Raw genomic sequence first — 112,664 nt, forward strand, 5'->3', positions numbered from 1 at the left:
AGTACCACGCCCATCTGGATCATGGCGTTGATCGGTGTGGGAACCACTGCTTATGGCTACTGGAACAGCGACAAGATCGCCATACGCTCCATGGCCGCCTACCCGGTCACCGAGGCGCAGGCACCGCAGCTCTACCAGATTGTTCGGGAGTTGTCCGCGCGTGCCAACAAACCCATGCCCCGCATCTACCTTTCACCCACCATGACGCCCAACGCCTTCGCCACCGGCCGCAATCCCAAGAACGCTGCCGTGTGCTGCACCGAGGGGATCCTCCATCTGCTGGATGCCCGTGAACTCAGGGGCGTCCTGGGTCATGAGCTGATGCACGTGTACAACCGCGACATCCTCACTTCGTCGGTAGCTGCGGCCGTGGCCGGCGTCATCACTTCCGTGGGCCAGATGCTGCTGATCTTCGGCAGCGGCGACCGGCGCAACGCCAACCCGCTGGCCACCATCGCCATGGCCCTGCTCGCGCCATTCGCAGCGTCGCTGATCCAGATGGCGATATCCCGCACCCGCGAATTCGACGCCGATGAGGACGGCGCGGAGCTCACCGGCGATCCGTTGGCGCTCGCCTCAGCTCTGCGCAAGATCGAATCCGGCGTCACCCAGTTGCCGCTCCCGCAGGACCAGCGGCTGGTCAACGCCTCACACCTGATGATCGCCAACCCGTTCCGCGGTGGTGGCATGCGGCGTATGTTCTCTACGCATCCGCCCATGAAGGAACGGATCAACCGACTGGAACGGATGGCCGGGCGACCGCTTTTGTAATTGGCATAAACGTCGCTGGCCCGCTTTTCCGTGGTTGAACAACCACGGAAAAGCGGGCCAGCGACGTTTTAAGAGGGGACTAGCTGCGGAAGTTTACAAACTGCAGGTCAGCCTCTTCGAACTTCTTGAGGATGTTCATGGTCTCCTGCAGGTCATCACGCGACTTGGAGGTGACGCGGAGTTCGTCGCCCTGGATCTGGGACTTGACGGACTTGGGGGCCTCATCGCGGATGATCTTGTTGATCTTTTTGGCGATGTCCTGGGCGATGCCTTCCTTGATGGTGCACTCCAGGCGGAACTCCTTGCCGGAAGGGAAAGGTTCGCCCTGGTCGAGGGACTTCAGGGAGATGCCGCGCTTGATGAGCTTGGACTGGAAGACATCCAGGACAGCCAGGACGCGGTCCTCGGAGTTGGCCTTCATGAGGATCTTCTCGCCGCTGAAGTCGATCTCAGCGCCGACGCCCTTGAAGTCGTATCGCTGCGCAATTTCCTTCTGGGACTGGTTCAGCGCGTTGGCAACCTCTTGCTTGTCTACTTTGCTTACGACGTCGAATGTGGATTCGCCTGCCATGACTCTCCTTAGGTTGGGGGGCCTGTGAGGGCGGGTTGGTCTGGCATCCAGCCTAGTACGGAAGGCGTCGGTTGGGGCCGGGCAGTTCATTCACAGTTCGCTCACAGCGCATGCAGGGTTGGAACAGAGGCGGGCGGTTGAGAGTTGAACCAGTTGGAAGAACGCATCCACGGAGGATCAGCATGAGCAGCAAGGCCGTCCAATCCATCAGCAAGTCCGCTTCTGCAGCAGCAGGGTCCATTGGCACGGCCGCAGTCGCCGCAGCAAGTGCTGTAGCCGCAGCAGCTGTGGCGGCGTCGATTGTTCTGAGTCCGGTTCCCGATGCTGCCTCCCGTATGGACGGAGTGCATGCGGACTTGCTGCGCGCTGTGCAGCTCAACCAGATCACTGCCGAGCAGGCCGAAAAGTTCGAGGCCAAACTGGCCGGAAGGATCCTCGGCGAAGCATGAAATCCCGCGAAATCCCGGGCGTCAGACGCCGATTAGATTCTTCGCCGAAAGTTCTGTAAGGTTGTCTCTGCCTTCGGTTACCGGATCTAAATGAAACGGTCTCCGGAAGTGATCTTCTTTTGAAGTTCGGCAGATTACCCGAGCGGCCAAAGGGGGCTGACTGTAAATCAGCTGGCAACGCCTACGGGGGTTCGAATCCCTCATCTGCCACCCAAGGAAAATCCCCGGAACCACTGGTTCCGGGGATTTTTTGTGTGCCCACGAGTAGTTTTGGCTTCTTGATACCGCTTCGCCCAGGGAGGCGCCCTAGGAGGGTGTGCGGCTACCACCCACTTTGATTGCACTAACCCTGCAACACGCAGGAATGCGGGGCGTGTCGCAATACCCGGGTCGCAAAGTAGGTGGTGACGGTACGGGGGATAGGGCCCGACGCCGGATAGGGCCTGACGCCGGGACTAAGCCTCGCGCTCCGGCCCGCGTTCTGCAGCCGGCCTGAGTTCCGTGGCCTGCCTGACTTCGGTGGCTTGCCGGAGCTCGGCGATCTCCATCCGCAGCGCGGCGATCTCCGTCACGAGGTCCGCCATCTCGGCGCGGACCGGTTCCTCGGCAGCTGCGGCCTTGACTTCCGCTGCTGCGGCCACCTCCTCGGCATTCTCCTCGATTCGTTGCAGGAGCCAGGAGGCAATGGACGCCGTGACCATACCCAGGACCGCGATCCCGCTCATCATCAGGGCGGCAGCCACCATCCTGCCGATGGGAGTTACTGGGTAGAGGTCTCCGTAGCCCACGGTGGTGATAGTGGTGATGGCCCACCAAGCGGCGTCTCCGAAGGTGAGAATTTTGGCGTCGGGCGCGTTCTGCTCAACGTCCAGCACGGCCAGGGCTCCGATGAGGATCAGCATCGCGGCTGCGCCGGCAACATAGGTGGCCACACGCCCGCGCAGTGTTTCGCCCACGGTGCGCTGCAGGACGGAGAGCAGCGTGACCAGCCTCAGAAGGCGGAGGGGGCGGAAGAAGGGGAGTATCACGATCAGAAGTTCGTGGAGATTCCAGAGGAACCACCGCATGCGGTCCTCGGCAAGCCAAAGATTAGCGAAGTAATCCACCGCGAAAATTCCCCACGTGATCCACAGAACCACTTCGAAGGGGATTGCCTCGGCCCCGCTGACGCGACCGATGACCTGCCACGCGTAAGCCGTGAGAAAAATCAATGCGGTGGCCATGAGGGGCCATTCAACCAGGTCCCTGTATCGCGCTTGAGTCATACGGGAATACTAGCCACAGCGAGCGCCCTGTCTTGACGGGGCGGGATCAGGCGGCCGGCGTCTCCAGCCAGTAGCCGTCCAAGTGGTGCACCAGTTGGCGCCCCAAGCCACCCTTGAGCTGGATCCACAGGGTACTGCGATCGTCGGTCATGCCATCGATGGTTCCCTCGATCCGGTTGCCGCGGGCATCCTGGAGGACCACGTGCTGGTGGCGGGAAAGTTCGGGCCAAACGTCGCCTTGCGGCCTGACGGTTTGCAGCGTGCTCATAGGGGTCCCCCTTGTATCTTCCATCAATATGAGTTTCAGACATTATTCACGTCTTTGATGAACCGGCGGTAAACGTTAGACATAAACCTGCTGCGCCCATGAAAAGGGTCCACTATGCGGTCCATGCATTCCCCAACAAGTTACCGGTGGGTAACATTGAGTTATGCATTTGCTTCTTCGCACCCTCATGTTGCTGTTCACCTCCTCCAAGCGCTCGCCGCTCGGTGTTTGGGAAGAATCGTCGCTGCCCCTGCGGGTTCTGCCCACTGACATCGACATCGCGATGCACGTCAACAACGGCATGTATTTCTCGTTGATGGACCTCGGCCGTTTCGACCTCATGGTCCGCAGCGGCATCTGGACGAGAATGCGCAAGCGGGGTTGGAGCCCGGTGGCAGCCGGTGAAACCATCGCCTTTCGCAAGTCTCTTCAACTCTGGCAGCAATACACCATTGAAACCCGCATCATTGGCCTGGACACGAAGGCCATCTATTTTGAACAGCGCATGGTAGTAGACGGTGAAATCTATGCGCGGGCGCACATCGCCACCCGCTTGGTCTGTAAGGGTAAGCCAGTTACGCAGGAAGAAATCATCGCTGAGTTCGGGGCGCCACCGGCTGACCTTGAGTTGCCCGAATGGATCCACGAATGGCGGGAAAACAATGCCCTTCCCGGATCGCGGCGGCCAGCGCCGCACGTCTGGAGCTAAACCCCCACATCGCGTCGCTGCAGCGCGACTGCGCCCAGCACAATTAGCCCCGCCGAAATGCCGTACAAGCCCGTGGCAGCTCCCCAGTCTGCGCCGTTGGCTACAGGGGAGTTACCGTACGCCCAGTGGTACGGCGAAAGGTTCAGCAACCACTGGACGTCGGGACTTTGCCGTCCCACGGCGTTGAACACATAACCAAGAACAGCTACGGCGGCACCGGCGGCGATCCCGTAGACTTTCCGGCCGCTCAGTGCCCCGGCGAAGAGCGCGGCGGTCCCGCTGAGAAGTGCCAGGGCTGCGAACAGCAGTACCGCACCTGCGAGATGTCCGACGTCGATGCCCAGTTGCGAGGGCCCGTTCAGTCCCAGCACCAACAGAAAAACAAGGACCGAAAGCAACGCAATGCGAACCACGATTGCCAAGGCGCGTTCAAGGACTATCTGCACCCGGGTAACACTGTGGGCAAGCGTCAGTTCCAGCAAGCCGGATTCCTCGTCGCCCCCTACGGCCGCGGCACCCCAGCCGATGGAGGCCATGGACATCAGCAGGAATCCGATCAACCCGAACATGGTGGCCTGGGTGTAGCCGGGTCCCGAAGCGATTTGATCGTAGTTCAGGGCTTTGGTCATCTCAGGAGGAAGCGCATTGATCAGGTCCTGCATCTGCGCACTGCCTCCAATCGAGGGATAGAGCGGCAGGTACAGCATGCATGCCGCCGACAAACCAACTGCCCAAGCAAGCGTTGAACGCCATGAGTCAGTCAGGGCCTTGGTGAACAAGGGGAGGATTCTAGGCACGGTGTGCTCCTTCCACGTGCCGGCCCTGTGTTTGACCATTTCCAAGCCCCGGAGGTTGGCCAAGCCCCGGAGACTGGCCCGGCTGAGAAGACTGGCCCGGCTGAGGAGTTTGGGCTGTGTATAGAGTGAGCACAGCTTCCTCCAGGTCCGGTTCTTCGAGGACCAGGTCCGTCAAGTTCAACCTGGCCAGCGCCTGAACCAAGGGCTGAACGTGGCCGGACAGCATCGCCGTGGCCTCAACTGTTCCGGATGTGTGACCGTCGGCCTTGAGCTCCCGCACCACCATATTGGCGACGCCTGGCACCCGGGCCAGCAGCGCGCCGACGTCGTGCGCTTCCGTTTCGGTGCTGGTGAACCGTACCTGCCGGACTGCTGCAGTCCGGAGCGCTTCCACGGTGGAAACGGTCACGATGCCGCCGTCGCGGAGGATGGCGACGGCGTCGGCGGCCTGCTGCACTTCGCTGAGAACGTGCGAACTGAGGAACACAGTTGCGCCGCCATCCACTGCCTCGCGGACCATCGCATGGAACACCTGTTGGACCAGGGGATCCAGGCCGCTGGTGGGTTCGTCCAGCACCAGGAGTTCGGGCTTATGCATGAAGGCCTGAAGCAGCCCCAGCTTTTGCTTGTTGCCTTTGGAGAGTTTCCGGGTCTGTCGATCCAGATCAAGGTTCAGCCGCTCGGCGAGTTCGTTGACATGCTTGGGGTCCACCGGGCCGCTGATCGCCGCGAAGTGCTCCAGCATGCGGCGCCCCGTGGTCCTGTTTTCCAAGTGAAGCTCGCCGGGGAGGTAGCCGATCCGGCGGCGGAGGGCAGTGCCGGCAGAACGCGGATCTTCTCCCAAAACGGAAATGGACCCCGCGCTGGGCCGAATAATATCCAGCAGGCAGCGCATGGTAGTGGTCTTGCCTGCGCCGTTCGGGCCAATGACGCCGAAGACTGTCCCGCGGTCAACCGCGAAATCGAGTCCGTGCAGGACTTCGCGGTGACCGAACTTTTTGCGTAAACCCTCGACGACGATTGCCTGGGTCACGGGGCATGCTCCTTTCCGTGGTTGCTGGTTTCTTGTTCAAGGGCGTCGCGGGCCGCATCCAGGAAACGCGCATCGGTGTAGAAGCCGTGCGTGTAAATCTCCAGGGCGGGCAGGGTCAGTTGCCGGAGAAGGTCGGGGCCGATGCCGTGCGGTTCAGGGTCCACCAGTCCCAGCGTCCGTGAGAGGTGCCGGCCCAGCATGAGGATTGAGAAGCTGTTGGAGGCGATCACGACGGCGGTGGACCGGACGTCGTCGAACGCCCTGATGGTTCCCGCCGCTATCCCGGCGTGGATGATGTCCTGCGTTTGCTTCACGACGGCGTCGAAGAAGGCGTCGCCGGCCTCGGATTCGTCGCTGAGGGTGCGTCGGATGTAGGTGATTTCGTCGGAGTATTGGTCGGGGTGGTTCATGTAGTCCTGGATCAGCTGCCGCGTGGAGACTGGATCGGTTTTTTCGCGGCCCTGGGTGGCTGTTTGCGCGAGGACATGCTGATCACAGGCTTCACGAAGCCCGGTTTTGCTGCCGAAGTGGTGGATGACCAGGCCTGGACTGACCCCTGCGGCAGAGGCAACTGACCTGATAGTTGCGCGGGCGAAACCATCGCGGCCGAAGATCCCAATGGCGGCGTCGCGGATCCGGGCCCGGGTGGTCAAATCCTGTGCGTTTGAACGCATGTTTCAAAGACTAAACACTTGTTCAATCCGGGACAAGACGTGCTCTAAAACTTCCCGCTCGGCGTTTATTCCCGGTGACGCAGACAGCGAACAGGGAGGCCCTCCGCGGGACTTCGCGGGCGGGGTCGCGTACCGTGGAAGCATGGCTACAGTTGACATCACTGGAGAACAGTTCGCATCGACCATTGAGGACAATGACATTGTCCTGGTGGATTTCTGGGCATCTTGGTGTGCCCCGTGCCGTCAGTTTGCCCCCACGTACGGGGCTGCTTCTGAGAAGCACACTGACGTGGTGTTCGCGAAGGTAGACACCGAGGCTGAGCAGCAGCTCGCCGCCGAGGCCGGGATCACGTCCATCCCCACGCTCATGGCTTTCCGCGAAAAGGTTCTGGTCTTCTCGCAGCCGGGTGCCCTGAACGGCCCGCAGCTTGAGCAGGTCATCGAGGCCGTGAAGGGGCTGGACATGGAAGAGGTCCACGCGCACGTCGCCAAGGCACGTGCCGAGGCTCAGGAAAACTAAGACTCATCGGCGGCTTCGAAACATCGATGCCGCCGGAAAGCATCGAGGTCGCCGGAAAATTCCGGCGACCTCGATGATTTAAGGCGTTCTCACAGTCTTGCGGCGATTACAGCCGTTCGAGCTTGACCGGCTCGGCAAGCAGAGCGCTGAGGGATTCGTTGAGGTCCTGGACGGCGATGCCCTTGGAGTGCTTTTCCAGAAGCTCTTCGGATTCCCAACGCTCGGTCAGGACGAGCTTTTCCTCGGTCGCTTCGGTCAGTTCGTAACGGATGCAGCCGGGCTCGTTGACGACCTCGTCGATCGCGATTTCCAAAGCGAGCTTCACGCGGAAGAACTCGCCTTCGTTGGGGATGAACGTGGCCTGCAGGTCAATGGGTGCACTCATGGTTCCAACCCTACCGGCAGGACACGCCGCCGCTGGAGGTGGTTACGGTTCTGTTGCGGGCAGTCCCTTGGTAGCGTTCCGTCATGTTGTCCTATACCGCCGGAGACACTGCCGTCCCGCTGCTCGAAGAGACCATTGGTGCCAATTTTGAGCGCGTCGCGGCGCAGTTCCCCTTGCGGGATGCGCTGATCGAGGCCGCTGCAACACCAGGCGGCGATGCTCGCCGGTGGAGCTACCAAAAGTTGAACGACGACGTCGATCACCTCGCCCGCGCACTGCTCGCCATGGACGTGGGCAAAGGTGAGAGGATCGGCATTTGGAGTCCGAACTGCGCAGAGTGGACCATCCTTCAATACGCCACAGCAAAGATTGGCGCCGTGCTGGTCAATGTGAACCCGGCGTATCGCAGCCACGAGCTGGAGTTCGTGGTGAAACAGAACGGCATGAGAATGCTGGTGGCCGCACCAAGCGACAAGAACAGCGACTATGTGGGCATGGCCAGGGATGCGGCCGGCAACTGTCCCGAGCTTCGGGAGATCGTTTTCCTTCCGGGAGCGCCGGAACTGGGACTCACTGTGGGCGTCCCCGTAGCCAACCTCGAACTCACGTACAGCCAACTTCTGACCCGGGCAGACGGCGTCGGGCCTTCAGCACTGCGTGAACGCATGGCGGAACTGGACCCTCACGATCCCATCAACCTGCAGTACACCTCAGGCACCACGGGATTCCCCAAGGGCGCCACGTTGACGCACCACAACATCCTCAACAACGGGCACTCGATCGGCCGGCTCCTGAACTACACCGAGCATGACCGGGTGGTGATTCCCGTGCCGTTTTATCACTGCTTCGGCATGGTGATCGGAAACCTGAATGCCCTGAGCTTGGGCGCGGCCACCATCATTCCAGGACGCGGGTTCAATGCATCGGCGGCGTTGGAAGCCGTGCAGGACTTCGGCGGGACTTCCTTGTACGGAGTGCCCACCATGTTCATCGCCGAGCTCGCGCTGGAGGACTTCACCTCCTACGATCTCTCCACGTTGCGGACAGGAGTGATGGCAGGTTCCTTGTGTCCCATCGAAGTGATGCGCCGGGTGATCGATGAGATGCACATGGTGGATGTTGCCATTTGCTACGGCATGACCGAGACCTCGCCCGTGTCCACCATGACCCGCCCGGGGGACACGCTGGAGCAGCGGACCAGCACGGTAGGCCGGACAATGCCGCACCTGGAGAGCCGCATCATTGACCCGGGTTCCGGGGAAGTGGTGGAGCGTGGCGTGATCGGCGAGCTCTGCACGCGGGGTTACTCGGTGATGAAGGGTTACTGGGGCCAGCCGGACAAAACCGCGGAGGCAATCGACGCTGATGGCTGGATGCACACCGGTGACCTGGCCCGCATGGACGAGGATGGCTACCTGGTGATCGAGGGCCGCATCAAGGACATGGTGATCCGTGGCGGCGAGAATATCTACCCCCGCGAGATCGAAGAATTCCTGTACCTCCACCCGTCCATCCAGGATGTTCAGGTCATCGGCGTCCCGGACCGGAAATACGGAGAAGAGCTCATGGCCTGCATCATCCTCAAACCCGGTGTTGCCGCGCTGACGGTCCAGGACATTGCCGAGTACTGTCGCGGCAAACTGGCCCACTACAAGATCCCGCGCTACATCGACGTCCGCGAATCCTTCCCCATGACGGTCTCCGGCAAGGTGCGGAAGGTGGACATGCGGCAGGACGCGATTTCCCGGCTACATCTCCAAGCGCAAGGCAGGTAGTTAGTTGGTATTGCGCTTGATGGTCCGGATTCCCACCGCAAGCCCGACGGCGGCCGTCACCAGAGCGGCCACGAGCCCCCACATGGTGTCCGTACCGATACGTCCGGCAAACAACTCACGTTCAGCATTGACCAGGTAGGTCAGTGGATTGAACAGGCTGGCCACCTTCATCCACCCCGGACCGGCCTCAATGGGCAGCATGATTCCGGAGAGGATCATCAGCGGGAACAGCAGGGTTTGCTGCACGCCCCAGAAGATCCATTCCTTGTTCTGCGAAACCAAGGCCAGCGAATAGGACAAAGCGCCCAGCCCGATGCCGAAGATGCCCAGAATGACCAAACCCAACACCACGTGCATGGGGTAGAAAACGAAGCCGAAGGGGATGCAGACCACGGCGATCAGCAAGCCCTGCAGTACCAAGGGAGCCCACTCCTTCAACGCCCGGCCAATCATCAGGGAGGACCGCGAGAGCGGCGTGGCAAGAATCCGCTCATAGGAACCGGTCATGAGTTCGTACTGCAGGTTGGAACCGGTCATGGAGGTGCCGAACAAGGCAATCATCACCACCACCCCGGGAAGGAACCATTGAAGCGTGGACTGGCCACCGAAGGCTGGAGCCCCCACGGCCGCACCCAGCAGTGGCCCGAACAACCCGAGGAACACCAGGGGTTGGATGAGGGAGAAAATCAGCGAGAACGGATCCCGCAGCGGCAGCAACATCTCACGCCAGAACACAAACCACGTGTCCGTCACAACGCTGCGCGGCCCCCGCTTCTGGAGAGTCACACCCGGGGCAACGGCTTGTTCAATCATCAGACTTCAGCTCCTTCCCGCAGGCTGCGGCCGGTCAGTTCCAGAAAAACGTCGTCCAGCGTTGGCGGTTTCAACTCCAGGGACTGGGCGGGAGCGCCGGCGTCGTGCATTTCCTTCAGCAACCCCGGCGCAAGCCGGGCACCGTGGGCCAGCCGAAGCCGGAAGCGGACTACGCCGTCGTACGCGTTTTCCTCCATGTCGCCTTCGGCGGCAGCGCGGCCCAGCAGCCCCCGCACCTCGGACGCGGCACCGGCGGCGACCTCCACTGCCAGGAGGTCCCCGGCAAGATTCGCTTTGAGCCGTGAAGCGGTGTCGTCGGCGATGATGGTTCCGTGGTCGATCACAATGACGCGCTCGGACATCGAATCGGCCTCATCCATGTAGTGGGTAGTCAGTACGATGGTGGTCCCGTGTTCCTCGCGCATCCGCATGATGTGCTCCCAGAGGTTGGCGCGGTTCTGGGGATCCATGCCTGTGGACGGCTCATCGAGGAACAGCAAGCCGGGCGAGTGCATCAGCCCGAGGGCAACGTCCATGCGTCGCCGTTGCCCGCCGGAAAGTTTGATGACCGTGCGCTTGGCGAGTTCGCTGAGGTCCAGGGAAGCCATGAGAGATTCGGCGCGGGCTTTGGCGTCTGTGGTGTTCATTCCGTAGAAGCGGCCTTGCATGATCAATTCGTCGATCACCCGGTAGCTGTGCCCGCCCCCGTTGCCTTGTCCGATGTACCCGATCCGGGCACGGACGCCCGCAGGATCCTTGTCCACATCAACCCCAGCTACGGTGGCGGAGCCGGACGTGGGTCTCAACAGCGTGGTGAGCATCCGCAGGGTTGTGGATTTGCCGGCGCCGTTGGGGCCCAGGAAAGCAACCAGTTCGCCGGGGGCGACGTCAATGTCCACGCCCTTCACGGCCTCGACGGTTTCCTTCTTCACGGTGAAGGTCTTGGTGAGCTTGTTGGTGTGGATCACGGTCACTCCAGGGACGGCTGGTGATGGCTCCAAAGCGCCACGGTATACCCGCCCGGAGAGGCCGTCCATGCCCCTGCGGACACCTTCGGTCCGCAATGAAAGCTCAGTGTCCGCGGTGATCCTGAACGGTCATCCGGGGCCCGAACGTGGGCTTGCGGAAGCCGCTGAGGTACAGCATCCGGACCAGCCGCTGCCTGTGTCCGCGCCACGGCTCCAGGAGCTCGATCATGCCTGCGTCGTCTGTTTTTTGTCCTGTCAGGGCGTACCCGACGTAAGCAGCCAGGTGGTAGTCGCCTACGGAAATCGAGTCCGGGCAGCCGTGGGTTCGTTGAACTACTTCTGCTGCGGTCCAAATGCCGATGCCCGGTATGGTCTGCAGCTTGGCGCCGGCTTTCGCCGCGTCCAGCCCGGCAAGACGTTCAAGCGCGACGGCGGACTGCAGCGCCCGCATGACAGTTGCCGAGCGCTGTGGTCCAACACCGGCTTTGTGCCACTCCCACGAAGGGATGGCCAGCCACTGCCTGGCGGTAGGAGGGACCAGAAGCCCGGCAGGAGCCTTACCCGGGGCAGGCGTTCCGTAGCGGTACATCAAATACCGGTACCCGCGCCGTGCCTCCAAAGACGTGACCTTTTGTTCCAGGACGGCCGGCACCAGTGCGTCCACCATCCGCCCGGTGGAGGGCAGCCGCAAAGCCGGGTTCCGGCGTCGGGATTCTGTGACCAAGCGCGGGAGGGTTGCATGGAAGGTGGGTTCGTCGAAGGCCGACCAATCGTCGTCGGCGCCCAGCAACCTGGGCACAGCGGCCACGGCGTCCTCCGCCCCGGGCCCCCAGGCCTGTGCGTCCACGAAGGATTCGGTCCCCAGCCCACCTCCCGAGAGGCGCAGCGTCACTGGGCCGGAGGGTGCGGTGAACGCCATCCAAAATCCGCTGGAATGCGTTGTGAAGGACGGATCCGCCTTGCCGCGCATGAGCGGAAACATGGTCTGGTCCAAACGGAAGGAACTGCCCGGGTACCACCGGACAGCCGCATCTGCCGAGGCCGCGACAATAGGCGGGGCGTCTGCGATGGTCATGTATTTATGGTCCCACGATCGACCGACAATCTGCTGACGGTAACCCCCTGCAGTAACCCCTTACGGCAGCAGCCGGCCAGGTCTAGACTCCGTGATGTGGCGAGGACGCGCCGCACCATGAACCATCACAAATCCACGGAACAAGGAGCGCGAACCATGGCCGCCATTGTGCATTTCGAGATTCCTACGGACAATCAAGACCGGGCCAACACCTTCTACCAGAGTGCCTTCGGCTGGAACCTGAGTCCCATGCAGGGGATGGACTATACGATCGCCATCACAGCACCTTCCGATGAACAGACAGGCGCGCCAAAAGAGCCCGGTTCCATCAACGGCGCCCTGTTCCCACGGACCGACGCCTTGAAGACACCCGTCCTCACCCTGGACGTAGAGGACATTGATGCCGCGCTCAAGCAGGTGGAATCTGCCGGCGGCAGTGTGGTCCAAGCCAAGGAGGCCATGCCCGCCATGGGCTGGTATGCCTACTTCAAGGACACCGAAGGCAACGTTTTGGGCCTATGGCAGAACGACACCTCTGCCGGCGCATGATCGCTGACGGCGCCGGGTCCAGACCCTAAGCAACCAGACGGTAACTTTGTATCTATGAAGTATGCCCAGTCCGTGTTGGACCTCATCGGCAATACGCCGCTCATCAAGCTCAACCACGTCACCGAGGGAATCAGGGCCACCGTCCTGGTGAAGCTCGAATACATCAATCCCGGCGGATCCATCAAGGACCGGATCGCCGTGAAGATGATCGAAGACGCGGAAAAGGACGGTCGGCTCAAGCCGGGCGGAACCATCGTTGAGCCGACATCGGGCAACACCGGGGTGGGACTGGCGCTTGTCGCCCAGCAAAAGGGTTACAAGTGCGTTTTTGTGGTGCCGGATAAGGTGGGCGAGGACAAGCGGGCCGTGCTGAGGGCGTACGGGGCCGAAGTGGTGGTGACGCCCACCGCGGTAGCACCTGACAGCCCGCAGAGCTACTACGGCGTCTCCGACCGTCTGGTCAAGGAGATCCCAGGCGCCTTCAAACCGGACCAGTTCTCCAATCCCGCCGCCCCTGGCAGCCACTTCGAGACCACAGGCCCGGAAATCTGGCGGGACACGGACGGCCGGGTCACTCACGTGGTCATTGGCGCCGGAACCGGCGGCACCATCACCGGTACGGGCCGCTACCTTAAGCAGGTCTCGGCGGACCGCGCGGATTCCGACGGCGGCCAGGTCAAGGTCATTGGGGCGGACCCGGAAGGCTCGGTCTACTCAGGCGGAACCGGCCGGCCGTACTTCGTGGAGGGCGTGGGCGAGGACATGTGGCCCGGCAACTACGATCCCGCGGTGCCGGATGACGTGATTGCCGTATCCGACGCTGACTCCTTCTCCATGACCCGCCGCCTCGCCCGCGAGGAGGGCCTGCTGGTGGGCGGTTCCTCCGGCATGGCCGTCGTTGCGGCGTTGCACGCAGCCAAGGACCTGGACGAGTCCGCCGTGGTTGTGGTGATCCTCCCGGACTCGGGCCGTGGCTACCTTGCCAAGATCTTCAACGATCAGTGGATGCGTTCCTACGGCTTCCTGGCCGGCGGCGAGGAAGCTTCCGTGGGCGAGGTGCTCAAATCCAAGACGGGAGAGATGCCGGACCTGGTCCACATCCACCCGAACGAAACGGTCCGCGATGTCATCAACATCATGAACGAGTTCGGCGTATCCCACATACCGGTTCTTTCACAGGAACCCCCGGTGGTGATGGGCGAGGTCCTCGGGGCAGTTGATGAGCGCAGCCTCACCACAAAACTGTTCCGCGGCGAAGCCAAGCTGGCTGACAAGGTCTCCGAACACATGGGCGAGCGCCTGCCCGTGATCGGCTCCCTGGAGACCCTTTCCGCCGCCCGGGAGCTGCTGTCCGACGTCGATACCCTGATGGTGACCTTCGCGGGAGCCCCCGTGGGAATCCTGACCCGGCACGACCTCCTGGCCTACTTGAGCAACTGAGCGCCCCGCGCCGATTCCACTGCAATCCCTGAACGAAACTAGAGGAGCTTCAATGTCTGCCATCAACAACGCCGGGTTCAACACGCGCGCCGTCCACGCTGGACAGGCTTTCGAACCGGTGACCGGCGCTGTTGTGCCGCCACTGCACTTCAGCACCACGTACGCCCAGGACGGGATCGGCAATCTCCGTTCAGGATACGAATACGGCCGTGGAGGCAACCCCACCCGCGACGCCCTCCAAGAGCAACTCGCCGCCCTTGAAGGTGGCACGGCTGCGTTTTCCTTCGGCTCGGGGCTGGCAGCGGAGGATTCACTGATCCGGGCGCTTGCCCGGCCGGGGGACCACATTGTGCTGGGCAATGATGCCTACGGTGGCACCTATCGCCTGATCAACCGCGTGCTGGGGGACTGGGGCATCGGCAACACCCCGGTGGACATGGCCGATCTCGATGCCGTTGCTGCTGCTGTTGCTGCCAACAAGACGCGCCTGGTGTGGGTGGAGACGCCGTCCAACCCGATGATGAAAATCACGGACATCGAGGCGCTCGCCGCAGTAGCGCACGACGCCGGTGCCCTCCTTGTGGTGGATAACACCTTCGCGTCGCCCTACTTGCAGACCCCGCTCGCCCTGGGGGCCGATGTTGTGGTGCACTCCACCACCAAGTACATCGGGGGCCACTCCGACGTTGTTGGCGGCGCCGTTGTGGTCAAGGACGCGGATCTTGCCGAGAAGATCGGGTTCGTTCAGTTTGCGGTGGGTGCGGTGTCCGGCCCGATGGATGCCTTCCTGACTACCCGTGGCTTGAAGACGCTGGGTGTTCGCATGGACCGCCACAGTGAGAATGGCCAGGCTGTGGCCGAATGGTTGCTGCAGCGTCCCGAGGTTGAAGCCGTCCTTTACCCGGGCCTCCCGGATCACCCAGGTCATGAGCTCGCTGCCAAGCAGATGAAGAAGTTCGGCGGCATGGTGTCCGTACAGTTCAAGGGCGGCGAAGCGGCAGCCCGTACGGTCGCCGAATCCACCTCGGTGTTCACTCTGGCAGAGTCCCTGGGCGGCATCGAGTCCCTCATGAACTACCCCTCGGAGATGACCCACGCTTCGGTGAAGGGGACCGAGTTGGCTGTTCCGGTCAACCTTCTGCGCCTTTCCTGCGGCATCGAGGAAGCGGAGGACCTGATCGCAGACCTGGAACAGGCCTTCGCCAAAATCAGATAGTCCTTCGCTGCCCGTCCTTCGAATCCGGCTCTTGTTCGCACTCTCACCGGGGAAGTGAGGAACAAGAGTCGGATCTTTTCGCCTGCGCAACACCTAGCTTTCTTTAGCGAAGTCAGCTAATTTTGTGCGCATGCCTCTTCGTTCTGACTGGTCTGCGCGCACGTGCAGCCTTGCCCGTGGGTTGGATGTCCTCGGCGACCCCTGGGGGAGCCTGGTCCTCCGCGAGATCTTCTTCGGCAACGGCCGCTTCGATGCGATCAAGCAACGCCTCGAAGTAGCCGACAACGTCCTCAGTAAACGCCTGGGATGGCTTCTGGACGCTGGGCTGCTCGCCCAACGCCCCTATCAGGACGGCGCCCGCACACGGCAGGAATACGTCCTCACCCCCAAGGGAGAGGACACGCTTCCCGTGCTCAACGCCATCATCATCTGGGCTGAGAAACACCTGGACGCTCCCAACGAGGTGTCCCACATGAAGGTCATCCACACTGACTGCGGTCAAGCCACCATGTCCGCCGATACCTGCACCAGCTGTGGCGCCCGGCTGACCGCAGCCAACACCAGCTGGCACAGCTTCAAACGCAGTGACCATCCACTTCCGCTCGCCGTCGCACCCCTTGAAACCCGAAACACAGCTGAAACCCGAACTACAGCTTCCCCTGGTACGGAGATCCCCGCATGACCGCTCCCGACGTCACAGGGACCCCGCCCGAAGAAACACGGACCCCCACGGGAAAGGCGGGCAGGCGCCGACGCCTCCACCCCGCCTGGATCGTTGCAGCGGTTGCCTTCCTGGCGCTGGTTGGAGCCGCCGGGTTCCGTGCGGCGCCCGGCGTCCTCATGGTCCCGCTGCAGGAGGAATTCGGCTGGTCCACCACGGTCCTGTCCCTGGCCGTAAGCATCAACCTGGTCCTGTTCGGCTTGACGGCTCCGTTCGCCGCGGCCCTGATGGAGCGCTTCGGTATCCGGAAGGTCACCTCGCTGGCTCTCTGCCTCATCGGGCTCGGCTCCGCCCTGACGGTCTTCGTCAACCAGTCCTGGCAGATCCTGCTCACCTGGGGCCTGCTGATCGGACTGGGCACCGGTTCCATGGCCCTTGTCTTCGCCGCCACCATCGCCAACACCTGGTTCGCCGAAAGCCGTGGCCTGGTGATCGGCATCCTGACTGCCGGTAGTGCAGCCGGCCAGTTGGTATTCCTGCCCTTTATCGCGGCCCTTGCCCAAAACCCGGGCTGGCGCGGTGCATCCTTGCTCATCGCGGCAGGTGCGCTCGCAGTAGTCCCGCTGGTGCTGCGCTGGCTGCGGAACTCACCTGCCGACGTCGGGGTGTTGCCTTACGGTGCCGAGGAAGCCGCAGCGGCTGAACCCGCCGCCGCTGAATCTGACACGAAAGCCGCCGACGCCGGAACAACCGCTGCGACGTTTGGCAAGCCCGCCGTTGTGGTTGCTGTGCCGGGGGCAGGGGATTCTCCCAACGCCGCGATTCGTGCACTGCAGGTCCTCAAACGCGCGAGTAAGGTCCGGACGTTTTGGGCATTGGCAGCGGGATTCGCGATCTGTGGGGCTACCACCAATGGACTGATCGGCACGCACTTCATTCCGTCCGCACACGATCACGGCATGCCTGAAACCACAGCGGCGGGTTTGCTGGCCGTCGTCGGGATCTTCGACATCGTGGGGACCATCGCGTCCGGATGGTTAACGGACCGCTTCAACCCCAAAGTGCTGCTGGCTGTGTATTACCAGTTCCGGGGGATCGGTCTGCTGGTGTTGCCGCTGCTTCTGGGCTCGTCGGTTGAGCCGAGCATGATTATCTTCGTGGTGGTCTACGGGCTCGATTGGGTAGCCACCGTGCCTCCCACCGCCGCTATTTGCCGCTCGGTTTTCGGTGCCGACGGGTCTGTGGTGTTCGGCTGGGTGTTCGCAGCCCACCAGCTCGGGGCTGCCGTTGCGGCACTCCTGGCCGGGTTCATCCGCGATGCCACCGGGCACTACAACTACGCCTGGCTGGGCGCAGCCGCCATGTGCACGGTGGCCGCTGTCATTAGTGCCACCATCCGCAAGGATGCAGCTAAGAAGGAGCCCGTGGCGGTCGCCTGACACCCCTGTCCTTTCGTTGCGGGGCCCGCTCTGCGTGGTATTCCCGCGTCGAATCGCGCAAAACGGGCCCCGCAACGCACGGGGGTGGTGTTGTGGGGCCCGCTCTGCGCGCTATTCGTGCCCGGAAGCATGCAGAGCGGGCCCCGCAACGGGGGGATCTAGCCCGCTTCAGTGATCCGGAACGTCAGCGTCCGTGCTTCCGGACGCAGCGCGTGGTCCGGCCAGACGTCCGGACCGCACGCCCTGGACCCGAGCCCATGCTGGGCGGCATCGAGGTACAAGTAGCTGCCCTTGCTTGCCGGCAACTCGTGCGGGTGGGCTGCGGCAGAAATCTCCTGCGCCGTGTGCCGTGAGAGCGTGAAACCGGGCAGGCGCCCACGGGAATCAGGGATAGCGCTGAACCCCAGCCAGTGTTCTCCGGAGTTCTGCAGGTCCAGCGTGCGAACCGCACTCCGGTGTCCCGCTTCCTGCGGTTTGGCGTAGCTCACCGAAAGCTCGTCGATGCCCGCCGAGTAGCGGCCCACAAGCGTTGCATGCATGCTGTCCGGGTATGACTCACGGGGGCCGGCGCCGAACCACGACGCGCCATCCACTGATCCGGGCAGGTCAAAGCGGACCCCCACCCTCGGCCAGATAATGTCCCACCCCGAGCTGGGAACAATGTCCAGACGGAGCCACAGCTCGCCATCGGACAGCTGCCAGTTCTCCTCCACAGAGACCCAATGTGCGGCATCGGCTGCAGCGTAGCGGGTACGGACGGAGACGTCCGATCCGCTGGCCGAGACCTTCTCCACCCTGGCCGTCAACCGGTCAAGACCGGCGGCACGCCAGATGCTCTCGGATGACGGTGCGGCAACACCGTCGCCGTTGTTGAGCCACGGATCGGCGAGGTCGTAGCTGCCCCGGCCGGCGCCGGCGTCGTTATCGGTGGGAGCCCGCCACAATTCCAGGCGCGGCCCGGCCACCGGCAGTCCGGCCAGCGAGACCAGCCGGCCGTTTTCAAAGACCCCGGGCCCCAGCGCAACCGTACCCGCCACTCCGTGGACGGCACGGTTGGACGAAGAGTGAGGGCGCGGGATGCTCAGACGCGGCGCAGCGTCTGAGAGTTGGAGCTGCGCAGCGGAGATCACGTGCCCGGCCTCGGCCCACGCTGTGTCCTTGCGAAGGACCGACTCCACAGTCAGCCAGCACTCTCCCGAGTCCATGGATGCGAACTCCGGCAACTCAATCAGCGCCGAATTCCCCGCGGGGAGGGGGACGCCGGCCGAGGTGACGACGTCGAGCTCACCGGACGCGGTCACCTCGCCGTCCACTTCGGTGCGCCAGCGCAGGACGACGTCGGACGCATCAGCGGTGTGCCGCAGGTTGGCGACGGAGACGGAACGGCGCGTGCCGCCGTCGTGCGTTTCCGTGCTGAAACCCAAGCGCAGGGGCGCGACGATCTGTTTGTACTCAAAGAGTCCAGGGCTGGGTGTGGAGTCGGAAAGGACCATGCCGTCCATCACAAAGTTGCCGTCGTGGACCACTTCGCCGAAGTCCCCGCCGTAGGCAAAGAACTCGGTGCCGTTGGCGTCCGTGGTGCGGATACCGTGGTCCCGCCATTCCCAGACAAAGCCGCCATGCAGCCGCGGGTAGCGGTCCACCAGGTCCTCGTACTGGTCGATTGCGCCGGGTCCGTTGCCCATGGCATGGACGTATTCGCAGAGAATGAACGGTTTGGTGCGCTGGCGTGCGGACTCCGCCGCGGAACATCCCAGGAGCAGCGAGCCGGAATCGTCCCGGCCGATCGCTTCGGTTTCCGGCACGGAGGAGTACATCCGGGAATAGACGTCGGTATAAGCGCCGGTGTAGTCGCCTTCGTAGTGGACGGGGCGGCCAGTGTCCCGGGCATGCGTCCATGCGGACATCGCGGCCAGGTTGGAGCCGCTGCCCGACTCGTTGCCCAGGGACCACATGACGATCGAGGGGTGGTTCTTGTCCCGCTCCACGGTCCGTTCCATGCGGTCCAGGTACGCTTCACGCCACGCGGGATCATCGCTGGGGTTACCCACCCAGCCGTGCCGTTCAAAGCCGTGGGTTTCAAGATCGCATTCGAGGATCACCCAGAAGCCCATCTCGTCCGCGATGTCCAACAGGCGGGGATGCGGCGGGTAGTGGCTGGTGCGGATGGCGTTGACGTTGAACTTCTTCATCAAGGCAAGGTCCTGGCGGGCAAAGTCCTCGTCAAACACGCGGCCGCGGTCAGGGTGGGTCTCATGCCTGTTGACGCCATGGAACACCACGCGCTTGCCGTTCACCAGGAACCGGTCGCCCTTGATCTCCACGGTCCGGAATCCCAGGCGCAGCGAAATGGTTTCCCCATCGCTGGACACGGTGGCGTTGTAGAGGCGCGGAACCTCTGCGGACCAGGGCTCGACGGCGGCAATTGCCACCGGGGTGACGTCGGCAGGGGAGTTCCAGACGACGTCGACGTCCAGCTCGGGTACGGACAGCCGCACCGGGTAGGCGGCGTTGTCAGCCGTGATTTCGGGGTCGATGACGCCCGCGTTGTTGGCATAAGACGTGCGCAGCCAGACGTCGTCGATGCCCTTCGCAGAGCGGGCCTGGAGGGTGACATCGCGGAAGATGCCCGGCATCCACCACTGGTCCTGGTCCTCCACGTAGCTGGACGCAGACCATTGATGGACCCGCACAGCCAGGACGTTCTGTCCGGGGCGTGCTGCCTCGGTGACGTCGAATTCCTGGGCGAGCCGGCTGCCGGTACCCACCCCGATCTCGCTGCCATTGAGCCACACCTTGTAACGGGATTCGACGCCGTCGAACCTCAGAACAAGGCGTTCGGCGTCCTTCCAGTCGGCGGGCACTTCGAAGCTTCGGCGGTAATCCCCGGTGGGGTTCTCATCCGGGACATGGGGTGCATCGGTAGGGAACGGAAACTGGACGTTGGTGTAGATGGGCCGTCCATAACGGCCATCGCCTTCCAGGACCCAGTGCGCGGGAACCGGGATCTGGTCCCAGGTGGAGTCATCCAGGGCTTCCTCGGCGACGCCTTCAGTGGGTTCGCCGGCGGGGAGGACACCCCGGCCGCCCGGGGTTCCGGGAGCCCCCGGGAGAAGCCGGAAACGCCACGTCCCGTTCAGGGAGATGGTGGGTGCGTCGGTGTGCAGCCAGGAACGGGCAGGGAGTCTCTTGCCGGATCCCGGACCGGTGTCAGTGATGTAGCTGGCGTCCAATGACGTGGTCATTACTTAACGGCTCCTTCTGTCAGTCCGCCGCGCCAGAAGCGCTGCAGGACAACCATGGCGATGCTGAGAGGAATGATGGAAAGCAGCACCCCGCCCGTGGTCAGTTCATAGAATTCGGGCAAACGGTCAACCTGGCTCAACCAGTTGTTCAGGCCCAGCGTGATGGGGTAAAGCTCGGAATCGGACAGCATGACCAAAGGCAGGAAGTAGTTGTTCCAGATGCCCACCAGTTGGAACAGGAACACGGTGACCAAGGCCGGCGTCAGTACCTTGAGCCCAATGGTGTGGAAGATGCGGAGCTCGCCCGCGCCGTCGATCCGTGCGGCCTCAATCAGCGAGGTATCCACTGTGGCTTGGGCGTAGATCCGGCAGAGGAACAGGCCGAATGGTGAAACCAGGGAGGGCAGCAGGACGCTCCAGTACGTGTTGGCCAGGCCCATCTGGCTGAACAGCAGGAAGAGCGGCAGGGCAGTGGCAGTACCCGGAACGAGGACGCCGCCAAGGATGGTGCCGAACACCAGGTTGCGTCCCTTGAACTGGTACTTGGCCAAGGCATAGCCGCCTGCTGCGGCAAAGTATGTGGCCAGGAGCGCGCCGACACCTGCGTAGATGGCCGAGTTCAGGAACCAGCGGCCAAAAATGCCGTTGTCGTAGCTGACCACACGGCCGATGTTTTCCCACAGAGAGAAAGTGGGCGCGAACCAGAAGCCATTGGTGGAGAAGAGGTCTTCCGTGGATTTTGTGGAGGCCACGAACACCCAATACACGGGAATCAGGAAGTACAAGGCCACCACCACCAAAAGTGCGGTGACAATGATGGTGGATGACCGCCGTCGTCCGGCCGAACGGTCCGGACCCGCCGATGTCTTGCTGCGGATGGCGGGAGTGGCGGGCTTCGTTGCTGTGGAGGTCATGAGGACTTCCTGTTCGTCAGTGCGAGGAAAGCGAAGGAAAGGGCGAATGCGGCCACGGCGATGATGACCGACTGGGCTGCAGCGACGTTGTAGTCGTTGTAGGCGAACGCGGTGGTGTACGCGCTGAGATTGGGCGTGTATTGGCTGTCGATGGCCGGAGCAACGGTCTTGAGGACCTGCGCTTCAGCGAACAGTTGCAGCGTTCCGATGATGGAAAACACCGTGGTGAGCATCAGTGCGGGGCGGATCAAGGGGAGTTGGATGCTCCGGGCAACACGCCACGTGGAAGCGCCGTCCACCTTGGCTGCCTCGTAGAGTTCCACCGGGATGGCCTTGAGCTGCGCCACGATGATCAGCATGTTGTAGCCCGTGTAGCTCCACGTGACGATGTTGGCAATGGACCACAGGACGCTGTTGGCGCCCAGGAAATCGGGAGTCAAGCCAACGATCTTGGCTGCGTCAAACAGCGGGCTGAGCCCGGGCACGTACAGGAAGGACCAGAGGATGGTGGCGATGACGCCCGGTACACCGTAGGGGAGGAAGTAGGCGGCACGGAAGAAGCCAGGCCACTTTGCCGATGCTGACTCGAGCATGAGAGCCAACGCCGTGCACAGGACGATCATCACGGGAACCTGGACGATACCAAAGAGCAGCATTCGGCCAATGGACGCCACAAAGCTGCCGTCGGCCAGAGCCTGGGCGTAATTGCTGAAGCCGGCGAACTCACTGGTCACGCCGGCTTCACCGAAGAGCCCGCTGCGGGTCACCTTGGTAAAGCTGGACATGATGGCCACAACAATGGGCAGCAGGAAGGTGAGGACAAAGAGCCCCAGGAACGGAGCCAGCAGAAGCCAAGGGGCGCGTGCAGCAGCGCCGGCCCGCTTGCCCGGACGGTTTGGTGCCGTGGCGGCGGGGCGCTGCACTGTAGATGCGGTGCGGGTGGTGGTCATGCCGTTTCCTTCCGAATGCTGAGGCCCTTGTTCTTGAAAACGGTGATGATCTGCTGCTCGGAAGCTGCGATTGAATCGACCAATGAGGTACCGAAAGCCTTTTTGCGGAAGCCGTCGCTGAGGATGTTGAACGACTGCTGGGTCACCGGCCACCAGGACCAGTCCGGGTTCTGCTGTTGGGCGGCGGGAACAAAGACTTCCTCGTTATAGCGTTGGCCACCGAAGAACGCCGAGGGCTGCTGCCGATCCGTGCCAATAAAGTCGGGGTTGGGTGACCAGCCGATGCCGCTGTGCTTGATCTCGGCGTCGATTCCCTCTTTGGACGTGGTCAGCCACACCGCAAACTCGAGTGCTTCCTTGGGGTGTTTGCTGTTGGCCAACACCGCCGCCGTAGAGCCACCCAGGTAGCTGGAGCCAAAGCCGGTGTCGCCCCACGTGGGCATCGGCGCGACGCGCCACTTACCTTCGGAGCCACTGACGCCCTGCACCAAAGCATCGCCCCAGCTGCCGGTGACGGTGGAGGCAATGCCACCCTTGCCGGCGGCCGCAAACCAACCCGGGGAGAAGGCGCCGTACGCGGTGGTGACGAGGTCGTCGTCGATCGCTTTGTCGAAGAAACGCGCGGTGTTGAGCGTGGCGTCGTCGGTCATGTTGATGACCCAGCCATCCTCTTCCGGTCGCAGCCACTGGGCGCCGGCCTGCCCCGCGAAGGACGCGAAGGGAGAGGCATCGCTGATGGGGAAGCAGTCCAAGTAACTGTCCACGGAGCGAAGTTCGGCGGCTAAGGCAGCCCACTCGTCCCAGGTCTTCGGGGCGCTGCCCCCCACCTTGTCCAGGATGGCGGGCTGGTAGAACATGCCCATAGGGCCGGCGTCCTGGGGGATGCCGTAAACGCCCCCGGTGTAGCTGACTTGCTTCCACAGGGTGGGGTCGTACAAGTGTTCGTGGTCCTTGGCGCCATAGCGGTTCAGATCAACCAGTCCGTTCACCAGCATGAACTCCGGGATGGACCGTAGTTCCACCTGAGCCAGGTCAGGTCCGCCGCCAGCGGCCAGGGCTGAGTACAGCTTCTGGTACCCGCCTGCGTTGCCGCCCGGGATCCACACCACATCCACTTGGATGTTGGGATTGGACGCATTCCAGACATCAGCGACGTTTTGGAAGTCCTTAAGCCAAGCCCAGTAGGTCAGCCGCACGGGCTCCCCGGCGGCGGGGATGGTTGGTGCGGCGTTGACGGACTGCGTTCCTGGAGTAGCGCACCCGCTCAGCAAGCCCATGGCTGCTGTTCCCAGGCCTGCGCCCAGGAGTTGTCTTCGCGTGAATCGGGTCACGAGCCTTCACCTCTTCGTGTCAGGTTGACGATGACGCGGCTGGGAATTCCTTCAGTCCGCCGCGGCAAGTGTGACTACGGTAACAGAAAATTCGAGTAGTCACTCGAATTTCATTTTTGAGTCGAAACACACATGTACACTGGCTAGCCATGACCACAAAGGACGTGGGCCGAGCAGCGCGGCGGGGCCCCTACGCAAAATCCGAAGAACGGCGCCGGACCATTCTTGATGCCGCCCATGAGGTGTTCGCTGCCCACGGCTACCGGGGCGGGTCACTGCAGGACGTTGCCGACCGGGTGGGGCTGAGCCAAACCAGCCTGCTGCACTATTTCCCGTCCAAGCGTGATCTCCTGATGGCAGTCCTGGAGCGACGCGACGAAATCACCGGCGATGCCTTCCCTGATGACATGGAAGAGGGCCTGGTCGATTCAGTACTCCGGACGGCGCTGTTCAACGAGAACATTCCGGGCCTGGTTGAGCTGTACACCATTCTGTGCGCGGAGTCCGTTACCGATTCGCATCCAGGGCGCGTTTACTTCACCGAGCGCTTCGATCGGCTGAGGAAAAGCTATGCACGGCGCTTCGCCGAGCTGGCTGCAGAAGGCAGGTTGAGGGCCGGCGTCGATCCTGATGAAGCTGCAATGTCCTTGGTTGCACTGTGGGACGGGCTCCAAACACAGTGGCTGCTGGCCCCCGACGACGTAGACGTGGTCAAGGGGCTCCGCGGCTACTTCAATCTGCTGGTCCTCCCTTAGTTGGGGGGGCTAGCCACGGAAAGCTCCGATGCCCGTGATGTGCTGACCCAGGATCAGGGTGTGGACCTCATCCGTTCCCTCATAGGTCCGCACCGACTCCAGGTTGTTGGCGTGCCGCAGCGGTGAGTAGTCCAAGGTGACGCCGTTGCCGCCCAGGATCGTCCGAGCCTCCCGGGCGATCTTGATGGCCTCGCGGACGTTATTCAGCTTGCCCAAAGAAATCTGCTGGGGCTGAAGATGGCCGGTGTCCTTCAAGCGGCCCAAATGAAGGGCCAGCATGGTGCCCTTCTGGATTTCCACCAGCATGTTCACAAGTTTCTCCTGCGTCAGCTGGTAGCCCGCCAGCGGCCGACCAAACTGGAGGCGATTGCCGGCATAATCCAACGCAGCTTCGTAGCAGTCCCGGGCCGCTCCCATTGCACCCCATGCGATCCCGTATCGCGCCTCATTCAGGCATGAAAATGGTCCCCGAAGTCCCGAGGCACCCGGGAGGATGGCTTCAGAACCCAGCCTCACGCCGTCGAACTTTACATCGCACTGAATGGAAGCGCGCATGGAGAGCTTCGGCTCAATCGGCGTAGCGCTCACACCGGAGGTCCCGGCGGGAACCAGGAACCCTCGGATGCCGTCTTCAGTGTTCGCCCATACCACCATGACGTCTGCAATGGTCGCGAGGCCGATCCAGCGTTTGGCACCATCCAGGACCCAACCGTCGGCTGTTTGGCGGGCAAAAGTTGTCATGGATGACGGATCAGACCCCGCCGTCGGCTCGGTCAGCGCGAAACAGCCGATCAGCTCCCCGGCGGCCATTCGAGGAAGCCATTGCTCTTTCTGTTCCTCCGAGCCCCACTTATGGATGGCCGTCATGGCAAGGGAGCCCTGGACCGAGACGAACGTGCGGATCCCCGAATCGCCGGCCTCAAGTTCCATCGCGGCGAGGCCATATTCGACGGCGGTCCGGCCGGGGCAGCCGTAACCGTCCAGGTGCATTCCCAGAACACCGAGCTCACCCAGCTCCGTTGCGATCCCGCGGGGGAAATGAGCGTCCTCGTACCAGCGTGCGATGTTGGGGCGGATCCGCTGTGCGGTGAAGTCGCGGACCCGCTCGCGGAGGGCCAGCTCGTCTGCCGTCAGCAGGGAATCGAGGGCAAGGACGTCGGAGGTGTTCGTCGTTGAATCGCTCATTCCAGCATCTTAAGCGGCCAACGCTGCGTTCCTCCCCGGTTAGTTCCCCGGTTCACCGAAAGAAGGGCCGGAAACGCCCGTGTCACAGGGTGTTTCCGGCCCTTTCGGGAGACTAACTGGGGAGGAACGCAGCCTACTCGCCGCGGACCACACCCACCTCGGCGCGCTCACCGGTGAAGTAACCCCGGGTGGAGGGTGCGAAGCGGCAGACGACCGCCAACACAACGCCTAGGGCCAACAACAGTACGCCGCTGACGAACGCCCCGCCAATGCCGAAGATCTGTGTGTCCCCATAAGCCGGATCCCACATCTGGACTGCGGAGATGAAGAAAGCCGCAGCAAGAGATAGTGCACCAAGGAACGGCAGGATGCCGCGGAACCACAGGTTCCTGGCCGAATCCCGGAGCGTGGAGCGGAAGAACCATACACAGGAGAAACCAGTCAGCGAATAATAAAACGCAATGAACAAACTGATAGCACTGATGGAGTCCGAGAGCAGGTTTTCACTCAGGAAGCTCATGGCAACGTAGTACACCACAGCCACCGCACCCATCACCTGAGTGGAGAAGCCCGGAGTCATGAAGCGCTCGTGGACCTTGCCGAACCGGGGAGGAAGCGCGCCGTGGACACCCATGGACAGGGTTCCGCGGGCGGTGGGCAGGATGGTGGTCTGCGTGGAGGACAGGACTGAGGCAAGCACAGCCACAATGATCAGCCAGCCCCAAGGACCCAGCACAACGTCTTTCATGGCCAGGAAGACGTCGTCCTGGTTTGCCTCGTTGCCCAGTCCGATGCCGTCGGTACCGATCGTGGCGTACATCATCACCAGGAGGGCCACGGAAACGTAAATCGCCAGAAGGACTGTGGCGGAGAGAACGGCGCCACGGCCGGGGGTCTTGGCAGGGTTTTCCGTCTCCTCATTCAGCGCCAGGCACGTGTCCCAGCCCCAATAAATGAACAAAGCCAGCAGGACACCATGAACCACGGCGCCGGGATCTGCAAAGGCGCCGGCAGGATTGAACCACTCAAAGTCGAAGGCCTGCCCTTCAGGCGCACCGCCTGCGATCCGGAAAACAATGGCCACCGCAAAGATGCCCAGCGAAATGTACTGAATGTAGGTCAGGGTGCGCTGGACATGCTCGCCCAAACGGATGCCGCGGTGGTTCACGTACGTCATGAACACAATGAACAGCACACCGGTGGCAGTGACCAGCCAGGTGTTATCGGCCAGTGAACCGTCGCCGATCAGCAGCCACACGTACTTGCCCGCGATTTGCGCCAGGTTGGCCAGCACCACCACACCTGCCAGGGCCACGCCCCAGCCGCCCAGCCAGCCAGCCCACGGACCGAAGGCTTTGCGGGCCCAGAAGAACGTAGTACCGCAATCCGGCATGGCGCTGTTGAGCTCACGGAAAGCGTAGGCAATGAACAGCACGGGGATGAAGCCGAGGATCAGGATCAGGGGAGTGTAGTTGCCGTTGACTGCAACGATGAGTCCCAGCGTTGCCGCAAGCGAGTAGACGGGCGCGGTGGAGGCGAGGCCCAGCATGACGGAGTCGCCCAGGTCCAGGATCCCGGCGTGGAGGCCTTTGGAAGGTACGACGGCGGTGCGGTCGCCGCCCGCTGAGCCGCCACCCGGCGTCGAGGTTTCTGTGCTCATAGTGCAGCTCCGTAGGCAGTAGCAGGGGGCGCGATGGGCGCCGGGGCGTCAATGGTATTGGGGACAAAGCGGCAGAAATAGTCCGTGATGGGTCCGTCTGATTCGCGGATTCCGCAGCCCACGGATTCGCCATCCACTACCCACAGGCCCAGGACAGGATGGTTGCCGTCGAAGTCGGGAAGGGAGTGGTACTGCTGGAAACACCAGCCTTCGCGACCATAACCACCTGGCTGTTGGATTTCGATGCCGGGGGCGTGAATGCGAATGTTGTCGCCCTCGCGTCCATGCAGCGGCTTGGCCACCCATTCCTTGAGAGGACCGGGATCGCCGAGGTAGGCAGGCAGCAGGTTCTCATGATTGGGGTAGAGGTGCCACAGCGCAGCCAGCAGGGCTTTGTTGGACAACAGCATCTTCCACGCCGGCTCAACCCAGCGTGGGTTGTGGGCGCGCTGAAGGAGGCGGTGTCCGAAGGGTTCCTTCATCATCAGTTCCCACGGGTACAGCTTGAACATGGTGCTGATCATGAAGTTGTCCAGGTCCACGAACCGGTTCAGGTTGGGGTCCCAGCCAATATCGGACATATTGATCCCGATGGTGGTCCAACCGCCCTGGCTTGCAACATCCCGCATGTACGCCGCCGTCATCCAGTCCTCGCCGGATTCCTCCGCCTCGGAGTGGGCAACATGCAAGGTGCTCATGCCGGTGCGGAACTGCAGCTTCTTCCACTGACGGATCAGGGCCTCATGGATTCCGTTCCACTGGTCCTTCTCCGGGAAGACGTCCTGCAGCCAGAACCACTGAGCCACGGAAGCCTCGATCAGCCCGGTAGGGGTATCGGCGTTGTACTCCAGCATCTTGGCCGGACCACCCTTGCCGTCATAGATGAAGTCGAAGCGACCGTAAATATCCATGTCGCCGGCCTGCAGCGACTCCCCGGCCAATTCCAGAGCCTGCCGCCCGATGCCGATATCGCCCATGGCCCCGGTGGCGAGGTACTTCGCCGCCTCCAAGCACATGATGTGCATGTCCTCGGCGGTTTTCTCGAGGGTTTCCACCTCGTCTTCGGTGAATTCGTAATAGGCCGATTCGTTCCAGTACTCGATGTTCCGGCCATCGGGCATGGTGGTAGTGGAAAATACCAGGCCCTGTTCTTCGATCTTCTGCTTCCAGTCCGGCCTGGGCTCGGAGGGGAGTCGACGCACGCCTAGCCCCCCGAGCTTCCGCCGCTTTTGGAGCTGCTGCCAAAGCCGCCGCGGCTGACCGTGCCGCCCTTGGTGCTGTACCCCTTGGAAGCCTTGGCGTCCGTGGGCACATTCTTGGTGTAGCTCGGGTAGGAGCTGCGGTTTTGGCCCACGGCAGGCACGCTGGCCCCGCGGGAATAGAAGTACCAGGCGTATACCCCTGAACTGCGGCCCGCCGAACTGCTGTTGTCGCACTGGTTGTCATCAACGCGCTCGCCGGTTTCCTCATTGAAACAGACCTGTGCGTAGTCAGCTTCCTCCTTGTTGCTGGCCACAATCGCAGTGATGGTTCCGGCCAGGAGGGCAGTCACACCCAGACCCACCACCAGGGTGCGGCGATGCGAGCGCTTCTTCTTCTTGGCCGCCTCGGCCTCACCGCGCTCGCGTTCTTTAGCGAAGGGGTCAACCACGGGGAGGGGTTGGCCGGGCTTGGGTGCTCCAGCCCCAGGCTGGGGTGCCCCGGCGGGCTTTTTCCTGCGCTTGCCGGTGCTGCCCTGCGCCGGTTCTTTCTCGACGGGCGTGAACAGCTCAGGGTGGAGCTCGGGCTTGGGTACCTGCCACGGAGGAGGCTTGGGCGGATTGTTGCCCGCCGCAAAGTCGCCGTTGTTGTCCCTGCTGCCGCCGTTGTTGCCGGCTGCGTCAGGGCTGTCATTCGGGCCCATGTATATCCCCCTGGATAGACCGTTGAAGTGTCCGGCGCCACGCCGGACCAGAATACTCAGAGCAAGCCTAGTCCCTGTGCGCCGCGCAGGCACGGGTGACGGCCGTGAATGGGGATAAGTCCCCATGTTTGGAAGCATGTAAGGATGTAGCCATGGCGGGACCTGAAGCAAACAGCAGCGGCGACGACGGCGTGCTGCTGCGGCTCCCGCCGATCCGCGGCATCGGCACCGCCCGGGTGATCACGGGCCTGGTGTTGGCTGTTGTGTTGCCGCCAGGCATTGAACTCATGGTCACGGTCCTCGGATTCCGCAACTTTGCCATGATCATGCTGTTGCAACTGGCAGTAGCTGTTGCGGTGGCGGCCATTGGTGGTTTGTGGCCGGCTGTGGTGGCCGCGGTGCTGGGCAGCTTCCTCCTTAACTACTTCTCAGCGGACCCGGTGGGGTCCCTCTCCATCGCCGATCCCACCACCTTGTTTACATTGGTGGTTTTCCTTGCGGTGGCCTGTGGGGTTGCCCTCGCGGTGGGCCTTGCCAGCCGCAGGGCGCAGGAGGCAGCCCGCTCAGGTGCAGAGGCTACGGCCTTGAGCGAGCTGGCCCTACGCATCCTGAGCTCTGATGGGAGCCTGGAGTCCTTCCTTGAGAAAGTCCGCAGCAACCTGGGAATGGAAGCGGTGACGCTACTGGGTTCATCGCAGCAGGGCGCGTCAGCCGGTTCGACGCCGGAGTGGCGAGTCCTGGCGGGTGCCGGCCCGAATCCGCCGGTGACCCATGCCGCCGCAGACCATGCCGCCGTCGTCGATCCCCATTACACGTTGCTGCTGCGCGGCGGACCGTTGTCAGCCCACCAGCAACGGATGCTGGCCGCCTTCGGGGCTTTTGTTGTGGCTGTCCGGGATCGGCAACAGTTGGTGAAAAGCCGGAGGGACAACGTGAGGTTGGCTGAAGGCAACAAGATGCGGACCTCCATCCTGCGCGCCGTCTCCCATGACCTCCGGACTCCTTTGGCCGGGATTAAGCTCGCTGTCAGCAGCCTGCGCCAGGAGGACGTGACATTTCCTCCCGACGTGGAACGCGAGTTGCTGGAGACCATCGAAGAGTACGCCGACCGCTTGGACCATTTGGTGGACAACCTCCTGGACATGTCGCGCATTACGGCTGACGCGGTCAATCCGCTGCTGACGGGCATTGTGTGGGCTGAGGTGTTGCCGCAGGCGCTACGGGGGGTCCCCAGGGAACGGCTGCGCAATGAATTGCCGCCCAATCTTCCCCCGGTGCAGGCCGACGCCGGGATGCTTGAACGGGTGGTGGCCAACATTGTGGAGAACGCCATGAAGTATGCGCCGGAGTCCGATGTGGTCCTCACGGCGCGTGCCGGAGAGGGCATCACCCTGGGGGACCGGCCCGCCAGCGAACTGAGAATCATCGATCACGGCGGGGGAGTGGGGCATAAGGAAGTGGTGGATATATTCCAGCCGTTTCAACGCTTTGGTGATTCCCCATCGCAGTCGCCTGCCGGCGGGATCAGCGCCGGTGGCGGGATCGGATTGGGCCTGGCTGTGGCGAAGGGCTTCAGTGAAGCCATGGGCGGCAGGCTTGCTGCGGAGCCGACGCCGGGCGGTGGCCTGACCATGGTGGTCACGTTGCCGCTGTGGACCGGGGGTGCGCAATGACGCTGGTGCTCATTGTTGAGGATGAAGCCCGTATTGCCCGCGCCATGCAGGTGACCCTCCAAGCGCATGGCTATCAGGCGCTGACCGTCGGCACCGGTGCCGAGGCCTTGCAGGCTGCGGCCAAGCAACCAGTGGAGATTGTGGTGCTGGACCTCGGGTTGCCGGACATGGACGGAGTGGAGATCATTCGTCGCATTCGCGGGTGGAGCAGCATGCCAATCATTGTGCTGTCCGCGCGGCACGCCTCTGAGGACAAGGTAGAAGCGCTCGACGCCGGTGCGGACGACTATGTGACCAAGCCCTTCGGTTTGGATGAGCTGCTTGCGCGGCTTCGGGTCGCCTCGCGCCGGGTTGTTACCGAACATGAGGAACCAACACTGGCCACCACGGACTTCATGGTGGACCTGGCTGGCAAGAAGATCATCAAGGATGGCGCGGAAGTGCGCCTGACACCCACGGAGTGGAACATCCTGGAGCTGCTGGTCCGTAATAAGGGGAAGCTGGTGAGCCAGCAGCAGATCCTCACCCAGGTGTGGGGGCAGGCGTATGCGAAGGAAACGCAGTATTTGCGCGTATATATTGCCCAGCTTCGGCGGAAGTTGGAGCGGGATCCTGCCGAACCCAGGCACCTTCACACGGAAGCGGGCATGGGCTACCGTTTCGATCCTTAATCCTGGCCCCTTGCGTCCGTACACTGTTGTCCATGAACACCGCATCCCTCCTTGCCGTCTGCCGTGTGCACCAGTTGCTGCCCGACCCCGAGGGGAGCGTGGGCGTCACCGGCATGGACAAGCGCCCCGTGGAGGGGCCGGTTAAGGTCCACAGACTCGGACTGCATGGGGATGTGCAGGCAAACCGGGTTGATCACGGCGGGGAGGACCAGGCTCTGTACGCGTATTCGCAGGCTGATGCTGACTATTGGTCAGGTGAGCTGCAGCGGGAGATGCCAGCCGGAATTTTCGGCGAGAACCTGCGCGTCACCGGCATCGAAACCACCGGGGCTGTCATTGGCGAACGTTGGAAGATCGGTTTGGATGTGGAGCTGGAAGTCACCTCACCACGGGTTCCGTGCGCCACCTTCCAACGGGTGATCGGCGAGCCGCAATGGGTGAAGCGTTTCACGCAGGCCGGCCGGGTTGGCACCTACCTTCGGGTGATCAAGACAGGCACCATTTCCGCGGGGGATCACATCCACCGCACTTTCGTCCCCCGGCACGGAATTACCGTGGGTCAGTGGTTTAGTGAGCCCACTCCGGAACTGGTCCAGATCCTGCTCGATGCCGATGCCGACGGCGAGATCCGATTGCAGGAGGACTACCACCCCGTCTTCGAAAAGGTCCTGCGCAGAAACGGACTCTAGGTCCCCACCGTGTGGCCGTAGATCCGGGTGTGAACAAGCTCACCCCGCCCTTGTGCTCCCTCGGGTCGCGCTGATGGGCCTGCGTGCCCTACACTTGAAATATCCCCCACTCCGGAAATCCCTTTATCCTGCCCAATTCTTGAGGCAGGACTGGTAAGTGTTGGGGCCCGCAAATGTGTGTGGGCATTTTCATAGGGAGAGCCGGCTAAAGAAAACGCTGTACAGACTGCTGGGATAGCAGCCAAGAGATGCAGCGGGAAGTCCTGCCATGGGATTGCGATAGCGCCGGACTTCTTGCGACAAACAGGGCACCTTTCCTGTTTCTCGCGACGAGTAATGCGGCCAAGCCCAACCGGGCCGCGCCGACTGCCCTATGGATGAGGAATTTCCCCCTATGACCGAAAATCTCAACGAAAACTTCGACGCCCAGACCGCCGAGTCCGCTGCTGTAGCTGAGACCTCCGCACCCGCCGAAGCTGAAGCACCGGCTGCTGCCGCTGCCCCCGTCGAGACTCCTGCAGCTGAGACTGCAGCCCCCGCCTTCACCGAAGCTCCTGCCCCCAAGGCAGGGGACGAGGACGAAGAAGGCGTCAAGTTCGTCGATCTTGGCATCGATGGACGCGTCCTGGCCGCCCTGCAGGATGTCGGCTATGAGAAGCCGTCCCCCATCCAGGCAGCCACCATTCCGTTGCTGCTCGAAGGCCGCGACGTCGTAGGCCTCGCCCAGACCGGTACCGGCAAGACCGCGGCATTCGCCGTTCCTGCCCTGTCCCGCCTGGCTGAACTCCACGACCTCAACGGCCCGTCCCGCAAGACCCAGGCGCTTGTCCTGGCTCCGACGCGTGAACTGGCCCTCCAGGTTGCTGAGGCATTCACTTCCTACGCCAAGCACATTGACGATTTCACCGTCCTCCCGGTGTACGGTGGCTCCGCTTACGGCCCACAGCTGGCCGGCCTGCGCCGCGGTGCACAGGTAGTTGTCGGCACCCCCGGCCGCGTGATTGACCACATCGCCAAGGGTTCATTGGACCTCTCCGAGCTCCAGTACCTGGTGCTGGACGAAGCTGACGAGATGCTGCGCATGGGCTTTGCCGATGACGTTGAGCAGATCTTCCAGCAGACCCCTGATACCCGTCAGGTTGCGTTGTTCTCCGCCACCATGCCGGGCCAGATCCGCCGCATGTCCAAGCAGTACCTGAACAACCCGGCTGAGATCTCGGTGAAGTCCAAGACCACCACCGGTGCCAACACCAAGCAGCGCTACCTGCAGGTCATGGGCCCGCACAAGCTGGACGCCCTGACCCGCATCCTCGAAGTTGAAGAGTTCGACGGCGTTATCGCCTTCGTGCGCACCAAGATGGCTACCGAGGACCTCGCCGACAAGTTGAAGTCCCGCGGTTTCCAGGCTGCCGCCATCAACGGCGACATCCCGCAGCAGCAGCGCGAACGCACTGTTGACGCGCTGAAGGAAGGCCGCATTGACATCCTGGTTGCTACCGACGTCGCCGCCCGTGGCCTTGACGTTGAGCGCATCAGCCACGTGATCAACTACGACATCCCTCACGACACCGAGTCCTACGTGCACCGCATCGGCCGCACGGGCCGTGCGGGTCGTTCGGGTGACGCTATCCTCTTCATGACGCCGCGTGAGAAGTACTTGCTGCGTTCCATCGAAAAGGCGACGCGTCAGCCGGTTGAGCAGATGCACCTTCCTACTGCCGAGACTGTGAACACCCTGCGTCTGGGCAAGTTCGCAGAGCGCATTACGGAGACCCTCGCATCCGAAGACGTTGCCGCGTTCCGCGACCTCATCTCTTCCTACGAGGAAGAGCACAACGTTCCGGCCTCTGAGATCGCCGCAGCCCTGGCCGTCATGGCGCAGGGTGGACAGCCTCTGCTGGTGAAGGAACTGCCTGCAGCTCCCGAGTACCAGAAGCGTGAGCGCTCCAAGGATGGCTTCGGCTCACGTGGGCCGACCCGCGCGCTGACCGAGGGCAACGCCACCTACCGTATCTCCGTGGGACGCCGCCAGCGTGTCATGCCGGGTTCGATCGTAGGCGCCATTGCCAACGAAGGCGGCATCTCCTCCGCACAGATCGGCGGCATCGATATCCGCTCGGACCACTCCTTGGTGGAGCTCCCGGCAGACCTGAGCGCCGATCAGTTGCGTGCATTGTCCCGCACCCGCATCGGTGGTGAGCTGATCAACCTCGAGCTGGATAACGGCCGCAGGCCCAACAGCGAGCGCGGCGGCTACTCCGGTGGCGGCGCTGGCGGACGCGGTGGCTACGGCGACCGCGAAAACCGCGGTGGCGGAAACTTCAAGGGTTCCGGCGGCTTCAAGAAGGACTTCCGTAAGTCCGACGGCGAGCGTACCTCCGCTGACCGCGGTGGCCGCTCCTACAGCGACCGCTCCGAGCGGACCGCAGGCAGCTTCGGCGACCGCGATCGCGGCCAGGCCAGCGGATCCCGCTTCGGCGGCCACGGTGATGGTGCACGCAAGCCCCGCAGTGGCGGCGAAGGCGGACACCGCGATTTCAACCGCAAGGGCAAATGGTAAACACTTTCGCAAGTGGTAAACACTAAGTAGTTCCCGTCAGGGGGCCGGCTATCGAGCCGGCCCCCTGACGTGTTTAACGCTTACCTCCGGGTCCTGGTGGCTGTGCGCGCCACTGTGCGGCGGGAATTTCCCATGAGGCGGGTTCCCGCGGCCGCGGACGCTGCAGCAGCGCAGGCGGCCGCTACGGGGGCCGGACAGCCAGGTCCAGTGGCGCCGCGGGCCACTGAGGTTGTGGTGGAGCAGGGTGACACCATGAACGGGATCGCCGCGCTGTATGGGTGGACCTTGGTTCCCTGATTGCCGCCAACGCGGATACGGTGCCAAATCCGGACCGGATCTACCCTGGACAGGTGCTCCGGTTGCCCTGAAGCTTGGCTGTTTGAAGCCGAAAATAGATCAAGGATTGAGCGTCTTCGCAAATTGTGTCGGCGCTGTCTTTTCGCGTTTTTTCGCCGATTTGTAGCTTCCGAAAACGTCCGGTAGAGTATTTACTCGTTGCCCCCCTAGCTCAGTGGTAGAGCGCGTTCTTGGTAAGAACGAGGTCACCGGATCGATTCCGGTGGGGGGCTCTGGATGAGGGCCTGTGTCAAGGCGGTTTTGACCGGCTTGACACAGGTTTTTCTCATTCGTGGCGGTGTAGCTCAGTTGGTTAGAGCGCACGACTCATAATCGTGAGGTCGGGAGATCGAGCCTCCCCACCGCTACAGAGCAAGACCCCGCAGCTTCTGCCTGCGGGGTCTTTTTTCGTTGAGTGGGACAGAATGGTTTCATGAGCCGAATCGCAATCATTGGTGGCCACGGGAAAGTGGCCCTGCATCTGTCCCGCATTCTTAGTGGCGAAGGTCACGACGTCACATCCTTCATCCGAAATCCCGACCATGTGGCAGATGTCACGGAGACCGGTGCCTCGGCTGAGGTGCTGGATGTGGAGAACTCGACGACGGCGGAACTCGCCCAAGCGCTCAAGGGCCACGATGCCGTGGTCTGGTCGGCAGGAGCCGGTGGAGGGAATCCTGACAGGACCTATGCCGTGGATCGGGACGCAGCCATCAGGTCGATGGACGCCGCCGCAGAGGCGGGGGTTAAACGGTATGTGATGGTTTCTTATATTGGTGCTGCCAAGGACCACGGTGTGCCCGCCGACAACCCGTTCTTTGCCTATGCCGAGGCCAAAGCGGCGGCCGACGATTACCTGCGGGCTACCGAGTTGGACTGGACCGTCCTGGGCCCTGGAACCCTGACCGACGGGCCGGCCACGGGTCAGATCCAGACTGACCCGGAGAACCCCGGTAGCGGCACGGAGACCTCACGGGCCAATGTTGCCTTGGTCACTGCGGCGGTGCTGGAGTTGCCGGGCACCATCCGCCGGACCATCGCCTTTAAGGACGGATCCAAGGACGTGGTGGATGCCCTCACGGAGGACTGATCCTGCACTGGAGACGCGGACCACGCACAGGGTGAGCCTGCGCACCGGGATATGTTGGTAGGGACCTTTTTCGGCTTCGCCCGGGGAAGGGCCTTACAACCTCTGGGGAAGCAGGAACATGGATCAGTTGGCGCTCATTGTCGGGTTGCTGCTCGCGACGGTGGTGGCAGTGGGCTTGGGGGACAGGCTTCGGCTTCCGTACCCGGTGTTGATGTTGCTCCTGGCCGTTGGGCTGACCTTCATACCGGGCTTTCCCGAGTTTGAGATTTCGCCGGAACTGATCCTGCCGATCTTCCTTCCGCCCTTGTTGTTCGCGACCGCGCAAAAGAGCTCCTGGGCGGTTTTTCGCGTACGCTGGCGGACACTGCTGCTGTTGGCCGTGGCCCTGGTGGTGGTCTCCACTGCAGTAGTGGCTGGTGCTGCCTGGCTGATGATCCCGGGTATCGGCATTCCGGCGGCAATTGCGCTGGGTGCCATGGTGGCCCCTCCGGACCCCGTTGCGGTGGAATCCGTGGCGGGTCGTGTGCACATGCCGCGACGGCTCATCACTGTCCTCCAGAGCGAAGGACTCTTCAACGACGCCGCGGCAATCGTGATCTTCCAGGCAGCGGTTGCGGCAACCATGTCCGGCAAGGAAGTTGGCCCCGAGGTCATTCCCCAGTTTGTCATTGGCGCCGCACTGGCCGTGGTGATTGGCGTCGCGATGGGTTGGCTGACCAAGTTCATCACTACGTTGGTGACGTCCATGGTTGCCCGCAGTGCCGTGACCCTGGTTGTTCCCTTCGCCGCCTACATCCTCGCGGAGGAGCTGCACGCCTCAGGTGTGGTGGCCGTCGTCGTCACCGCCTTGGAACTGCAGCGCCATACGCGGCCTCAGGATGCCGCCGAACGCATCACGCGGACCGCCTTCTGGGACGTGGTGGAGCTGCTGGCAACCGGGCTGGCTTTTGGGCTGGTGGGGCTGGAAATCCGTCACGTCATCCGCGATGAAGGCACTGCTATCTTTGGCATGATCGGCATGGCGGTGGTGATCTGCGTCCTGGTGTTTGTGGTGCGCTTCCTGTGGTTGGGTCTACTCGCCCTCACCGCTCGAAAACGCCGAAACCTGTTGCAGCCAACCTCGCCCAAGGAAGTGTTGATCCTGACATGGTGCGGCATGCGCGGCCTCGCCACCCTGGCGCTGGCCCTGGCACTCCCCATGACGTTGCCGGACGGCAGCGACTTCCCGGCCCGCCACGAGATCCTGGTGATCGCCTGCGCGGTGCTCCTAGCCACCCTGGTCCTGCCCGGGCTCACGCTGCCGTGGCTCATGCGGGTCCTGGATGCGACCGAGGACGGATCACACGAACAGGACGCCGCGAAGGTCCTGGCGAAGCGTGCACAGTCTGCCGCCGTGGCCGCTCTGAAGGACCACGACCTCATGAAGGAACTCCCGGCCGAGAAGGTGACCTTGGTGAAGGAGAAGATGCGCCGCCTTCACGCTGAGCTGTTGGACGGCACATTGCAGAACGAGTCCGTCGCCGAGAAGCGTAAGCGTGGACGGGAACTCTCCATTGCCGTGCAAACCATCGCCCTGGACGCAGCCCGCCAGGAAGTGGTGGCGGCCCGCAATGAGCCAGGCACCGATCCGGAAGTCGCTGATAGGGTCCTCCGGCAGCTGGACCTGCGGACCATGTCCATGCCGGATTAGGATCGACACCGGACGGGGCTCAGCGAATCAACTGGCCGTCACTTGCTGTGACAGTGAGGCCGGGTAGAGATCCAGTGCGTGTTCCTCGACGTAGTCCAGTGCGTGCCGGATTGCGCCGAGGGAGACAATGCCGTCCCCGAGGGGCGAGGTTGCCAGGCGCGGGGGAGTGAAGGTGAACTCTGTCATCTTTTCCTCTATGCCCGGAATCAGTGTGTGGGCCGAGGCCGCCACGGCCCCGGCTATGACCACCAGGTCCGGGTTCACCAACGTACTAACTGAACCGATGACCCGGGCCATGCGTTCGGACAGGCGGTCCAGCACGGTTCGCGCGGCGTTATCGCCCTCTGCTGCGGCTTCGAAGACCATCTCGGCGCTTAGGGATTCGGGATGGCCGCCACAGAGAGTGTGCAGCGAGGTCGTGGCGCTGGCTTCCATGGCTTCGCGGCCCCACCGTGCAGCGTAGTGGGCAATTCCGTAGGTGTCTCCCACGCCTTCCACGGTGTCCAGGTAGCCCAGTTCACCGAAGCCTCCGAGCTGGCCGCGGAGCAGGCGTCCGGATTCAAGGATGCCCGAGCCCAGGCGGTCACCGGCCAACATGACTACGAGGTTGTCCACTCCTTGCGCGGTGCCCTGCCACCGTTCGGCCAAGGCGGCCAGGTTGGCGTCATTTTCCAGGAGGACATGCCAGCCGTGCCGCTCAGCGACGATCCTGCGGACGTCGAAGGACCTCCAGAATTCCTGGACGGTGAGGACTTCGCCGTCGCGGCTGACCGGTGCAGCAACCCCCACGGCGACCGCCAGCACGGAATCCGCAGTGACTCCTGCCTGCTTTAGGGCGTCTGCGGCAATGCGGTCCAGCACGTCGGCGCGTTCATCGGCAGAGAGGTTGAAGGCACGGAAGGGCATGGTGACCCTGGACAGGGATGCCCCTGCCATGTTGGCCACGATTGCCGTGATCTTGGTGGCGCCGATGTCGATGCCGATGACGCTGGCCGCGTCGTCGTCGAACACGAAGCGGCGGGCCGGGCGTCCCTTGACGTAGTCCCCGGTACCCCGCTGGTTCTCCAACTCCCGGAGCCAACCGAGCCGGACCAGTTCATCGCAGATCGATATGACGGTGGCGCGCGAGAGTCCGGTGGAGTCCATCAACTCGGTTCCGGTGAGGACACCGGCGCCGCGCATGGCCTTGAGCATTGCGCTGGCGTTGACCCGGCGTACCAGTTGGGTTGACGGTGCAGTCCCGCTCAGCATGGGGTACTCCAAACTCTTGGGCGTCCATCGGGAGCGATGGAACGATCTCTCTAAATTTAGTACATAAATTTAGATTGTGACGCAATTCCGCCCAAAAGCTTGACCCTGTGGTGCACGTCACTCAGACTAGTGATAGGTCATAAATTTATCTCCTATCTAAACTCGGGCTGGTCAGTAGCGATCTCCCGGGCACGGCGGCCACAGCGGTCCGCACGACGAAAGGACCACGGAGTCTGTGAAACCTACGCGTAAGAAGCGCCTTGCGGCGATGACCCTCGGACTGGCCCTGTTGGCCGGTCTCCTCTCCGGTTGCACGGGGGAATCGGGCAAGGAAACCATCCGCTTCACGTTCAGCAAGCGCGAAGCCATTGGCTTCATGACCAAGCTCGTTGCCGACTACAACGCCTCCCAGAACGACACCGAGGTTGTCCTGGACACCTCGGGGGTGGATGTGGTGTCCGCGAGCTTCGTCCGGGGAAATCCGCCGGACATCGCCTTGGCGAACTACAACATGGAAACCTCACGCTTTGTCCAGCGGGGCGCCTTGAGCGATCTCTCCGGTACGGCAGCGGCGTCAAAGATCCGGGAAGATCTCCAGCCGTTGATGGACCAATACGGGACCTATCCGGACCGCACCAGCGCGCTGCCGTACTCGATCATGGCCTCCTCGGTCATCTACAACAAGGAAATCTTCGCGGCCAACAACATCAAGGTGCCCACCACCTGGAGTGAGTTGACCGCAGCATGCGAGCAACTCAAAGCCGCTGGAGTGACGCCGTTCTACGCCACGTGGAAGGACGACTGGACCATCGCCCAGGGCTGGTTCGACTACTCGGTGGGTGGCCAGGTGGACACGCTGGACTTCTTTGACAAGCTTTCCGCCGAAGGCGCCAACGTGGGGCCAAAATCTGCAGTGTCCTTCCAGAAAGACTTTGAAAAGCCTGTTGGCAAGATGCTGGAACTGGCCTCGAAGTACGTCAACAAGGATGCTGCAAGCCGGGCCTACGGCGACGGCAACCTGGCCTTCTCCCAGGGCAAGGCTGCCATGTACCTGCAGGGTCCGTGGGCCTTCAGCGAGATCGCCAAGACGGCCCCTGACCTGAAGCTTGGAACCTTCCCGCTGCCCATGACCGAGAACCCCGAGGACCTGCGCGTGCGCGTCAACGTGGATCTCGCGGCATGGATCCCGGAGGCCTCCAAGCACAAGGAGGCCGCGCAGGACTTTCTCGAGTACCTTTACCGGCCCGAAGTAATCGATGCCTACAACAAATCTCAGCTGGGCTTCACGCCCACCAAGGACTCTGCGAACGTCCCCGACCCCCGGATTGAAGGAATGGTGCGGTACTACGAGCAAGCCCAGGTCTACCAGGGTCCTTCAGTGCTGGTACCAAAAACCATCCCGATCATGAACTACACGCAGGCACTCGTTTTCGGCGCCAGCCCCACCTCCACCCTTAGCACCCTCGACGCAGATTGGGCGCGGCTGGCTTTCCGCCAGTAGCGCTGAAGCAGGGAGTCAACATCATGTCCATCATCACCACCCCCACCACGTCCGGGCAGGACGGCCGGAAGCAGGATTCGGCCAAGCAGGGCCGTCAGCAGCAGGGCAGCAAGCGCCGGGTCGAGCCGATCTTCTACTTTTTCCTCGTCCCCAGCCTCATCCTCTTCACGTTGGCCATCACCGTTCCGGGAATCATCGGCATCTTCTTCAGTTTCACCAACTCGATCGGAATCGGTGACTGGGAATTTGTCGGCCTGACCAACTACATTGCGATTTTCAGCGATCCCGCCATCCTGCAGAGCTACCTGTTCACGTTCGGGTTCTCCATCGTCACCGTGATCGCCGTGAACGTGGTGGCGTTCCTCCTGGCCGTCGGGCTGACCTCACGCATCAGGATGAAATCGGCGCTGCGGACCATTTTCGTCATCCCCATGGTGGTCTCGGGCATCATCATCGCCTATGTCTTCAACTTCCTGTTCTCCAACTCGCTGCCGTCCCTGGGTGCCGCTGCCGGGATTCCCTGGTTGGAGAACAGCTTGCTGGCAAACCCGGACCTCGCCTGGGTAGCCATTGTGTTGGTCACTGCCTGGCAGGCTGTGCCGGGTGCACTGCTGATTTATATCGCAGGACTCGTGGCCGTGCCGGGCGACGTCTATGAAGCTGCGGAGATCGATGGAGCCAGCAAGTTCCAGCAGTTGGTCAAGATCACGCTTCCGTTGGTGTCGGGCTACGTGGTCATCAACATCATCCTGGGATTCAAGGGCTTCCTGAACGCCTACGACATCATTGTTGGCCTGACCAACGGTGGCCCGGGCACGTCCACCCGAAGCATCGCGATGACCGTCATCTCGGGCTTCAACGGCGGCGACTACGCCTACCAGATGGCCAACGCCACGATCTTCTTCGTAGTAGCCATTGTTATCTCTCTCGTACAGCTTTCGCTGACTCGCGGACGGAATGCACTCTGATGACCAATCAAGCCACCCTCGCCATCACCGAGCCCACCACCCAGCCCGCCGGAAAGAGCCGGCGCCGGTCCGAGTCCGCCGTCGAACGCGTGAACTGGCCGGCAACCACCATCCTCATCCTGTGCGCGGTCACCGTGCTGCTTCCCCTGTATGTCACGGTCTCCATGGCGTTCAAGACCCAGGGGCAAGCCGTGGACGGCAACGCCTTCTCCTTTCCCGCCCCGTTCAGCATTGAGGGCTTTGTCCAGGCCTGGACCCTGACCAACTTCCCGGTGGGGGCTGCTATGTCTTTGCTGGTGACAGCGGGGACCGTGGTGGCCACCATTGTCCTGGCTGCCTTCGCCTCGTACGCGATCGTGCGCAACTGGGAGCGTCGGCTGTTCAGGTACTCGTTCTTCTACCTTCTGGGAGCAATGTTCATTCCGTTCCCCGTAGTTGCGCTGCCGCAGATTCAGCTCACGGGCCGCCTGGGCTTGGATAATCCGTTTGGCGTCATCCTGCTTGCCACCATGTTCCAGCTGAGCTTCAGCGTCCTGCTCTTCACTGCCTTCCTGCGCTCCATCCCGATGGAACTCGAAGAAAGCGCCAGGATAGACGGCGCAACTACGTGGCAGACTTTCTGGAAGCTGATTTTCCCGCTCCTGGCGCCGATGAGCGCTACCGTGGGCATCTTCGCCTTCCTCTACGCGTGGAATGACTTCATGATGCCCTCGCTCATCATCTCGGACCCGTCCCTCCAGACACTGCCGGTGCGGCAGAACCTGTTCCAGACCCAATTCAGCAACAACTACCACGTGTCCTTCGCGTCGTACCTGATGGCGATGGCTCCGGCGATCATTGCGTACTTGTTCACCCAGCGCTGGGTCATGGCAGGGGTGACCCAGGGTGCCGTCAAGGGCTAAGCACTGTTGACCTTCAACCTCCGGGCGTTTCATACTGGTCCGGGACATAAATTTAGATTCTAAATCAAAGGAGTTTCGTGAGTACTTCCGCCACTCAGGCACACCGTACCGATTCAGACCGCATGGCCGATCCGAACTGGTGGCGTCAGGCAGCCGTTTACCAGATCTACCCGCGCAGCTTCTACGACGCGAACGGTGACGGACTCGGGGACATCAAGGGCATCACGGCCAAAGTTCCGTACCTGAAGGAGTTGGGGATCGACGCCGTCTGGCTGAGCCCCTTCTACCCGTCGGCGCTCGCGGACGGCGGCTACGACGTTGACGACTACCGCAATGTGGACCCCAAGCTGGGCACCCTTGAGGACTTCGATGAGATGGCCGCTGCCCTCCACGCCGCAGGAATCAAGATCGTGGTGGACATCGTTCCCAACCACTCCTCGGACCGGCACGAATGGTTCAAGGAAGCGCTGGCCTCGCCCAAGGGCTCCGCGGCACGCGACCGCTACATCTTCCGCGACGGCCGGGGCGAAAACGGCGAACTGCCGCCGTCGGACTGGGACTCTGTCTTCGGCGGACCCATCTGGGACCGCATCACTGAACCCGACGGCACTCCCGGCCAGTGGTACCTGCACATCTTCGCCAAGGAGCAGCCGGACTTCAACTGGGAGAACCCGGAGATCCGCGAGGACTTCCTCAAGACGCTGCGCTTCTGGTCGGATCGCGGCGTGGACGGATTCCGCATCGATGTTGCCCACGGCATGGCCAAGGACCTGTCCGAGCCGCTGCCCATGAAGGCTGACTTGGAAGCCAAAGCGCACGGTACGGATGGCTTCACCGATGGCTCCCACCCATTCTGGGACCGTGATGAAGTGCACGAGGTCTACGCCGAGTGGCGCAAGCTCTTCAACGAGTACAACCCGCCGCGCACTGCCGTTGCCGAGGCCTGGGTTCACGAGTCCCGCCGTGCCCGCTACGCCAGCCCTGAGGGACTGGGCCAGGCGTTCAACTTCGACCTGCTTCAGTCCGATTTCGATGCCGCGTCCTTCAAGAAAATCATCACGGACAACCTGGTAGCCGCCAAGGAGTCCGGGGCCTCATCCACGTGGGTCTTCTCCAACCACGACGTCGTCCGCCACGCCACGCGCTACGGTTTGCCCAAGGGGGGTTCTGTGGCGCAAGGAACAAACGCGGCCCAGGACATCACCGGCGGAGAGCCCAAGGGACAGGACGGCAAGGGCTGGCTGCTGGCCGGCGCGCCGGCAGAGGAGCTCGACGTCGAACTCGGCTTGCGTCGTGCCCGCGCCGCAACGCTCCTGCTGCTCGCCCTTCCCGGTTCTGCCTACCTCTACCAGGGCGAAGAGCTTGGCTTGCGCGAAGTCTCGGAAATTCCCGATTCCGAACGCCAGGACCCGTCCTTCTTCCGTAACCCGGGCGTTGAGATTGGCAGGGATGGTTGCCGCGTGCCCTTGCCGTGGACCGAGGAAGGTTCTTCCTTCGGTTTCGGTGCTGGCAAGGCACACCTCCCGCAGCCGGAGTGGTTCAAGGATTACGCAGTTGCCACCCAAGAGGGAGTGGAAGGCTCCACACTGGAGCTTTACCGGAAGGCACTGAGCCTGCGCAGTGAACTCCAGACTGACGAGGAACTTCAGTGGGTGGAGACCGGCAACCAGGACGTACTGCACTTCAGCCGCCCCGGTGGCTGGCACACGGTCACCAACTTCGGCAGCAAGCCCGTTGAGCTTCCGGAGGGAAGCATCGTGGTAACCAGCGGCCCGCTGGAGGATGGCAAGCTGCCGTCAGACACCACGGCGTGGATTGTCAGCAACGCCTAGGGCCTGCGGACAATACTGAAGTATGACTACTGCGAACGGGCGGGGACGCCTGATCTATGGCTGTATGGGACTCGGTGGTCCGTGGGACGGCACGTCCTACGGGGCGTCGGAGATTGATCAGGCCGCGGCGGTGATCGAAGCCGCGCAGGGAATTGGCATTGGGCTTTTCGACCACGCGGATATCTATCGCAGCGGAAAGTCCGAGGCTGTCTTTGGCGAAGTCCTGGCCCGTTCGCAGGGTCTGCGCGAAAAGATCCAGCTCCAGACTAAGTGCGGGATCCGGCTGGGGGAGCGCGGGTTGGAGACGCATTATGATCTCTCCCGCGAGGCCATCCTTGAACGGGTCAACCAGAGCTTGAAGCGGCTCCAAACGGACTACGTGGACGTGTTGCTCCTGCACCGTCCAGATCCGTTGATGGACCCGCGCGAGGTGGCGGACGCCGTCGGGCAGTTGATGGCCGAAGGCAAGGTGCGGCAGGTAGGCGTGTCAAACATGTCCGGCGCCCAGATCGCCTACCTCCAGGATGAGTTGGAGACGCCCCTTGTGGCGAACCAATTGGAAATGAGCCTGCTGCACCGGGACTGGCTGGAAAGTACTGTTCTGGTCAACCATGCAGAGGGGCTTGAGTACAGCTTCCCGCACGGGACTCTTGAACACTGCATGGCGAAGGGTATTGAACTGCAGGGGTACGGTTCACTGGCCCAGGGGCGCTATACGGGTGCGAAGCCTGAGGAGATGTCACCGGCCGAGTCGGCAACGGCGGGCATGCTGGAACGGTTGGCGGGGGAGAAGGGCACCACGCCGGAATCGGTGCTGCTGGGTTGGCTGATGAAGCACCCCGCCAGGATCTCGCCGGTTGTGGGCACCACCAACCCTGCGCGCATCAAGGCGTGTGCCGATGCCGCCTCCGTTGCTGCCACCATGACCCGCGCCCAGTGGTACGGCCTGTGGGTGGCAGCACGTGGGATCAACATCCCCTAACCCCGGTTTTAACCCAACTGAGTCGCAGTTGTGCGCGTTATGACCTCTCTAAACGCGCTTAACTGCGACTCAGTTGGGTGCGGACAGCAACACACAGCTACGAGGCGGGGCTGGCCGGAGCCACCACGGAGTAGGTGCTCGAGTCACCCTGCAAGGCTTGGCTGGGCTTGCCATCGATGCTCACCGGGATGTCCCCGGCAATGGTCACACGGTTGAGTTTGCGCGGCTGGCCATCGTAGTTGTCTGGGGCATAGTGCTGGGTGATGCGGTTGTCGAACAGGACCACTTGGTTGGGCTCCCAATTCACCCGGACCACATTCTCCGGGCGCGTCACGTAAGCCTGCAACAGACGGATGATGTCCTTTGACTCAGTGTTGGACAAGCCCACAATCCGAAGCCGCTGCGCGAAGCCCCCAATGAACAATCCGCGCTCGCCGGTCAACGGGTGGACCCGCACCACAGGGTGGGCGGTTTCGAACTTCAGCCGGGTGAACTCCTTGCGTCGCTCCTCCGCGTTGGAGTGCTCAAGGTTCTTGGGCACCGAGTAGTCGTAGTCGTTGGTGTGAATGGCCCACAGGTTGTCTGCGAAGCTGCGCAACTCCTCGGGCAGGTCCTGATATGCGCCGGCCGAGGACGCGATCAGGGTCTCGCCGCCGTATGCCGGAAGGTCGATGCTGCGCAGCGTGGAGGCCTGCGGCGGGTTGACCACGAAAGTGACGTCCGTGTGCCAGTTGTTGGCCGAGCCGTTCTCGCTGTCCACAGGCAGGACATTCTCTTCGCCGTCCACGGAGGCCACAGTGGGGTGTGCCTTGGTCAGCGGACCGAAATGCGAAGCGAACTTCACCTGGGCTTCGTCTGTGACGATGTTGGCCTCGCGGAACACCAGTGCCTTGTGCTCGTTCAGTGCTGCCCGGATCTGCGCCACCGTTTCGTGGCTAAGGTCACCGCTGATGTCCAAGCCACGGATTTCGGCGCCGATGCGGGAGCCGAGCTTTGCGAACTCGAGTTTGGTTTCGGTAATGACGGTCATGGTTCTTTCCTTACTTGTTGTGATGGTTGCGGCAAGAGCCGCGGGGTGGGTCTAGGAAGCGGCGGCGCCAACAGCGGTCCGCCAGCGGGAGAAGTGCCGTTCAAGGGCTACCAACAGGAAGTTCACGCCGAGCCCCAGCAAGGAAACCGTGAGGATGCCGGCGTACATGTCCGGGATGAGGAAGCTGCTCTGTGCATTCACGATCAGATAACCCAGGCCGGCCTTGGCTCCCACCATTTCGGCGGCGATCAACACCAGGATGGATGCGGTGCCGGCCATGCGGATGCCCGTGAAAATGGTGGGAACCGCCGAGGGCAGGATGACTTTCTGGAACAGCCGGAAACTGTTGAGCCCCAAAGAACGCGCGGCCCTGATCAACAACGGGTCCACGGTCCTGACGCCGGCAATGGTGTTCAGGAGCACCGGGAAGAACGCAGCGTAGGCCACGATGCTGATCTTGGATTCCTCACCGATACCCAGCAGCAGCGTGAACACCGGAAGCAGAGCCAACGCGGCGGTGTTGCGGAAAAGCTCCAGCAAGGGATTTAGGACCGAGTTCAGCCGCCCGTACCAGGCAATAAGCAGGCCCAGCGAGACACCCGCCACCAGGGCAGCGCCGAAACCGGCAACTGAGCGTGTGAGGCTGGCTGCGATGTGGCCCTGGATGGTCCCGGCTTCGAAAAGCTTGCCCCAGGCCACCAGCACTTCGTGCAGCGGCGGGAGGAACACCCTGGTGGACGGGCTGGCCAGGTACGTCGGCCCAAGCTCCCAAAGCGCCAGGAATGCCAGGATCGCGGCGGACTTCCACAGACCCGCCCCCACCGCCCCGGTGACTCGTCGCACCAGGCCAGGTGCCGGCGTCGTACCGTCTGCCGCTGCCGTCGAAGTAGTGGAATGCTCGACGGCGGCACTGGGGTCGGGCGCGAAGCCCGTCTTGGGCGCGGCTTCTGTTTGCGTGAGCGTGGTGGTCATCAGGCGGCACTCCTTTCGGTGATGGTTGCCTGTTCGTCCGGTGCGCTGCCATCAGGCAGGATTTTGCGGTGGCCGGCGTCCTGGGCTCGGCGGACTTCGTCGTGCAGGAGCGTCCATACCTGGTGGCGGTGCTCAACGAAGGCTGGGTGAGAGCGGATGTCCTCATCGCCGTCGCGGTCCGGAATGTTGATGTCCACGATTTCCTTGAGCCGGCCGGGCCTCGCGCTGAGAACAGCCACGCGCTCGCCGAGGTACACGGCTTCATCGATGCCGTGGGTGATGAAGACGATGGTCTTGCCCGTGGCTTTCCAGATCCGGAGGAGTTCGTCCTGCAACTGCTCGCGGGTCTGGGCGTCCAACGCAGCAAACGGTTCATCCATCAGCAGCACATCGGGCTCGTACGCCAGGCTCCGGGCGATGGCCACGCGCTGCTTCATTCCGCCGGAGAGCTCATGCGGGTAGCGGTCCTCAAAACCGGCAAGCCCCACCAAAGCCAGGTATTCCTTTGCTTTGGCAGCCCGTTCACGGCGGTTCAGTTTCCTGCCGTCAGGGCCCGCTCCCTCAAGCCCGATGGACACGTTGGCAGAGGCCGTCCGCCACGGGAACAACGCGTACTGCTGGAACACCACAGCGCGGTCCTTGCCCGGACCGGTGACAGCTTTGCCGTCCACCAATACCTCGCCGGAGGTGGGCGTGGAGAGCCCGGCCAGCAGGTCCAGGAGCGTGGTCTTGCCCGAACCGCTGGGACCCACCAAAGTGAGGAACTCGCCGTCACGGACATCCAGGCTCAGCGAATCGATGGCGGTCAGCCGGGTAGCTGCCGCGTCCTTCGTTGCCCGGACCGTGAATTCCTTGGTGACGTTCCGGAGACTGATTTTGGCTGTCATAACTATCCCTTCTTCGCTGCAGCGAGCTCGTTGAACTCGTTCGTGTAGTACTTGGAGGGTGAGAGCTTGTCCTTGACGATCCCGGCTGAGCTGAGCCAAGCCTCCCAACGGGTGAAGTCTTCGTCCGTGATGACCCCGGCGTCCGGAACTCCGGGGCTCTTCCAGAACTTCAGGTTTGCGGTGCTCTCATTGCGTCCACGGCTATCGATGATCTTGGTGAAGCGGGCAATGACTTCGTCACGGGGTGTTTCAGCTGCCCACTTGATGGCTTTGGCAACGCCGGTGGTAAACGTGCGGGTGGTGGTGGGGTTCTTTGCGATGAAGTCGTTGCGGAGCACGATCTGTCCGCCGGCGAAAGTTCCGAACAGCTCCACGTCGCTGAACAGTGACCTCAGTCCGCCGGCCTCAATGGCCCGGTCCTGCAGCACACCGCCCAGCGTTCCGGCGTCCACTTGTCCCCGGCGAATGGCTTCCTCAGTATCGTTCGGCGCCAACGGGACCAACTGAACCTGCTTGATGTCGTCCTGACTGAGTCCGTTCTTGGTCAGCCAGGTGTTGATGACGGCTTCGTGGTGTGCGCCCAGAGTATTGACAGCGATCTTCTTGCCGATCAGGTCACGGGGTTCCTTGATGGTGCTATCGGCCTTGACGTAGTAACCGCTGAAGGTCTTCTCGTCGGAGCCGTAGTAGTTGGTCACTGCCTTGACGGGAGCGCCGGCTTCGATCAGCTTGACCACCGCTCCGGAGAACGCGCCGCCAAAATCGGTCTGATTGGTCGCAGCGGACTGGATGTCCTGCGGGCCGCTGGTGGTGTTTCCCACCCAGTTCAATTTCAGGTCCCCGAGGTAGCCCAGATCGGCAGCGAGTTCAGGAAAGGTGACGTTGTTAGCGGAGCCTTGATACCGAAGTTCCTTCACTTCGTTACCGGCTGGCGCGCCAGGTCCGGCTTCGGCTGCACCGCCGCAGCCGGACACCGTCAGCGCAAGTACGACGGCGGCCGCGACGCTCAGCAGGGGCAGGTGCAGTTTCATGGGAGCTACTTTCGATGGATTGGGATGTGTTGGGTGGCCGGCTGATGCATGAGTTTGCAAACCCGTGCAACGGCTTGGGAACGATGTAAACCCATCCCAACGCCGGCTGGGAAGTGCCGCGGTAACGCCCGGAAACGCTGCGAAACAGCCCGAAACGGAAGGAAATCCGGGGCCATTCCCGGCAACTCTGGGACACAAAGACGCCGTGTTGAGCCCTATGAACAACAGCGACAGGCGGGCCGGATATGACTGGCGGGTACCGGCGTCGGGCGTTCATACTGCCGGACCCCACAGTCATATGGGGTTTAGTTCGTATTGATCCTCACAAGCGGGCGGAATTCTTCGCTGTGCAGGGCGCTGGCCGGATACGGTAGATACATGACGTCTAGCATCGCCGCCGAATCAGTTCGGCCTACCCGCAATATTCCCGCCGACATCGCCCGTTCATGGCTCCTTGTGAATGCCATGAAAACGGAGCTTTTTGACGAATCTGCGGGTTCACGGGCAGACGCGATCATCCTTGACATCGAAGACGCAGTTGACCCTTCGCAGAAGGACATGGCCCGAGAAAACGTAGTCAACTGGCTGACCGCCGGTGGCAAGGCCTGGGTCCGCATCAATGACGCAACCAGCAAGTTCTGGGCCGATGACCTCGCCGGCCTGCGCGGCACCCCCGGCCTGCTCGGCGTGATGCTGGCAAAGACCGAGTCCTCAGACCAGGTCACCGAGAGCTTCCACCGCATGGATGGCAAGACCCCCGTCATCGCGCTGGTTGAGTCAGCCCTTGGCATCGAGGAAGCCAACCACATTGCCCGCGCGCAGGGTGCTTTCCGCCTGGCGTTCGGCTCCGGCGACTTCCGCCGCGACACCGGCATGGCAGCCACCCCGGAGGCCATGGCGTACCCGCGTGCAAAGCTCGTTGTCGCCAGCCGCGTAGGTAACCTGCCGGGCCCCATCGACGGTCCCACCGTCGGCACCAACCACCCCATCTTGCGTGAGCAGACCGGCATCACAGTGACCATGGGCATGACCGGCAAGCTTTGCCTGGCCATCGACCAGACCACTGTGATCAACGAGGTCATCAGCCCCACGCCGTCGGACGTCGCCTGGGCCACGGACTTCATGAACGACTTTGAGGCCAACGGCCGTGTCATCCGCGATGGCTCCGACCTCCCGCGTCTGGGCCGCGCCGAAAAGATCATGAAGCTCGCAGTAGCCTTTGGAGTCCAGCCTTCCCTGTAAGCGTGCTGGTCAGGTAAAGATGCTGGTCCAAGGAGTCGCTTGGGATTCGTCGTCCCCTTCGCTGCGTATCTTCACGCTGGACGAGGAGTTCGTTGATATGGCGTTGGCCCGGGGTTCAGCCCTGGGCCTGCGCGTTCTCCCGGGTTTGTGGTGCCTTGGGCACACGAAGGTCCACGGCCCGGGGGACCGCACCCATGTTCCGTGCCGCAGCGGTTCCCCAGCCGAGCGTGGAAAGCAATGCGGGGCCTGCTTTGCGCGGGACGACTCCCGCCTGATGCACGACTTCCACCGCGGAACATCCGTTCCCACCGGCCTCCGTGCTTACCTGATGCAGCCTCATTGGCTCTATGTGGCCACGTTCGCGAACGGTGCCACCAAAGTGGGGACTGCCTCTGCGCCCCGAAAATGGAACCGGCTCGCTGAGCAGGGAGCTGTGCACGCTTCCTATGTGGCACACGCTGAAGACGGACGCGTTGTTCGCGTTCTCGAGGACCTCGTGACCCGCGAGCTCGGCCTCGTCCAGCAAGTCCGCTCCGCGGCCAAGGTGGCGGGCCTCGTGGAGCCGCGTGCCGCCGTCGAGCTTTCAACCGTGTACCGTCAGCACGCGGGCAGGGTGCGTGAGTTGCTGGGCGGGCTGGCCATGACAGGTTACGCCGTTGTGGAGGAAGAGTGGGAGCGGCCGGCATTGGCCGACGCGCTGTGTACCGCCCGCGCCCAGGGCGGCTTGCGGCACCCCTACCCGGCAACGTTCGACGGCGGCGGGCACGGTTTGCGGATTCATTCAGTGTCAGGGGCGATCGCCTTGGCGGCCCTGCCCGACGCAACGGGGACCGAGGTGGAGGGCAGTTTTGTGGCGGACGTGGGTGCGTTGAAAGGCCGCAAAATCGAGTTCGGCCCCCACACCACGGAAATCCCGGCCCTGCAGGACTCCCTCTTCTAGCGTTCCCTCCCGGCAACGACCCTCGAGTTGCGAGGCCCGCTTTGCAGGGTATTTCGGGTTCCAAGGGTGCAGAGGAGGCCTCGCAACACCCGGCCACAACGCACCACGTAGACTTGGACGGTGCTGGAACAATTTTGGGCCACGGCCTCCACATCGTACAAAGTGCTGGTTTTCGGTGCCATGGGACTGATTGCCGTCGGGCTCGTCCTGTCCATTGTGGGGAACACGTCAGGGAACCAAGGCCTGGCCATCGCTTCGTTGCCCATCATTGGTGTCGGGCTGTTGCTCCACGTTGCCGGGCTTGTGGTGCGCGGCCAGAAGATCCGCAAGAGCTACAAGAAGTAACGCCTTCACCTCTTAAGGCGCTGCCTGCGGGCCTTAAGGCCCGATAGGGTTGGATCATGAGTATCAATCCGGACTTGCAGGGCCGTAGCTACCCTGCCGCAGAGGTATACGACGTCGGCCGTGAAAAGATCCGCGAGTTCGCCAAGGCTGTGAAAGCCGGCAACCCGGCGCATTTTGATGTTGAGGCAGCCAGGGCCTTGGGCCACAGCGACCTCGTTGCCCCGCCAACGTTTGCCATCATCATCGCCCAGCGTGCTGACGCCCAGCTGGTCCAGGATCCCGAGTCGGGCATCGATTTCTCCCGCGTGGTCCACGCAGATCAGCGTTTCACGCACCACCGCGCCATTGTTGCCGGTGACCGCCTCGTGGCCGAACTGCACGTTGACGGTGTCCGGGCCATGGGCGGGGGAGCCATGATCACCACCCGCTCCGAGATTTCCACCGAAGCCGGCGAGAAGGTCGCCACCACAACCTCGTCCATCCTGGTCCGCGGAGAGGGACAGTAACCATGAGCCCTACATTCGAAGAACTGACGGTCGGCCAGGAAATCGGTACCCGCAGCATTGACGTCACCCGTCAGGACCTGGTGAAGTACGCCGGAGCATCGGGCGACTTCAACCCGATCCACTGGAACGAATCTTTCGCCACCTCCGTGGAACTGCCGGGCGTCATCGCCCACGGCATGTTCACCATGGGCGCCGCAGTGCAGCTGGTGAGCGACTGGGCCGGGGACCCTGCCGCCGTCGTCGATTACCAGACCCGCTTCACCAAGCCCGTCCTTGTTACCGATACCACTGGCACCGATGAGGCCGGCGCTGTCATTGACGTGACCGGTGTTGTGGGAGCGCTCGACGCCGATGCCCGCACCGTGCGCGTCGACCTCACCGTCGTTGCGGGTGGACAGAAGGTCCTCATGAAATCGCAGGCGGTTGTGAAGGTCTCTTGAACCTAACGAACACCTGGCAACATCGCAGCAAACCGAGCGCCACTCCGACCGAAATGTCGCGGTGGCGCGCCGCTGTTCTTGCTTCCTACGCGGCCAGCGGCATCGCCTTCGCCACGTGGGTTTCACGGCTTCCCGCCATTCGCGACGGACTGAATCTCACGCCGGGTGGCATCGGCCTTTTGCTGATGTGCATGACGGTGGCGTCCTTCATCTCGATCTCGGCTTCGGGCCTGATTGTGCTGCGGCTCGGTCCTCAGCTGACCACGAGGATCGGCAGCAGCATGGTGGGGGCGGGCCTTGTCACTGTGGGTGTTGGAACCTCCTTGGCGGCCAACCCCTTGGTGGTGGCGGCAGGCTTGATCATCCTGGGCCTGGGTACGGCCAGTTGGAATACCGCATCCAACGTGGAAGGGGCCTCGCTCGAACGCGAATTGGAGCGGCACATCATGCCGCATTTGCACGGTTCCTTCAGCCTCGGAACGGTAGCCGCTGCGGGCTTCGGCGCCTGGGCGGCCGCCATCCACATGCCGGTGTTCTGGCATTTTTTGATCTCCGGCGTAGTAGTGACGGCGTCTGTGGTCACCGCTACCTTTTGGTTCCGCGCCGAAAAGACCGCTGCAGTGACAAAGACCTACCACCCTGAAGAGACCGATACTTTCCAGGACCCCTCCACCGGCCCGCTGCCCATCATCTCCGGCGAGCCGGACGGCGCTCAGCCGGTTGCCCGTAAGACTGCCGTCCCGCTGGACAACAAGCGACTCGTGGCTTTGGCATGGCGTGATCGTCGGACTCTACTGATCGGTGTCCTGGTCCTTGGCCTGGCATTGGCCGAAGGAGCCGCGGGGGACTGGGTGGCCCTGGCACTTGCCGACGGTTATGGGCAGTCCGATGCCGCTGGCGCTGTGGGTTATGGGCTCTTTGTGACGTTCATGACCATTGGCCGTTTCGCGGGAACGGTCATCCTGGACCGTTTCGGGCGGGTGGTGGTGATGCGCTGGTGCTCGGCAACCGCCGTCGTGGGTCTTTCACTCTTTGTGTTTTCTCCGGTTCCGTGGCTCGCGTTCGTGGCGTTGGCGGTGTGGGGTCTGGGCGCTTCGCTCGGGTTCCCGGTGGGTATGTCCGCCGCCGCCGATGATCCAGTGCACGCGGCGGCCCGTGTATCGGTAGTTTCCACCATTGGTTACGGTGCCTTCCTGTGTGGCCCTCCGCTCCTGGGGTTGCTGGCTGAACATTTCGGCATCCTGCATTCGCTGCTGGCACCCCTGGTTCTGCTGGTGGTCAGTTTCTTCCTGGCACCCCTGGCTGGCCGCAAGGCGGCGGAGTCGGCGCAGCCCAACGAAGCCCGTTAGGCTTGATTGGTGACCCAAACGCTGCTTTCTGAACTGACCACTGCTGCCGTTGGCGGCCCCGCGGGCAACTACGTTGAGGCCCGCACCGAGGCGGAGATCATCGACGCCGTCCGGTCGGCCGACGCTGCAGGTGACAAAATCCTGATCATTGGCGGTGGCTCCAATCTGCTGGTCTCCGACGACGGCTACCCCGGAACTGTCCTGAAGATCGCCTCCGAGGGCTTCACCGTGAACTCCGAGGACAGCTGTGGCGGAGTGTCTGTGGTGGTTCAGGCGGGCCATAACTGGGACGCGCTGGTGGAATACTCCGTCCTGCACGCATGGTCCGGCTTGGAGGCGTTGTCCGGGATTCCAGGTGCCACTGGTGCCACTCCTGTGCAGAACGTTGGAGCCTATGGAGCGGACGTTTCACAAACCATTGCGGCCGTTCGGACGTGGGACCGTGAGCGCAACGCAGTGCAGACGTTCACCAACTCGGAGCTCAAGTTCGGGTACCGCGACTCCATCTTGAAACAGACCACCGTTGAGGGCTCGCCCCGCTACGTTGTGCTGACCGTGGAGTTCCAATTGCCGTTGGGGCGGATGAGTGCGCCAATCCGTTACGCCGAGCTGGCCCGCGTGCTGGGTGTGGAGGCAGGGAAACGCGCCTACTCAAACGATGTCCGCCGGGAAGTCCTCCGGCTCCGCGCGTCCAAGGGAATGGTCTTGGACGCAGCAGACCGCGACACCTATTCCACGGGCTCATTTTTCACCAACCCGATTGTGCCTGCGGATCTTGCCTCGACTTTGCCGGACAACGCGCCCAAATACCCGGCAGGGGATGACGGACTGGTGAAGCTTTCCGCTGCCTGGTTGATTGATCAGGCAGGATTCGGCAAGGGCTTCGGACTGGAGGATTCCAGTGTCTCCGGCGGACGGGCCTCCCTTTCCACCAAACACACTCTTGCCATCACCAACAGGGGCTCAGCCACGGCCGCGGACATGGTGGCCATCGCGCGTGAGGTGCGTTCCGGCGTCGTCGAGCGTTTTGGTATTGAACTGCACCCGGAGCCCTTGCTGATCGGCGTTAGCCTCTAGCTAAAACTCAGCGCGTGCGCCGTTCCGCGATCGGAAGCACCTTGTTGAGCAGCAGGAACGTCAGTCCGCAGCTGACCGCTCCCAGCAGGAAGATCTGGCTGAACGCGATACTTTGCGGTGAGGGTCCGCTGGGCATGAACAGCCCGGCCGTGGCGAAGCCGACCAAGCCCAGGAGAAGGACGATCGCTCCGAGAAGGAAACTGCGGACCTGCGCCGCGGCGGCCGGGTAGAACCAGGGCTCGGGGGCGTCGTCGTCCCGGTCGGCAACTGGCTGGGTGGCGGCAGCGGTCCCAATGAGAACCGCAGCAGCTGCAGTTGCTACCAAACTCACTGTCTGGATTGCCTGCATCGCGGGGGAGAGACTCACACCGGTCCCTACCGCCACTATCAGTCCGGCGGCGAGCCCGGCGAGCGTGCAGAACCAGCCGGCGGTAGCCAACCACCGGCTCATCGGCCGCACGAACGGAGCAAGATCACCAAAAAGCATGAATCCATCCTAGGATCCGCTGCTGGGTGACGGCTGGGAGGCACGGCAAGGTTCCCTGTGCTGGATGGTCCTCTTAGGATGAAGCATGCCTGCCGAGAGAACCAACCCCACTCCGCGCGTCATGGGCCGGTTGCGGCTTGTCAGTCAAGGCCTGTTGGGCGGTGGCTTTCCAACGGTCCCGGAGGCGGTCCGGTGGATGACGTGCATGCAGGCGCAGGACCTGGGCTCAGCACTGTGGGCGGTGGGGCAGCGGGTACCTGGAACGACGGCGTCAGACGTTCGGGCTGCCCTCGACGCCGGGACGGTGGTCCGTTCATGGCCTATGCGCGGCACGCTGCATTTACTGGCACCGGAAGATCTCCGCTGGATTCTGAAAATCACGAGTGACCGGCTGATGAACTCGTTGGCGGGCCGACACCGTGAACTCAACATCACGTCCCATGACATCAGCCACTGCAGGGACATCGCTTTCAAAACCGCGGAGGTTCTCAAGGCCGGTGGTGCCCAGGGAGCAAGCCGCGAGCAGCTGTTCCAGGCTTTCGAGGATGCCGGTCAGATCACCAAGGCCCAGCGAGGCATTCATCTGTTGGGCAGTCTCTGCCAGCTCGCGTGGCTGGTGCAAGGACCCATGGCCGGAACCAACGGCAAAGTGGGCGTGCAGCAGCTGTTTGTGCCCTTCGAGGAGTGGATTCCGGACTCGCGGGAGCTGGGACGTGCAGAGGGGATTGCTGAGCTCCTGCTCCGCTATGTAAGGAGCCACGGCCCTGCCACCATCAAGGATTTTGCCTGGTGGAGCCAAATTCCGCTCACCGAGGCCCGGGCCGCCCTCTACGAGGTGCAGGACCGCCTGGTTGAACTTGAGTTTGGGGGCAGTAGCTATTGGCTCTCACCGGAGACTGCGGCAATGCTCGACGACGGCGTCCCCGGCTCGCGCTCGTTGCTGGCGCTCCCGGGGTTCGACGAGTTCCTGCTCGGCTACCAGGACCGGAGCCTGGTGCTGGCTCCTGAACACGCGGAGTTGGTGGTGCCGGGCAAGAACGGAGTTTTCAAACGGATCATGGTGTCCGGCGGAGAAGTGGTGGGTACGTGGGCCAGGACCGTGAATGGCAAGACCATAGGTGTCACGCCGGAACCGTTTGCGGGGGTACTGGGTACAGCCGCTGAGCGTTCCTTCCACGCCCAGGGCCGTGCCTACCTGAAGTTCATGGCAGGGTGAGCCCCCTTGGCCTGCTGAGCCCTAATACGTCGAAAACCCGCTGTTCCGTTGCCGGGCAGCAACGGAACAGCGGGTTAGGGACGTGCTAAGCCGGGCAGGCTAGAGCTTGCCCGTCACAATGTTGAGCATGCGGCGGAGCGGCTCGGCTGCACCCCAGAGGAGCTGGTCTCCCACGGTGAAGGCGCTGATGTATTCCGGGCCCATTTCGAGCTTGCGGATACGGCCCACCGGGATGTCCAAGGTGCCGGACGCTGCCACAGGGGTCAGGTCAGCCATGGAGGCTTCCTTGGTGTTGGGAACAACCTTGGCCCACTCGTTGTCCTTGGCCAGGAGATTCTCGATTTCCGTCACGGACAGGTCTTCGCGCAGCTTGAGCGTGAGGGCCTGGGAGTGTGAACGCATGGCGCCGATGCGGATGCACAAGCCGTCCATGGCGATGTGGTCCTTGCCGGCGGTGCCGTTGCCGGTGCCGAGAATTTTGTTGGTCTCTACTCCGGCTTTCCACTCTTCCTTGGACTGGCCGTTGCCGAGGTCGGCATCGATCCACGGAATGAGGGATCCGGCCAGCGGAACGCCGAACTGGGTGGCGTCAACGCCGGTGCGCTGGGCGGCGAGGACCTTGTGATCGATTTCGAGAATGGCAGACGCGGGATCGTCCAGCTCGCTGCTGACCTCGTTGTTGAGGGTGCCGAACTGGTTGAGGAGTTCACGCATGTGCCGGGCACCGCCGCCTGAAGCCGCCTGGTACGTCATGGAGGTGCCCCACTCCACCAGATTGTTCTTGAACAGGCCGCCGAGGCCCATCAGCATGCAGGAAACCGTACAGTTGCCGCCGATGAAGTCCTTCACGCCACCGGACAGGCCGGCGTCGATGACGTCGCGGTTGATGGGGTCCAGCACGATGATCGAGTCATCGTTCATGCGCAGGGTGGACGCAGCGTCGATCCACAGGCCATCCCAGCCGCGGTTGCGGAGCTCGCCGTGGACCTGCTTGGTGTAGTCGCCACCCTGAGCGGTGACAATAATCGGCAGCTTGGCCAGGGTCTCAATATCGAACGCATCCTCGAGCTTGCCAGCCCCCTGCGCGAACGTCGGGGCGGCACCTCCTGCGTTCGAGGTGGAGAAAAATACCGGGTTGATGTTGGCGAAGTCGTTCTCGTCCTGCATGCGCTGCATCAGGACGGAGCCGACCATGCCACGCCAACCGACCAGTCCAACGGACGGATTAGCTGCTGTAGTCATTTCCCAAGTCTAAACTTTCGGGGCTCAGTGCCGCTGTTGGTTACGTCACGCACGCACTGCACGACGACGGCACCCGCCACAGCGGCCCGCAAGCCGACCGCCCGGGCTAGTGGCCGGCGTCGTGTTCCTGCAACAGGACTGCCTTACGCTTGCGCAGGGCAAAGAACGCACCAAAGGTAAACACCTGCGTGACAACGATCAGCACAATGATCCCGGCAATTTTGTTCCCGCCCAGGATCATGGTGAGTCCCACAATGGCGGAGATCAGGGCAAAAAGCGGCAGGAGCATGTAGCCCAGCACGAACAGGGTTTCGGGTTTCTTCAGCATGCTTAGCTCTCTTGGCTTTCCTGGTTTGCGTTCCGGCGCCACGTGGTGAACCGGTAGTTGGTGCCGTTCTTGGAGGTGAGCCACCCGTCGGAAGGGGCTACGGCATCGAAGGTCCAGTCATCACCGAGTTCGGGAGCGAAGGTATCGCCCTCTAGATCGGCATCAATGATGGTGATCACTGCGAGGTTGGCGATACCCATGGACTGTTCAAAGATTTCGCCGCCACCAATGATCCACACCTTCTGGCCACCGGGCGCGAACTGCGATTCCAGCAGGGCGGCATCAAGGGAGGAAACCACGACGGCGCCCTCGGCTTCAGGCGTGGAAGCCCACTCAGCGTTACGGGTCACCACAATGTTGGTGCGGCCGGGCAGGGGGCGGTACTTTTCGGGGAACGACAGCCAGGTCTTGCGGCCCATGATGACGGGGTGTCCCGTGGTGAGCTGGCTGAAGTGTTTGAGGTCCTCGGGCAGGTGCCACGGCATAGTGCCGTCCTTGCCGATCACGCCGTCCTTGGTCTGGGCCCACACCAGTCCGATGCCGGTCATGCGGGCCGCGGTCTCTTGGGTGAAGATGACACCGGGGAGTTGGGCCGGAACCTCTGAAGATGATGTGCTCATACCGCGATCGGCGCCTTGATAGTGGGGTGGTGGCGGTAATTCACAACCTCAAAGTCATCCAGCGTGTAGTCAAAGATGGAGTCCGGCTTGCGGAGGATCTTCAGCTGTGGGTACTCGTACGGCTCACGGCTGAGCTGCTCGGAAACCTGGTCCACGTGGTTGTCGTAGACATGGACGTCGCCGCCGGTCCAGACGAATTCGCCCGGCTCAAGCCCAAGCTGCTGGGCCACCATGCGGGTCAGCAGGGCGTACGAGGCAATGTTGAAGGGGACGCCCAGGAACGTGTCCGCCGAGCGCTGGTACAGCTGGCAGGACAACTTGCCGTCAGCCACATAGAACTGGAAGAACGCGTGGCATGGGGGCAGCGCCATGTCTTTGAGTTCGGAGACGTTCCACGCGGACACGATGTGCCGCCGGGAATCCGGGTTGGAGGCCAGGTTGGTCATGAGCTCGGAGATCTGGTCGATGTGCCCGCCGTCGGGAGTGGGCCAGCTCCGCCACTGCACCCCATAAACGGGGCCCAGCTCGCCGTCGGCATCCGCCCATTCGTCCCAGATGGAGACGCCTTGGTCCTGCATCCACTTCACGTTCGAATCGCCGCGCAGGAACCACAGGAGCTCCACCGCCACGGATTTGAAGTGAACCCGCTTGGTGGTGATCAGCGGGAAGCTCTCGGCAAGATCGAACCTCAGCTGACGGCCAAAAACGCTGCGCGTTCCGGTTCCGGTGCGGTCCGACTTGTGCGTGCCGTTAGCCATGACATCGCGCAGAAGGTCTTCATAAGGGGTGGGGATGCTCACGAGTCAAGCTTACTGGCCAGCCGCCCGCGGAGAAGATCAATGAGCGTTTCATCACTCACGCCCGCGTCGCGCGCCGTCTGAATCAAGCCGTCGACGGCGGCAATCACCGCGGCGTCTGCCCGGATAGTGCCGTTCGGTGCCTGAGGCGGCCCGACGACGATTGTCCCGTTCCGGCGTCGTGACTCGATCAATCCCTGCTGCTCGAGTTCTTTGTAAGCGCGTGCCACCGTGCCAGCCGCGATGCCAAGGTCTGCCGCCAGACTCCGGACCGTGGGCAGCCGACTGCCGGGTTCAAGGACCCCGATGGCAATCAATGAGCTGAGTTGCCTGCGGATTTGTTCGAAGGGAGGTACGGGATCCGCGAGGTCTACTGTGATTCCGGCGGTCATTGCGCCCGTTCTTCATGATGAGCAGGATCACTACGTGGGATGGTTCCGAGCAGGCTGCGAACCGGTACCACTGCCACGATCACTGCGATGGCCGCCAAGACCATGCCCACTGTGATGGCCGGGCTGGGTGCCAACGGGTATTCGCCGTCGCCCGGTGCAAATACGCTGTACCACGCATCGCCGGTGATCATGAGCAGCGCTGCGGCCTGTCCGAGGCAGTAAGCGGCCAGTATCCTCACGATTCGATACAGGCTGATGGCCCTGAGCGCGGCGTCCAGGCCCGCATCGCCCTCACTTTCCGGGATACCACGACGGCGGCGCACGGCGAGGATAGCAGCCGCACCCGCCGCGGCTACTACCGCCGAGAGCAGAAGAGCCGCCGGCCAAGCCTTGGGGGTGAGGGTCTGTGATTCCGCGGCCACGGCGAAAGACACAGCCACGGCAAATATCGCGGCGCTTCCGATTGCGAAGGAGAGTAGTCCTCGCGAAACGGCCTGCCGAGGCCAACGGAGCTGAGCTTCGGGTTGGCCATAATTTCGCGCCATCAGCACCTCGCCGGCCGCAATGGCTGTCAAGAGGGCCGCGGCGGCGATGGCGATCACGATGGGAAAGGCCCCAGGGTCGAGGGGGCGTGAGGCCATCAGAATCGCCACGACACCCGCCACTAGTGCAAGTCCGCCAATCACGCCCAACACTGCTCCAAGGGAAATACTGAGCCGGGCGGCTCCGTGGGTTAGAGGATCGGAGCGGAGTGTTTTTGCGCTCGTGACTTGAGGAGCTTTGAGGATCGAGGGAAGTTCAGGCACCCGCCACCACCACATTGCCGCGAGAACTGCCATGTTGATCAGCCCCAGTATGTTGAACCAGGACGACTGCCACGTGGCTCCGGGGGCCGGTTGTGATGCGAAGTTCCCGGCGATACTCGCGAGCCCGGCGGCGATGGTCGCCACGGTCCGAAGCAGCCGGTTGGTGGCTATTGTTCGTAGAGTTCGGTTGTCATCGCCGTCGAGCGTTTCCAACTGGCGTCGACGCGCAATCAAGAGGAGCACCAGCCACGTTCCCACGGCCAGAACCAGCAAGGTCCCGCCAAGCCAAAGGGCAAGTTCAAGGCCCGGAATCCGTCCGTCCTGCCCTTGTCCCATGTAGCCGTTGTCCTCAGGTGGAGACTGGCCCGGCGGCGTAGGCGGCACGGCTGTGTACGCTGGCAAGGTTGCGATCCAAGCGATGGCCAAAGCTGCGTAGCCGAAGATGGCCGCCGTGGTCCAAGCGAGTTTGCGGGGAAGGAAGTCCCTGATCCTCCGGACCTTCAGCTCTGCGTACCGGCGTGGTGCCTTCGGTGCGGGGTAACTCAGCTGACCGAGGGCATGGACGGTGAGGCACGCGACAATTGGCCAGGCAAGTGCGTTGGCGATCTGGTCCGGAGTTGCAGGAGCGCTTGATCCCAGGGGATTCGACCTGATGATTCCGGCGCTCATGGCACCCTGCAGGGAACTTGCCATCCAACCAATGATGCCCACCCAAAGCCCATGGGAGGCCACGGACTGGGCATCAGGCTTGGACCAGACCTGCATCCTCAGGAACAGGTACACGATGATGGCACCGACTACCGGTCCCAGGAAAAACATTGTTGGCAGAACAACCACGGCAAGACCCCCACATCTTTTGTATCAATCTACTGACACAAAGAAGTGAGGGTCAAGCCGTTTGCCGGGTCAGTCGTCGAACGGTTTGACCTGCTCCACAGACACAATTTTCCGCTCGGATCCCCGCGCTACCTGGCAAACAATGACTTCGCCGGGAGAAAGATAAGGATCTGTTGTGGGAAGGAGTGCACGTAGGGCCTGCGACATGTGCTGGCCCAACTGCTTCAACGCCGTCGGCAGAGCCGGGCGATGCGTGCACACAGCGATCGGCAGCTGCTTGTCGAACAAAGCCTCAACAGCGGCAGCCGTCTTCTTGGGGGAGCGCTGATGGGTGTGCTCGGTGAGTGCTTCCACCAGTTTCACCTTGACGCCGCTGGCCTTGGCATAGGGGGCGATGGTGGCAACGCAACGCGCCCAGGGGCTGGTGACCACACGTTGTGGTTTCCACACCTCCAGCAGGCGCTGGACGGCAACTGCTTGCCGCTGGCCTGTGGCAGCCAAGGGACGGTCGCCCTCGGCTTTGGTCCATGAGGACCGCGGCTTCGCTTTGGCATGGCGGATCAGCACCAGCGGCCATGTGTCTAGTTCACCGCGGACGTGGGCCTTCTGAAGGTATTCCAGCGGCTCCACATCTGATGGGTTACTCAGGAAGCTTGCAGCCCGGTCCGGGCTGCACCACATGACACTGTCCACTTCTTTGCCATCGGGCCGAAGCTGGGCGCCGTTGACCTTCACTGCCCAGTACCTGACCACCTTCAAGCCGGCACTGACGCGGTAGTGAATTGCCGGAAGAGGTATGCCCAGCGGGGCCTGGAGTCCTATCTCTTCCCACACCTCACGGGCAGCACACTCGGGAACTGTTTCCCCGGCGTCGAGTTTTCCTTTGGGCCATGACCAGTCGTCATACCGGGGACGATGGATCAGGAGGACCTCGAGGGCACCTTTGGTGATGCGCCAAGGAATGGCGCCGGCGGCGACAACGGCCACCGCCTCGCCGGGGTGGTCTGTTTGATCCGCCACGGGGGTATCGCTGTTCAACTGGGTCCTTACCGCCGGGCCGCAGCACGTTGGCGCGAGCGGGAAGCCAGGAGCCAGGACTGCATGTCCAGCAACGGCTTGCCCTCGTCATCCAAGTGATGCCTTGTCCAGTGTCCGCTGCTGTCCAAGTGCCAACTGGCTGTCCCGTCGTCGACGTAGCGACGCATCAAGTCCATGACCGTTGCCGTGTCCTCCTTGCTGGCCAGCTGAACCAGCGCCTCAACGCGGCGATCCAGGTTGCGGTGCATCATGTCAGCGGAACCGATGTACACCACTGGCTCGCCACCGTTGCCAAAGGCAAAGACGCGTGAGTGTTCAAGGAAGCGACCCAGGACGGAACGGACCCTGATGTTCTCGCTGAGTCCCGGGACGCCGGGCCGCAGGGAGCAAATACCGCGCACCACGACGTCAACCCTCACACCCGCCTGGGAGGCTCGGTAAAGGGCATCAATGATGGCTTCATCCACCATGGAGTTGACCTTGATCTGCACCAGTCCGGGAGTGCCGGCCTGGGCCCTGCGGATTTCGCCTTCAATCCTGTCCATCAAGCCCGCACGCACCGATCGCGGCGCTACAAGCAACCGCTTGAACGTGGACTTCGGGGCGTAGCCGGAGAGCTGGTTGAACAGTTTGGACAGATCCTCGCCCACTTGCTCATTGGCTGTCAGGAGGCCAAGGTCTTCGTAATAGCGGGCGGTGCGCGGGTGGTAGTTGCCGGTGCCGATGTGGCAGTAGCGGCGCAACCCGTCCACCTCCTGGCGCACCACCAAGGACAACTTGCAGTGAGTTTTCAGGCCCACGATGCCATACACCACGTGAACGCCCGCTTGCTCGAGCTTTCGCGCCCAGGAGATGTTGGCCTGCTCATCAAAGCGGGCTTTGATTTCAACGAGGGCCAGGACCTGCTTGCCTGCCTCAGCAGCATCGATGAGGGCGTCAACGATGGGGGAGTCACCGGAGGTCCGGTACAGGGTTTGCTTAATGGCCTGCACCTTGGGGTCCGCGGCCGCCTGCTCCAGGAAAGCCTGGACGGAGGTGGAAAACGAGTCATACGGGTGGTGGAGCAGAATATCCCTTCGGCGCATCGCGGCGAACACGTTGGCGGCCTTCGAGGTCTCGGACTCGTTGAGGTACCGGGACGTATGCGGGACATGCTTGGGGTAATGCAGATCCGCGCGATCAATGGCACTGATGGCTGACAGTCCACGGAGATCCAACGGCGCGGGAACGGAGTAGACCTCGGACTCTTCAACACCAAGCTCCCGGATCAGCAGAGCTTTGATGTTCGGGTTGATGTCCGTGGTTACTTCCAGACGTACCGGAGGGCCGAAGCGGCGGCGCAGCAGTTCCTTCTCCAAGGCCTGCAGGAGGTTCTCGGCGTCGTCTTCTTCTACTTCCAGGTCCTCGTTGCGGGTGACGCGGAAGGTGTGGTGCTCCAGGACTTCCATGCCCGGGAACAGCTTGTCCAGGTGGACAGCGATGACTTCTTCCAGGGCGATGAATCGGGCCACGCGGCCCGGGATGGCACCGGCACGGGGGCCGTCCACTGAGATGAGTCGGGGGAGTTGGTCCGGGACCTTCACACGGGCGAAGAGCTCTTTGTCGCTGATCGGATTGCTGACGATCACGGCAAGGTTCAGGGAGAGGCCCGAGATGTACGGGAATGGGTGCGCCGGGTCCACCGCCAGCGGAGTCAGGATGGGGAAGACCTTCTCCTGGAACATAACGCTGATCCGGTGGCGTGCATCTTCGTCCAGCTCATGCCAGTGCATGATGTGGATGTGCTCATAGGCCAGTGCCGGGCGAATTTGCTCGGCGAAAACCCTGGCGTGGCGTTCCTGCAGCCTATGGGCCTCTTCGCTGATTTGCTCCAGCACTTCAATGGGGCTCAGCCCTGCAGGGGAGGGCACGGCCAAACCTGTGGCGATGCGCCGCTTGAGGCCGGCCACCCGAACCATGAAGAACTCGTCCAGGTTGGACGCGAAAATGGACAGGAAGCTGACGCGTTCCAGCAGGAAGAGGTCAGGATCTTCAGCGAGCTCCAGCACGCGGGAGTTGAAGGCCAGCCAGCTGAGTTCGCGGTCCAGGAAGCGGTCCGGGGAGATGTCGCCTTCGGGCTCCAGGCTCGGTGCGAATTCCGGAATATCGATGCGGTCCTGAGTGGCTCGCGAAGCCGGCACTTCCGATGATCCGAAGCGCGGGGGCAGTGTTGCTCCCTTCGAAGTGGATCCGGCGGTGCCGACGGGGTCCGGCTGCATGGGGTTCTCCTAAGCTCAGGACGGGGTTTCCTCCCACATTACAAGCAATTCCGGCGCTCGAATCCAAGATGTCACCTGCTTTCAGGCAAGTGATCCCGTCAGGTTAATTTTTGGTTAAAGGCCCATACATCACATCGGTGTCCCAACGAACAAAGCCGAGTTTCTGATATAGAGCTACTGCTGCCTCGTTGTCTGCGTCCACGTACAGCATCACGGCATGCAGGCCTTGGTCCTGGAGGTGCTTGATGCCCGCAACGGTAAGGGCCTTGCCCAGACCCAAACCCTGCGCCGCAGGAGTCACCCCCACCACGTAGACCTCGCCGATGGCCGGGTGCGGACCCTGCCGGGGGTGGACCTTGGTCCAGTGGAATCCCAACAGCTCGCCTTCACCATTGACGGCCAACAGGAAACCTTCGGGATCGAACCAATCTTCAGCCTTGCGAGCCTCAAGGTCCGCCAGTGTCATGGAACCTTGCTCTGGGTGGTGGGAGAAAGCGGCCCTGTTGGCTTCCAGCCAAGGCTGCTCATCCTGGCCCGGCACGAAGGTGCGGATCGAAATCCCGTCCGGAAGTCCGGCGTCGGGCAGTGCGGAGGTTGAGGACATCAGCCGCATCTTCCACAATTCGCGCACCGGACCGTAGCCAAAGCTCGTGGCGAGCTCGGCGGCCGCTTCGTGGTTGCCGTGCGACCACGCACTTAAACCCTTGAGGCCCCGCTTGCCCTGCAGGGCACCCAGCAGCTTTCCTGCCACGCCCTGATTGCGGTAGCTGGGGTGGACGGCCAACTCCAGCACGCCGCTCCCGTCATCACTTTCGACGACCACCGCGACCCCCGCCAGGTCATCAGCGGTGGCAGGATCTGAGTCTTCGTCAGGGGCATATAGGACCAAAGACAGGACAGAGTGGTCCCCGGCGTCTGCGCCGCGCAGCATGACCAACGTCTGCTCGGAGAAGGGGGGATTCCCGTCCGATTCCCCGGCAGCGGCGGCCAGGGCCGTGACGTCCTTGAGGAGCTCACTGTCCAAGGCGCCGGCAATAATCAGTACGGGCCAGTTTTCCGGGTGCGCGTGACTCATGATGCAAGGCTATACGTCCAGTGCAAGCTGCGTGATTTGATGTCCTCGGAAATGGGAGGTAGTCTCGTTATCTCGTTCGCCTCGCGGTTTATCCGTGAGTCAGCGCAGGGGGGATCCACCAGTGGGGTGGCCTCGATACGTTCGACCCGTATGTCCTCCACCAAGTAGCTAAGTAAAAGGCCAGGATCCTTGTGGATCCTGGCCTTTTTCTTGTCTAATCCAGTGGTCGCTCGGAACAAACTTCAGGCTTCGGACAACTCTTCGTCCGTGAGACGGACAAGGGTCAGCCGGTAGCCAACGTTGCGGACAGTGCTGATCAGGTTCTCGTGATCCACGCCCAGCTTGGCGCGAAGCCGCCGGATGTGGACGTCCACGGTCCGGGTGCCGCCGTAATAGTCGTAGCCCCAGACTTCCGTCAGCAGCTGCTGACGGGTGAACACCCTGCCCGGGTGCTGGGCGAGGTACTTCAGGAGTTCGAACTCCTTGAACGTCAGGTTGAGGGGCTGGCCGCTGACACGGGCGGTGTAGCTCGCCTCGTCAATCACGACGCCGGCTGCCCGGATTTCGGTCTGGGCTTCCTCTTCGCCGGGCACGGCACGCGCCATGGCGAGCCGAATACGCGCCTCGACTTCTGCGGGTCCGGCCGAGTCCAGCACGATGTCATCTACGGCCCACGCGGACGAGACAGCAGCCATGCCACCTTCCGTGAGGATCAGCATGAGCGGTGCGCTGAGGCCGGTCGCCTTCAACAACTGGGTGAGCGAGCGGGCGCCCACTAGATCTTTGCGGGCATCAAGGAAGACGATGTCCGTGGGGTCGGTCTCCAGGAGGGCCGTGGGTTCTGCCGGGAGGATGTGCACACGGTGGTTCAGCAACTCCAAGGCAGGCAAAATGTCCACCGATGAGCCGGTGCTGTTCGTTAGGAGCAGGATGTGCGACATAGTTCCTCCAATGGGCTGTACGCGCATCATCGGGCGTCGAAACCGGCTTCTCACCGGTCGGTCACAACACATGCGCAGCCTCTACCGTTGTAACGGGATTGCGGCAAACACAGTGCGCTGTTGAAGTCCGAGTATACCCATCAGTGCCTTGCGACACATGGATTCGTGACGGGCAAGCACTGGAATTACGACATATTGGGCCGGCTTAAGGCAGGATTGTCGGGAGGTCGTAAGGCACATCGGATTGAGGTCGGCACACAGTGAAGTCTTGGAGCATCGGGGTATTCGGACTCGTGGCGCTCGTAGCCATCGTGGCCAGCACCTTCGTTTCCCGGGAAGCCATGGTGGGTGCAGGCATCGCGGCGTCCGCGGCGGTGGGGATAGGCTGGCCGCATTTCCTTGCTGTTCCCGCCAAGAAGACGTTGGCCGCCGTTATTGGGCTTGCCGGTGCAGGATCGGCCGTAGCCGCTGCCTACATGCCGGCGCCGGGATTCCTGGACGGTACCCCGGCGTTCGTAGCGCTGGGTGTGATGGCGGTGTTCGTGGTCCAGCTCATCAGGGGGACAGGGCAGGCCCAACGCCTGGAGTCCACTCTTGGCTGCTCCGCCGGTGTGTTGCTGAACTGCCTGGGCGCGGGGTGGATCGCCAGCGCGCGATTCAACGGCGTCAAGGAGATGGTCCTGGTGGCGGGCCTCAGCGCGGCAGTTGCCCTCATTGTGGGAATCATTCGCTGGCCGGATCGCATTGTGGCTCCGCTCGGTGTGGTGATGGCCGGACTCATGGGACCGCTGGCAGGTCTGGTCTTCTCGGATATCGCCGTACTTCCCGCAGCCCTGGTGGGCGTGGTGGTGGGATCCGTTCTGGTGTGTTTCCGCCGAATGACCACCCTTCGGCGGGGGCGACTCAATATCCCGGCGGCGATCGGAATGGGCGTGGCGCCCGTTTGGGCTGTGGGGGCCTTGGCTTACTTCATAGACAAACTACTCATCTACTAACGGTTAGGATTGCATCATGTCTGTACTCGCATTTGAAATCTTCTTCCTCGTTCTCCTTGGCCTGGCCAGCGTCGCCATGGCATGGTTTGCGGGTTTTGTCGTCTACCGCCTTTTCAAGGGCCAGAAGTAACCCTTCTGATCCTGCAGCCCAACAGAGGTAATCGTTGTGCCTATTGAGATCCCCACAGATCTGACGCCTGAACTCGTCCCCCTTTCCTGGCTCATTGGTGAGTGGGAAGGCCGCGGCCGGCTCGGCAGCGGAGACGAGGACTCCGAACATTTCGTCCAGCATGTGTCATTCACGCACAACGGGCTCCCGTACCTGCAGTACAGGGCCGAGACCTGGCTCAGCGATGACGCCGGCGAAAAGTTGCGCCCGTTGACTGTTGAGACGGGGTTCTGGGCTTTGGAGCGGAAGCTTGAAGAAGGCGACGGAGGCCCGGGTCTGATCCCGGCCGACATCGTCCCCGTTCTCAAGACTGCCGACGAAGTCGAGGAGCGGCGCAACAAGGAGGGCGGTTTCGACATCTCCGTATCGATCTCCCACCCTGGCGGAATCACTGAGCTCTACTACGGCCAAATCAAGGGACCCCAGATCCAGCTGAGCACCGACATGGTGATGCGCGGAAGCCACTCCAAGGAGTACACAGCGGCAACACGGATCTTTGGCTTGGTTGATGGCAACCTCCTGTGGCGCTGGGACGTCGCTGCCAGCGGCAAGGCCCTTGAAGCGCACGCCTCGGCATTCCTCAACAAGGTTTCCTGACCCGAGGCCTCACCGTACGTTCCAGCACGCAGCAAGCAAGCAGCCAGCAGAAGGAGCAGAAAGTGAACACCCACCTCAAGCCGGAAGGTTATGAGGGCCTTAAGGCCGTCTTCTTCAATGGCACCCTGAAACCTTCGCCGCAGCTCAGCAACACTGATGGCCTGATCAAAATCAGCCGGGACATCATGGAGAAGCAGGGCGTCACAACCCGGCTCTTCCGGACAGTGGACCACGACATCGCCAGCGGTGTGTATCCGGATATGCGCGAGCACGGATGGAAGACCGATGAATGGCCGGAGATCTACCGTGACGTCCGCGACGCCGATATTGTCGTGGTCGCCGGGCCTATCTGGCTGGGCGACAACTCGTCCCAAACCAAGAAGCTCATCGAGCGGTTATACGCCCATTCGGGCGAGTTGACCAGCAAGGGCCAATGGGCGTTCTACCCCAAGGTGGGCGGTTGCCTCATCACTGGCAACGAGGACGGCATCAAGCACTGTTCCATGAATGTGCTGTACAGCCTGCAGCACATCGGCTTCACCATTCCTCCCCAGGCCGACGCCGGGTGGATCGGTCCTGTGGGTCCGGGTCCCAGCTATCTGGACGAAGGATCGGGTGGGCCGGAGAGTGATTTTACTAACAGGAACACCACCTTCATGACGTGGAACCTCCTCCACATGGCCAAGCTCCTGCGCGATGCCGGGGGCATTCCGGCCTACGGCAACTTGCCGGAGGAATGGAAAGCGGGCACCCGATTTGATTTCGAAAACCCGGAATACCGCTGATACCGGAATACCGCTGAGTCGCAAGGACTTCTACTACATATGACTTACAAGAGCCCTCTGTTGTCGCGCCCCGGCGCCGTCGAGGACACCGGCCTGGACGCCGGCGTCGCCGCTCACTATGGCGAACCGCTGCGTGAGCAGCGCGCCCTGGCAATCGGAACCGCCGTCGTCGATCTTTCGCACCGTGGCGTGGTGACCGTGACTGGCCCGGACCGGCTCAGCTGGCTCAACACGCTCTCGTCCCAACAGGTCACCAACCTTCAGCCCGGCGTTGCCAGCGAACTGTTGCTGCTCAGCGTTCAGGGCCGCATCGAGTTCGATGCCCGCGTCATTGACGATGGCACCACCACATGGCTGATCGTGGAGACTGCCGAGGCAGGGCCATTGGCTGAATGGCTGAACAGGATGAAGTTCATGCTCCGCGTCGACATTGAGGACGTCTCTGAGCAGTGGGCCGTGGTGGGTGCCACCAAACCGCAGGAGCAACTGACCGGGCGCTTGGTGTGGGAGGATCCCTGGCCGCACGTAAGCCCCGGCGGCTACGCCTACAGCATCGTTCCCGAGGAATCGCATCCCGGGCTCGAGCGCCCTTGGTTCGAGTACCTTGTCCCGGCGGCCCAACTGGAGCAATCCGTGGAGGGCCTTCCGTTGGCAGGCGCCATGGCAGCGGATGCCCTGCGGATTGCTGCTTGGCGGCCCCGCCTCGGTGCCGAGACAGACGAGAAGACGATTCCCCACGAACTGGACCTTTTGAGGACCTCAGTACACCTGAACAAGGGCTGCTACAAGGGCCAGGAAACCATTGCTCGTGTCCACAACCTGGGCCACCCGCCGCGGCGCCTCGTGTTCCTGCAGCTTGATGGCTCACAGCACACACTGCCAGCCGTTGGCAGTGTTGTATTTGTCGGGGAGCGCAAGGTGGGTACTCTGACATCGGTGGCGCAGCACTTTGAAATGGGACCCGTTGCTTTGGCCGTGATCAAGCGGTCCGTATCGGCGGAGGAAACCCTGACGGTGATGGACGGTGAAGAACCTTACATCGCAGCCCAGGAAGTGATCGTCGCCCCCGACGCCGGCCAGGTTGTCGGGCGCCAGACCGGATTCCTGAAGGGACCCCACAGATGAGCCAAGCTACAGGCCCCGACGACGAAACGTTGGCCCTGGCCCACGCCCTGTTCGATGCTGCCCGCGAAGGGGACACCGAACTGCTGCGAGGCTACTTGAGCGCCGGTGCTCCTGCCACCCTGACCAACGCCGCCGGCGACTCCCTCCTGATGCTGGCCGCGTATCACGGGCACGAGGAAGCCGTACAGCTCATCCTCCATCACGGTGCCGACGTCAATGCCGCCAACGATCGCGGACAGACTCCGCTGGCCGGGGCGGTCTTCAAGGGATACACCGGCGTCGCCCGGGTGCTGCTGGATGCTGGAGCAGATCCCGACGCCGGAACTCCCTCCGCGCGCGATGCCGCCACAATGTTCGCCAGGTCAGAGATTCAGGCCCTGCTGGACTAACGCAACTAGTGCTTGGAAAGCCCAGCCGCCTGGCGGCTGGGCTTTCTGTGTTTCCGGGCTCCTTTGCATCCCTATACTCCACGTGGAATAGTTGTTGCGGAGTATTTGATCCGGAAAGGGGTTGTTATGCCCAAGGCCGCTGCTTTGACCCCACTGGGGGTAGCCGCGCTGGCCCTTTTGGCGGAGGGGCCCATGCATCCTTACGAGATGTACCAGTTGCTGATGGCCCGTCATGAGGACCGCCTTGTAAAAGTGCGCCCCGGGACCCTGTATCACGCCATGGGCCGGCTCGAGGAAAGCCGGCTCATCGAGGCTACGGGAACCGAACGCGAAGGGAACCGCCCGGAACGGACCACCTACCGGATCACTTCAGCCGGACATGTTGCCCTCGATGCCCGTCTGCAGGCCATGCTGTCCACCCCTGTGAATGAATACCCCGTCTTCCCTCACGCAATCGCCGAGGCCCACCACCTTCCCGCGGAGGTGGTGATGGGGCTGTTGGAGGAGCGGGTTGTTGCACTGAATGCCGATCTCGACTTCCTCGTCCACGCCGAAGCCACCGTGACGGGCAAGGGACTGGCCCGTAAATACTGGATCGACATCACGTACCAACAGGCAATGCGCCGAACGGAGATCGCGTGGATCCGCGGCCTCCTTGAGGAGTTGGGCAACGGGCGCCTGCCCTGGGATGAACCCCAACCGGCTCCAACCGAACTTATAAGCAAACCAAAGGAATCCCTTGGAAAACGTAGCTAAGCCGTGGCCCGCGCTGTGGTCACTCGTGGTGGGTTTCTTCATGATCCTCATCGACACCACCATTGTGTCGGTCGCGAACCCGCGGATCATGGAGGGCCTCAACACGGATATCAACGCCGTCATTTGGGTTACCAGCGCCTACTTGCTGGCCTATGCCGTGCCCCTGTTGATCACGGGCAGGCTGGGTGATCGGTTCGGCCCCAAGAACCTTTACCTGATCGGCCTGGTGGTCTTTACCCTCGCTTCCCTCTGGTGCGGGCTCTCCGGCGACATCACCATGTTGATCGCTGCGCGCGCCGTCCAAGGCTTCGGTGCCGCCATGATGACGCCTCAGACCATGGCCGTGATTACGCGAATCTTCCCGCCGGACCGCCGCGGCGCAGCCATGGGGCTGTGGGGAGCTACGGCAGGAATGGCAGTACTGATCGGCCCCATCCTTGGTGGTCTGCTGGTGGACAGCCTTGGCTGGGAGTGGATCTTCTTCGTCAACGTCCCCATCGGCATCGTGGCCTTTATCCTTGTCACGCGTTTCGTGCCGAAACTGAGCACTCACACCCACACGTTCGACGTCGTGGGCGTGGTGCTGTCCGCCGTCGGTATGTTCTTGCTGGTGTTTGGCATCCAAGAGGGCCAAACCTACAAGTGGGGAACGGTTACCGGGTTCGTTTCGGTGTGGGGTTTGATCATTACCGGACTTGTAGTCCTGGTTCTGTTTGTCGCCTGGCAGTGGCTTCTTGAACGCCGTGGAGGGGAACCACTGCTGCCGCTTGGCCTGTTCAAAGACCGCAATTTCTCCCTGGGAAACAGCACCATCATGGCCGTGGGCTTCACGGTGACAGCCTTCCCGCTGCCCACCATTTTCTACTACCAAACGGTGCGGGGCCTGACGCCAACGCAGTCTGCCTTGCTGATGATTCCCATGGCTGTTATTTCGGGTGCGCTCGCTCCGTTCGTCGGCAAGCTCATAGACCGCGCAAACCCGCGCTGGTTCGCATCCTTCGGCCTCGTCTGCCTTTCCGGAGCATTGTTCTGGACCGCGTCCCTGCTGGGCCCGGACACTCCTATCTGGATGTTCCTGCTGCCCAGCGCATTGCAGGGCGTTGCCAACGCCTTCATCTGGGGTCCGGTGTCCAACGCGACCACCCGCAACCTGGAACCACGCCAGGCAGGGGCCGGTTCCGGCGTTTTCAACACCACACGCCAGATCGGTGCTGTGTTGGGTTCGGCTGCCATTGCTGCCCTCATTCAGTCTCGGCTCGCGGCAGAACTGCCTGCGGCTCCAGCCGGAGCTCCTGCGGGTGAAGCCTCCATGACCGGAGTGTTGCCGGAGGCGCTGCACGCGGGATTCTCGACGGCGATGAGCCAGTCCATCCTGTTGCCCGCCTGTGCGATTCTTCTGGGAGCGGTGATGGCACTGTTCTTTGGCAAGCCCAAGTCGGTGCAAGGCTGGGGCGGAAAGGCCCCCGAGGTACCGGCCGTTCAGGAAACAGTGGGCAAGTAGCGCTGACATTTTCCGGACAACAGCGCAGGACCAGCCCACTTTTGGGGTGGTCCTGAGCTGTTGTAGGGCAGGATCAATCCCTTCCGGGTTCAAAGCCGGGCCAGTTCAGTTCTGTGTCAGCCGAGGATGACGCTGGCGTGGAGCCCGCCCGTGGCAAATCCCAGGCTGCGGGCCATCGCCAGCGCACCGGTGTTACTGACATCGGCCTTCCACTGGAGAGTCAGGCCGGAGGCAAGTGCTTCATGTGCAGCGATGGAAGCGGCCAGGGTGCCCAAGCCTCGCCGCCGCCAGGGAGGTGCAACCAGCACGCCCATATTGGCCAGAATGCCCTCCCACTCGGAATAGGCACCGCAGGCCACCGGCGTGGGCTGATCTTCCTCGGGATGCATGATGGTGAAGCGATGTTCGAGCCCTTGAAGGCCAACCTCGTTGACGTCATCCGGGGGACACAAGCCCTCAAGGCTGATGGCCTCGGGGTTGCCTTGCGAAACCGTCAGTTCTTCGGATGGTTGCTGAAGCGGGAGATCGTCTGCAAAGAACAATGCGGAGGATCCAAGCCCGTGTCCGCCGTGCGAGCGAGTGATGGTCAACAGCGTTACGTGCTGGGCCAGTTCGGTATCGGGGATGGCTGCCGCTGCATCAAGGGCCCACTGCGGTCCCACTAGCGCCGAGACGCCAAACAGGCGAAGGAAAACCAGCGACCGCGCTGCGTCATCCACACGGGTAATGCGGTTGCCAAGGTCGCCTGGGTCCGCCGCGGAAGTGGTGAGCCGGGCAGCTGCGTTGGCGAAAGCGTCGTCGTCGAGCCCCAAACGACGAGCCCACGCCAGCTGGATGATGGCAGCGGACGTGGGCTCTAAGGTCATGGATTCAGCCTAGCCGACTAGCCGAACAGCACAGACGCTTCGTCGTAGCGGTGTTGTGGCACGGTCTTGAGCTTGCCCAAGGCTTCCTCGAAGCCCACATGGGAAATGTCTGTGCCCTTCAGAGCCACCATGGTGCCCCAGCGGCCTTCCACCACGGAGTCGATGGCGGCCATGCCCAGGCGCGTCGCCAGAACGCGGTCGTAGGCGGTAGGAACGCCACCACGCTGGATGTGGCCGAGGATCGTGGCCCGGGTTTCGATGCCGGTGCGGGCCTCGATCTCCGGTGCCAACTGGTCAGCGATGCCGCCCAGGCGGGGACGGCCGAACGTGTCCAGGCCGCGCTCGGAGTGCGGGGACTCCATGTGATCAGGGACGAAGCCCTCAGCAACCACCACCAGCGGCGCACGGCCACGGTCGTGGGCTTCCTGGACCCATTCGGTGATCTGCTCGATGCTGGCCTTCTGCTCGGGGATCAGGATGGCGTGTGCGCCGGCAGCCATACCGGCGTGCAGTGCGATCCAGCCGACGTGGCGTCCCATCACTTCGGCAATCATGCAACGGTGGTGGGATTCGCCGGTGGTGCGGAGCCGGTCGATGGCCTCAGTGGCAATCTGGACGGCGGTATCGAACCCGAACGTGTAGTCGGTGGCATCGAGGTCGTTGTCCACGGTCTTGGGGACTCCGACGATTTTCAGGCCGGCGTCGGTAAGCCGCTTGGCAGCTGCCAGGGTGCCCTCGCCGCCGATGGCGATGATCGCGTCAATGCCCAGGCGTTCCATGTGGGCTTTGATGACGTCGGGGCCTCCACCGTTTTCGAACGGGTTGGTGCGGGAGGTGCCCAGAATGGTGCCGCCCTGCTTGGCAATACCGCGGACCATGGTGCGGGGGATGTCGATGACATCACCTTCAACCACACCACGCCAGCCGTCGCGGAAGCCAACAAACTCCTGGCCGTGGATTGCGATGCCCTTGAGGACTGCTCCGCGGATCACTGCGTTGAGGCCGGGGCAATCGCCACCGCTGGTAAGAATGCCAATTTTCATGTTTGCTCACTCATGGCTTGGAGGAATACGTGCAGAGCGCCACGCTGAGCTCCCCATGATTGTAGACGCGCATGTGGGGTGGGACACAAACGGTTACTTTTGACCCTGGCCGTGCGGTATTGGAAACCTGGCCGAAAACAGCGAAACGCCCCGCCGGCCGGCAGGGCGTTTCGTGTTCTTCGGCCGCTGTAAACGAAAACTACCGGGAACGTTGGCTGATGAAGGATTCGAGCGCGATCTTGTTGTTCTGGTCCGGCAGGAGGAGCCAGCCCAGGATGTAGACCACGAATGCCGGCCCGGGCAGCAGGCAGAAAAGCAGGAAAGCCACCCGAACGTACGCGACGTCTACCCGGAGCTTTGCTGCGATTCCTCCGCAGACGCCACCCAGCCATCGTTGCGGTCCACGCTTCAGGCCGAAGCCCCTGACGATGCTGAAGAACTTGTCCATGGCTACAGCCTTCCCTGTTGTGGTTGCTTTGTCACGTTGCTGCGTGCGGTCACTTGGCCGGACTCTTCGGTGTGCCGGAACCCTTGCGGGCTGCCAGGAGCCCACCGACCACCAGTGCCGCACCGGCACCGATCATCAAACCGATCAGCACGTACGTGCCGTTCAGAGTGACCCATCCGAGCGTAGAGATGACGATCAAGGCCGCGAGGGCGATCACAATCAACCCCCACACCACAGTTCCTATCCGCGCCTGGCGGGGTTCGTCGTCGTCAGTGTGCTGTACTGCGAAGCTGGGCTCCAACGGCGGGGTGAGCGGGATTGGCTTGAGGCTCGGCTTGGGGAGGGCTTCCGTGGGGCGGGTTTCGCGGGGGAGGGCTTCCGTGGGGCGGGTTTCCGCCGAACGTTGCTCCCTGGGCAGCGGTTCTGTTGGCTGCGCAGGCTCAGTCGGCTGCGCGTCGCGTGCTTTGCCTGGCTCGTTGGTGTTCATGTCAGTTTCCTTCCTGGATGGTCACGTTGCTGAACGTGCCGTCAATTTCCACCACGAGGTTGGCTCCCGGCTTTTCAGTGTTGTAGAGCGTCCTCTCGTCCTGGAGGCGCCCACCGCGGTCTGTGCCACGTTCGTTGAGGTTGCCGAACGTCATATCGGCCCTGACCTCAACAGGAACATCGTCGGGGATGATGACCGTGACATTGCTGGCGGTGGCGTCAACCGGAATGAGTACCTCGGAGATCAGCGGAGGCGTTAGGGCGATCTCGCTCAAGTCCACCCGCCCCTGCGCCCCCGTGACGTCAATGCCGAGCCGTGCTTGTTCAATGCTGGTGGGTGCCCAGTTCACGTCGTGGAAGGTGAAGCGGTCGCCGTCTCTGGGGACCACGTTGAAGATTCCGCCAGTGATCAGGGCCGCCACGGCGAGGAAGCCAAGGAAGCCCGAGGTCCGTCCGCGAAGTCCTGCAATGAGGATGCCCAAGCCAAGTACGGCTGCGCCGGTAGCCCACACCACGGCGTTACCCGAGTTACCCAGTTCAATGACATTTCCGGCGTCGAGCGCTTTCAGCGTGCCGCCGGCAAGGAGGGCTGCACCGGCTGAGACTGAGACGATTGCAGCTCCTGGACCCTTGTGCTTAGGAGCGGCGGGTTTAGGCTGCCATTGTTGCGGGGGAGTTGGTCCGTAAGGAGGGCGAGGGCCGGAAGGCCCGGACGGCGAGGGCACGGACCCGGAGGGCCCGGACGGTGTGGCACCTGACCTGCCGGGCGCGCCGTATACGGGTACGCCGGTATTGGTTCCGGTGGTTGTGGAGCCGGTGGTTGTGCTGGACGCGAACTGCGTGGGCGTACCGTAACCCGTGCCGCCGGGAGCCGCGGCATAGGGCGTTGAGGAGTAATTTTGTTGACCCACGGTCGGTGCTCCTTTTGAGGTTTTGTTGCGTTGGACCAGGAAGTAGATGAGGTAGAAGACTCCGCCCATCCAGAAGAGGGTCCAGAACAGGCCGGGCATACCATCCCAGCCCCAGCCCCAGAATCCGCGGCCAAGGCTCGGCAGGCCGATGATGGTGGTGATCAATGCGCCGGTCATACCCCCTGACCAACGGCCCGCGGCGGCTTCCTGTACGTGGATCCGGCCGTCAGGCTCGGGCAGGAGCGCCCAGGCAATGCCGTAAAGCAGCACGCCGACGCCTGCAAAGAGTGCCAGGACAATGAAGATGCCCCGCACGATCAGGGGGTCGATGCCGAATCGGTGGGCCACACCGCTTGCGACGCCGCCAATCCAACGGTCCGGTCCCCGGCGGATGCCTTGATTGCGGATCCAGTCGAAGAAGTTCTGCTGGGAGGTTGCCGGAGCGGTGCCGGTGGGCGGGTAGTTGCCCCCGGTGGGACCGGTTCCCGCGGAAGTCCCGGCCTCTCCAGGTGTTCCCGAAGGCGTCCCGGACGTGGCACCGGTGGCGCCGGTGGAAGCGCCGGTGTGGGCGCTGGAGCCGGATCCGCTGGCCGTGCTTGGCGTTCCGGGTTCCTCTGGGTTCATGCTGTTCGCGTTCATACTTCGATCCTGCCGCCCAGACCACCCCGCCCTCTACTGGGGGATACCCTGAATGATCCCTGAGGGACCCCCGAACAACGCCGGTTTCCCGTCCGGGGCACTCTGATCCGTGTTTGGATTGGTATATGACAACCGCTGTACAACGCCCCACGCTGGTCCGCAGCAGCGACCGCATGATCGCGGGCGTCTGCAGCGGACTCGCCGACCATTTGGGCTGGCCCGTCAACTTGGTCCGGCTTGGCATGATCCTTGCCTGTTTCGCCGGCGGAGCAGGCGTGGCCTTCTACGCATGGTTGTGGACCATGGTTCCCACCGCGGATGAAAACGCCAAGCGCAACGCCCGCCGTCCGGCGTCGCCCATTGCTCCTGCGGTGAGCCTGGCGCCTCCGTCCGTCTCCGCCCCCGCCCCTTCCGTGGCACCAAAAACGTACGACGCCGGCGCGTCGCCGGCGGGGTTCGGCGCACCACCGGTATCCGGTTCCGTCCAGGCCGGCCCTCCTGTTCCTGGTACGGCTTATAGCCCTACTGCGGGGACCATGCCCGGCACCCCTTTGCCCGGTGTGTCTTTGCCCGGCAGCGGTCCTTTGCCGGCTACTGATTCATTGATCGGCGCGGACGCTTTAGCCGGTCAGCTTGCGGGCCCGCCCCGTTCGGGCACTGCAGGTGGCAGCAACGAAAGCACGCTGGCGACGTGGTTCTCGTTCCGCAAGATCCACTACGGCAAGGAAATCCTGCTCGGAGCGGCACTGCTCCTGGTGGCCGCGATCTTGATTGCACGCCAGTTGGGCGTTGATGTCCCTTTGGGCACGCTCATTCCGGCAGCCGCCATCCTGGGTGGTGCTGCCATCGCCTGGATGCAACTGGATGAGACCCGGCGAGCCGGGTTGGTGGACAAGACGAAGGCCGATCAAGCAGGTGGATGGACCCGCCTGGCAGCGGGGTTGGCCTTGGTGGTGGCCGGCGTCCTGGTGATGGTTTCCGGGTCTGGATCCTGGGAGCAGACTTGGCTGGCACTACTGGCTTCCGTCGCTGTCCTCGGCGGAGTTGCCTTGGTACTGCTGCCGTGGGGCCTGAAGTTCTGGAAGGACCTCGAGGCCGAACGCGCCGGCCGCGTCCGCGAAACCGAGCGCGCAGAGATCGCTGCCCACCTGCACGACTCCGTACTTCAAACCTTGGCGCTCATCCAGCGGCGTGCAGGTTCCGAGCAGGACGTGGTGCGGCTTGCAAGGGCCCAGGAACGCGAGCTCCGGTCCTGGCTGTTCAGCGACCCCGCCAAGGAGTCTGGCCTCCTCGCTGACCGGATCAAGTCCGTGGCCGCGGAAGTGGAAGACTCCCACGGCCACGCGGTTGAGGTGGTGACAGTGGGAGATACCGAGATGACGGACCGGCATGAAGCCCTGGTCCAGGCCGCAAGGGAAGCCATGCTCAATGCCGCAAGGCACGGCGGCGGAACAGTATCCGTGTACTTGGAGAGCAATGCCTGCAGTACCGAGATTTTCATCAAGGACCGCGGCCCGGGCTTTGACCTCGACGCTGTTCCGGACGACAGGCTGGGCGTCAAGGAATCGATCATTGGCCGGATGAAGCGGCACGGCGGTACAGCGGTCATCAACAGCAGCAGTGATGGAACGGAAGTTCGTTTGTCCCTCCCGTCAGCAAATCCGGACACCGGCGAGCAACGGAATGCTGATGCGCGAAACGGTGAACAGCGGAATGGAGAAGCCAAGCAATGAACAACAGCTCTGAAAACGGCGTTGGACGCAGGGTACGCGTGGTCATCGTGGACGATCACACCATATTCCGCTCCGGATTGAAGGCCGACCTCGACGAACGCATCGACGTTGTGGGCGAAGCCGGAACCGTGGAACAGGCCATCGCTGTCATAGCCGAGATCCGCCCCGAAGTAGTGCTGTTGGATGTGCACCTTCCCGGCGGTCTGGGTGGTGGCGGACGTGAAGTCATTGCGGGGTCCATGTCGTTGCTCGCCACCACCAGCTTTCTGGCGCTCAGTGTCTCCGATGCCGCCGAGGACGTGGTCTCCGTGATCCGTGCCGGCGCCCGGGGCTACGTCACCAAGACCATCTCCGGCAAGGAGATTTCCGACGCCGTGATCCGGGTGGCCGATGGCGATGCCGTGTTCTCGCCAAGGCTTGCAGGCTTCGTGCTCGATGCCTTCGGGACTGCGCCGGCGGACATCGCGGACGACGAACTGGACAAGCTTTCCGCCCGCGAACTCGAAGTCATGCGGCTCATCGCCCGCGGGTACAGCTACAAGGAGGTCGCCAAGGAGCTGTTCATCTCCATCAAAACGGTGGAAACCCACGTCTCGGCCGTGCTGCGCAAACTCCAGCTTTCCAGCCGCCACGAACTCACCAAGTGGGCTGCAGAGCGCCGTCTCCTCTGACGCTCTATCACATCTCTCGGGCCTAAACCGGACGCTCTCTCACATCCCGCGCCTTAAACGAAAACGCTCTTCCACCTGTCACGGCGGAAGAGCGTTTTCGTTGGCTGATTCCTACTTGGCCTTGCCCAGGAACTCCTGGATGCGACGGACACCTTCTGCCAGATCCTCATCGCCGAGTGCGTAGGACAACCGTACGTAGCCGGAGGGACCGAATGCCTCGCCCGGAACCACGGCAACCTCAACCTCGTCGAGGATGAGCGTCGCGAGTTCAGCGGAAGTCTCCGGACGGACGGGACCGTTGGAGGTCTCGAATTCCTTACCCAGCAGGCCGCGGACGTCCGCGTAGACGTAGAAGGCGCCGGTCGGCGTCGGGCATTCAACGCCTTCGATCGCGTTCAGGCCGGCCACGATCGCCTTGCGGCGGCGGTCGAAGGCCACCTTCATCTCGTCGACGGCGGTCAGCGGGCCCGTGAGCGCAGCGGCAGCGGCAATCTGCATGATGTTGGAGACGTTGGACGTCGCGTGCGACTGAAGGTTGGTGGCCGCCTTGATGACATCGGCAGGGCCGATCATCCATCCCACGCGCCAACCGGTCATGGCGTAGGTCTTGGCCACACCGTTGAGGATGACCACTTTGTCGCCCAGTTCCGGCGCGGCAGTGGCGATGGAGGTGAATTCCACGCCGTCGTAGGTCAGGTGCTCGTAGATTTCGTCGGTAACAACCCAAAGGCCCTTGGACGCTGCCCACTTGCCGATCTCGGCAACCTGTTCCGGGCTGTACACGGCGCCGGTGGGGTTGGAGGGGGAAACGAACAACAGGATCTTGGTCTTGTCCGTCACCGCAGCCTCAAGCTGCTCGACAGTTACCAGGTAGCCCTGTTCGGGACCGGCGAAGACCTCAACCGGCACGCCGCCAGCAAGGCGGATGGCCTCCGGGTACGTGGTCCAGAAGGGGGTAGGGATGATGACTTCGTCGCCCGGATCAACCAAGGTTGCGAACGTGTTGTAAACGGCCTGCTTGCCGCCATTGGTCACCAGGACCTGGGACGGGTCAACCGTGTAGCCGGAGTCCCGCAGGGTTTTCTCTGCGATGGCCTTCTTCAGCTCGGGGAGACCGCCCGCGGGGGAGTAGCGGTGGTACTTCGGCTGGCTGGCTGCCTCAATCGCGGCCTGAACGATGTAGTCAGGGGTAGGAAAATCGGGTTCGCCGGCACCGAAACCGATCACGGGACGTCCCGCGGCCTTCAGTGCCTTGGCCTTGGCGTCAACGGCAAGGGTGGCGGACTCGGCAATGGCGGAGATTCGCTGTGAAATGCGGGCGGTAGTTGTTCCGGCAGACATCTATGTACCGTTCTTCGCAGGCAGCTCGTGGGCTGGATGATGGGATTCGACGTAAACTACCTTATGCTGTTCTGCGGAGCTCCCGGGTGCCTGCAGAACTTTGTGACTGATAATGCTGGTCACAGGCTTTTAGGGCTGGGAGGTCCGGAATCAGTCCGGTTCGACTATCGCGAAATTCTTGCGTAGACTGGTTCACCGGTGTTGAAAAGCACCACAGGCTGAAGTGCGGCCTGAAACATGGATTCGATCCATAGGGTAGTGGCGCAATTGGTAGCGCAGCGGTCTCCAAAACCGCAGGTTGCAGGTTCGAGTCCTGTCTGCCCTGCGCAAGCTGTTCCGGCGGAAACGCCGGGGCACGCGCAGCAACCATGGCTCTGATCAGAGTCGGGTCAACGACTTTGCAAGGTGAGTGAGGACCAGGTGACCGAAACAGCTGCCAGCAGCTCGAAGGGCCGTCCCGCCAAGAAAGCCGACCGCGGCTTCTTCGCCCGAATTGCACTCTTCGTCCGCCAGGTTATTGGTGAACTGAAGAAGGTCGTTGCTCCAACCCGCAAGGAACTGATCAACTACACGCTCGTGGTGCTGGTGTTCGTGGCCATCATGATGCTCATCGTTACCCTGCTGGACCTGGCTTTCGGCACGGGAGTCAGCTGGGTCTTCGGTGGGTCAGGCGCTACGGACCGCTAGACGGATCTGTCCGCAAACTGTGCGAAATTCCTTAGTGATTCAAGGGTTTTGCGGGGTTTGCGGAATTGAGCCATTTAAATAGGCATGTTAGGCAATGAGGAAGCAGGAGACCAAGTGTCTGAGCAGGAGCTCGAGGTAAACGAGACTGAGCTGGGCGAATCCGCCGAGGACTCAGCCGACGCCACGGCAATTGTCGTGGAAGAGTCCGAGGTCGATTCTGCTGCGCCCGAATCTGCCGACGCCGACGATTCCGTAGAGGATTTCGAAGCTGACGTAGACGCCGAGTCTGACGACGCGTCCGGTGATGTTGCCGATGAAGACGACGCTTCGGAAGAGTCCGACGGCGACGACCTGGCAGTTGCTGCTGCAGCAGCGCCGGCTGATCCGGCCGAAGAGTTCAAGGCCAAGCTGCGCCGCCAGGAAGGTGACTGGTACGTCATCCACTCCTACGCCGGTTACGAGAACCGCGTGAAGGCAAACCTTGAGACCCGCATCCAGACCTTGGACATGGAAGATTACATCTTCGAGATCCAGGTCCCCATGGAAGAGGTCGTCGAGATCAAGAACGCGCAGCGCAAGGTCATCAACCGCGTGCGCATTCCCGGCTACGTTCTGGTTCGCATGGACCTGACTGACGCTTCCTGGGGCGCCGTTCGTCACACTCCGGGTGTCACCGGCTTCGTGGGTAACGCCCACAACCCTGTCCCGCTGCGGCTCGATGAGGTCTTCTCCATGCTCGCCCCCGTCTTCGAAGAAGAGCAGGCAGAGCAGGGCAAGCCCGTCAACAAGCAGAACCAGGCTCCCGTGGCTGTCGACTTCGAGGTCGGCGAGTCGGTCATCGTCAAGGAAGGTCCGTTCGAGACCCTCCCGGCTACGATCTCCGAGATCAAGCCCGAGTCCCAGACCCTGGTGGTTCTGGTCTCGATCTTCGAGCGCGAAACCCCGGTTACGCTCGCGTTCAACCAGGTCACCAAGATCTAGCTGAATCCAAAATTTCGCTCCAGCCCTGCCTGCTTAGCAGTTCGGGAGCGGCCGGCCGCCTCGCCATGGCGGCCACCAACCTGGGACGCGCTCCTGTGTCCCAGGAAGCTATTGAGAGAAGGACCCTACATTGGCTCCCAAGAAGAAGGTCACCGGCCTCATCAAGCTGCAGATCCAGGCAGGTGCCGCTAACCCGGCTCCGCCGATCGGTCCTGCGCTTGGCCAGCACGGTGTCAACATCATGGAATTCTGCAAGGCGTACAACGCTGCAACGGAATCCCAGCGCGGAAACGTTATCCCGGTTGAAATCACGGTCTACGAGGACCGTTCCTTCACCTTCATCACCAAGACCCCGCCGGCTGCAGAGCTCATCAAGAAGGCTGCAGGCGTTGCCAAGGGTTCGGCTACCCCGCACACCGTCAAGGTTGCCAAGCTGACCCAGGCACAGGTTGAGGAAATTGCTTCCACCAAGATGGAAGACCTCAACGCCAACGACATCAAGGCTGCCGCCCTGATCATCGCCGGCACCGCCCGCTCCATGGGCATCACCGTAGAAGGCTAGTAACCTTCGAAGGCCCTTGTGGCCTTCACCCGCCGGGCAACCGGCATCTGAAACATTGAAATGTCGCAGGATCCTTGCCGGATCCGCGGCTTGTGGCAGGGCCCAGCGCGGTCCGCAGACCACAACTGCACAAGGAGAAATAGCAGCATGGCAAAGCGCAGCAAAGCATATGAGGCAGCCGTAGCCAAGATCGAGGCAGACAAGGTCTACGCCCCGGTCGAGGCCATCACCCTCGCGAAGGACACCAACCCTTCCAAGTTCGACGCAACCGTTGAGGTCGCTTTCCGCCTGGGCGTTGACCCGCGTAAGGCTGACCAGATGGTTCGTGGCACCGTCAACCTGCCCCACGGCACCGGTAAGACCGCCCGCGTCCTCGTTTTCGCGACCGGCGACAAGGCTGAAGCAGCAATCGCTGCCGGCGCCGACTTCGTTGGTTCCGACGACCTGATCGAAAAGATCGCAGCCGGCTGGACCGACTTCGATGCCGCAGTGGCTACCCCTGACCTCATGGGCAAGGTTGGCCGCTTGGGTAAGGTCCTCGGTCCGCGTAACCTGATGCCGAACCCGAAGACCGGTACGGTTACCCCGGATGTCACCAAGGCTGTCAACGACATCAAGGGTGGCAAGATCGACTTCCGCGTCGACAAGCACTCCAACCTGCACTTCATCATTGGCAAGGTGTCTTTCGACGTCAACAAGCTGGCTGAGAACTACGCAGCTGCACTGGAAGAGGTGCTTCGTCTGAAGCCGTCCGCTTCCAAGGGCCGCTACATCCAGAAGGCTACCGTTGCCACCACGTTCGGTCCGGGCATCACCGTTGACCCGAACGTCACCAAGGTCCTCGTCGACGCGTAAGCTTCGCGAGCACTTGCTCTGATAAAAGGACCGTCCGGCATTGCCGGGCGGTCCTTTTTCTTGTCTTGCTACCTGTTCACCGCCGGTGGTGCGCCGTAGGCTGTGGTTCGTGTCGTCGTCGAACTTTCACGCCCTTGCCGGGTTGTCCGTTGAACGGATTCCGGTCCCGTCAAGCACCGACGCGAGCGGGGCGCCCGACTTCCGTGCCTTCCATGATCTGGACGTTGCCCACCATATGGATCTTTGGGGCAACCTCGACCGGTGCTCCACCCTGGCCGAGGCAGTCCTCTTCTGGCGGGGCAATGAATACGAAGAGCGCCACGTATTCCTGGCTCGCCTCGACGGAACTGTGGTTGGCAGGGGCACACTGACGTTGCCCTTAAGCGAGAACACGACGACGGCGGGTGTGGACGTCCTGGTGGACGCCGGCTGTCGTCGGCGCGGCATCGGGTCGGAAATCCTCCTGGTACTGGAACGGGTTGCCCGCGAGAGGGGCCGCACCTCCTTTGACGCGTTTTGCGCGGAACCTCTTGGGCTGCTAATCCCTGGTGGTGAGTTGCTGGAGGCGAAGTCCGGCACGGGTGGCGTCCCGATGGACACCGCCTCAACGCGTTTTGCCGTTCACCACGGGTATTCCCTGGAGCAGGTTGAAACCAACAGCACTCTGGCCCTCCCGGTAGGGGAAAGGCTGCTGCAGGATCTTGAAGCGCAGGCAACGCAGAGGGCAGCCGGCTACAGCTTAATCGGATGGCAGGACCGTTGCCCTGATGAACTCGTAGACGTATTTGCCAAGCTGAAAAGCCTCATGAGCACCGAGGTGCCCATCGCAGGACTGGGTTGGGAGGGCGAGGAATGGGATGCCGACCGCGTCCGCCTCGAGGAATCCACGTGGCTGGCAGGCGGTGTCGCTTCCACGGTTTCAGTTGCACGCCACGACGCCACAGGGGACTTAGCGGCGTACACCACCCTCACCCACCGCGATGCTACCCCGGGCATGGTCTACCAGGAGGACACCTTAGTTGCTCCTGAACACCGCGGACATAGCCTTGGCATGTTGGTCAAGATCGCCAACCTTCGCCGTGTTCAGGAGCTATGGCCTGCCGCCACGTCTGTGATGACGTGGAACGCCAATGAGAACCGGCATATGCTGGCCATAAATATCGCCTTGGGGTTCAAGCCTTCCGGCTATGACGGCGAATGGCAGAAACGGCTGGAATGACTGTAGAAGAGGCGAAGACGGTTCACGTCGAGCAGCTGTGGGTGCCCGACACCCTGGACAGCCCCGACGCCGCTGATTTCCTGGATGCCGTAGAAGTAGGGCGCCGGGTACGCATGGAAACCTGGGGGAGTGACGACCTCGCCTACACGCCCATGGAAAAGCTGCTGGAGTTGTCCGACCCCTATGAGCGCCAAGTCATCCTGGTGGCAAAAGTGGATGGCGTCATTGTGGGAACCGTGGATATCGCCTTGCCGTTGGCGGACAACCTTGATCTGGCAGAGTTCACCTTGGACATCCTTCCCGAGTTCCAGGGCCAGGGCGTCGGACGTCAATTGCTGGAGGCTGCCGAGCAGCTCGCCCGGGCTGAGGGCCGCATCATGGCCTTGGTGGATACCAATCATCCGGCAACGTCTCTCACCGAGATACCTGAGGACCAGCTGATCCCGGGCAGCGGCGCTGGATTTGTCCCTGTGAGCAGCAGGGAAGTGGACTTCGCCAAACGGGCCGGGTACACCCTTCAGCATATTGAGCAGTTCAGTTCCTGCTTGCTGCCCCTGGATTCCAAGCTTGTGGGGGATCTGCAGCTTGAAGCCGAAGAAGCCAACGGTGGCCGGTACACCGTGCACCACTGGACGGACCGGTGCCCCGAACCCTGGTTGGAAGCCGTGGCCGCGCTGGAGAACGCCGCCGGCGAGGTGGTTCGTGACGAAGGGGACGAAGACGCACCTGAAGTTGAGGCGAGCGGGATGGTTTTCGATGCAGCGGTCCTGCGCGAAACCGAGGACGCCGCTATGGCGCAGGGCCGACGCACGGTGGTGACCGCCGTCGAGCATATCGAGACCGGACGCTTGGTGGGTCTGACCACCATCAGCGTCCTTGCCCACCGCCAGGATGTGGTTTTCCAAGACGACACCTTGGTGCTGCAGGAGCACCGTGGCAATAAGCTCGGCTTGTTGATTAAAGTTGCCAATATGGAACGGCTGAGCGAGCAATTCCCGGATGCCCGCGTTATCTATACCTGGAATGCGCCGGAGAACAGGTACCTCTTGACCGTGAATAAGCAGCTGGGATTCACCACTGCGGGCATCACGGGACTGTGGCAGAAGGAACTGCCAGGCAGGCTGTCGGGAGCAACGTTGTCAGACTAGGCAGGGCCGATTTGGTTTGCCGAACGCTCTCCCGTAACCTTGAAGTACCAAAGACCGTCGGTTGATGGGAATCCACTCTTACGAGCACAGCTCAATTCTGTAGTTGCGCCCGTGAGATGAAAGTGAATTCCTTGACGAAGGACCCTGAACATAGGGCGGCCGGCGCAGGTGAACGAAGCAAGTCTCCACGGGTCAAAACCGTGTTGAGCCAAGCCCCGTGCATCTGCGCGGGGCGTTTTTAGTTTTAGCTCTCGTGAGCGGGGACCCGGAAGACCGGCTTTATTCCCCGGAAGGAGGGTTATGACAACGCCTAGCAAGATCTCCGCAGTTGCAGAGATCACCAACGATTTCAAGGAATCGAACGCGGCTGTCCTGACCGAATACCGCGGGCTCACTGTTGCACAGCTCAAGGAACTGCGTGTTGCGCTCGGCCAGGACACCAAGTTCTCGGTCGTCAAGAACACCCTGAGTGCCATTGCAGCCAAGGAAGCTGGAGTTGAAGCATTCAACGATCAGCTTGCCGGCCCTACTGCAATCGCCTTCATCAAGGGTGACGCTGTTGCTGCTGCCAAGAGCCTGACGGACTTTGCCAAGGCCAACAAGCAGCTGGTTATCAAGACCGGCGTCTTCGAAGGCAAGGCATTGGACGCAGCAGGAGTTGCCGCACTGGCAGCCCTCGAGTCCCGCGAGCTGCAGCTTGCACGTGTTGCTGGTGTCCTCAAGGCTCCCGCATCCGCTGCTGCACGCATCATCGACGCTCTGCGCCTCAAGCTTGAAGAAGAGGGCGGCGCTTCTGCACCGGCCGCTGAAGAAGCTCCGGCTGAAGAGGCTGCATCCGAGGAAGCTCCGGCTGCTGAAGAAGCACCGGCAGCTGCCGAAGCTGCAACCGAAGAGAACTAAGTTCTCCCCTCAATCAAACTCCGGTGCACGGAACGGATTTGTCCGGGCCTGCACCAACTAATGGAAGGACGCCACCATGGCGAAGCTCAGCAACGAAGAGCTCATTGAAGCTTTCAAGGAACTGACCATCATCGAGCTCTCCGAGTTCGTCAAGCTCTTCGAAGAGACCTTCGAAGTTACGGCTGCTGCTGTTGCAGTTGCTGGCCCCGCTGCCGGCGGTGCTGCTGAAGCTGCTGAAGAGAAGACCGAATTCGACGTCGTTCTCGAAGCTGCTGGCGACAAGAAGATCGCAGTGATCAAGGAAGTTCGCGCCATCACCTCCCTCGGCCTCAAGGAAGCCAAGGACCTGGTTGACAGCGCACCGAAGGCTGTTCTCGAAGGCGCCACCAAGGAAGCTGCCGAGAAGGCTAAGGCTCAGCTCGAAGAAGCTGGCGCAACGGTTACCCTAAAGTAACTCGTTTTGCTTTGTGGAAGCCCCGTCCGGTTCGCCGGGCGGGGCTTCCTGCGTTCCACAGCACCCAGGTAGGTCGCAGCAGAGCGCGTTTTGAGGGTTCTAAGCGCGCTTAACTGCGACTTAGTTGGGTTCGCTGATGTCCGCTACTACCGCTCCCAGAGCTGCCGTGAGTGCGTCCGCGTCCACAAACGCACTCCGGCCGTGCGCGCCGGCACCCATGGAGATCCGACGCCCGGTGATGGTGGCGTCGGCGTACACCGGCCATGGGGTGGTGCTGCCCAACGGGGTGATGGTGCCGCGTTCATAGCCGGTGGCGGCCAGGGCGACGTCGGCGTGGGGGAGTGAGAGCTTGTTGACGCCCAGCAGGGCGCGCAGCTTGGGCCAGGAAATTTGCCGATCTCCGGGTATCAGCGCGAACAAGAAGCTGCCATCCTTGTGCTTGACCACCAGCGACTTCACGATGTCTGCGGGGCTTATGCCCAGGATTGCGGCGGCCTCTTCGAGGCTGCGGGCAGCCGGGCGCTCGACGACGTCGACGTCCAGTCCGCGCGCCGCGGCGTCGGACAGGAAACGTTCCGCACCTGCCATCCCGGGTGCAGCCACTCCCTCAGCCATCAGTCGCGGTACAAGAGGAGGGCTTCACCCTGGCCTCCGCCTCCGCAGAGGGAGACAGCCGCTTTCCCTGTTCCCCTGCGTTTGAGCTCGTGCGCGGCGTGCAGTGCCAACCGCGCTCCCGATGCTCCAATGGGGTGGCCCAAGGCGATGGCGCCGCCGTGGATGTTGCACTTCTCCAGTGGGTAGCGGAGGTCTTTGAGGGACTGGACGGCCACCGAGCCGAAGGCCTCGTTGATTTCGATGAAATCCAGGTCCTCCGCCGTCCAGCCAGCCCGCTTCAGAGCTTGGGCAATAGCGTTGGATGGTTGGGAGTGCAGCGAATTATCGGGGCCGGCTACCTGGCCGGGCTTTCCCACGACGGCCAGGAAGTCCAACCCGTTGTCCGTGGCGAAGCGGCGGCTGGTCAGCACCAACGCGGAGGCGCCGTCGGACAGGGGAGAGGAGTTGCCGGCTGTGATGGTGCCGTCGGTGGCGAAAGCGGCCTTGAGCGGCGCCAAGGTTTCCAAGGAAGTGTTGGGTCGAACGCCTTCATCCGTGGTGAGTACCACGGGATCTCCCTTGCGCTGCTTGACGCTTACCGGGGCGATTTCGACGTCGAAGATTCCGTCCGCGATAGCGGCAGCGGCGCGCTGGTGGGAAGCAGCCGCTACTTCATCCTGGGATTTGCGGTCAATGCCGAGTGTCACGTTCTTGGTTTCTGTGGACAGACCCATGGACTGCCCGTCGAACGCGTCCGTGAGGCCGTCATGGGCAGCAACGTCCAGGGCCTGAATGGCGCCATAGGTCCAGCCCTGCCGCGAGCCAGGCAGGAGGTGGGGTGCCCGGGTCATGGATTCCTGGCCTCCGGCGACGACCACCGTGGCATCGCCGCTGCGGATCATGCGCGCGGCATCAATGACGGCGGTGAGCCCGGAGAGGCAGACCTTGTTGATGGTGACGGCAGGGATGTTCCAACCAACACCGGCGGCGATGGCGCTTTGCCGGGCCGGATTTTGGCCCGTGCCGGCCTGAAGCACCTGGCCCATGATGACGGCGTCCACCTGTTCGGCTTTGACCCCGCTGGCCGCCAAAGCGGCGGTGATGGCATGAGCGCCAAGGTCGACGGCGGTGAATCCCGCCAATTGTCCGTTGAGCCGACCCTGTGGGGTGCGGGAAGCAGCAAGGATGACAACGTCATTGTCGTCAGCGGAGTTGGTCATGGTCTCTCTTCCGATCCGGGAGTGGTGTAGCAAGGCTATCGCGGAGTGCGCTCGAGCCCACTTCTTCAACAACTGCGTTGATCATCCCATTCCTTGCCTGCTCTCCTCTGACAGTTCGGCCTTCACGGTTCGGCGAATTTTCGCTGGCATTGGTGCCCGCAGCAACCGTGCTTGCAATCACGGACGATCTGGGGTAGACAGAAAGGCTACTTTGCCGTATCGTAGATATTTGCGTCTTCCCTGTTAACCTTCAGCCTTCATATAGCGGTGGGCTTTACCTCTCAGCTGCGTCATTGACGTGCCGTTCCGAAACGTGCACTGTCATAAGCGGACTGGGTCCGGGTCATATAGCGGAACCGGAACAAGTATTCTGCGGAGCACTCTGCAGGATGCAAACGGGGGAGATCTGAAAACGCCTGAAGGTCTGTGGAAGGATCCCTCTTGGTCGCCTCGAGCACCTCTAATAACGAAACCGCTAACACGGCAAGCACCGATGGTGCCACCCGCCGCCTCTCATTCGCAAAGATTCACGAACCGCTTGACGTTCCGAATCTTCTCGCCCTGCAGACAGACAGCTTTGACTGGCTGGTCGGAAACGAACGCTGGCAGGCGCGGGTAGCGAAGGCTGTCGAGGAGGGCGACCTCAGCGTCGCCACCACCTCCGGACTTGCCGACATCTTCGAAGAGATCTCCCCCATCGAGGATTTCCAGGGCACCATGTCCTTGAGCTTCTCCGAACCGGAGTTCGCTGACCCGAAGTACACCATGGCCGAATGCAAAGACCGTGACGCCACTTACTCGGCACCGCTGTATGTCAAGGCCGAGTTCATGAACAACAACACGGGCGAAATCAAGCAGCAGACCGTGTTCATGGGCGACTTCCCCCTCATGACTGAGAAGGGTACGTTCGTCGTCAACGGCACCGAGCGTGTTGTTGTCTCCCAGTTGGTCCGCTCACCGGGCGCCTACTTTGAGCGCACGGCTGACAAGACCAGTGACAAGGACATCTTCACTGCGAAGATCATCCCGTCCCGTGGTGCATGGTTCGAACTTGAAATCGACAAGCGCGACCAGGTCGGCGTACGCCTCGACCGTAAGCGCAAGCAGTCGGTCACGGTTCTCCTGAAGGCCCTCGGCTGGACCGAAGGCCAGATCCTGGAAGAGTTCGGCCAGTACGACTCCATGCGTGCAACGCTGGAGAAGGACGCCACCGAAACCCGCGAAGATGCGCTTCTGGACATCTACCGCAAGCTGCGTCCGGGCGAGCCGCCCACAGTTGAGGCTGCCCAGTCCCTGCTGGACAACCTGTACTTCAACGCCAAGCGCTACGATCTTGCCAAGGTTGGCCGTTACAAGATCAACCGCAAGCTCGGCATCGACCGTTCCCTTGGTGACAAGGAAGCTTCGGTCCTGCACGTTGAAGACATCGTCGCCATGATCAAGTTCCTCGTCGCGCTTCACGCCGGCGAGAAGACCCTCATGGGCAAGCGCGACGGCGAAGACCACGAACTTCGCGTCGACGTCGACGACATCGACCACTTCGGCAACCGTCGCATCCGCGCCGTGGGCGAACTGATCGAGAACCAGGTCCGCACCGGCCTCTCCCGCATGGAACGCGTCGTTCGCGAACGCATGACCACGCAGGACGTCGAGGCCATCACGCCGCAGACACTGATCAACATCCGTCCCGTTGTGGCAGCCATCAAGGAGTTCTTCGGAACCTCCCAGCTGTCGCAGTTCATGGACCAGAACAACCCGCTTTCGGGTCTGACCCACAAGCGCCGCCTGTCGGCACTTGGCCCGGGTGGTCTGTCCCGTGACCGTGCAGGCATGGAAGTTCGAGACGTTCACCCGTCCCACTACGGACGTATGTGCCCCATCGAAACCCCTGAAGGCCCGAACATTGGTCTGATCGGCTCGCTGGCTTCCTACGGCCGCATCAACCCGTTCGGCTTCATTGAGACGCCGTACCGTCTGGTTTCCGAAGGCGTCGTTTCCGATGAGGTCCAGTACCTCACGGCTGACGACGAAGCAGAGGTCCTGATCGCACAGGCCAACGCTCCGCTGGACGCTGACAAGAAGTTCGCGGAAGAGACCGTGCTTGTCCGTGCCCGTGGTGGTGGAGGCGAGCCCGTTCTGGTTCCCGCTGCAGACGTTCAGTTCATGGACGTTTCCCCGCGCCAGATGGTTTCCGTGGCAACCGCCCTGATTCCGTTCCTCGAGCATGACGATGCCAACCGTGCACTCATGGGTGCCAACATGCAGCGTCAGGCCGTGCCCCTGGTCCGTTCCGAGGCTCCTTTCGTGGGCACCGGCATGGAACGCGCAGCAGCAGTCGACGCCGGTGACGTTGTCATCGCGAAGAAGGCAGGTGTGGTTACCGAGGTTTCCGCCGAGCTCGTTGTGATGATCAACGATGACGGTACCGAGACCAACTACCGCATCAACAAGTTCGCCCGTTCCAACCAGGGCAACTGCTACAACCACCGCGTGTTGGTCAACGAAGGCCAGCGCCTGGAAGTTGGCGGCATCATCGCCGACGGTCCCGCAACGGACCAGGGTGAGCTTGCCCTCGGTAAGAACCTGCTTGTGGCATTCATGTCATGGGAGGGCCACAACTTCGAGGACGCCATCATCCTGTCCCAGCGCATTGTTGCTGAGGATGTTCTTTCCTCCATCCACATCGAGGAGCACGAAATTGATGCCCGCGACACCAAGCTTGGTGCCGAGGAAATCACCCGTGATATCCCCAACGTGTCCGAGGAAGTCCTTGCAGGACTGGACGAGCGCGGCATCATCCACATCGGTGCCGAGGTTGAAGCCGGCGACATCCTGGTCGGAAAGGTCACCCCTAAGGGTGAAACCGAACTGACCCCGGAAGAGCGCCTCCTCCGCGCCATCTTCGGTGAGAAGTCCCGCGAAGTCCGAGACACCTCCCTGAAGGTGCCCCACGGCGAGTCCGGTACGGTCATCGGCGTGCGCGTCTTCGACCGCGACAACGACGACGAACTGCCCCCGGGCGTGAACCAGCTGGTCCGCGTCTACGTTGCAGCCAAGCGTAAGATCACCGACGGCGACAAGCTCGCCGGCCGTCACGGCAACAAGGGTGTTATCTCCAAGATCCTCCCGATCGAGGACATGCCCTTCCTTGCAGACGGTACCCCGGTGGACATCGTCCTGAACCCCCTTGGTGTTCCGGGTCGAATGAACGTTGGACAGGTCCTGGAAACCCACCTCGGTTGGGTTGCCAAGACCGGTTGGAAGATCGAAGGCGAGCCGGAGTGGGTCAAGAACCTGCCCAACCTGCCCCGTGAAACCGGCCAGACCACCGTTGCCACACCGGTGTTCGATGGCGCCCGCGAAGAAGAAATCACGGGCCTTCTTGACTCCACCAACGTGACCCGCGATGGCGATCGCCTGATCGATTCCTCCGGCAAGACCCGTCTGTTCGACGGCCGCTCCGGCGAGCCGTTCCCGGACCCGATCTCCGTCGGTTACATGTACATCCTGAAGCTCCACCACTTGGTGGACGACAAGATCCACGCGCGCTCCACCGGCCCGTACTCCATGATCACGCAGCAGCCGCTGGGTGGTAAGGCTCAGTTCGGTGGCCAGCGCTTCGGTGAAATGGAAGTGTGGGCGCTCGAAGCTTACGGCGCTGCTTACACCCTTCAGGAACTCCTCACGATCAAGTCCGATGACATCCATGGTCGTGTGAAGGTCTACGAAGCCATCGTCAAGGGCGAGAACATCCCTGAGCCTGGCGTTCCCGAGTCCTTCAAGGTCTTGATCAAGGAAATGCAGTCGTTGTGCCTGAACGTGGAAGTTCTTTCCACGGACGGAACCACGATCGAAATGCGTGACTCTGATGACGCAGTCTTCACGGCTGCGGAAGAACTGGGCATCGATCTGTCTCGTGCAGAGCCCAGTTCCGTAGAAGAGGTTTAGCAGCTGTTCCGGCGGACAGCTTCAACAACTGTCCGTCGGAACAACTCCCTCTTCCCGTAACCAAGACTTCAGAATTTAGAGAACAAGAGAGAACAGGGACCATATGTCCAGCGAATCCTCCTTCGGCCTCATGCAGATCGGCCTCGCCACCGCGGAAGACATCCGCGGATGGTCTTACGGTGAGGTCAAGAAGCCGGAAACCATCAACTACCGCACGCTCAAGCCTGAGAAGGACGGCCTCTTCTGCGAGAAGATCTTTGGCCCGTCCCGCGACTGGGAATGCTACTGCGGTAAGTACAAGCGCGTCCGCTTCAAGGGCATCATTTGCGAGCGTTGTGGCGTTGAAGTCACCCGTGCCAAGGTGCGCCGTGAGCGCATGGGCCACATCGAGCTGGCCGCGCCTGTAACCCACATCTGGTACTTCAAGGGCGTCCCCTCGCGCTTGGGTTACCTTTTGGACCTGGCACCGAAGGACCTTGAGAAGGTCATCTACTTCGCTGCCTACATGATCACCAGCGTTGACACCGAGAGCCGTCACGCAGAACTGCCGAACCTCCAGGTTGAGCACGACCTCGAGAAGAAGCAGATGGTGGACAACCGCGACAGCGACATCGCCACGATCGCCCGCGACCTTGAAGACGAGCTTGCCCGTCTTGAAGGCGAAGGCGCCAAGGCTGCCGACAAGAAGAAGGCCCGCGACTCTGCTGACCGCCAGATGGCGAACGTCCGTAAGCGTGCCGACGCCGACATCGAGCGCCTTGAGCAGGTTTGGGACCGCTTCAAGAACCTCAAGGTTGCTGACCTTGAAGGTGACGAAGGCCTGTACCGCGAACTGCGCGACCGTTACGGACTGTACTTCGAGGGCTCCATGGGTGCCGAGGCGATCAAGAAGCGCCTCGAGACCTTTGACATGCAGGCTGAAGCCGAGTCACTGCGCGACACCATCCAGAACGGCAAGGGCCAGCGCAAGACGCGTGCCCTGAAGCGCCTGAAGGTTGTCAACGCGTTCCTGACCACCAACAACAGCCCGCTCGGCATGGTTCTCGACGCCGTCCCGGTGATCCCGCCGGAACTGCGCCCGATGGTCCAGCTGGACGGTGGCCGCTTCGCGACCTCCGACCTCAACGACCTCTACCGTCGCGTGATCAACCGCAACAACCGCCTCAAGCGACTGCTTGACCTCGGTGCTCCGGAGATCATCGTCAACAACGAGAAGCGCATGCTTCAGGAAGCTGTTGACAGCCTCTTCGACAACGGTCGTCGTGGCCGCCCCGTTACGGGTCCGGGTAACCGTCCCTTGAAGTCCCTGAGCGACATGCTCAAGGGCAAGCAGGGTCGTTTCCGCCAGAACCTCCTCGGCAAGCGCGTTGACTACTCGGGTCGTTCGGTTATCGTCGTCGGCCCGCAGCTGAAGCTGCACCAGTGTGGTCTGCCCAAGCAGATGGCATTGGAGCTCTTCAAGCCGTTCGTGATGAAGCGCCTGGTTGACCTCAACCACGCACAGAACATCAAGTCGGCCAAGCGCATGGTTGAGCGTTACCGTCCGCAGGTTTGGGACGTGCTGGAAGAGATCATCACCGAACACCCGGTGCTGCTCAACCGTGCACCTACCCTTCACCGCCTCGGCATCCAGGCCTTCGAACCCCAGCTTGTGGAAGGCAAGGCAATCCAGCTTCACCCGTTGGTTTGTGGCGCCTTCAACGCTGACTTCGACGGCGACCAGATGGCAGTCCACCTGCCGCTGAGCCCGGAAGCCCAGGCCGAAGCACGCATCCTGATGCTGTCCTCGAACAACATCCTGAAGCCCTCTGATGGCCGTCCGGTGACCCTTCCTTCGCAGGATATGATCATCGGCCTGTACCACCTGACCACCAAGCGCGTCGGCTCCGCCGGCGAAGGCCGCATCTTCTCCTCGGTTTCGGAAGCCATCATGGCCTACGATGCCCGTGATCTGCACCTGAACTCCCAGGTCAAGATCCGCTTGGACGACTTCGTGCCTTACGCAGGATGGGAAGCTCCGGAAGGTTGGGAGCCCGGTCAGCCGGCTCTCGTTGAAACCTCCCTGGGCCAGGTCATCTTCAACCAGACGCTGCCTGAGGATTACCCGTGGGTTGAGGCTGTTGCAGATAAGGGCGAACTGTCCCGTATCGTCAACGACCTCGCCGAGCGCTACCCGAAGGTTGTTACCGCGGCAACGCTGGACAACTTGAAGGACGCCGGTTTCTACTGGGCCACCCGTTCGGGTGTCACGGTTGCCATCTCTGACATCGAGGTGCCTACTTCCAAGCCTGCCATCCTGGCCGGTTACGAGAACATGGCCGCCAAGATCCAGGGCCAGTACGACAAGGGCCTGATCGACGACGACGAGCGTCGCCAGGAACTGATCGAAATCTGGAACAAGGCAACCAACGAAATCGCCCAGGCGATGCGTGACAGCCTGTCCCCGATGAACACCATCAACCGCATGGTGTCCTCCGGTGCACGTGGTAACTGGATGCAGGTCCGCCAGATCGCGGGTATCCGTGGTCTTGTGGCCAACCCGAAGGGTGAGATCATTCCTCGCCCGATCAAGTCCTCCTACCGCGAGGGCCTGTCGGTTCTGGAATACTTCATCGCCACGCACGGTGCCCGTAAGGGTCTGGCCGATACCGCTCTGCGTACTGCCAACTCGGGTTACCTGACCCGTCGTCTGGTGGACGTTTCGCAGGATGTCATCGTCCGCGAAGAGGACTGTGGTACCGAACGCGGTCTGGTCACTCCGATCGCCGTGCCGGATTCCAACGGTGAGCTCGTCCTGGACGAGAACGTCGAGAACAGCGCCTACGCACGTACGCTGGCTGTCGACGTCGTCGATGCCCAGGGCAACGTCCTGGCTGCTGGCGGCACCGACTGCGGCGACGTCGTTATCGACCAGCTGCTGGCTGCAGGCATCACCGAGGTCAAGGTCCGCTCCGTACTCACGTGTGAGTCCAAGGTGGGCACGTGTGCACTCTGCTACGGCCGTTCGCTGGCTACCGGTAAGACCGTGGACATCGGCGAGGCCGTGGGCATCATTGCCGCACAGTCCATCGGTGAGCCCGGTACACAGCTGACCATGCGTACGTTCCACACCGGTGGTGCTGTTTCCGCCGGTGGCGGCGACGACATCACCCAGGGTCTGCCCCGTATCCAGGAGCTCTTCGAAGCCCGTACTCCGAAGGGTGTGGCACCGATTGCAGAAGCAGCCGGCCGCATCACCATCGAAGAGTCCGAGCGCCAGATGCGCCTTGTCATCACTCCGGACGATGGTTCCGAAGAGATTGCCTACCCGGTGCTCCGCCGTTCACGTTTGCTCATCGAAGATGGCGATCACGTAAGCGTCGGCCAGAAGCTGATCAACGGTCCTGTGGACCCGAAGCAGGTTCTGCGCATCATGGGCCCGCGTGCTGCACAGAAGTTCCTTGTGGACGAAGTTCAGGGCGTGTACCGCAGCCAGGGTATTGGTATCCACGACAAGCACGTCGAGGTTATCGTCCGCCAGATGCTGCGCCGCGTGACCGTCATCGAATCCGGCGACTCCGACCTGCTCCCCGGTGAGCTTGCAGAGCGCGCCCGCTTCGAGGACGAGAACCGCCGCGTCGTGTCCGAGGGCAAGGCGCCGGCGTCCGGTCGTCCGGAACTCATGGGTATCACCAAGGCTTCCTTGGCTACCGAGTCCTGGCTGTCGGCTGCTTCCTTCCAGGAAACCACCCGCGTCCTGACGCAGGCGGCTATGGAAGGCAAGAGCGATCCTCTGCTCGGCCTCAAGGAAAACGTCATCATCGGTAAGCTCATCCCGGCTGGTACGGGTCTGCCCCGCTACACAGAGGTCACTGTGGAGCCGACGGAAGAAGCAAAGGCAAGCCTGTTCACGGGCCCCAGCGCTTTCACCGACTTCTCCTATGACGCCCTGGGTGGCGACGGTGCGCCTGAGTTCCACGCCATCCCGCTGGATGACTACGATCTCGGTAACGATTTCCGCTGACGCGTGAGTTGACGCCAAAAGGCCAGGCCCCGCACTTTCGAGTGCGGGGCCTGGCCCTTTAACGCCGCCTTTTCGGGCGGGAACCCGGGGGAGTGGAGGACGACGGCGGCGCCCGGCTTCCGCCGTCGTCCTCCATACACCCGATTAAGGCGCTAGATCAAGCCGTGCTAGACTTTTGGTAATTGTTCTGTGTGGCAGTGGATGAAGGCCGCCGCAGCATCATTTTGGTTTTGTTCTCATGGTGCTGGGTGGAGCCTGTTTCCGGGTTGCGGGCAACATGCGCAACGAATGCCGCACTTTTGCACGCCTACCGGAGTTTCGGCCGGCTGCACGAGCAACGCCAAAGTTCCCACGTTTACACAGGCTGGCGCCTGTGTGTGGGGGCAGAGATCAAACAACGGAGAACACGAAAGTGCCTACGATTAACCAGCTGGTCCGCAAGGGCCGCACGCCGAAGGTCTCCAAGACCAAGGCTCCCGCGCTGAAGGGCAGCCCGATGCGCCGCGGTGTTTGCACCCGCGTTTACACCACCACCCCCAAGAAGCCGAACTCGGCTCTCCGTAAGGTGGCACGTGTGCGCCTCAACGGTGGCGTAGAAGTTACCGCCTACATCCCCGGTGTTGGCCACAACCTCCAGGAGCACTCCATCGTGCTCGTCCGTGGTGGTCGTGTTAAGGACCTTCCGGGTGTCCGCTACAAGATCGTCCGCGGCGCACTCGACACCCAGGGTGTCAAGAACCGCAAGCAGGCTCGCAGCCGTTACGGCGCAAAGATGGAGAAGAAGTAATATGCCTCGCAAGGGTCCGGCCCCGAAGCGGCCGCTAGTTTCCGATCCCGTTTACGGCTCCCCGTTGGTCACGCAGCTGATCAACAAGGTTCTTGTCGACGGCAAGAAGTCCACCGCAGAGCGCATCGTTTACGGTGCACTCGAAGGTGCACGTGCCAAGTCCGGCGGCGACCCCGTTGCCGCTCTCAAGAAGGCCATGGACAACGTCAAGCCTTCTCTCGAGGTGCGTTCACGCCGTGTTGGTGGCGCTACCTACCAGGTTCCGGTTGAGGTCAAGCCGGGTCGCTCCACCGCTCTCGCTCTGCGTTGGCTCGTGGGCTACTCCAAGGCCCGCCGCGAGAAGACCATGACCGAGCGCCTCCAGAACGAAATCCTGGATGCCTCAAATGGTCTTGGTGCCGCTGTGAAGCGTCGCGAAGACACCCACAAGATGGCCGAGTCCAACAAGGCCTTCGCACACTACCGCTGGTAAAAACTTTCCGGACGCCGCCGGCTCACTGAGCCGGCGGCGAACGTGTAGTCCATCCGAAAGGGAGACCCCGTGGCACAGGACGTGCTTACCGACCTTAATAAGGTCCGCAACATCGGCATCATGGCCCACATCGATGCCGGCAAGACCACCACTACCGAGCGCATCCTGTTCTACACGGGTGTGAACCACAAGATCGGCGAGACGCACGACGGCGCTTCGACGACTGACTGGATGGAACAGGAAAAGGAACGCGGCATCACCATCACGTCTGCCGCCGTGACTTGCTTCTGGGACAAGAACCAGATCAACATCATTGACACCCCGGGCCACGTTGACTTCACGGTTGAGGTTGAGCGCTCCCTGCGCGTCCTCGACGGTGCAGTGGCAGTGTTCGATGGCAAGGAAGGCGTGGAGCCGCAGTCCGAGACTGTTTGGCGCCAGGCCGACAAGTACAACGTTCCGCGTATCTGCTTTGTCAACAAGATGGACAAGCTGGGTGCTGACTTCTACTTCACCGTAGATACCATCATCTCCCGCCTTGGTGCCAAGCCGCTGGTTATGCAGCTGCCCATTGGCGCTGAGAACGACTTCATCGGTGTTGTTGACCTCCTCGAAATGCGCGCCCTGGTTTGGCCTGGCGACGCAAAGGGTGACGTCACCATGGGCGCTTCCTACGAAGTGCAGGAAATCCCGGCGGATCTCCAGGCCAAGGCCGAAGAGTACCGTGCACAGCTCGTTGAGACTGTGGCCGAGGCTTCCGAAGAACTTATGGAGAAGTACCTCGAAGGTGAAGAACTCACCCTCGAAGAGATCAAAGCCGGCATCCGCAAGATGACCATCAACTCTGAGCTCTACCCGGTCTTCTGTGGTTCTGCCTTCAAGAACCGCGGTGTCCAGCCGATGCTTGACGCTGTTGTTGACTTCCTGCCGAACCCGCTCGACGTCCCGCCGATGATCGGTCACGATCCTCGCGACGAAGAGAAGGAACTCACCCGCAAGCCCTCTGCTGACGAGCCGTTCTCGGCCCTCGCCTTCAAGATTGCTGCGCACCCGTTCTTCGGTCAGCTGACCTTCGTTCGCGTGTACTCCGGTCACGTCGAGGCGGGCGCCCAGGTGGTTAACTCCACCAAGGGCAAGAAGGAACGCATCGGCAAGCTGTTCCAGATGCACGCCAACAAGGAAATGCCTGTTGAGGGCGCTACCGCCGGCCACATCTACGCAGCTATCGGTCTGAAGGACACCACCACGGGCGACACCCTGTGTGATGCCAACAACCAGATCGTCCTCGAGTCCATGAGCTTCCCGGAGCCCGTGATCTCTGTTGCGATCGAGCCCAACACCAAGGGTGACCAGGAGAAGCTCTCCACGGCCATCCAGAAGCTCTCCGCTGAGGACCCGACCTTCCAGGTCTCCCTCAACGAAGACACGGGCCAGACCATCATCGCCGGCATGGGCGAGCTCCACCTGGACATCCTGGTGGACCGCATGCGCCGCGAATTCAAGGTCGAGGCAAACGTTGGCAAGCCGCAGGTTGCTTACCGCGAAACCATCAAGCGCGCCGTTGAGCGCCTTGACTACACGCACAAGAAGCAGACCGGTGGTTCGGGTCAGTTCGCAAAGATCCAGATTGCGATCGAGCCCATGGACACCGCTTCCGGCGAGCTGTACGCGTTCGAAAACAAGGTCACTGGTGGCCGTGTTCCGCGCGAATACATCCCGTCCGTTGACGCTGGTATCCAGGATGCACTGAATGACGGCGTCCTGGCCGGTTACCCGGTTGTCGGCATCAAGGCCACGCTGATTGATGGCGCGTCCCACGATGTTGACTCCTCGGAAATGGCGTTCAAGATCGCCGGACGTATGGCTTTCAAGGAAGCTGCACGCAAGGCGAACCCTGTTCTGCTTGAACCGCTGATGGATGTTGAGGTCCGCACACCTGAGGAATACATGGGTGATGTTATCGGTGACCTTAACGCCCGTCGTGGCCAGATGCAGTCCATGGAAGACGCAGCAGGTGTGAAGGTTATCCGTGCACACGTTCCGCTGTCCGGCATGTTCGGCTACATCGGTGACCTCCGGTCCAAGACCCAGGGTCGCGCTGTGTACTCCATGACGTTCAACAGCTACGCGGAGGTCCCCAAGGCAGTAGCCGACGAGATCATCCAGAAAACCCGCGGCGAGTAATCTCCCGGTAACGGATGCAATTCCGGTATCGGGAAGGCATCTGAGCGCTTGAGGCGGGGCTGCGGCGAGAGCTGCAGCCTGGCCCCTGCGCAAACAGGCTCGAGGAACTACCATTGGTTCCTGAATCTGCAATTTCACCAAAACCAAGCCCCCAAGTAGACTTGCTAAAGTTTCTGCCGCGAAAAGCGCGGCCGAGGAGCACTTCACTTGAAATCGTTCTAGGAGGAACCTGTGGCAAAGGCAAAGTTCGAGCGGACTAAGCCGCACGTCAACATCGGCACCATTGGTCACGTTGACCACGGTAAGACGACGCTGACTGCCGCCATTTCCAAGGTGCTGTACGACCAGTACCCGGATCTCAACGAGCAGCGCGACTTCGCGTCGATCGACTCTGCTCCGGAAGAGCGCCAGCGCGGTATTACCATCAACATCTCCCACGTGGAGTACCAGACCGAGAAGCGCCACTACGCACACGTAGACGCCCCGGGTCACGCTGACTACATCAAGAACATGATCACCGGTGCTGCCCAGATGGACGGCGCAATCCTCGTGGTTGCTGCAACCGATGGTCCGATGGCTCAGACCCGTGAGCACGTTCTGCTCGCCCGCCAGGTTGGTGTTCCCTACCTGCTGGTTGCACTGAACAAGTCCGACATGGTTGATGACGAAGAACTCCTCGACCTCGTCGAAATGGAAGTTCGTGAGCTCCTGAGCTCGCAGGGCTTCGATGGCGATGAGGCTCCGGTTGTTCGCGTTTCCGGTCTCAAGGCTCTGGAAGGCGACCCGGTTTGGGTCAAGTCCGTCCAGGACCTGATGGCAGCAGTCGACGAGTCCGTTCCGGACCCCGTACGTGACCGCGACAAGCCGTTCCTGATGCCGATCGAAGACGTCTTCACGATCACCGGTCGTGGAACCGTTGTTACGGGCCGCGCCGAGCGTGGAACCCTCGCCATCAACTCCGAGGTTGAGATCGTTGGCATCCGCCCGATCCAGAAGACCACGGTTACCGGTATCGAGATGTTCCACAAGCAGCTCGACGAAGCATGGGCCGGCGAGAACTGTGGCCTCCTGCTCCGCGGTCTGAAGCGCGACGATGTCGAGCGTGGCCAGGTTGTCGTCAAGCCGGGTTCCATCACCCCGCACACCGACTTCGAGGCTAACGTCTACATCCTTTCCAAGGACGAAGGCGGACGTCACAACCCGTTCTACTCCAACTACCGCCCGCAGTTCTACTTCCGTACCACGGACGTAACCGGCGTTATCACCCTGCCGGAAGGCACGGAAATGGTTATGCCTGGCGACAACACTGAGATGACCGTTGCGCTCATCCAGCCGATCGCTATGGAAGAGGGCCTCGGCTTCGCTATCCGCGAAGGCGGCCGCACCGTTGGTTCGGGACGTGTTACCAGCATCATCAAGTAGTCTCTACTTGTAGATCGGTGACACTCCGGCCCAGCCGGTAGTTAGCTAAAAGAACCCCACCGCTACGGCGGTGGGGTTCTTTTTGCTACAGTTACTCTATCGAATGGATAAAGGCCGTGCACTTGCTGCGTCCGGCGCAACCAAGGAGCTACCATGACTGCATTTCTCATCCTGCTGCTCGTCGTCATTGTCGGCGGGATTGGCTTTGCAGTCGGGCTTGCGAAGGGACGCCGCGGGACTGCTCATGCCCCTACTGCGGAGCCTCACCACGCAGCCTCCTACCAGGCAGGTTTTCTCGCCGGGCACCTGGCTGGTTGGCGGGATGCTGAGGCCAAGGGGCAGGCATTGGGCGGGTCCGCGGCCGGGAGTCCCGCTCCTGCCTCTGTTAGCCCGCCGGCTCCGTCTGCCCCGTACCGCCCAGTGCCGCCGCCGGCGCCCGCTTTCCACCCGCCTACGCCTCAGCCACCTGCACAACAACAGGCCGCGGCCGCGCAGCAGCCCATCCCACAGCAGCCCGTTCGGCAATGGACTGCTCCCCGGGAACAGGCGACACAACGGGCCGTGCCACCTGTGGCACAACAGCAACCTGGTTTCTACGTCAACCAACCCCCGGTAGTTCGAGAGACTCCTGAGGCCGCCGCTGCGCGCAAGGAAAAGCGCGATCAGCAGAACATCAACATCACGCTCTACGTCGCCAGCCTCCTCTTGGTTGCAGCCGGAGCTTTGTTCCTGGGCACGAGCCTTCCGGCCCTCTTGCGGTTCGTGGGGATCTGGTTCATCACTGCGCTGTTCTATGGTGCAGGCATGGTCATCCACTCGCGCGTACCGCGGCTTCGGCCTGCTGCTGTGGCCTTTGTTGGAACAGGACTTGCGCTGGTTCCGGTCACCGGGTTGGCCATGTACAACTTTGTGCTTCACAACGGCCCGGCGGCATGGTTGGTCACTTCGTTGCTGGGCACCGCAGTCTACGCTTACACCGCAGTGAAGTTGGACAACAAAGTCCTGGCCTTCCTGTCCCTCAGCTTCATCGTCTCAACGGCGTGGTCCGGCGTATCGGTCCTTGGCGGCGCGCTGGTCTGGTACTTCACGGCGCTCATTGGGGTGGCAGTTCTCCTGACAGTAGTGTCCTTGCTGCGTCCTAAGTGGCTTCCGCCTCTTTACGTCCGTCCTCTGATGATGCTGCACCCGGCGTTGGTTCCCCTTGTAGCCGTTGCTGTTACGCTCACCCCTCACCTTTTGTCCAAGGGGGAGTACGCCTGGGTCATGTTGATGTGCGGCATCTACTTCGCCGTGATGTTCTTCGTTCCGCGGGCTCGCTATAGGGTGCAGCACCTCTATGCGGCGCGGGCCGCGCTGACCCTCGCCCTGCTCGGGGTGGTGTGGGATGTCACCGCGAACGTGAGCACGGTGTTGTTGGCCGCCGTCATCTGCCTCGGAGTCCAGGCCTTGGGGGTTGCCTTCGGAGGAAGGAAGTTGCTGCCCCGCTCCTGGTGGGCTGACGCCGTGTCATGTTTGGCGCTGCAACTGATAACTTCAACTATCCTCACCGTGGTGCTGGAGTTCAGGCCGTTCGACCCCCCAAACTATGTTCCTCTCGCTGTGACGATGCTGACTGCCATGGTGATGGGTTGGAAGTTGCGCCAAGGCCTGGAGTTTGCCCCGGCCGCTGTGCTGGGAGTGGGCGGAGCCCTCGGTGCGTTGCTCGGGGCATGGCCCGTCTCGATATTCCTGGGGTCAGCAGCGCTTTACTGGTTCCTGCTGGCACTGACCGCAGCAACCACTTCCCGCCAATACTTGATTCTCGCGGGGAGGATCGCGCTCACCTTGGCTGTGCCTTTGGGGGTAGCCGGTGTGATGACGGGAAATCCGGAACGAACGTCGTACTCCTTGATTGCGCTCGTGGCCGCGGCCGCCGTGCAGCAACTACTGAGCGCCGGGTTGGCACGTGGGGGAGTCCGGCTGTTGGCGCCGCAGGCTTCGGTTGCCGGCTTTGGCGCCGCCGCCGTCGCGGGCCTTCTTGTACTGCCGATATTTGACGACACTTCCGGGCGTCCGGTTGTTGCAGTAGCTGTACTCCTTGTTGTGCTGGCAGGTTTGGTAACGGGACTTCTGATGTTTCCGCCAGTTCGTACGGAATCCGCTGGCAAGGTTGGATGGCGTGCAACAGCGGCCGAAGTCATTGCGCCCGCAACCGCAGTCATCGCGGGCGCAATGGCAACTGCATTCGTGTCGTGGACGTTGGGAAATGGCGTCCTTTTGGCATTGCTTGCCTACTTCGTGGTCACTGCCCTAAGAATCTCCCCGTCCTTCCACAGGCAGTGCTACTGGTGGCTGTCCCGGGCGGCTGGCACGCTGTTGGCGGTCTCGGCTTACGGGGACGCGATGCGCGATGGCTGGAGCATTCGGGTCGCCGGTGAAGTTCCCACCACAGGATTTGTACTGGTGGTGGCGGCCGCGGTCCAGCTGGTCCTTCCCCTCCTTGTCGGCAGCCGACGCCGTTACCCTCGAGCTTCCGTAGCAGATGCCGGTGTTGTGGTTGCCGTCATGGCGGCGGCAACCACGTTCCTTACTGTCACTGGAGCGTTTTCCGGGGGGACCGTTAGGGATAGCTGGCAGCCTGGAGTTGCAGCGGTATCGACTGCCTTGGCGGCCGTCCTCGTCAGTGCGATTCTGCGACGCCACTCCGCTGGCTGGATCTTTGCGCCCGCTGCTTTTGTCCTCCTCCTGGCACTCCGAGGAGGGAACGTCCGGGACGTCGAAATTCTGTTGGGCATCTTTGCCGCCTACAGCGGGTTCATGATGGGCGCGGTTCGCCACCGATTGATCCGCGGTTACTACCTGCTGGCGGTCCGGGTGCTTACCGGCGCCTTCGTCGCGGTGACAGTGGCTGATGTCACGGACTCGGCGACGGCTCTGTCCATTAGCCTCGCTCTGGTTCTTGCCTTGCAGCATGCGTTGACCATGGTCCTGCGAGGGCGAGGCATTGATGTCGCATTCCAGCAGGCAACAGTCCACGCCACCTTGGGTGCCCAGCTATTGCTGCCGTTCTCATACCTGCTCGCAGGGGATTACGACGGCGGAGGCCGCTGGGTAGCGATGCTTGAATTGGCTGTGGCCGCGGCTTCGGCCGCTATTGCATGGCGGATTCTCCGAGCCCGAGGATCCCAGTACTTCGGTACCGCGGCCGTTGTGGCTGGCGTCATCGCTGCTGGGCCGGCCCTCGTGTTCCCAGCTTCAACGTGGCTGTATCAGCCGCTTCTGGACAAGTCTCAAGTCCCTGTTGTCCTGCTCGCCCTGGCTGTTGCCACGGTTGCTGCGCGGGGGATATCCCGCCCGCAGAAGTCGTACGAGGGTTCTGCTGCCGGCGGCGCGGAGCGCTGGTTCTGGCTCATCTCGGCAATGGCATTTACGTTGGTTGGCGGCACTTTGACCTTGGGCATCTCACACTCCCTGACAGGACTGTCGGTACTGGTCCTGGCTGGTGTCTTGTTCGCTGCCTCGCACTTTGAACGGATGCCGGTCCTTTACACCGCAGCTGCCCCGGCTGTGCTGGTAGGGGCGGTGCCCGCCGTCGACGGTTTGTTGGTGGAGCTGCCTGCGGGTGTCTGGAGCGACTACGCTGCCTGGCTTCTTGGCGGAGTGGGGACCGCGGTGCTCCTCTATTCCCTGAGAGTATTTGGCGGAGCGGCCATCAAAGGCAATGACTGGCGACGTAACTCCCTGGCTGCCATTGCGGCCGTGGCGGTTGCAACATCTGCGGCCGTGGGGTTGGGGCGCGATCAAACATCCATGCTGGGATTTGTCCTGGTGGTGGTTACCGGGGTACTGGTTGTGATTGAGGTACCGAACGGGAAGTGGCTGGCAGCGGAGCTTGCGGGGATTGTCTCCGTCGCGGCTCTGCAACGGGCGGTGCTTTTCGTGGACGGATCCAGTCCGGATTTGTTCTGGACCGCGCAATGGTACGTGGTGGCGGGGGCCGTTATAGCAGGGCTGCGCTATGCAAAGGGGCAGCGCGCAGAGGCCCTCCTTCGGCTTTGCCTTGCCGCTGGCTTGCTGTCTCTCATGTCCCTGGGGACCGTCGTCGGCGGTACGTCTTCGCAACAGCTCTACGTACTGGTGGCACACGTCGTGCTTCTGGCAGCGGGCCTGCTCCTGGCTGAACGCGTACTGGTGTGGTGGGGAGCCGTCGCCGTAGCGCTGAGCATTATGTGGGCGCTGCGGTCCTACGCCTTTGCCATGCTCGCGTTGGTCGCCTTGGGTCTGATCGTGCTGGCGGTATGGCGTTTGAATCGGAAGCCGCCCAGCAATACCGGCGGGCCGGTCAAGGGCGGGGATCCGAGCGATGTTTCGCCGGAGCGGACCCGTGACGGAATCCGATAATGTTGCAGTCTACGAAGAGGAGAGCACCATGGAATTTCTGATTTTCCTGGCAGTCATTGCCGCTATCGGTGGCGGGGTGCTGTGGGGTCGAAAGAACTTCAAGAGCGAGATCGAACGCGCCAAGCGGATACGTCGCGCCAACAAGAGCAAGTAGGGTTCGGACTCCAAGCCTGATCGATTTAACTCACACATGCTACGAGTGATGGTGGCGTGCGCGGACCAGGGATCGATACCAGTAGAACGAGTCCTTGGGAGTCCGCTCCATGGTCTCGAAGTCCACGTGGGTCAGGCCGAACCGTTGTGAGTAGCCTGCTGCCCACTCGAAGTTATCCAGTAAGGTCCAGACGTAATATCCCCGCAGATCCACATCTGCGGCGAGGCCACCAGGCCCCGTTGCCGTCAAGGCATGGCCAAGATGCTCAGCCAGGTAGGTAATGCGGTTAGTGTCTTGGATGGGTCCGTCAACGTGGGCAGGCTCGGGGAAGCTTGCTCCACCTTCCGTGATGTAGACAGGGGGAAGCGCCGCTCCATACCGGTCCTTCATGGTGCGGAGCAGCAACGCCAGGTATTCCGGCGCAACAGGCCAGCCGAACCCTGTGGTCTCATACTCCTGGTAGGCGGCCAAATGGAAAGGAACGTTGGTCATCTCCGGAGAACTTCCGGTAGGGATCTCCGCCGGTCCGGGGCCTACGGCCACCTTCACGGGGTAGTAGTAGTTGAGCCCGTAAAAGTCCAGAGGTTGGCTGATCAGTTCAAGATCACCGTCGTGGACGGTACCCAGCGAGCGGAACCACGGTTTCATGGGCCACGGTGGCTTGGGGTATTGGCCAAGCAGGATCGCATCGGCGTAGATGCGGTTGAGGATCAGGTCCAGCGCCTGCGTCATCAGCCTGTCGCCAAGACTGTTGCTGGCCGGCTCCACGGGGCAATGCATGTTTGACACCCCGATCTGCCCCTTGACGCCAGCGTTCCGAAGAGCCCGCACGGCCATCCCATGACCCAGCAATTGATGATGCGCGGCAGGCAGTGAGTCGAACAGCAGTTGCCGGCCAGGGGCGTGCACGCCCAGTGCGTATCCCTGAACTGTGACGGACACCGGCTCGTTCATGGTGACCCAGTGCTCAACGCGGTCACCGAACCGTTTGGCGGCGGCTTCGCAGTACACTCCGAAGCGTTCAGCAGTGTCCCGGTTCATCCACCCCCCGGCATGCTCCAACTCCAGCGGGGTATCCCAGTGGTACAGCGTTGCCATGGGGGAAATGCCTGCGGCCAGGAGTTTGTCGATCAGGCGATCATAGAAGTCCAGGCCGCGCTGGTTGACTGCACCTTTGCCGCCAGGTTGGATACGCGGCCACGAGAGCGAAAAGCGGTAGGAATCGACACCAAGCTCCTGCATCAAGGCAATATCTTCGTCGGAGCGGTTGTAGTGATCGCAGGCCATGGCGGGGGAGCCGCCGTCGACTATTGCCCCGGGCTTTTCGGAGAAAGCATCCCATCCCGACGGCCCGCGGCCGTCAGCGGTCAGCGAGCCCTCAATCTGGAAAGCTGCAGCAGCCACGCCCAACGTGAACCCGGGAGGCAGGCGGGCGGCGAGATCTTCCACGGAGCCTGAATCCTGGGCGTTCATGCCCCTATCATCCTCACGGGACGAGTGGCGGGCAATGGCTCTTCAGGGCCGATTAGCCTTTACACCATATTTCCGCCATACTGGATGAGTTGTTCAAGCGCTTCTTCGTGTCCCGATCCGGATAATGCCGGGTGTCAGGGTCCAGGCTGAAGCCCAAACATAACCCTGAACCCCATGATTGCGGTCGAGTTTGCGTGGAAATCGCGACACGCCCGACCGCGGGGGTCGGTGCGCCGGCAAGGTGAGGAACCCGGATTTTTCCGGATTCAGCTTGTGCGGCGTGTGGTGGCACTGCCTCAAACGCTTCGGCGGCCACATCAACAGGTAAGTAAACAGAGCAGCCCTAACTAGAGCAGCACTAGCTGAAAGAGAGTCAGGCGACATGGCGGGACAAAAAATCCGCATCCGGCTGAAGTCATATGACCACGAGGTCATTGATGTTTCAGCGCGGAAGATCGTTGAGACGGTCACGCGCGCAGGCGCAACGGTAGTCGGCCCGGTGCCGCTGCCCACGGAGAAGAACGTTTACTGCGTTATTCGCTCTCCTCACAAGTACAAGGACAGCCGTGAGCACTTCGAAATGCGTACTCACAAGCGTCTGATCGACATCATCGACCCCACGCCGAAGGCTGTTGACTCGCTTATGCGTCTCGACCTGCCCGCAGACGTGAACATCGAAATCAAGCTCTAGGGAGGTGCTGAGAGACTATGACCGCAACCCGTAACGTAAAGGGCCTGCTGGGCACGAAGCTCGGCATGACCCAGGTCTGGGACGAGAACAACAAGCTCATCCCGGTAACTGTTGTCCAGGCTGACTCCAACGTCATCACCCAGCTGCGTAACGCAGAGGTAGATGGCTACGTCGCCGTACAGATCGGCTACGGCCAGATCGACCCCCGCAAGGTCACCAAGCCGCTGGCTGGTCACTTTGAAAAGGCTGGCGTAACTCCTCGCCGCCACGTCGTCGAACTGCGTACCGCAGACGCCGCATCCTACGAGCTGGGCCAGGAGCTCTCTGTTGAGATCTTCGAAGCCGGCCAGAAGATCGACGTCGTCGGCACCTCCAAAGGTAAGGGCTTCGCCGGTGTTATGAAGCGTCACGGCTTCCACGGCGTTGGCGCTTCCCACGGTGCCCACAAGAACCACCGTAAGCCTGGCTCCATCGGTGGCGCATCCACCCCGAGCCGCGTCTTCAAGGGCCTGAAAATGGCCGGCCGCATGGGCGCCGAGCGTCACACCACGCTGAACCTCACGGTTCACGCCATTGACGCTGAGAAGTCGCTGCTCCTTATCAAGGGTGCCGTCCCCGGTGCCCGCGGCCAGGTCGTACTCGTACGCACCGCCGTGAAGGGAGCTTAGTTAAATGACTAGCACTGTCAAGGTAGACCTGCCCGCAGAGATCTTCGACGTCCAGACCAACGTGCCGCTGCTGCACCAGGTCGTCGTCGCACAGCTCGCTGCTGCACGCCAGGGTACCCACAAGACGAAGACCCGCGCCGAGGTTTCCGGTGCAGGTCGCAAGCCGTTCAAGCAGAAGGGCACCGGCCGCGCCCGTCAGGGTTCAATCCGTGCTCCTCACATGACCGGCGGTGGCGTTGTCCACGGTCCGACCCCTCGTGACTACAGCCAGCGCACCCCCAAGAAGATGAAGGCCGCTGCACTCCGCGGTGCCCTGTCTGACCGCGCCCGTAACGGCCGTATCCACGTCATCGCTGAACTGGTAGCCGGCACCAAGCCGTCCGCCAAAGAAGCACTGGCGTCGCTGCGCGCAGTCTCCGAGCGCAAGAACCTGCTCGTCGTTATCGAGCGCGCCAATGATGTTGCAGCACTCTCCGTGCGCAACCTCGAAGGTATTCACGTTCTGTACGCAGATCAGCTGAACACCTACGACGTGCTCATCTCCGACGACGTGGTCTTCACCAAGGCTGCTTTCGAGGCGTTCGTCGCTGACAAGGCAAAGAACGAGGAGGCCTCCAAGTGAGCGTAACCACCATCAAGGACCCGCGCGACGTCGTGCTTGCACCCGTCGTGTCGGAAAAGAGCTACGGTCTGATCGACGAAGGCAAGTACACCTTCCTGGTGGACCCTCGTTCGAACAAGACCGAGATCAAATTGGCCGTTGAGAAGATCTTCTCGGTCAAGGTTGACTCGATCAACACCATCAACCGTGCCGGTAAGCGCAAGCGCACCAAATTCGGCTGGGGTACGCGCAAGAGCACCAAGCGTGCAATTGTCACCCTCAAAGAAGGCACAATCGACATCTTCGGCGGTCCGCTCGCGTAGCGGAGACCACTTTAACGAGGAAATAAATTATGGGAATCCGTAAATACAAGCCGACTACCCCGGGCCGTCGTGGCTCGAGCGTAGCCGACTTCGCTGAAATCACGCGATCGACTCCGGAAAAGTCGTTGCTGCGTCCGCTGCACAAAACTGGCGGCCGTAACAACTCCGGTAAGATCACCACCCGTCACAAGGGTGGTGGGCACAAGCGCCAGTACCGTCTGATCGACTTCCGTCGTCACGACAAAGACGGCATCAACGCCCGCGTTGCCGAAATTGAGTACGACCCGAACCGTACGGCTCGCATCGCACTCCTGCACTACGTTGATGGCACCAAGCGTTACATCATCGCTCCTAACAAGCTGTCCCAGGGTGACTTCGTCGAGGCTGGTCCTGACGCTGACATCAAGCCGGGCAACAACCTGCCGCTGCGCAACATCCCGGTTGGTACCGTAATCCACGCAGTTGAACTGCGTCCGGGTGGCGGCGCCAAGATGGCACGTTCCGCAGGTGCTTCGGTACAGCTCGTTGCCAAGGAAGGCCGCTTCGCTCAGTTGCGTCTGCCCTCCGGCGAAATCCGCAACGTTGACGTGCGCTGCCGCGCAACCGTCGGCGAGGTTGGCAACGCCGAGCAGTCGAACATCAACTGGGGCAAGGCCGGCCGTATGCGCTGGAAGGGCGTTCGCCCGACCGTCCGTGGTGTAGCCATGAACCCGGTTGACCACCCGCACGGTGGTGGTGAAGGTAAGACTTCCGGTGGACGTCACCCGGTTAACCCGAACGGCAAGCCCGAGGGCCGTACCCGCCGTCCGAACAAAGAGAGCGACAAGCTTATTGTTCGTCGCCGCCGTACTGGCAAGAACAAGCGATAGGAGCCTGGACACATGCCACGCAGCCTGAAAAAAGGTCCTTTCGTTGACCAGCACCTCTTTGTGAAGGTCGCACGGGAAAACGATAAGGGCACCAAGAACGTCATCAAGACCTGGTCCCGCCGTTCGATGATCATCCCCGACATGCTCGGGCACACGATCGCCGTACACGACGGACGCAAGCACATTCCGGTGTTTGTCACAGAGTCGATGGTCGGGCACAAGCTCGGCGAATTCGCTCCCACGCGGACATTCCGCGGCCATGTTAAGGACGACCGTAAGGGCAAGCGCCGCT

Annotated in this window: 106 protein-coding genes and 4 tRNA genes (2 of these 110 running past the window's edge); 67 read left to right on the forward strand and 43 right to left on the reverse strand. The window is 62.1% G+C overall.

What is annotated here, in order from left to right; genetic code table 11:
• On the forward strand, positions 1 to 771 hold the 3' portion of the coding sequence (htpX, locus tag MOD31_RS05775) for a zinc metalloprotease HtpX (protein ID WP_142938350.1). It extends 99 nt beyond the left edge of the window; the window shows 771 of its 870 coding nt (coding positions 100–870); the start codon falls outside the window, past its left edge; its stop codon occupies positions 769 to 771.
• Positions 772 to 850: 79 nt separating this feature from the next.
• Here the strand turns inward: htpX and MOD31_RS05780 are convergent, their stop codons facing one another.
• On the reverse strand, positions 851 to 1,342 hold the full coding sequence (locus tag MOD31_RS05780) for a YajQ family cyclic di-GMP-binding protein (protein ID WP_017200185.1): 492 nt from the start codon (positions 1,340 to 1,342) through the stop codon (positions 851 to 853).
• Positions 1,343 to 1,524: 182 nt separating this feature from the next.
• Here MOD31_RS05780 and MOD31_RS05785 point away from each other — a divergent pair, with 182 nt between their 5' ends.
• Both MOD31_RS05785 and MOD31_RS05790 read left to right on the forward strand, forming a co-directional pair.
• Positions 1,525 to 1,791 (forward strand): hypothetical protein, encoded by a 267-nt coding sequence (locus MOD31_RS05785; RefSeq protein ID WP_017200186.1) that lies wholly within the window; start codon positions 1,525 to 1,527, stop codon positions 1,789 to 1,791.
• Positions 1,792 to 1,919: 128 nt separating this feature from the next.
• Positions 1,920 to 2,001: transfer RNA gene (locus MOD31_RS05790), tRNA-Tyr, on the forward strand.
• Between the two features lie 245 nt (positions 2,002 to 2,246).
• Here the strand turns inward: MOD31_RS05790 and MOD31_RS05795 are convergent.
• Both MOD31_RS05795 and MOD31_RS05800 read right to left on the reverse strand, forming a co-directional pair.
• Positions 2,247 to 3,056: a potassium channel family protein gene (locus MOD31_RS05795; RefSeq protein ID WP_142938285.1), complete on the reverse strand. Its 810-nt coding sequence runs from the start codon at positions 3,054 to 3,056 to the stop codon at positions 2,247 to 2,249.
• A gap of 46 nt (positions 3,057 to 3,102) precedes the next feature.
• On the reverse strand, positions 3,103 to 3,324 hold the full coding sequence (locus MOD31_RS05800; RefSeq protein ID WP_142938286.1) for a hypothetical protein: 222 nt from the start codon (positions 3,322 to 3,324) through the stop codon (positions 3,103 to 3,105).
• Positions 3,325 to 3,487: 163 nt separating this feature from the next.
• Between MOD31_RS05800 and MOD31_RS05805 the strand changes: the two genes are divergently transcribed.
• On the forward strand, positions 3,488 to 4,033 hold the full coding sequence (locus MOD31_RS05805; RefSeq protein ID WP_142938287.1) for a thioesterase family protein: 546 nt from the start codon (positions 3,488 to 3,490) through the stop codon (positions 4,031 to 4,033).
• On the opposite strand, the gene MOD31_RS05810 is transcribed toward MOD31_RS05805, so the two are convergent.
• The 3 genes from MOD31_RS05810 to MOD31_RS05820 are packed head-to-tail and all read right to left on the reverse strand — an operon-like array spanning position 4,030 to position 6,537.
• Positions 4,030 to 4,830 carry an ABC transporter permease subunit gene (locus MOD31_RS05810; protein WP_250820096.1) on the reverse strand — a complete coding sequence of 267 codons (801 nt, stop codon included), beginning with the start codon at positions 4,828 to 4,830 and terminating at the stop codon, positions 4,030 to 4,032. The genes MOD31_RS05805 and MOD31_RS05810 overlap by 4 nt on opposite strands.
• On the reverse strand, positions 4,823 to 5,863 hold the full coding sequence (locus tag MOD31_RS05815; RefSeq protein WP_223940686.1) for an ABC transporter ATP-binding protein: 1,041 nt from the start codon (positions 5,861 to 5,863) through the stop codon (positions 4,823 to 4,825). The genes MOD31_RS05810 and MOD31_RS05815 overlap by 8 nt, the downstream gene beginning before the upstream one ends.
• Complete coding sequence (locus MOD31_RS05820; RefSeq protein ID WP_250820097.1) at positions 5,860 to 6,537, reverse strand: TetR family transcriptional regulator; 678 nt, start codon at positions 6,535 to 6,537, stop codon at positions 5,860 to 5,862. The genes MOD31_RS05815 and MOD31_RS05820 overlap by 4 nt, the downstream gene beginning before the upstream one ends.
• Before the next feature lie 142 nt (positions 6,538 to 6,679).
• Between MOD31_RS05820 and MOD31_RS05825 the strand changes: the two genes are divergently transcribed.
• Complete coding sequence (locus tag MOD31_RS05825) at positions 6,680 to 7,057, forward strand: co-chaperone YbbN (protein WP_142938291.1); 378 nt, start codon at positions 6,680 to 6,682, stop codon at positions 7,055 to 7,057.
• 106 nt (positions 7,058 to 7,163) lie between these two features.
• Here MOD31_RS05825 and MOD31_RS05830 read toward each other — a convergent pair whose 3' ends face one another.
• Positions 7,164 to 7,442 carry a putative quinol monooxygenase gene (locus MOD31_RS05830; protein WP_011775682.1) on the reverse strand — a complete coding sequence of 93 codons (279 nt, stop codon included), beginning with the start codon at positions 7,440 to 7,442 and terminating at the stop codon, positions 7,164 to 7,166.
• A gap of 83 nt (positions 7,443 to 7,525) precedes the next feature.
• Between MOD31_RS05830 and MOD31_RS05835 the strand changes: the two genes are divergently transcribed.
• Entirely contained in the window at positions 7,526 to 9,217 is a 1,692-nt protein-coding gene (locus MOD31_RS05835; RefSeq protein ID WP_223940684.1) for an AMP-binding protein, read from the forward strand.
• Here the strand turns inward: MOD31_RS05835 and MOD31_RS05840 are convergent, their stop codons facing one another.
• From MOD31_RS05840 to MOD31_RS05850, 3 genes are all read right to left on the reverse strand, one after another.
• Positions 9,218 to 10,030, reverse strand: a complete 813-nt coding sequence (locus tag MOD31_RS05840; RefSeq protein ID WP_250820098.1) for an ABC transporter permease — start codon at positions 10,028 to 10,030, stop codon at positions 9,218 to 9,220.
• On the reverse strand, positions 10,030 to 10,998 hold the full coding sequence (locus tag MOD31_RS05845; RefSeq protein ID WP_187697115.1) for an ATP-binding cassette domain-containing protein: 969 nt from the start codon (positions 10,996 to 10,998) through the stop codon (positions 10,030 to 10,032). Before MOD31_RS05845 ends, MOD31_RS05840 begins: the two co-directional genes overlap by 1 nt.
• 103 nt (positions 10,999 to 11,101) lie before the next feature.
• Complete coding sequence (locus tag MOD31_RS05850) at positions 11,102 to 12,073, reverse strand: DNA-3-methyladenine glycosylase (protein ID WP_250820099.1); 972 nt, start codon at positions 12,071 to 12,073, stop codon at positions 11,102 to 11,104.
• 156 nt (positions 12,074 to 12,229) lie between these two features.
• Between MOD31_RS05850 and MOD31_RS05855 the strand changes: the two genes are divergently transcribed.
• From MOD31_RS05855 to MOD31_RS05875, 5 genes are all read left to right on the forward strand, one after another.
• The gene (locus tag MOD31_RS05855; RefSeq protein ID WP_250820100.1) at positions 12,230 to 12,622 is read left to right on the forward strand and encodes a VOC family protein; all 393 of its coding nucleotides are present in this window, start codon (positions 12,230 to 12,232) and stop codon (positions 12,620 to 12,622) included.
• Positions 12,623 to 12,676: 54 nt separating this feature from the next.
• On the forward strand, positions 12,677 to 14,062 hold the full coding sequence (locus tag MOD31_RS05860) for a cystathionine beta-synthase (RefSeq protein WP_142938296.1): 1,386 nt from the start codon (positions 12,677 to 12,679) through the stop codon (positions 14,060 to 14,062).
• 52 nt (positions 14,063 to 14,114) lie between these two features.
• Positions 14,115 to 15,278 (forward strand): cystathionine gamma-synthase, encoded by a 1,164-nt coding sequence (locus MOD31_RS05865; RefSeq protein ID WP_250820101.1) that lies wholly within the window; start codon positions 14,115 to 14,117, stop codon positions 15,276 to 15,278.
• 130 nt (positions 15,279 to 15,408) lie between these two features.
• A complete protein-coding gene (locus MOD31_RS05870) occupies positions 15,409 to 15,960 on the forward strand; it encodes a helix-turn-helix domain-containing protein (protein ID WP_250820102.1) in 552 nt (183 codons plus the stop codon).
• On the forward strand, positions 15,957 to 17,378 hold the full coding sequence (locus MOD31_RS05875; protein WP_250820103.1) for an MFS transporter: 1,422 nt from the start codon (positions 15,957 to 15,959) through the stop codon (positions 17,376 to 17,378). The genes MOD31_RS05870 and MOD31_RS05875 overlap by 4 nt, the downstream gene beginning before the upstream one ends.
• A 158-nt stretch (positions 17,379 to 17,536) precedes the next feature.
• Here MOD31_RS05875 and MOD31_RS05880 read toward each other — a convergent pair whose 3' ends face one another.
• From MOD31_RS05880 to MOD31_RS05895, 4 genes are read right to left on the reverse strand one after another with little or no spacing between them, the layout of a single operon-like run.
• The gene (locus MOD31_RS05880; RefSeq protein WP_250820104.1) at positions 17,537 to 20,623 is read right to left on the reverse strand and encodes a glycoside hydrolase family 2 TIM barrel-domain containing protein; all 3,087 of its coding nucleotides are present in this window, start codon (positions 20,621 to 20,623) and stop codon (positions 17,537 to 17,539) included.
• Positions 20,623 to 21,537 carry a carbohydrate ABC transporter permease gene (locus MOD31_RS05885; protein ID WP_142938300.1) on the reverse strand — a complete coding sequence of 305 codons (915 nt, stop codon included), beginning with the start codon at positions 21,535 to 21,537 and terminating at the stop codon, positions 20,623 to 20,625. The genes MOD31_RS05880 and MOD31_RS05885 overlap by 1 nt, the downstream gene beginning before the upstream one ends.
• Positions 21,534 to 22,487: a carbohydrate ABC transporter permease gene (locus MOD31_RS05890; protein ID WP_223940677.1), complete on the reverse strand. Its 954-nt coding sequence runs from the start codon at positions 22,485 to 22,487 to the stop codon at positions 21,534 to 21,536. The genes MOD31_RS05885 and MOD31_RS05890 overlap by 4 nt, the downstream gene beginning before the upstream one ends.
• Entirely contained in the window at positions 22,484 to 23,818 is a 1,335-nt protein-coding gene (locus MOD31_RS05895; RefSeq protein WP_250820105.1) for an extracellular solute-binding protein, read from the reverse strand. The genes MOD31_RS05890 and MOD31_RS05895 overlap by 4 nt, the downstream gene beginning before the upstream one ends.
• Positions 23,819 to 23,967: 149 nt before the next feature.
• Between MOD31_RS05895 and MOD31_RS05900 the strand changes: the two genes are divergently transcribed.
• Positions 23,968 to 24,573 carry a TetR/AcrR family transcriptional regulator gene (locus MOD31_RS05900; protein ID WP_223940675.1) on the forward strand — a complete coding sequence of 202 codons (606 nt, stop codon included), beginning with the start codon at positions 23,968 to 23,970 and terminating at the stop codon, positions 24,571 to 24,573.
• A gap of 9 nt (positions 24,574 to 24,582) precedes the next feature.
• Here MOD31_RS05900 and MOD31_RS05905 read toward each other — a convergent pair whose 3' ends face one another.
• The 4 genes from MOD31_RS05905 to MOD31_RS05920 all read right to left on the reverse strand — a co-directional run bounded on the left by MOD31_RS05905 (position 24,583) and on the right by MOD31_RS05920 (position 29,321).
• Complete coding sequence (locus tag MOD31_RS05905) at positions 24,583 to 25,758, reverse strand: acyl-CoA dehydrogenase family protein (RefSeq protein WP_250820106.1); 1,176 nt, start codon at positions 25,756 to 25,758, stop codon at positions 24,583 to 24,585.
• A gap of 133 nt (positions 25,759 to 25,891) precedes the next feature.
• Positions 25,892 to 27,418, reverse strand: coding sequence for an APC family permease (locus MOD31_RS05910; RefSeq protein ID WP_223940673.1), 1,527 nt, complete (start codon positions 27,416 to 27,418; stop codon positions 25,892 to 25,894).
• The gene (locus tag MOD31_RS05915) at positions 27,415 to 28,620 is read right to left on the reverse strand and encodes a glutathionylspermidine synthase family protein (RefSeq protein ID WP_166839854.1); all 1,206 of its coding nucleotides are present in this window, start codon (positions 28,618 to 28,620) and stop codon (positions 27,415 to 27,417) included. The genes MOD31_RS05910 and MOD31_RS05915 overlap by 4 nt, the downstream gene beginning before the upstream one ends.
• Before the next feature lie 2 nt (positions 28,621 to 28,622).
• The gene (locus MOD31_RS05920) at positions 28,623 to 29,321 is read right to left on the reverse strand and encodes a Tat pathway signal protein (protein ID WP_142938307.1); all 699 of its coding nucleotides are present in this window, start codon (positions 29,319 to 29,321) and stop codon (positions 28,623 to 28,625) included.
• A 152-nt stretch (positions 29,322 to 29,473) separates the two neighbouring features.
• Here MOD31_RS05920 and MOD31_RS05925 point away from each other — a divergent pair, with 152 nt between their 5' ends.
• The 10 genes from MOD31_RS05925 to MOD31_RS05970 all read left to right on the forward strand — a co-directional run bounded on the left by MOD31_RS05925 (position 29,474) and on the right by MOD31_RS05970 (position 38,030).
• Positions 29,474 to 30,994 (forward strand): ATP-binding protein, encoded by a 1,521-nt coding sequence (locus MOD31_RS05925; protein WP_250820107.1) that lies wholly within the window; start codon positions 29,474 to 29,476, stop codon positions 30,992 to 30,994.
• Positions 30,991 to 31,665 carry a response regulator gene (locus MOD31_RS05930; RefSeq protein WP_166839860.1) on the forward strand — a complete coding sequence of 225 codons (675 nt, stop codon included), beginning with the start codon at positions 30,991 to 30,993 and terminating at the stop codon, positions 31,663 to 31,665. The genes MOD31_RS05925 and MOD31_RS05930 overlap by 4 nt, the downstream gene beginning before the upstream one ends.
• A 32-nt stretch (positions 31,666 to 31,697) precedes the next feature.
• Positions 31,698 to 32,354 carry an MOSC domain-containing protein gene (locus MOD31_RS05935; protein ID WP_142938310.1) on the forward strand — a complete coding sequence of 219 codons (657 nt, stop codon included), beginning with the start codon at positions 31,698 to 31,700 and terminating at the stop codon, positions 32,352 to 32,354.
• A 394-nt stretch (positions 32,355 to 32,748) separates the two neighbouring features.
• Positions 32,749 to 34,914, forward strand: a complete 2,166-nt coding sequence (locus MOD31_RS05940) for a DEAD/DEAH box helicase (protein ID WP_250820108.1) — start codon at positions 32,749 to 32,751, stop codon at positions 34,912 to 34,914.
• 69 nt (positions 34,915 to 34,983) lie between these two features.
• On the forward strand, positions 34,984 to 35,211 hold the full coding sequence (locus MOD31_RS05945; RefSeq protein WP_250820109.1) for a hypothetical protein: 228 nt from the start codon (positions 34,984 to 34,986) through the stop codon (positions 35,209 to 35,211).
• The gene (locus MOD31_RS22135; protein WP_223940669.1) at positions 35,193 to 35,282 is read left to right on the forward strand and encodes a LysM peptidoglycan-binding domain-containing protein; all 90 of its coding nucleotides are present in this window, start codon (positions 35,193 to 35,195) and stop codon (positions 35,280 to 35,282) included. Before MOD31_RS05945 ends, MOD31_RS22135 begins: the two co-directional genes overlap by 19 nt.
• 129 nt (positions 35,283 to 35,411) lie before the next feature.
• A tRNA-Thr gene (locus MOD31_RS05955) sits at positions 35,412 to 35,483 on the forward strand.
• A gap of 61 nt (positions 35,484 to 35,544) precedes the next feature.
• Positions 35,545 to 35,618, forward strand: a tRNA-Met gene (locus MOD31_RS05960).
• Positions 35,619 to 35,683: 65 nt separating this feature from the next.
• Entirely contained in the window at positions 35,684 to 36,340 is a 657-nt protein-coding gene (locus MOD31_RS05965; protein ID WP_250820110.1) for an NAD(P)-dependent oxidoreductase, read from the forward strand.
• A gap of 118 nt (positions 36,341 to 36,458) precedes the next feature.
• Positions 36,459 to 38,030, forward strand: a complete 1,572-nt coding sequence (locus MOD31_RS05970) for a Na+/H+ antiporter (RefSeq protein WP_166839862.1) — start codon at positions 36,459 to 36,461, stop codon at positions 38,028 to 38,030.
• 27 nt (positions 38,031 to 38,057) lie between these two features.
• Here MOD31_RS05970 and MOD31_RS05975 read toward each other — a convergent pair whose 3' ends face one another.
• Entirely contained in the window at positions 38,058 to 39,281 is a 1,224-nt protein-coding gene (locus MOD31_RS05975) for an ROK family protein (RefSeq protein ID WP_142938314.1), read from the reverse strand.
• A gap of 268 nt (positions 39,282 to 39,549) precedes the next feature.
• On the opposite strand from MOD31_RS05975, the gene MOD31_RS05980 reads away from it, so the two are divergent.
• The 5 genes from MOD31_RS05980 to MOD31_RS06000 all read left to right on the forward strand — a co-directional run bounded on the left by MOD31_RS05980 (position 39,550) and on the right by MOD31_RS06000 (position 45,466).
• A complete protein-coding gene (locus tag MOD31_RS05980) occupies positions 39,550 to 40,782 on the forward strand; it encodes an ABC transporter substrate-binding protein (protein ID WP_142938353.1) in 1,233 nt (410 codons plus the stop codon).
• Between the two features lie 23 nt (positions 40,783 to 40,805).
• A complete protein-coding gene (locus MOD31_RS05985; RefSeq protein ID WP_142938315.1) occupies positions 40,806 to 41,750 on the forward strand; it encodes a carbohydrate ABC transporter permease in 945 nt (314 codons plus the stop codon).
• Positions 41,750 to 42,652: a carbohydrate ABC transporter permease gene (locus tag MOD31_RS05990; protein WP_250820111.1), complete on the forward strand. Its 903-nt coding sequence runs from the start codon at positions 41,750 to 41,752 to the stop codon at positions 42,650 to 42,652. Before MOD31_RS05985 ends, MOD31_RS05990 begins: the two co-directional genes overlap by 1 nt.
• Positions 42,653 to 42,729: 77 nt before the next feature.
• Positions 42,730 to 44,484, forward strand: coding sequence for a glycoside hydrolase family 13 protein (locus MOD31_RS05995; RefSeq protein WP_142938316.1), 1,755 nt, complete (start codon positions 42,730 to 42,732; stop codon positions 44,482 to 44,484).
• 22 nt (positions 44,485 to 44,506) lie between these two features.
• Positions 44,507 to 45,466: an aldo/keto reductase family oxidoreductase gene (locus tag MOD31_RS06000; protein ID WP_250820112.1), complete on the forward strand. Its 960-nt coding sequence runs from the start codon at positions 44,507 to 44,509 to the stop codon at positions 45,464 to 45,466.
• A gap of 97 nt (positions 45,467 to 45,563) precedes the next feature.
• Here the strand turns inward: MOD31_RS06000 and MOD31_RS06005 are convergent, their stop codons facing one another.
• From MOD31_RS06005 to MOD31_RS06020, 4 genes are read right to left on the reverse strand one after another with little or no spacing between them, the layout of a single operon-like run.
• Positions 45,564 to 46,496: a TauD/TfdA family dioxygenase gene (locus MOD31_RS06005; RefSeq protein WP_250820113.1), complete on the reverse strand. Its 933-nt coding sequence runs from the start codon at positions 46,494 to 46,496 to the stop codon at positions 45,564 to 45,566.
• 51 nt (positions 46,497 to 46,547) lie between these two features.
• Positions 46,548 to 47,468: an ABC transporter permease gene (locus MOD31_RS06010; RefSeq protein ID WP_142938319.1), complete on the reverse strand. Its 921-nt coding sequence runs from the start codon at positions 47,466 to 47,468 to the stop codon at positions 46,548 to 46,550.
• Positions 47,468 to 48,355, reverse strand: a complete 888-nt coding sequence (locus MOD31_RS06015) for an ABC transporter ATP-binding protein (RefSeq protein WP_250820114.1) — start codon at positions 48,353 to 48,355, stop codon at positions 47,468 to 47,470. The genes MOD31_RS06010 and MOD31_RS06015 overlap by 1 nt, the downstream gene beginning before the upstream one ends.
• 2 nt (positions 48,356 to 48,357) lie before the next feature.
• Positions 48,358 to 49,386: an ABC transporter substrate-binding protein gene (locus tag MOD31_RS06020; protein WP_166839874.1), complete on the reverse strand. Its 1,029-nt coding sequence runs from the start codon at positions 49,384 to 49,386 to the stop codon at positions 48,358 to 48,360.
• A gap of 378 nt (positions 49,387 to 49,764) precedes the next feature.
• Between MOD31_RS06020 and MOD31_RS06025 the strand changes: the two genes are divergently transcribed.
• The 7 genes from MOD31_RS06025 to MOD31_RS06055 all read left to right on the forward strand — a co-directional run bounded on the left by MOD31_RS06025 (position 49,765) and on the right by MOD31_RS06055 (position 55,285).
• On the forward strand, positions 49,765 to 50,628 hold the full coding sequence (locus MOD31_RS06025) for a CoA ester lyase (protein WP_142938322.1): 864 nt from the start codon (positions 49,765 to 49,767) through the stop codon (positions 50,626 to 50,628).
• Between the two features lie 19 nt (positions 50,629 to 50,647).
• Positions 50,648 to 51,568 (forward strand): DUF2797 domain-containing protein, encoded by a 921-nt coding sequence (locus tag MOD31_RS06030; protein ID WP_250820115.1) that lies wholly within the window; start codon positions 50,648 to 50,650, stop codon positions 51,566 to 51,568.
• A gap of 120 nt (positions 51,569 to 51,688) precedes the next feature.
• Positions 51,689 to 51,913: a DUF3188 domain-containing protein gene (locus MOD31_RS06035; protein ID WP_166839878.1), complete on the forward strand. Its 225-nt coding sequence runs from the start codon at positions 51,689 to 51,691 to the stop codon at positions 51,911 to 51,913.
• A gap of 56 nt (positions 51,914 to 51,969) precedes the next feature.
• A complete protein-coding gene (locus MOD31_RS06040; protein ID WP_166839881.1) occupies positions 51,970 to 52,419 on the forward strand; it encodes a MaoC family dehydratase N-terminal domain-containing protein in 450 nt (149 codons plus the stop codon).
• A 2-nt stretch (positions 52,420 to 52,421) separates the two neighbouring features.
• Positions 52,422 to 52,859 (forward strand): MaoC family dehydratase, encoded by a 438-nt coding sequence (locus MOD31_RS06045; protein ID WP_142938325.1) that lies wholly within the window; start codon positions 52,422 to 52,424, stop codon positions 52,857 to 52,859.
• Positions 52,860 to 52,912: 53 nt separating this feature from the next.
• Positions 52,913 to 54,208, forward strand: coding sequence for a sugar MFS transporter (locus MOD31_RS06050; RefSeq protein ID WP_250820116.1), 1,296 nt, complete (start codon positions 52,913 to 52,915; stop codon positions 54,206 to 54,208).
• A gap of 9 nt (positions 54,209 to 54,217) precedes the next feature.
• A complete protein-coding gene (locus MOD31_RS06055; protein WP_142938327.1) occupies positions 54,218 to 55,285 on the forward strand; it encodes a UDP-N-acetylmuramate dehydrogenase in 1,068 nt (355 codons plus the stop codon).
• A 7-nt stretch (positions 55,286 to 55,292) separates the two neighbouring features.
• On the opposite strand, the gene MOD31_RS06060 is transcribed toward MOD31_RS06055, so the two are convergent.
• Complete coding sequence (locus MOD31_RS06060) at positions 55,293 to 55,772, reverse strand: hypothetical protein (RefSeq protein ID WP_062073243.1); 480 nt, start codon at positions 55,770 to 55,772, stop codon at positions 55,293 to 55,295.
• An 85-nt stretch (positions 55,773 to 55,857) separates the two neighbouring features.
• On the opposite strand from MOD31_RS06060, the gene MOD31_RS06065 reads away from it, so the two are divergent.
• Positions 55,858 to 56,988: a winged helix DNA-binding domain-containing protein gene (locus tag MOD31_RS06065; protein ID WP_250820117.1), complete on the forward strand. Its 1,131-nt coding sequence runs from the start codon at positions 55,858 to 55,860 to the stop codon at positions 56,986 to 56,988.
• A 99-nt stretch (positions 56,989 to 57,087) separates the two neighbouring features.
• Here MOD31_RS06065 and asd read toward each other — a convergent pair whose 3' ends face one another.
• The 10 genes from asd to MOD31_RS06115 all read right to left on the reverse strand — a co-directional run bounded on the left by asd (position 57,088) and on the right by MOD31_RS06115 (position 67,322).
• Positions 57,088 to 58,230, reverse strand: a complete 1,143-nt coding sequence (gene asd / locus MOD31_RS06070) for an aspartate-semialdehyde dehydrogenase (RefSeq protein ID WP_142938329.1) — start codon at positions 58,228 to 58,230, stop codon at positions 57,088 to 57,090.
• A 106-nt stretch (positions 58,231 to 58,336) separates the two neighbouring features.
• Positions 58,337 to 58,558, reverse strand: coding sequence for an NF038396 family protein (locus tag MOD31_RS06075; protein ID WP_142938330.1), 222 nt, complete (start codon positions 58,556 to 58,558; stop codon positions 58,337 to 58,339).
• Positions 58,559 to 58,560: 2 nt separating this feature from the next.
• The gene (locus tag MOD31_RS06080) at positions 58,561 to 59,178 is read right to left on the reverse strand and encodes a dihydrofolate reductase (protein WP_250820118.1); all 618 of its coding nucleotides are present in this window, start codon (positions 59,176 to 59,178) and stop codon (positions 58,561 to 58,563) included.
• Positions 59,175 to 59,978 (reverse strand): thymidylate synthase, encoded by an 804-nt coding sequence (locus tag MOD31_RS06085; protein ID WP_250820119.1) that lies wholly within the window; start codon positions 59,976 to 59,978, stop codon positions 59,175 to 59,177. The genes MOD31_RS06080 and MOD31_RS06085 overlap by 4 nt, the downstream gene beginning before the upstream one ends.
• Positions 59,975 to 60,367 (reverse strand): GntR family transcriptional regulator, encoded by a 393-nt coding sequence (locus MOD31_RS06090; protein ID WP_142938333.1) that lies wholly within the window; start codon positions 60,365 to 60,367, stop codon positions 59,975 to 59,977. Before MOD31_RS06090 ends, MOD31_RS06085 begins: the two co-directional genes overlap by 4 nt.
• Entirely contained in the window at positions 60,364 to 61,992 is a 1,629-nt protein-coding gene (locus MOD31_RS06095) for a hypothetical protein (protein ID WP_250820120.1), read from the reverse strand. Before MOD31_RS06095 ends, MOD31_RS06090 begins: the two co-directional genes overlap by 4 nt.
• Before the next feature lie 87 nt (positions 61,993 to 62,079).
• Positions 62,080 to 63,048, reverse strand: coding sequence for an NUDIX hydrolase (locus tag MOD31_RS06100; RefSeq protein ID WP_223940654.1), 969 nt, complete (start codon positions 63,046 to 63,048; stop codon positions 62,080 to 62,082).
• An 8-nt stretch (positions 63,049 to 63,056) separates the two neighbouring features.
• A complete protein-coding gene (locus MOD31_RS06105; RefSeq protein ID WP_223940653.1) occupies positions 63,057 to 65,306 on the reverse strand; it encodes an RNA degradosome polyphosphate kinase in 2,250 nt (749 codons plus the stop codon).
• A 103-nt stretch (positions 65,307 to 65,409) separates the two neighbouring features.
• On the reverse strand, positions 65,410 to 66,381 hold the full coding sequence (gene mshD, locus MOD31_RS06110) for a mycothiol synthase (protein ID WP_223940652.1): 972 nt from the start codon (positions 66,379 to 66,381) through the stop codon (positions 65,410 to 65,412).
• A gap of 242 nt (positions 66,382 to 66,623) precedes the next feature.
• Positions 66,624 to 67,322: a response regulator transcription factor gene (locus MOD31_RS06115; RefSeq protein WP_142938338.1), complete on the reverse strand. Its 699-nt coding sequence runs from the start codon at positions 67,320 to 67,322 to the stop codon at positions 66,624 to 66,626.
• A 260-nt stretch (positions 67,323 to 67,582) separates the two neighbouring features.
• Between MOD31_RS06115 and MOD31_RS06120 the strand changes: the two genes are divergently transcribed.
• The 7 genes from MOD31_RS06120 (at position 67,583) to MOD31_RS06150 (ending at position 73,639) form a co-directional block, all read left to right on the forward strand.
• On the forward strand, positions 67,583 to 68,317 hold the full coding sequence (locus MOD31_RS06120; RefSeq protein ID WP_142938339.1) for a permease: 735 nt from the start codon (positions 67,583 to 67,585) through the stop codon (positions 68,315 to 68,317).
• A gap of 166 nt (positions 68,318 to 68,483) precedes the next feature.
• A complete protein-coding gene (locus MOD31_RS06125) occupies positions 68,484 to 69,083 on the forward strand; it encodes an FABP family protein (protein ID WP_142938340.1) in 600 nt (199 codons plus the stop codon).
• 62 nt (positions 69,084 to 69,145) lie between these two features.
• Entirely contained in the window at positions 69,146 to 69,868 is a 723-nt protein-coding gene (locus MOD31_RS06130; RefSeq protein ID WP_166839893.1) for a flavodoxin family protein, read from the forward strand.
• 39 nt (positions 69,869 to 69,907) lie between these two features.
• Positions 69,908 to 70,993, forward strand: a complete 1,086-nt coding sequence (locus MOD31_RS06135) for a folate-binding protein YgfZ (RefSeq protein WP_223940651.1) — start codon at positions 69,908 to 69,910, stop codon at positions 70,991 to 70,993.
• Positions 70,990 to 71,382 carry an ankyrin repeat domain-containing protein gene (locus MOD31_RS06140; protein ID WP_166839897.1) on the forward strand — a complete coding sequence of 131 codons (393 nt, stop codon included), beginning with the start codon at positions 70,990 to 70,992 and terminating at the stop codon, positions 71,380 to 71,382. Before MOD31_RS06135 ends, MOD31_RS06140 begins: the two co-directional genes overlap by 4 nt.
• Before the next feature lie 126 nt (positions 71,383 to 71,508).
• Positions 71,509 to 72,138 carry a PadR family transcriptional regulator gene (locus MOD31_RS06145; RefSeq protein ID WP_142938344.1) on the forward strand — a complete coding sequence of 210 codons (630 nt, stop codon included), beginning with the start codon at positions 71,509 to 71,511 and terminating at the stop codon, positions 72,136 to 72,138.
• Complete coding sequence (locus tag MOD31_RS06150; protein WP_142938345.1) at positions 72,122 to 73,639, forward strand: DHA2 family efflux MFS transporter permease subunit; 1,518 nt, start codon at positions 72,122 to 72,124, stop codon at positions 73,637 to 73,639. The genes MOD31_RS06145 and MOD31_RS06150 overlap by 17 nt, the downstream gene beginning before the upstream one ends.
• A 116-nt stretch (positions 73,640 to 73,755) precedes the next feature.
• Here MOD31_RS06150 and MOD31_RS06155 read toward each other — a convergent pair whose 3' ends face one another.
• The 5 genes from MOD31_RS06155 to MOD31_RS06175 all read right to left on the reverse strand — a co-directional run bounded on the left by MOD31_RS06155 (position 73,756) and on the right by MOD31_RS06175 (position 78,032).
• Positions 73,756 to 74,505 carry a GNAT family N-acetyltransferase gene (locus MOD31_RS06155; protein WP_250820121.1) on the reverse strand — a complete coding sequence of 250 codons (750 nt, stop codon included), beginning with the start codon at positions 74,503 to 74,505 and terminating at the stop codon, positions 73,756 to 73,758.
• Between the two features lie 17 nt (positions 74,506 to 74,522).
• The gene (locus MOD31_RS06160) at positions 74,523 to 75,548 is read right to left on the reverse strand and encodes a 6-phosphofructokinase (RefSeq protein WP_018776708.1); all 1,026 of its coding nucleotides are present in this window, start codon (positions 75,546 to 75,548) and stop codon (positions 74,523 to 74,525) included.
• Between the two features lie 199 nt (positions 75,549 to 75,747).
• On the reverse strand, positions 75,748 to 75,996 hold the full coding sequence (locus MOD31_RS06165) for a PspC domain-containing protein (RefSeq protein WP_142938347.1): 249 nt from the start codon (positions 75,994 to 75,996) through the stop codon (positions 75,748 to 75,750).
• A 49-nt stretch (positions 75,997 to 76,045) separates the two neighbouring features.
• Positions 76,046 to 76,483 (reverse strand): hypothetical protein, encoded by a 438-nt coding sequence (locus tag MOD31_RS22140; RefSeq protein ID WP_374206977.1) that lies wholly within the window; start codon positions 76,481 to 76,483, stop codon positions 76,046 to 76,048.
• 1 nt (position 76,484) lies between these two features.
• Positions 76,485 to 78,032 carry a PspC domain-containing protein gene (locus MOD31_RS06175; RefSeq protein WP_250820122.1) on the reverse strand — a complete coding sequence of 516 codons (1,548 nt, stop codon included), beginning with the start codon at positions 78,030 to 78,032 and terminating at the stop codon, positions 76,485 to 76,487.
• A 125-nt stretch (positions 78,033 to 78,157) separates the two neighbouring features.
• Between MOD31_RS06175 and MOD31_RS06180 the strand changes: the two genes are divergently transcribed.
• Both MOD31_RS06180 and MOD31_RS06185 read left to right on the forward strand, forming a co-directional pair.
• Complete coding sequence (locus MOD31_RS06180) at positions 78,158 to 79,765, forward strand: ATP-binding protein (RefSeq protein WP_223940649.1); 1,608 nt, start codon at positions 78,158 to 78,160, stop codon at positions 79,763 to 79,765.
• Positions 79,762 to 80,436 (forward strand): response regulator transcription factor, encoded by a 675-nt coding sequence (locus MOD31_RS06185; protein WP_142938357.1) that lies wholly within the window; start codon positions 79,762 to 79,764, stop codon positions 80,434 to 80,436. The genes MOD31_RS06180 and MOD31_RS06185 overlap by 4 nt, the downstream gene beginning before the upstream one ends.
• Positions 80,437 to 80,547: 111 nt before the next feature.
• On the opposite strand, the gene MOD31_RS06190 is transcribed toward MOD31_RS06185, so the two are convergent.
• Positions 80,548 to 81,777 (reverse strand): pyridoxal phosphate-dependent aminotransferase, encoded by a 1,230-nt coding sequence (locus MOD31_RS06190; RefSeq protein ID WP_142938358.1) that lies wholly within the window; start codon positions 81,775 to 81,777, stop codon positions 80,548 to 80,550.
• A 252-nt stretch (positions 81,778 to 82,029) separates the two neighbouring features.
• Here MOD31_RS06190 and MOD31_RS06195 point away from each other — a divergent pair.
• From MOD31_RS06195 to rplL, 9 genes are all read left to right on the forward strand, one after another.
• Positions 82,030 to 82,102, forward strand: a tRNA-Trp gene (locus MOD31_RS06195).
• 80 nt (positions 82,103 to 82,182) lie between these two features.
• Positions 82,183 to 82,464, forward strand: a complete 282-nt coding sequence (gene secE, locus MOD31_RS06200) for a preprotein translocase subunit SecE (RefSeq protein WP_024817604.1) — start codon at positions 82,183 to 82,185, stop codon at positions 82,462 to 82,464.
• A gap of 114 nt (positions 82,465 to 82,578) precedes the next feature.
• Complete coding sequence (gene nusG / locus MOD31_RS06205; protein ID WP_142938359.1) at positions 82,579 to 83,445, forward strand: transcription termination/antitermination protein NusG; 867 nt, start codon at positions 82,579 to 82,581, stop codon at positions 83,443 to 83,445.
• 130 nt (positions 83,446 to 83,575) lie between these two features.
• Positions 83,576 to 84,007, forward strand: coding sequence for a 50S ribosomal protein L11 (gene rplK, locus MOD31_RS06210; protein ID WP_011775609.1), 432 nt, complete (start codon positions 83,576 to 83,578; stop codon positions 84,005 to 84,007).
• 147 nt (positions 84,008 to 84,154) lie between these two features.
• Positions 84,155 to 84,862, forward strand: coding sequence for a 50S ribosomal protein L1 (gene rplA, locus MOD31_RS06215; RefSeq protein WP_142938360.1), 708 nt, complete (start codon positions 84,155 to 84,157; stop codon positions 84,860 to 84,862).
• 109 nt (positions 84,863 to 84,971) lie between these two features.
• The gene (locus MOD31_RS06220; protein WP_223940648.1) at positions 84,972 to 86,081 is read left to right on the forward strand and encodes a GNAT family N-acetyltransferase; all 1,110 of its coding nucleotides are present in this window, start codon (positions 84,972 to 84,974) and stop codon (positions 86,079 to 86,081) included.
• On the forward strand, positions 86,060 to 87,229 hold the full coding sequence (locus MOD31_RS06225) for a GNAT family N-acetyltransferase (protein WP_250820123.1): 1,170 nt from the start codon (positions 86,060 to 86,062) through the stop codon (positions 87,227 to 87,229). Before MOD31_RS06220 ends, MOD31_RS06225 begins: the two co-directional genes overlap by 22 nt.
• A gap of 300 nt (positions 87,230 to 87,529) precedes the next feature.
• A complete protein-coding gene (gene rplJ / locus MOD31_RS06230; protein ID WP_142938363.1) occupies positions 87,530 to 88,129 on the forward strand; it encodes a 50S ribosomal protein L10 in 600 nt (199 codons plus the stop codon).
• Positions 88,130 to 88,205: 76 nt separating this feature from the next.
• Positions 88,206 to 88,583 (forward strand): 50S ribosomal protein L7/L12, encoded by a 378-nt coding sequence (gene rplL, locus MOD31_RS06235; RefSeq protein WP_011775604.1) that lies wholly within the window; start codon positions 88,206 to 88,208, stop codon positions 88,581 to 88,583.
• Between the two features lie 120 nt (positions 88,584 to 88,703).
• Here rplL and MOD31_RS06240 read toward each other — a convergent pair whose 3' ends face one another.
• Together MOD31_RS06240 and MOD31_RS06245 are read right to left on the reverse strand one after the other, a co-directional pair.
• Positions 88,704 to 89,198, reverse strand: a complete 495-nt coding sequence (locus MOD31_RS06240) for an aminoacyl-tRNA deacylase (RefSeq protein ID WP_142938364.1) — start codon at positions 89,196 to 89,198, stop codon at positions 88,704 to 88,706.
• Entirely contained in the window at positions 89,198 to 90,397 is a 1,200-nt protein-coding gene (locus MOD31_RS06245) for an acetyl-CoA C-acetyltransferase (RefSeq protein WP_142938365.1), read from the reverse strand. The genes MOD31_RS06240 and MOD31_RS06245 overlap by 1 nt, the downstream gene beginning before the upstream one ends.
• A 441-nt stretch (positions 90,398 to 90,838) precedes the next feature.
• On the opposite strand from MOD31_RS06245, the gene rpoB reads away from it, so the two are divergent.
• The 8 genes from rpoB to MOD31_RS21905 all read left to right on the forward strand — a co-directional run bounded on the left by rpoB (position 90,839) and on the right by MOD31_RS21905 (position 107,747).
• The gene (rpoB, locus tag MOD31_RS06250) at positions 90,839 to 94,345 is read left to right on the forward strand and encodes a DNA-directed RNA polymerase subunit beta (protein WP_142938366.1); all 3,507 of its coding nucleotides are present in this window, start codon (positions 90,839 to 90,841) and stop codon (positions 94,343 to 94,345) included.
• 103 nt (positions 94,346 to 94,448) lie between these two features.
• Positions 94,449 to 98,348, forward strand: coding sequence for a DNA-directed RNA polymerase subunit beta' (locus MOD31_RS06255; RefSeq protein ID WP_142938367.1), 3,900 nt, complete (start codon positions 94,449 to 94,451; stop codon positions 98,346 to 98,348).
• 412 nt (positions 98,349 to 98,760) lie between these two features.
• Complete coding sequence (rpsL, locus tag MOD31_RS06260) at positions 98,761 to 99,135, forward strand: 30S ribosomal protein S12 (protein WP_009358312.1); 375 nt, start codon at positions 98,761 to 98,763, stop codon at positions 99,133 to 99,135.
• A 1-nt stretch (position 99,136) separates the two neighbouring features.
• Complete coding sequence (gene rpsG / locus MOD31_RS06265) at positions 99,137 to 99,607, forward strand: 30S ribosomal protein S7 (protein ID WP_003803829.1); 471 nt, start codon at positions 99,137 to 99,139, stop codon at positions 99,605 to 99,607.
• A 69-nt stretch (positions 99,608 to 99,676) separates the two neighbouring features.
• On the forward strand, positions 99,677 to 101,791 hold the full coding sequence (gene fusA / locus MOD31_RS06270) for an elongation factor G (protein ID WP_011775599.1): 2,115 nt from the start codon (positions 99,677 to 99,679) through the stop codon (positions 101,789 to 101,791).
• 231 nt (positions 101,792 to 102,022) lie between these two features.
• Positions 102,023 to 103,213 carry an elongation factor Tu gene (tuf, locus tag MOD31_RS06275; RefSeq protein WP_011775598.1) on the forward strand — a complete coding sequence of 397 codons (1,191 nt, stop codon included), beginning with the start codon at positions 102,023 to 102,025 and terminating at the stop codon, positions 103,211 to 103,213.
• Between the two features lie 153 nt (positions 103,214 to 103,366).
• Complete coding sequence (locus tag MOD31_RS06280) at positions 103,367 to 107,593, forward strand: hypothetical protein (protein ID WP_250820124.1); 4,227 nt, start codon at positions 103,367 to 103,369, stop codon at positions 107,591 to 107,593.
• 28 nt (positions 107,594 to 107,621) lie between these two features.
• Complete coding sequence (locus MOD31_RS21905) at positions 107,622 to 107,747, forward strand: hypothetical protein (protein WP_261609405.1); 126 nt, start codon at positions 107,622 to 107,624, stop codon at positions 107,745 to 107,747.
• A gap of 39 nt (positions 107,748 to 107,786) precedes the next feature.
• Here the strand turns inward: MOD31_RS21905 and MOD31_RS06285 are convergent, their stop codons facing one another.
• Positions 107,787 to 109,220 (reverse strand): GH1 family beta-glucosidase, encoded by a 1,434-nt coding sequence (locus MOD31_RS06285; protein ID WP_250820125.1) that lies wholly within the window; start codon positions 109,218 to 109,220, stop codon positions 107,787 to 107,789.
• Positions 109,221 to 109,602: 382 nt separating this feature from the next.
• Here MOD31_RS06285 and rpsJ point away from each other — a divergent pair, with 382 nt between their 5' ends.
• The 6 genes in view from rpsJ to rpsS are tightly spaced (at most 29 nt apart) and all read left to right on the forward strand, a layout consistent with a single transcriptional unit that may run on beyond the window.
• Positions 109,603 to 109,911: a 30S ribosomal protein S10 gene (gene rpsJ, locus MOD31_RS06290; protein WP_003803825.1), complete on the forward strand. Its 309-nt coding sequence runs from the start codon at positions 109,603 to 109,605 to the stop codon at positions 109,909 to 109,911.
• A gap of 17 nt (positions 109,912 to 109,928) precedes the next feature.
• The gene (rplC, locus tag MOD31_RS06295) at positions 109,929 to 110,579 is read left to right on the forward strand and encodes a 50S ribosomal protein L3 (protein WP_011775595.1); all 651 of its coding nucleotides are present in this window, start codon (positions 109,929 to 109,931) and stop codon (positions 110,577 to 110,579) included.
• Between the two features lie 4 nt (positions 110,580 to 110,583).
• Positions 110,584 to 111,201, forward strand: coding sequence for a 50S ribosomal protein L4 (gene rplD, locus MOD31_RS06300; protein WP_142938370.1), 618 nt, complete (start codon positions 110,584 to 110,586; stop codon positions 111,199 to 111,201).
• A complete protein-coding gene (rplW, locus tag MOD31_RS06305; RefSeq protein WP_024817589.1) occupies positions 111,198 to 111,503 on the forward strand; it encodes a 50S ribosomal protein L23 in 306 nt (101 codons plus the stop codon). The genes rplD and rplW overlap by 4 nt, the downstream gene beginning before the upstream one ends.
• A 29-nt stretch (positions 111,504 to 111,532) precedes the next feature.
• Positions 111,533 to 112,372, forward strand: coding sequence for a 50S ribosomal protein L2 (gene rplB, locus MOD31_RS06310; protein ID WP_011775592.1), 840 nt, complete (start codon positions 111,533 to 111,535; stop codon positions 112,370 to 112,372).
• Between the two features lie 12 nt (positions 112,373 to 112,384).
• Positions 112,385 to 112,664, forward strand: the 5' portion of a protein-coding gene (gene rpsS / locus MOD31_RS06315) for a 30S ribosomal protein S19 (protein WP_011775591.1). The gene runs 2 nt beyond the window's last position; the window shows 280 of its 282 coding nt (coding positions 1–280); its start codon is at positions 112,385 to 112,387; its stop codon straddles the right edge of the window (only 1 of its three bases is visible, at position 112,664).

Origin of the sequence: Paenarthrobacter sp. TYUT067 (assembly GCF_023656375.1) — a bacterium.
In the GTDB taxonomy this organism is placed as follows: Bacteria; Actinomycetota; Actinomycetes; order Actinomycetales; family Micrococcaceae; genus Arthrobacter.

What these genes read in the sequence shown, in the direction of transcription:
- MOD31_RS05780 (WP_017200185.1), bottom strand. Translation starts at nt 1,342, where the DNA reads ATGGCAGGCGAATCCACATTCGACGTCGTAAGCAAAGTAGACAAGCAA.
- MOD31_RS05785 (WP_017200186.1), top strand. Translation starts at nt 1,525, where the DNA reads ATGAGCAGCAAGGCCGTCCAATCCATCAGCAAGTCCGCTTCTGCAGCA.
- MOD31_RS05795 (WP_142938285.1), bottom strand. Translation starts at nt 3,056, where the DNA reads ATGACTCAAGCGCGATACAGGGACCTGGTTGAATGGCCCCTCATGGCC.
- MOD31_RS05800 (WP_142938286.1), bottom strand. Translation starts at nt 3,324, where the DNA reads ATGAGCACGCTGCAAACCGTCAGGCCGCAAGGCGACGTTTGGCCCGAA.
- MOD31_RS05805 (WP_142938287.1), top strand. Translation starts at nt 3,488, where the DNA reads ATGCATTTGCTTCTTCGCACCCTCATGTTGCTGTTCACCTCCTCCAAG.
- MOD31_RS05820 (WP_250820097.1), bottom strand. Translation starts at nt 6,537, where the DNA reads ATGCGTTCAAACGCACAGGATTTGACCACCCGGGCCCGGATCCGCGAC.
- MOD31_RS05825 (WP_142938291.1), top strand. Translation starts at nt 6,680, where the DNA reads ATGGCTACAGTTGACATCACTGGAGAACAGTTCGCATCGACCATTGAG.
- MOD31_RS05830 (WP_011775682.1), bottom strand. Translation starts at nt 7,442, where the DNA reads ATGAGTGCACCCATTGACCTGCAGGCCACGTTCATCCCCAACGAAGGC.
- MOD31_RS05835 (WP_223940684.1), top strand. Translation starts at nt 7,526, where the DNA reads ATGTTGTCCTATACCGCCGGAGACACTGCCGTCCCGCTGCTCGAAGAG.
- MOD31_RS05840 (WP_250820098.1), bottom strand. Translation starts at nt 10,030, where the DNA reads ATGATTGAACAAGCCGTTGCCCCGGGTGTGACTCTCCAGAAGCGGGGG.
- MOD31_RS05850 (WP_250820099.1), bottom strand. Translation starts at nt 12,073, where the DNA reads ATGACCATCGCAGACGCCCCGCCTATTGTCGCGGCCTCGGCAGATGCG.
- MOD31_RS05855 (WP_250820100.1), top strand. Translation starts at nt 12,230, where the DNA reads ATGGCCGCCATTGTGCATTTCGAGATTCCTACGGACAATCAAGACCGG.
- MOD31_RS05860 (WP_142938296.1), top strand. Translation starts at nt 12,677, where the DNA reads ATGAAGTATGCCCAGTCCGTGTTGGACCTCATCGGCAATACGCCGCTC.
- MOD31_RS05865 (WP_250820101.1), top strand. Translation starts at nt 14,115, where the DNA reads ATGTCTGCCATCAACAACGCCGGGTTCAACACGCGCGCCGTCCACGCT.
- MOD31_RS05870 (WP_250820102.1), top strand. Translation starts at nt 15,409, where the DNA reads ATGCCTCTTCGTTCTGACTGGTCTGCGCGCACGTGCAGCCTTGCCCGT.
- MOD31_RS05875 (WP_250820103.1), top strand. Translation starts at nt 15,957, where the DNA reads ATGACCGCTCCCGACGTCACAGGGACCCCGCCCGAAGAAACACGGACC.
- MOD31_RS05880 (WP_250820104.1), bottom strand. Translation starts at nt 20,623, where the DNA reads ATGACCACGTCATTGGACGCCAGCTACATCACTGACACCGGTCCGGGA.
- MOD31_RS05885 (WP_142938300.1), bottom strand. Translation starts at nt 21,537, where the DNA reads ATGACCTCCACAGCAACGAAGCCCGCCACTCCCGCCATCCGCAGCAAG.
- MOD31_RS05890 (WP_223940677.1), bottom strand. Translation starts at nt 22,487, where the DNA reads ATGACCACCACCCGCACCGCATCTACAGTGCAGCGCCCCGCCGCCACG.
- MOD31_RS05900 (WP_223940675.1), top strand. Translation starts at nt 23,968, where the DNA reads ATGACCACAAAGGACGTGGGCCGAGCAGCGCGGCGGGGCCCCTACGCA.
- MOD31_RS05905 (WP_250820106.1), bottom strand. Translation starts at nt 25,758, where the DNA reads ATGAGCGATTCAACGACGAACACCTCCGACGTCCTTGCCCTCGATTCC.
- MOD31_RS05910 (WP_223940673.1), bottom strand. Translation starts at nt 27,418, where the DNA reads ATGAGCACAGAAACCTCGACGCCGGGTGGCGGCTCAGCGGGCGGCGAC.
- MOD31_RS05920 (WP_142938307.1), bottom strand. Translation starts at nt 29,321, where the DNA reads ATGGGCCCGAATGACAGCCCTGACGCAGCCGGCAACAACGGCGGCAGC.
- MOD31_RS05925 (WP_250820107.1), top strand. Translation starts at nt 29,474, where the DNA reads ATGGCGGGACCTGAAGCAAACAGCAGCGGCGACGACGGCGTGCTGCTG.
- MOD31_RS05930 (WP_166839860.1), top strand. Translation starts at nt 30,991, where the DNA reads ATGACGCTGGTGCTCATTGTTGAGGATGAAGCCCGTATTGCCCGCGCC.
- MOD31_RS05935 (WP_142938310.1), top strand. Translation starts at nt 31,698, where the DNA reads ATGAACACCGCATCCCTCCTTGCCGTCTGCCGTGTGCACCAGTTGCTG.
- MOD31_RS05940 (WP_250820108.1), top strand. Translation starts at nt 32,749, where the DNA reads ATGACCGAAAATCTCAACGAAAACTTCGACGCCCAGACCGCCGAGTCC.
- MOD31_RS05965 (WP_250820110.1), top strand. Translation starts at nt 35,684, where the DNA reads ATGAGCCGAATCGCAATCATTGGTGGCCACGGGAAAGTGGCCCTGCAT.
- MOD31_RS05970 (WP_166839862.1), top strand. Translation starts at nt 36,459, where the DNA reads ATGGATCAGTTGGCGCTCATTGTCGGGTTGCTGCTCGCGACGGTGGTG.
- MOD31_RS05975 (WP_142938314.1), bottom strand. Translation starts at nt 39,281, where the DNA reads ATGCTGAGCGGGACTGCACCGTCAACCCAACTGGTACGCCGGGTCAAC.
- MOD31_RS05980 (WP_142938353.1), top strand. Translation starts at nt 39,550, where the DNA reads ATGACCCTCGGACTGGCCCTGTTGGCCGGTCTCCTCTCCGGTTGCACG.
- MOD31_RS05985 (WP_142938315.1), top strand. Translation starts at nt 40,806, where the DNA reads ATGTCCATCATCACCACCCCCACCACGTCCGGGCAGGACGGCCGGAAG.
- MOD31_RS05990 (WP_250820111.1), top strand. Translation starts at nt 41,750, where the DNA reads ATGACCAATCAAGCCACCCTCGCCATCACCGAGCCCACCACCCAGCCC.
- MOD31_RS06000 (WP_250820112.1), top strand. Translation starts at nt 44,507, where the DNA reads ATGACTACTGCGAACGGGCGGGGACGCCTGATCTATGGCTGTATGGGA.
- MOD31_RS06005 (WP_250820113.1), bottom strand. Translation starts at nt 46,496, where the DNA reads ATGACCGTCATTACCGAAACCAAACTCGAGTTCGCAAAGCTCGGCTCC.
- MOD31_RS06010 (WP_142938319.1), bottom strand. Translation starts at nt 47,468, where the DNA reads ATGACCACCACGCTCACGCAAACAGAAGCCGCGCCCAAGACGGGCTTC.
- MOD31_RS06015 (WP_250820114.1), bottom strand. Translation starts at nt 48,355, where the DNA reads ATGACAGCCAAAATCAGTCTCCGGAACGTCACCAAGGAATTCACGGTC.
- MOD31_RS06020 (WP_166839874.1), bottom strand. Translation starts at nt 49,386, where the DNA reads ATGAAACTGCACCTGCCCCTGCTGAGCGTCGCGGCCGCCGTCGTACTT.
- MOD31_RS06025 (WP_142938322.1), top strand. Translation starts at nt 49,765, where the DNA reads ATGACGTCTAGCATCGCCGCCGAATCAGTTCGGCCTACCCGCAATATT.
- MOD31_RS06030 (WP_250820115.1), top strand. Translation starts at nt 50,648, where the DNA reads ATGCTGGTCCAAGGAGTCGCTTGGGATTCGTCGTCCCCTTCGCTGCGT.
- MOD31_RS06040 (WP_166839881.1), top strand. Translation starts at nt 51,970, where the DNA reads ATGAGTATCAATCCGGACTTGCAGGGCCGTAGCTACCCTGCCGCAGAG.
- MOD31_RS06045 (WP_142938325.1), top strand. Translation starts at nt 52,422, where the DNA reads ATGAGCCCTACATTCGAAGAACTGACGGTCGGCCAGGAAATCGGTACC.
- MOD31_RS06050 (WP_250820116.1), top strand. Translation starts at nt 52,913, where the DNA reads ATGTCGCGGTGGCGCGCCGCTGTTCTTGCTTCCTACGCGGCCAGCGGC.
- MOD31_RS06060 (WP_062073243.1), bottom strand. Translation starts at nt 55,772, where the DNA reads ATGCTTTTTGGTGATCTTGCTCCGTTCGTGCGGCCGATGAGCCGGTGG.
- MOD31_RS06065 (WP_250820117.1), top strand. Translation starts at nt 55,858, where the DNA reads ATGCCTGCCGAGAGAACCAACCCCACTCCGCGCGTCATGGGCCGGTTG.
- asd (WP_142938329.1), bottom strand. Translation starts at nt 58,230, where the DNA reads ATGACTACAGCAGCTAATCCGTCCGTTGGACTGGTCGGTTGGCGTGGC.
- MOD31_RS06075 (WP_142938330.1), bottom strand. Translation starts at nt 58,558, where the DNA reads ATGCTGAAGAAACCCGAAACCCTGTTCGTGCTGGGCTACATGCTCCTG.
- MOD31_RS06080 (WP_250820118.1), bottom strand. Translation starts at nt 59,178, where the DNA reads ATGAGCACATCATCTTCAGAGGTTCCGGCCCAACTCCCCGGTGTCATC.
- MOD31_RS06090 (WP_142938333.1), bottom strand. Translation starts at nt 60,367, where the DNA reads ATGACCGCCGGAATCACAGTAGACCTCGCGGATCCCGTACCTCCCTTC.
- MOD31_RS06095 (WP_250820120.1), bottom strand. Translation starts at nt 61,992, where the DNA reads ATGTTTTTCCTGGGACCGGTAGTCGGTGCCATCATCGTGTACCTGTTC.
- MOD31_RS06105 (WP_223940653.1), bottom strand. Translation starts at nt 65,306, where the DNA reads ATGCAGCCGGACCCCGTCGGCACCGCCGGATCCACTTCGAAGGGAGCA.
- mshD (WP_223940652.1), bottom strand. Translation starts at nt 66,381, where the DNA reads ATGAGTCACGCGCACCCGGAAAACTGGCCCGTACTGATTATTGCCGGC.
- MOD31_RS06115 (WP_142938338.1), bottom strand. Translation starts at nt 67,322, where the DNA reads ATGTCGCACATCCTGCTCCTAACGAACAGCACCGGCTCATCGGTGGAC.
- MOD31_RS06135 (WP_223940651.1), top strand. Translation starts at nt 69,908, where the DNA reads ATGACTTACAAGAGCCCTCTGTTGTCGCGCCCCGGCGCCGTCGAGGAC.
- MOD31_RS06140 (WP_166839897.1), top strand. Translation starts at nt 70,990, where the DNA reads ATGAGCCAAGCTACAGGCCCCGACGACGAAACGTTGGCCCTGGCCCAC.
- MOD31_RS06145 (WP_142938344.1), top strand. Translation starts at nt 71,509, where the DNA reads ATGCCCAAGGCCGCTGCTTTGACCCCACTGGGGGTAGCCGCGCTGGCC.
- MOD31_RS06155 (WP_250820121.1), bottom strand. Translation starts at nt 74,505, where the DNA reads ATGACCTTAGAGCCCACGTCCGCTGCCATCATCCAGCTGGCGTGGGCT.
- MOD31_RS06160 (WP_018776708.1), bottom strand. Translation starts at nt 75,548, where the DNA reads ATGAAAATTGGCATTCTTACCAGCGGTGGCGATTGCCCCGGCCTCAAC.
- MOD31_RS06165 (WP_142938347.1), bottom strand. Translation starts at nt 75,996, where the DNA reads ATGGACAAGTTCTTCAGCATCGTCAGGGGCTTCGGCCTGAAGCGTGGA.
- MOD31_RS22140 (WP_374206977.1), bottom strand. Translation starts at nt 76,483, where the DNA reads ATGAACACCAACGAGCCAGGCAAAGCACGCGACGCGCAGCCGACTGAG.
- MOD31_RS06175 (WP_250820122.1), bottom strand. Translation starts at nt 78,032, where the DNA reads ATGAACGCGAACAGCATGAACCCAGAGGAACCCGGAACGCCAAGCACG.
- MOD31_RS06180 (WP_223940649.1), top strand. Translation starts at nt 78,158, where the DNA reads ATGACAACCGCTGTACAACGCCCCACGCTGGTCCGCAGCAGCGACCGC.
- MOD31_RS06185 (WP_142938357.1), top strand. Translation starts at nt 79,762, where the DNA reads ATGAACAACAGCTCTGAAAACGGCGTTGGACGCAGGGTACGCGTGGTC.
- MOD31_RS06190 (WP_142938358.1), bottom strand. Translation starts at nt 81,777, where the DNA reads ATGTCTGCCGGAACAACTACCGCCCGCATTTCACAGCGAATCTCCGCC.
- rplA (WP_142938360.1), top strand. Translation starts at nt 84,155, where the DNA reads ATGGCAAAGCGCAGCAAAGCATATGAGGCAGCCGTAGCCAAGATCGAG.
- MOD31_RS06225 (WP_250820123.1), top strand. Translation starts at nt 86,060, where the DNA reads ATGGCAGAAACGGCTGGAATGACTGTAGAAGAGGCGAAGACGGTTCAC.
- rplJ (WP_142938363.1), top strand. Translation starts at nt 87,530, where the DNA reads ATGACAACGCCTAGCAAGATCTCCGCAGTTGCAGAGATCACCAACGAT.
- rplL (WP_011775604.1), top strand. Translation starts at nt 88,206, where the DNA reads ATGGCGAAGCTCAGCAACGAAGAGCTCATTGAAGCTTTCAAGGAACTG.
- MOD31_RS06240 (WP_142938364.1), bottom strand. Translation starts at nt 89,198, where the DNA reads ATGGCTGAGGGAGTGGCTGCACCCGGGATGGCAGGTGCGGAACGTTTC.
- MOD31_RS06245 (WP_142938365.1), bottom strand. Translation starts at nt 90,397, where the DNA reads ATGACCAACTCCGCTGACGACAATGACGTTGTCATCCTTGCTGCTTCC.
- MOD31_RS06255 (WP_142938367.1), top strand. Translation starts at nt 94,449, where the DNA reads ATGTCCAGCGAATCCTCCTTCGGCCTCATGCAGATCGGCCTCGCCACC.
- rpsG (WP_003803829.1), top strand. Translation starts at nt 99,137, where the DNA reads ATGCCTCGCAAGGGTCCGGCCCCGAAGCGGCCGCTAGTTTCCGATCCC.
- MOD31_RS06280 (WP_250820124.1), top strand. Translation starts at nt 103,367, where the DNA reads ATGACTGCATTTCTCATCCTGCTGCTCGTCGTCATTGTCGGCGGGATT.
- MOD31_RS21905 (WP_261609405.1), top strand. Translation starts at nt 107,622, where the DNA reads ATGGAATTTCTGATTTTCCTGGCAGTCATTGCCGCTATCGGTGGCGGG.
- MOD31_RS06285 (WP_250820125.1), bottom strand. Translation starts at nt 109,220, where the DNA reads ATGAACGCCCAGGATTCAGGCTCCGTGGAAGATCTCGCCGCCCGCCTG.
- rpsJ (WP_003803825.1), top strand. Translation starts at nt 109,603, where the DNA reads ATGGCGGGACAAAAAATCCGCATCCGGCTGAAGTCATATGACCACGAG.
- rplC (WP_011775595.1), top strand. Translation starts at nt 109,929, where the DNA reads ATGACCGCAACCCGTAACGTAAAGGGCCTGCTGGGCACGAAGCTCGGC.
- rplD (WP_142938370.1), top strand. Translation starts at nt 110,584, where the DNA reads ATGACTAGCACTGTCAAGGTAGACCTGCCCGCAGAGATCTTCGACGTC.
- rplB (WP_011775592.1), top strand. Translation starts at nt 111,533, where the DNA reads ATGGGAATCCGTAAATACAAGCCGACTACCCCGGGCCGTCGTGGCTCG.